The organism is Duganella sp. FT27W (assembly GCF_009295655.1).
Lineage (GTDB): Bacteria > Pseudomonadota > Gammaproteobacteria > Burkholderiales > Burkholderiaceae_D > Rugamonas > Rugamonas zoogloeoides.
Genome location: NZ_WHIV01000005.1, coordinates 1 through 114,468, shown reverse-complemented (window position 1 = coordinate 114,468; position 114,468 = coordinate 1). Strand labels below are relative to the sequence as shown.

Sequence of the window (114,468 nt, the reverse complement as noted above, 5' to 3'; positions counted from 1 at the left end):
GAGGACATGACCATGGCCGCCTTCAAGGTCGGCGCGCTGACCAACGTGGAGCAAGTGGCGGCAATCGCCGAGATCCTGTCCGACTACCCCGATGCGCCGCTGATTCTCGATCCGTTCAGCTCGCGCCTGCCCGACCTGCCCGACGACGAAGCCGAGGAACTGCTCACCGCCGTGCGCCAGTTGCTGGTGCCGCAGGCCACGCTGCTGATGCTGTCGGTGGTGGAACTGGGCCGGCTGGCCGAAACCTGGCGCGACGCCGGCGATGGCCTCGACAACATGCTGCAGTCCGACGTCGAATACCTGATCGCGCTGGGCTGCGAATACGTGCTGGTCACCGGCACACAGGCCGGCGCCATGCAGGCCAAGGTGGGCAGCCGCGCAGTACCGAATACGCTGGCCAACACCCTGTACCACTCCGACGGCATGGTCAGCCACGACGCCTGGCAGCACCTGCCCGGCCCCTTCATCGGCGCCGGCGGCACGCTGTCGGCCGCGATCACCGCCTTCATGGCGCGCGGCGTGGACGCCCCGGAAGCGGTGAAAGCGGCGCAGGAGTACACTGTGGGCGCCCTGGCCCATGCGCAGCGCTATGGCATGGGCAAGTTCGTGCCCAACCGCTTCTTCCACTTGCTGACGACGGCCGCCGACATGCAGTAAGCATGGCCGTTTTATTCACCGGACACCGAGATAACCACATGACCACGATTTCCAACAACGACACGCTGTTCGCCCGCGCCCAGAAAACCACGCCCGGCGGCGTCAACTCGCCGGTACGCGCCTTCCGCTCGGTGGGTGGCACGCCGCGCTTCATCACCCGCGCCGAAGGCCCGTATTTCTGGGACGCCGACGACAAGCGCTATATCGACTACATCGGCTCGTGGGGCCCCGCCATCGTCGGCCACGCCCACCCGCAAGTGGTCAAGGCGGTGCAGGAGGCGGCCACGCGCGGCCTGTCGTTCGGCGCACCGACCCAGGGCGAAGTGGAAATGGCCGAGGAAATCTGCCGCCTGGTGCCGTCGCTGGAACAGGTGCGCCTGGTCTCGTCGGGCACCGAGGCGACCATGAGCGCGCTGCGCCTGGCGCGCGGCGCCACCGGCCGCGACAAGATCGTCAAGTTCGAAGGCTGCTACCACGGCCACGCTGATTCTCTGCTGGTCAAGGCTGGCAGCGGCCTGCTCACCTTCGGCAACCCGACGTCCGCTGGCGTGCCCGAAGACTTCGTCAAGCACACGCTGGTGCTTGACTATAACAACGTGGCGCAGCTCGAAGAAGCCTTCGCCAACTTCGGCGACGAAATCGCCTGCGTGATCATCGAGCCGGTCGCCGGCAATATGAACCTGATCAAGGCCAACGCCGACTTCCTGCAGGCCACGCGCGACCTGTGCACCAGGCACGGTGCACTCCTGATCTTCGACGAAGTGATGTGCGGCTTCCGCGTGGCCCTGGGCGGCGCCCAGGAACTGTACGGCATCAAGCCCGATCTCACCGCGCTGGGCAAGGTGATCGGCGGCGGCCTGCCGGTGGCGGCGTTCGGCGGCAGCGCGCAACTGATGTCCAACATGGCGCCCCTCGGTGCGGTGTACCAGGCCGGCACCCTGTCGGGCAACCCGGTGGCGGTGGCGGCCGGCATGACCACCTTGAAGCTGATCCAGGAACCGGGCTTTTACGAGCGCCTGGGCGCCACGGCCGAGCGCCTGGCTGCCGGCCTGACGGCAGCGGCAAAAGATGCCGGCGTGGTGTTCTGCGCCGATGCGGTCGGTGGCATGTTCGGCCTGTACTTCAGCGCCACGCCGCCGAACAACTACGCCGAGATGATGGCCGGCGACCGCGAACGCTTCAACGTGTTCTTCCACGCGATGCTCGACGAAGGCGTGTACTTCGCGCCGGCGGCGTTCGAGGCGGGGTTCGTGTCGGCGCAGCATAGCGACGCCGTGATCGACGAGACCATTGCGGCGGCTGCGCGCGTGTTCAAGAAGCTCGCCGGGGCATAAAAAGCCGGGGATGGTCACGGCGACTGGATCACCCCCGTATTGAAGTCATACTCGAACAAATCCCCGTACCGTCCCCACTCGATGGCCACGCGCAGCGCGCGTTCAGCTTCCTCTTCGCTGAGCGTGAACCGCAGCAGCTTGAGGAACAGGTCTTCCGGCAAATCCCCCGACCGGTCCTGCGCCAGCCCGTGGCAGATGTACGCGATCAGCGGCACGTGTTCGAGCAACTGCTTGCCGAACACCGCCTGGCGCGCGCCGCTGTCCTCGGTCGCCATGATGGCGGCATAGCGCGCACCGAGCTCCGTCAGCAGGATGTCGCCATCGAGCAGGTGGGCAAAACCCAGCAGCAGCAAGGCATTGGTCACTTCCAGCAGCTCGGCGTCGGTAAGATCGGTTTCCTCGGCCAGTTGCGGCAGGTCGGCGCGGCCAGCAAACGGTTCTTCGGCCAGCAGTTCCAGTATCCCTTCCATGTGGGCGATGTCGGCCTGCGGCAGGCGGTCGCCCAGTTGCAGCTTCACCTCCTTCTCGCTGATCGGGCCACGGCGGCCGGCGCCGGCTGTCATCAGCTCATAGACCTTGTCGATCAGGTGCCGCACTTCGGCCCCTTCCGCCTTGCGCGGCTGCGCCAGCGCAATCGGCAGTTCGGCGCGCACCCGGCCCGGATCGCTGGCGAAAATCAGCACGCGGTCGGCCATCATCACCGCTTCCTCGATATTGTGCGACACCACCAGGATGGCCTTGGTGGGGATGCGGCCCGACTGCCACAGTTCCAGAATTTCCTCGCGCAAGCGTTCGCCGGTGAGAACGTCGAGCGCGGAAAACGCTTCGTCCATCAGCAGCACTTCCGGTTCCATCACCAGCGCCCGGGCGATGCCCACGCGCTGGCGCATGCCGCCCGACAGCTCGCGCGGCAGCGCGCCCTCGAAGCCGGACAGGCCGATCAGGTCGATCACGGCCGACGCCCGCCGCGCTCTTTCCGCCGCCGGCATGCCCTGCGCTTCCAGCCCCAGCTCCACGTTCTTTTGCACGGTCAGCCACGGGAACAGCGCAAACGACTGGAACACCATGCGGATGCCGCGCGCGGTGCCGTACAAGGGCATGCCGCGATACAGTACCTGGCCGGCGTCAGCCTGGATCAGCCCCGCCATCAGGCGCAGCATGGTCGATTTGCCGGAGCCGGACTGGCCCAGCAGCGCGACAATTTCCCCTTCGTGCAGGGTGAAATCGACGCCTTCGAGCACCGCGCGCGCAGCGCCGTCGGCCGCGCGAAAATGCTTGGCGACGCCTTTGAGTTCAACAATCGGTGTGTTCATGGTGCGCTCCTAGAAATGCAGCCGGCTCTCGGCCATGATGTACAGGCGGCGCCAGACGAAGTGGTTAAAGCCCATCACGAAGATGCACATCACCCCGATGCCCAGCGCAATGCGCGGAAAATCACCGGTGGCGGTCATCTCGGCGATGTAGCTGCCCAGGCCATGGGCCTTGACGGTGGTCGAACCCCAGCTCACGTATTCGGCCACGATGCTGGCGTTCCACGAGCCGCCGGACGCCGTGATCGCGCCGGTGACAAAGCTGGGAAAAATCGCCGGCAGCAGGTAGCGCCGCCACTTGAGCCAGCCCGTCAATCCGAAATTCTGCGCCGCGTGGCGCAACTCGGTCGGAATGGTCGATGCACCGGCGATCACGTTGAACAGCAAATACCACTGGGTGCCGAGGATCATCAGTGGCGACAACCAGATATCCGGGTTCAGCTGGTAGCGCATGATCACGATCACTGCCACCGGGAACACCAGGTTGGCGGGGAAGGCGGCCAGGAACTGCGCCACCGCCTGGGTGCGCGACGCCCAGCGCGGGTTCATGCCGATCCACACGCCCACCGGCACCCAGATCAGCGCGGCCAGCGCCAGCAGGCCGATCACGCGCAGCATGGTGTAGCAGCCCAGCAGCAGCACGTGCCCCACTTCGCGCCAGCCTACTTCGGTGCTGATAAAGTGACCGAGTGTCCACAAGGCGTAGAACACCACGGCGACGATCACCGCGTCCCACACGCGCTGCGGCACCAGCGACGGATGGTCGCGGCGGGCGCGGATCGAGGTGCCGTCGTGGCCGAGGCGGAACAGCGCGATGGAGCGCGACAGCAGCCGGCCGCACCACGCCACGAATTCCTGCGTACGGTCGGTGCGGCGCAGCCAGGTGAGCAGCCACGAGTTTTGCGCGGTGTCGCCGCCGGTTTCCTCGAAGCGGAACTTGTCGGCCCATGCCAGCAGGGGCCGGAAGAACAGCTGGTCGTACAGCAGCACGGCGATCAGCATGGCAAAGATGGCCCAGCCGATGGCGCCCAGGTTGCTCTGCTCGATGGCCAGCGCGATGTACGAGCCGATGCCGGGCAGCTTGATGTCCTGGTTCGATACCGAGATCGCCTCCGACGCCACCACGAAAAACCAGCCGCCCGACATCGACATCATCATGTTCCACAGCAGGCCCGGCATGGCGAACGGCAGTTCCAGGCGCCAGAAGCGCTGCCAGCCCGAGAGCTGGAACACCTGCGCCGCCTCCGACAATTCGGCCGGTACGTTGCGGAAGCCCTGGTAGGCCGAGAACGCCATATTCCACGCCTGCGACGTGAAGATGGCAAAAATCGCCGCGCATTCCACGCCCAGCAGGTTGCCGGGAAACAGCGCGATGAAGGCGGTCACCGTGATCGACAAAAAGCCGAGGATCGGGATCGACTGCAGGATGTCGAGCAGCGGCACCAGCACTTTTTCGGCGAGCCGGTACTTGGTGGTGAGCGCGGCAAACACGCAGGCGAACACCACTGACGCACCGAGCGCGATAAACATGCGCAAGGTGGTGCGCAGCAGGTAGTAAGGCAGGTTGGTCGGGTCGAGCGAGAGCGGCAGCGCCTGGCCCAGTTGATAGGGCCGCGCCATCTGCTGGCCGCCATAGGCCAGCAGCACGAACACGGCCAGCACGATGGGCAGCAGCGCCCAGTCCCAGCGGTTGCCGCCGGCTTCCACTACCTGCCGGGGAAAAAATTGCCGTTTCTTGTACATGGTCGTGGCTCGCGGACACTGAGATTGGCCGCCATTCTAAGCGCATCTTGCCCCAGATTTTATTACCGTTATGAAAGTTCTTTCAGTTCCTCTGTGCGCTACATCACATAATTGACGAATATGATGATCCATCTCAAATTCAGCTCATACATAGCCTCATTACCGGACATTTCATTGCTATAGAAAAACAATGGCGTCATTTTCGTCAATTTCGATTGTTTCCAATAGGAAATTGAGGTACACTGGTTTCATTGACTCCACCATTCGAGAGAAGCCTGATGCCCCACAGTAAAGACTCCGTCCTGACCACCCGCGCGACCGCAGAGTTGCTGGGCGTGGCCGTCAGCACGGCGCAACTGTGGATCGAAAATGGCGCAATTCCGTCGTGGAAGACGCCCGGGGGGCACCGCCGCGTGCGCCTTTCCGCCGTCAAGCGCCTGATGCAGGAGCGCGGCCTGGTGGCGCCGGCCGCATCGGCACCAGCGCCGGCGGTGGCCAGCAGCACCGAATTCCTGCCGTCGGCCACGGCCGCCTACCCGGTGCCGCACGACGAGGCGCAGCGACTGCTGGCGCTCGACGCCGCGCGCATCGTCGATACGCCGCCCGAGTCGGTATTCGACCGCCTGACCTGGCTGGCCAGCCAGGCGACCGAGTCGCCGATGGCATTGATCAGCTTGTTGACGGCGGAGCGCCAGTGGTTCAAGTCGCGCCTCGGCGTTGATGCGCCGGAGACGTCACGCGACTGGGCGTTTTGCAGCCACGCGATTTTGCAGGACGGCTTGTTCGTGGTGGAAGACGCGGCGCGCGACCCGCGTTTCCAGGATAGCCCGCTGGTGACCGGCGCACCGCACATCCGTTTTTATGCAGCCTTCCCGCTGCTCGACGCGGACAAGATGCCACTCGGTACTTTATGTGTGCTCGACAGCGAACCGCGCCGCCTGCGTGACCGCGAAGTGCGGTCGCTGCGCGAACTGGCCGCGATCGCCTCGGAAGAAATCCAGCGCCGCGTGCGGCGCTAGCAACACCGTCAGACCGCATTCCACGGCGCACCGCCCCCACCCCACAGCCGGCGCGCCGCAGTATCAGCAGTACCTTGTCGTTCCGTCTGTCCCGGCACCGCCCAATTCTTGCGACTGCCACAAAAAAAACAACACCAGTAACCAGTCGCCGCTTGCGGTGGTCTCCGTTTCCCGTGCCTGTCTGTCGCTGCACTTGTGGAAACGTCCAACGTTTCCAGGAAGATTAATATGAACGCGTTCAAAAAACTCAAAATCGGTACCCAGTTGTCACTGGGCTTTGGCATGGTCACGGCCCTGCTGCTGTTGCTGGCGGCAGTCTCCATATTCGGCGTCGCCGCGATCAACGACGCCTTCAAGCGCCAGGACAAGATCAGCACCGAGCGCCTCGACCCGCTGGTCGACGCGCGCGAAGCACTGGCGCAAACCGGCCTGGCCGCGCGCAATGCCTTCATCTTTACCGACAAGGCGCAGGCAGCCAGGGAGCTGGCCATCCTCGACGAGCAGAAAGCCCTTTACCTCAAGGCCCTCGAAAAGCTGACCCCGGCCTATGCCGGCAACGCCCAGTTCGAAAAAGTACGCACCGGTCTGCTGACCATGGCGCAGGAACTGAACAAGCCGCGCAAGTTCCGCGACGCCGACGAGATGGAGGCCTATGGCCAGTTCCTGGTCAACGAGTGCAGCCCGCTGCGGCGCCAGATCGTGGCCGACATGGCCGTGCTGCTGACGGCCGCCGAGAAGGAGGCGGCAGAAGCGAGCGCCTTGTCGGAACAGCGCGCCGAGAGCGCCCGCTTCTGGACCATCGCGCTGGCCGTGGCCGCCTTTATCCTCAGCATCGTGGTCACCCGCGTGATCAAGCACGTGCTGATCCGCCAGCTCGGCGGCGAGCCGGCCTACGCCACCGAGATCGCCGGCAAGATCGCCCATGGCGACCTGGCAGTGACGGTCAACGTCAGGCCCGGCGACCAGGACAGCCTGCTGTATGAAATCAAGAGCATGCGCGACAGCCTGGCGTCCATCGTCGGCAAGGTGCGCGAAGGCACCCACGCCATCGACGCTGCCTCGAGCGAAATTGCCGCCGGCAACGAAGACATGTCGAACCGTACCGCGCACCAGGCCACGTCGCTGGAAAAAGTGGCCACCGCCATGGAAGAGCTGACCTCGACCGTGCGCCAGAACGCCAGCAATGCCCAGCAAGCCAACACCCTGGCGCAGACTGCTTCATCAGTGTCGGAACAGGGCGGCGTGGTGATGCAGCAGGTGACCGACACGATGGAATCGATCAACGAGTCGTCGAAGAAAATCGTCGACATCATTTCCGTCATCGACGGCATCGCCTTCCAGACCAATATCCTGGCGCTGAACGCGGCGGTGGAAGCGGCCCGGGCCGGCGAGCAGGGGCGCGGCTTTGCCGTCGTGGCAACCGAGGTGCGCAACCTGGCCCAGCGGTCGGCTTCGGCCGCCAAAGAGATCAAGGCCCTGATCGACGATTCCGTCACCAAGGTGGGCAGCGGCACCGAGCTGGTGTCCAAGGCCGGCATCACCATGCAGGAGGTGGTTACCAGCGTCAAGCGCGTGACGGAAATCATGAGCGAGATCAGCGTGGCCAGCGCCGAGCAGAGCATCGGTATCGAGCAGGTGAACGGCGCCATCGGCGAGATGGACGGCATGACCCAGCAAAATTCGGCGCTGGTGGAAGAAGCCTCGGCGGCCGCCCATGCACTCGATCAGCAGGCGTCGGCGTTGACCGAGGTGGTGGGGGTGTTCAAGCTGGACAGCGACACCGCCACGGTGCGCTCTCTAACGCAACGCCCCAGCGCACCGCAGCGCAGCGCCAAGCTGCGCCTGGCGCGCGGCTAGGTTCCGGTTACTTCAGCCAGCCCCGCCGGCGGAAGTACCAGAACGGCGCGATCGCGCTGGTGACCATCAGGGCCAGCGCGAACGGGTAGCCGGCCTGCCATTCCAGTTCCGGCAGCCACTTGAAGTTCATGCCGTAGATCGAGGCGATCAGGGTCGGTGGCAGGAAGGCCACGCTGGCGACCGAGAAGATCTTGATGATCTTGTTCTGGTTGATGTTGATGAAGCCGACCGTGGCGTCCATCAGGAAGTTGATCTTGTCGAACAGGAACGACGTGTGGCCGTCCAGCGATTCGATGTCGCGCAAAATCTGGCGTGCTTCCTCGAACTGGTCGGCGTTGAGCAGGCGTCCGCGCATCAGGAAACTGACTGCGCGACGCGTATCCATCATGTTGCGGCGGATGCGGCCGTTCAAGTCTTCCTCGCGTGCGATCGAGTTCAGCGCGGCAGCCGCGTCATCATCGGTGAAGTGCTTTTGCAGCACGCGGCCGCTCACTTCTTCCAGGCTCAGATAAATGCCTTCGAGCGCATCGGCCGAGTATTCGGCGTCGGTCGCGTACAGGTCCAGCAGCACGTCCATGTAATCGCCGATCGAGCCGGGCCGCGAACGGGCGCGCATGCGCACCAGGCGGAACACCGGCAAATCGTCGGTATGCACCGAGAACAGCATCTTGCGCGCCAGGATGAATGCGACCGTGATCACGCGCGACGGGCCGTCGTCTTCTTCCAGCAGGAAGTCGGTGCGCAGGTGCAGGTCGCCGTTTTCCGCCTCGTAGTAACGGGCCGATGCTTCGATATCCTTGACTTCGTCTTCGCCCGGCAGGGTCACGCCATAAATGGTCTTGACCCACAGCCGCTCGTCATCCGTCGGGTCGGTCAGGTCGACCCACACCGGCTCGGCGTTGACCAGGTCTTCGCGCGTGTCGATCGGTACCTGGTTGAGCCGGCCATTCTGGAGAACGAAAACATTAATCATGGGTGCGGAGCCTTCTGGAAACAGCGCAAGTGTACTCGGAAAGGCAACAGCTAAGCCAGCCTGCCCTGTTGGTTAGGCCGCATTTTATCTCACGGCACGTCCACTGCGTTCATGCGTGCCAGAATGGTGGACGTACGGCGGTTCAGATAGCTGGTATCGCGGTGCTTGTCGTAATAGCGCGGGTTGGGCAGCATCACCGCCAGCCGGGCCGCCTGGCCGGCGCTGAGGTTGGCTGCACTGGTGCGGTAATAGTGGCGCGAGGCCGCTTCCGCGCCAAACGTGCCGGTGCCGAACTCCACCACGTTCAAATAAATTTCAAAGATGCGGCGCTTGTCCATCAGGGTTTCCAGCATATACGTGATCACCAGTTCCTGGCCCTTGCGCACATAGCTGCGCGAGCCGGACAGGAACAAATTCTTGGCCAGCTGCTGGGTGATGGTGGAGCCGCCCGCCACCACCTTGCGTTTCTTGTTGTTTTTCTCGTAGGCTTTTTGCAAGGCCTCCCAATCGACACCCTCGTGCTCGGAAAAATTGGCGTCTTCCGAGGCGATGATGGCGCGCTTGAGGTTGTTCGAGATGCGGTTGTACGGCACCCAGGTCTGGCGGATTTCGGCCTTCGGATTTTTATCCTGCAACGCCGATTCCTGCTCGCGCATGAAGCTGGTCATGCTCGGGTTGTGATCGACCCACCACCAGATTTGCAGGAAGAAATACACCTGCACCACCAGTACCAGCACCACCGGCACGATGAACACCCACTTGACCCAGCCGAACCGGCCGCGTGCCGCAGCAGGCCTGGGCGACTTTTTGGCCGCCTTCATAGCTGCGCACGCAGCGACTGCAACACCGGCGCGGTGTCGGGATGGACGCCGCGCCACACGGCAAACGCCTCGGCCGCCTGCTCCACCAGCATGCCCAGGCCGTCGCGCACGGCCGCGCCATGGCTGGCGGCAAATTGCAGGAACACGGTGGGCTCCTTGCCATACATCATGTCCAGCGCCAGTGCACCCGGGGCAAACACGGTGGCGGGCACCGGTGGCAATTCCGAACTCAGGCTGGCGGCGGTGGCGTTGATCACCAGGTCGAACGCGCCGTCGATCTCCAGATAGCCACAGGCCGATACCACGCCGTCTCCGCCCAGTGCGGCAAACTGGTCGGCCAGCGCCTGGGCCGTGGCCACGGTGCGGTTGGCGATGACCAGTTGCGCGGGACGGTGTTCGAGGATCGGCAACACTACGCCGCGCGCGGCGCCACCGGCGCCCAGCAGCAGCACCCGGCGGCCACCGATCTGCATGCCGGCGTTACCGACGATATCGGCCACCAGGCCGGCGCCGTCGGTGTTGTCGCCGATGATGCCGTCTTCGGTGAAGTGCAGGGTGTTGACGGCGCCGGCAGCCTGGGCGCGGATGGTCAGGGCATTCGCCACTTTGACGGCTTCGAGCTTGAACGGCACGGTAACGTTGGCGCCCTTGCCGCCTTCGGCGATAAAGGCGTGCACGGCGGCGGCAAAGCCGTCCACCGGCGCCAGCCGTTTTTCGTACTGCACGGCGTGGCCGGTCTGGGCCGCGTAGGCGGCGTGGATGTCGGGGGATTTGCTATGGGCAATCGGGTTGCCGAACACGCAGTAGCGGTCCGCTGGTGCCGGGATGGCTGTCATTATTATTTTGCTCCGCCGAGCATGTCGGCTTCCAGTTTATCGTCGCGGGTGAATCTGAAGGTGGTCACGATGACCCACAGGTCGTCGCGGTCGCTCGAGCGCATATTGGCCGGGAACTTGCCGAACGGCGCGGCGCGCCGGACGATATCGATTGCCGCCTGGTCCAGCGCCGGGTTCTTCGAGCTGGTAGTCACTTCAATGCCACCCTCCTTGGTGTAGATGGTGCCATCCTGAAATACCGGGATCGACAGCACCAGCTGGCCGTACAGCTTGCGGCCGTTTTTCTGCGGGAAGTTCAGCGTGCCCACGTCCTCGATGCGCTTTTGCAGGGTCTTGTAATACATGGCGTAGCCCACGCCGCGGGTGCTGGGACTGAGGAAGGTCTTGCGCGGGCGCTTGTTCTGGTCTTCGATGGTTTCGCTGATCTCGGCGGCGCGGCGGGCAATCGCCTTGCTCGATTCGAGCAGGTCGGAGCCGCTGGCCAGCGGATCGGGCTTGGTGTCTTCGGTCACCTTCGGTACCGCGAACGGGTCCTTGCGCCTGACCTGGTTGAGCAGGTTGCGCTGCTGCTCTTCCAGCGCGGCGATGCGGCGCTGGGTGGCGACGATGCTGTCGCCGGTTTCCATCTTGCGCATGTCGGGCAGCGGCGACTTGGAGCGGCCCTTGTCCACCGTGCCGCCGCCGTCGAGGTTGGCCTGCGCCAGCGCCTCGGCCTTGAGCGGAGCGTTCTTGTGCTTGGCGTTGACCAGGATGACTTCCAGGCCCGGATCGGTGGGTTTGACCGGGTTGGGCGGCGGCGCAACAAAGCGCACGGCCAGCAACGCGGCATGCGCCAGCAGCGAGATGCCGATGGCGGTGTAGAGGAAGCGATTTTGTTGGAATGACTTCACGCGATGCCGGGGTGGATTAGTTTGGGCAATTTTACGTTAAACAATCGACGATGAGCTAACCGCAAATCCGTCATTCCGCATCGGCGGACCGCCGCGCAGCGGGGAACCCATGGAACCTGTGGACAGTGACAGCGGTTGCTTATACCGGCGGCCCATGGATCCCCGCGTGCGCGAGGATGACGAAGCAGAAGGCGATGGTGCTTACGGCGTTGCTGGCTGTACGGTGTTGGCATCGGAGCTGTCCGTGGTTTCCGCTTCCGCTTCCGCTTCCGCTTCCACCGCCGCCTCGGGCGCATCGACCGCCTCTTCCGGCACATCGAGCTCCTCGTCGTCGAAGTCTGCTTCGGCGCCGGTCGGTGCGGTCGCGGCCGGCACCTCCAGCAGGCGCGCTTCGATCGTCAGTTCCACCTCGTCCCAGCGCAGGATGTCGAGCTTGACCTCGGCGCCGCGCGCCACCGACGGCATGCCCGGCAGGCGGATGATGAGCGGCAGATCGACAAGGCGCAGCACCTCGTCCTTGAGCACCACGGCCTGCACCTGGCGCGCATTTTCCTGGCCCAGCCAGCGCAGGCACCAGTAGCGTTCCATGTTCGACTGGTGGTCGCCATAGGCGGCGTACGCGGCGTCGAACTGCGAGACGATGGCGAACAGCGCCGAATCCTTGTGCTTGAACTTGGCCACCAGCGGCGCGGTCACGCCCTTTTCGGCGCAGGCCAGGATTTGCCACTGGTTGACCAGGTCGGTATAGCGGCGCAGCGGCGACGTGCTCCATGCGTACTGGTCCACGCCCAGGCCCTGGTGCGGCGCCGCGTGGGTGAGCATGCGTACCTGCATCTTGGCGGCCCAGCCGCCCACGCCCTGTCCCTGGCTGCGGTAGATGCCGGGCACGCCGCAGTCGTGCATCAGCTTGCCCCAGGTGCTGTTGGCAAAAATCATCAGTTCGGCGACGATCTTGTCGAGCGGTGCGCCGCGCTTGCGGCGGCTGACCGTCACCACGTCGTCTTCCACGTAGAAGTTGAAATCCACCCGGTTGTTCTGTTCGGGTTTCAAACCGAAGCCTTCACGCTTGACCATGCGCGCCGCTTCCAGCACTTGCGCCCACTGCCAGATCAGGCCCAGCGCTTCCTTGTGCGGGTAGTCGCCAGCGCCGCTGGCCAGCGTTTCTTCGTTGACCAGGTCGTCGAGGTCGTTGTGGCGCAGGTTGTTGGCGATCGGCACCATCTCGGCGCGGGTATCGGTGGCCAGCACCGACCAGTCGGCCGGATTCAGCGTGGCGTACAGCGACAGTGCCGGGCAGGTTTTACCTTCGGCCAGCGTGAACGCTTCGACCACGCTGTCAGGCAGCATGGTGATCTTGTCGCCCGGCATATACACGGTGGACATGCGCGCACGCGCCATCTTGTCCACGGCGTCGTCCGGCTTGATGGCCAGGCCCGGCGCAGCAATGTGGATACCGATGCGGATAGTGCCATCGTCCAGGCGGGTGACCGAGAACGCATCGTCGATCTCGGTGGTGGTGACGTCATCGATCGAGAACGCCTGCACGTCGGCCACCGGCAAACTGGTCGGCGGCACCGGCACGGCCACGTCCGGGAAACCGGCGCCGCGCGGGAAGTTCTCGAACAGGAACTTGGCCATGTGGAAGTCCTTGGGCGACGCCAGGCCGCCCACGTCCAGCATCAGGCGCTGCGGATTCGTGTGCAGTTCGTTGCAGGCCGCCTCCAGCGCCTTGTATTCGATACCGTTCTTTTCCGGCTTGAACAGCAGTTGCAGCACGATGGGCTGCATCGCTTCGGGCAGCTTGCCGGCTTTCAGCTCTTCCACGTACTGGGCCTGGATGATCGCTTGCTGTTTCTTTTTCTCGATGCCGGCCTGGGCCGCGCGCAGCGACTGTTCCGGCGCTGCCTTGTAGCGGCCACGGCCTTTTTTATAGAAATAGATCGGCGCCGAATGCAGGGAGAGGATCAGGCCGGCCGCTTCGGCCGGCAACGGCGCGTGGCCGAAGTATTCGGCGCCCAGTTCGGCAAAGCCGAATTCTTCTTCACCGGCCACTTCCCACAGGAAGTCGAGGTCGATATCGGCGGACACGGCCTTGGCCTGGTCCATCAACTCGGTGGGCGACGGCTTTTCGTATTGCAGCAGCACGTCCTTGATCTTGACCTTGGTACGCTTGCCGCTGGCCATTTCCACCTGGTAGGCCTCGCCTGCTTGCGACATGATGGCGCCGACCTTGAAATCGCCGGATTCTTCGAAAAATAGATTCATTGCTCTTCTGTTCTTTATATATTGACTTGTTTCAGTTCCATCACAGAAGGCAAAAACACTTCCGTAACCAGCAGGGTACCGCGCCGGCGCCGATATAGACAGCGCCGTGCATATAATATGTTCGGCTGGGCCGACTCTCCTCCAAGCGCCGCCCGGGCGCGCTGCGCCAGGGGATGACCTTCTCGCAATCTTGCAAATTCGAGCACACTGCGCCGCACCAGCGGATCGCCGAACAGCGTGGTGCCCAGCGACCGTTCGCCCAGCGCACCAAACAGCGGCCAGTCGCTGGCGGTCGCCGACAATGGCACCACCGTGTGCGCAAATACTGCCGCCGTATTATCACACCGCAGCAGTACTTCCCTCTCCCATACCTGGCCAGGCCGCTGCAGGCCGATGGCTGCCGCCTCGTCCGCCAGGCAGCGGGCGGTGCGCTGGTGCAGGCACTGCACGCGGAAGGCGTGGCTGTGCGCTTTCAACCTGGCCGTGAGCGAACCGGCGGTGGTGAGCCAGTCGCGCAACACGGGCGGCGCGCTCAACAACAATGCTTGCGGCTGCCATACAGCCTGGCGCAACGACGCGCCACGCCGGCCTTGCGCCACGCTCAAGCTGCCGCCTCGACGCCGCAAAAAGCCAGTACCGCATCGCGATAGGCAGAAAATTCGGAAATGCCGTGGTCGCTGCCAGCGATCACGTGCTGGCGCGCGCCCGCATAATGCTTGACCATATCGCGATAGTCCAGCACTTCGTCGCCGGTGGCGGCGATCAGGAAATAGCGTTCGGGACGCGTGATCGGGTCCACCGCCAGCGCCCGTAATTCGTCGATGTATTCGCGCTTGAATTCAAACGGTTCGTCGGAGTGATACTGCGTGGTCACGCCCACGTGCTTGTCGAGATCCTGCAACGGCACGATGGCCGGATTGAGCAGCACCGCACGGCAGCCAAGGCGCTCGGCCAGCCAGGTGGCGTAGTAGCCGCCCAGCGACGAGCCGATAATGGCCAGCTCGTCAGCCGGCACGCCCTCGACCAGCGACAGCGCCAGTTCCATCGCCAGCCTGGGCGACGCCGGCAGTTGCGGATTCATCAGCTGGTCGGACAAACCAAGTTCGGCCATGCGGCCAGCGATCACCCGTGCTTTCATCGACTGCGGCGAGGACCGGAAACCGTGCAAATACAAAATCATGCGAGCGCTTTCAACAGCTTGGCGTGAACGCCGCCGAAGCCGCCATTGCTCATCACGATGACGTGGTCGCCCGGTTGCGCCGCTTGTGCCACGGCCGCCACCAGGGCATCGAGGTCTTCGAAGGCGCTGGCCTTGTCGCCCAGGGGCGCGAGCGCGTCGCCCAGGCTCCAGCCCAGCGCCTCGTGGCTGCCGAAGCCGAACACCAGGTCGGCATCGACCAGGCTGCCCGGCAGCGCATCTTTCATGGCGCCGAGCTTCATGGTGTTTGAGCGCGGCTCCAGCACGGCCAGGATACGGTTGTCGACGCCCAGCTTCTGGCGCAGGCCGCCCACGGTGGTGGCAATCGCGGTCGGATGATGGGCGAAGTCGTCGTAGACGGTGATGTCGCGCACCACGCCGCGCACTTCCATGCGGCGCTTGACGTTCTCGAACGTGGCCAGCGATTGCGCGGCCTGCGCCACCGGCACGCCGACATGGCGGGCGGCGGCGATCGCGGCCAGCGCGTTGGCGCGGTTGTGCTTGCCGGTCAGTTGCCAGGCCACGTGGCCGGCCGTCTCTCCCTTGAAGACGACGTCGAAGCTGCCGTCGTCGTGTTCGACCAGCGACCAGTCGGCGCCCTCGGTGCGGCCAAAGTTTTCGTGCTCGCTCCAGCAGCCGCGTTTCAGTACGCGCGTGAGCGACGCTTCGTCGGCATTATGGATCACGCGGCCAATGCCGGGCACGGTGCGCACCAGGTGGTGGAACTGGGTTTCGATGGCGCCCAGATCGGGGAAGATGTCGGCGTGATCGTACTCGAGGTTGTTAAGGATGGCGGTCTTGGCGTGGTAATGGACGAACTTGCTGCGCTTGTCGAAGAACGCGGTGTCGTATTCATCCGCTTCGATCACGAAGAAGATCGATTCCTTATCGCCCTGGATGCGGGCCGACACGCCGAAGTTGCGCGGCACGCCGCCGATCAGGAAGCCCGGCGCATAGCCGGCGTCCTCGAGGATCCAGGTCAGCATGGCGCTGGTGGTGGTTTTGCCGTGCGTGCCGGCCACGGCCAGCACCCAGCGGTCTCTTAATATATGTTCGCCCATCCACTGCGGGCCGGAGACATACGGCAGACCGCGATTGAGGATTTCTTCCATCAGTGGATTGCCGCGCGATACCACGTTACCCACCACGTACAGGTCGGGGTTGAGCGCGGTCTGCTCGGGACCGAAGCCCTGTATCAGTTCGATACCCTGGGCTTCCAGCTGCGTGCTCATGGGGGGATAGACATTGGCGTCGCAGCCGGTCACGCGGTGGCCCGCTTCTTTTGCCAGGACCGCCAGGCCGCCCATGAAAGTGCCGCAGATGCCGAGTATATGTATGTGCATAGTAAGTAAGACTGTGGAGACGTACGTAGAGACGCGCGATCGAATACACGATTTTACCTGAGCCGACGCCTATTTCCCGGATCAGGGTATTATCTCGTCCATGACGCCCAACGTGATCGATGAAGTCCAGCTGCTGCGTGCGGAAATTGCCGCTGCTGCCGCGCGCCTGATTGCCGAAGACGGCGCCGACTACGGCACCGCCAAGCGCAAGGCCGCCAGGCAAATCATGGGCGACCAGCCGCCGCCCGCCAATGTCCTGCCCGACAACGCCCAGATCGAAGCCGAGGTGCGCGTATACCAGTCGCTGTTCCACGCGGACACGCAACCGGCACGCTTGTTCCGCCTGCGCACCCTGGCGGTCGACATCATGGACAAGCTGGCGCAGTTCAACCCGTTCCTGACTGGCGCCGTGCTGGGCGGCACCGCCGGCCCGCACGACGACATCCACCTGCAACTATTTGCCGACAGCGCCAAGGAGGTCGAAATCTTCCTGCTCAACCGCAACGTGCAGATCGACATTTCCGAGTCGCCCCACTTCAAGGGTCCGCGCTACGATCCGGTCGAGACCGTGAGCTTCCTGTGGCAGCAGGAAGGCGTGCACGCCGAGCTGTACGAACTCGACGATTTGCGCGGCGCGGTCAAGGCCAGGGGCGACAAGGTGCAGCGGGCCGATATCGCTGCCGTGCGCGCACTACTAGTTAACAGTACAAGCAGTACTCACTCTTCCGAATCGAACCATGAATAAAAAACATCTTGCCGTCTATGCCGGCGTTGCTGTGCTGTTTGCCGCTGCCGGCGCTTACACCGGCATGAAGAAACAGGATGCGGCGCCGATCACGGCCACCGCGCCGGCCGGTGTGACCGGTCCGGTACAAACGCTGCTGGCGCAAACCATGCCCGACGCGGCCGGCAAGGCCACAGCGCTGGCGCAGTTCCAGGGCAAGGCCATGCTGGTCAATTTCTGGGCCACGTGGTGTGCGCCGTGCGTGCAGGAAATGCCGGAGCTGTCCGAACTCTCTTCCGGAGAAGCCGGCAAGAAGCTGCAAGTTCTCGGGATCGGTATCGATTCGCCAACCAACATCGCCGAATTTAGCGCCAAGTATAAAATTACCTACCCGGTGCTGGTGGCCGGCATGAGCGGCACCGACCTGTCGCGCCAGTTCGGCAATGTTAACGGCGGCCTGCCGTTCACGGTGCTGATCGGCGCCGATGGCCAGGTCAAGAAGACTTACCTGGGCAAGCTGAAGTTTGACGAGCTGCACAAGGATTTGGCAACGCTGTAATCTGGCAGACAGTGGCTACACGCATTTTTTTCTCTTGCCAATGCACGCAGTTGGCGGCAAAATGCGAAACTTTCGCGGAAAACAGTCTCGAACATGGCAAAAAACCTCCTCCTCCTGAACGGCCCCAACCTGAATTTATTGGGCACCCGGGAGCCGGAGATTTACGGCGCCGCCACCCTGGCCGATGTGGAACACGCAGCCCAGGCGCAAGCGCAAGCGGCTGGCGCCACCTTGTCTTGTTTTCAGAGCAATCACGAAGGGGCGTTGATCGACCGCATCCATGCTGCCCGCACCGAGGGCGTGGACGCCATCGTCATCAACCCGGGTGGACTCACGCATACCAGCGTGGCCCTGCGCGACGCCCTGGCGGGCGTGGCCATTCCGTTTGTAGAAGTGCATATTTCGAATATTTACCAGCGCGAGTCGTTTCGCCACCATTCATTCCTGAGCGCGATCGCGAGCGGCACGATCTGTGGACTCGGTATCGAAGGATATCGGTTTGCCATCGACTTCGTTCTTAAAAGGCGATAATCTACGCGATCTGCGCGCAATTTAACGCGGCTGCGCCCAAAAGGCGTCGCCGTCATCACTTAAAAACAAGATATTCCTGGGGGTTACATGGATCTACGCAAACTGAAGACCTTGATTGATTTGGTCGCAGAATCCGACATCGCAGAGCTCGAAGTGACCGAAGGCGAGAGCAAAGTCCGCATCGTCAAATCGTCGGCCATGCCGCAAAACCAGATGGTGATGATGCAGCCGCAAGGCATTCCTCAGTACCATGCAGCGCCGGCGCCAGCTGCCGCCCCGGTCGCCGCAGCCGCGCCTGCCGTAGCCGCCGAGCCAACCGGCCACATCGTCAAATCGCCGATGGTCGGCACCTTCTACCGTTCGTCGGCGCCGGGTTCGGCAGCCTTCGTCGAAGTGGGTTCCACCGTCAAGGAAGGCGAAACCCTCTGCATCATCGAAGCGATGAAGCTGCTCAACGAAATCGATGCCGACAAGTCCGGCACGATCACCCAGATCCTGGTCGAGAATGGCCAGCCGGTCGAATTCGGCCAACCGCTGTTTGTGATAGGCTAAGACGAGTTTCAGCGCCCGCCCCGCCGCACAGTCGGTGACGGGCGCGCCGTCTTCCGCATCCCCTCCCTACTTGATGTTACCGGTCTCTGCCGGTGATCACAGAAATACGCGAACCTACCATGTTTGAAAAAATCCTCATTGCCAATCGTGGCGAAATTGCCCTCCGTATCCAGCGCGCTTGCCGCGAACTGGGCATCAAGACGGTCGTGGTCCACTCGGAAGCGGACAAGGACGCCAAGTACGTCAAATTGGCCGACGAGTCGGTATGTATCGGCCCGGCGGCGTCGTCGCTCAGCTACCTGAACATGCCAGCCATCATCAGCGCGGCCGAAGTGACCGACGCCGAAGCGATCCACCCGGGCTACGGCTTCCTGTCGGAAAACGCCGACTTTGCCGAGCGCGTGGAAAAATCGGGCTTCGTGTTCATCGGTCCGCGTTCGGAATCGATCCGCATCATGGGCGACAAGGTGTCGGCCAAGCAAACCATGATCAAGGCGGGCGTGCCTTGCGTGCCCGGCTCGGAAGGCGCGCTGCCCGACGACCCGAAAGCCATCGTGCAGATCGCCCGCAAGGTCGGCTACCCGGTCATCATCAAGGCGGCCGGTGGCGGTGGCGGACGCGGCATGCGCGTGGTGCATACCGAAGCGGCGCTGATCAATGCCGTGGCCATGACCAAGACCGAAGCCGGTACCGCTTTTGGCAATCCGGAAGTGTACATGGAGAAGTACCTGGAAAATCCGCGCCACGTGGAAATCCAGATCCTTGCCGACGAACACAAGAACGCCGTCTGGCTGGGCGAACGCGACTGCTCGATGCAGCGCCGCCACCAGAAGGTGATCGAAGAAGCACCGGCGCCGGGCATCCCGCGCAAGCTGATCGAAAAGATCGGCGACCGCTGCGCCGAAGCCTGCCGCAAGATCGGCTACCGTGGCGCCGGCACCTTCGAGTTCCTGTATGAAAACGGCGAGTTCTACTTCATCGAGATGAACACCCGCGTGCAGGTCGAACACCCGGTCACCGAAATGATCACCGGCATCGACATCGTGCAGGAGCAGATCCGCATCGCCTGCGGCGAGAAGCTGCGCTTCCGCCAGCGCGACGTCATGCTGTCGGGCCACGCCATCGAGTGCCGTATCAATGCAGAAGATGCATTCAAGTTCACGCCGTCGCCGGGCCGCATTACGTCGTGGCACGTGCCGGGTGGTCCTGGCATCCGCGTCGATTCGCACGCTTACGCCGGCTACTACGTGCCGCCGCACTACGATTCGATGATCGGCAAGGTCATTTCGTACGGCGCCACCCGCGAGCAGGCGATCCGCCGCATGCAGATCGCGCTGTCCGAAATGGTCGTCGAAGGTATTTCCACCAACATCCCGCTGCACCGCGAGCTGATGATCGACGCCCGTTTCATCGAAGGCGGCACCAATATTCACTACCTCGAGCACAAGCTGGCCGACATGCCAGAACTCAATAAACTGAGCCTGAACCCGAAAGCACCACAATGAGCTGGACCGAAATCGTCATCGAAATCGCGCGCGAACACGCAGAAGCCCTGTCCGAAGCACTGATGAACGTGGGCGCGCTGTCGGTCTCCGTCGAAGACGCCGATGAAGGCACCGACGCCGAACGTCCGCTGTTCGGCGAGCCGGGCATGGAGCCGACCGAAGCGGCCTGGGACCACAGCCGCGTGGTGGCCCTGACCGACGAAGCCGACGACCAGGCCGTGATCGTGGCCGCTGCCGCCGGCCAGGCCGGCCTGGCCAAGCTGCCCAAGTTCACCACCCGCAAGGTGGAGAACCAGGACTGGGTGCGCCTGACGCAATCGCAGTTCGCACCTATCCACATCGGCAAGAACATCTGGGTCGTGCCGAGCTGGCACGAGGCACCGGATCCTGACGCCCTGATCCTGGAACTCGATCCGGGCCTGGCGTTCGGTACCGGCAGCCATCCGACCACGCGCCTGTGCATGGAATGGCTGGAAGCCCATCCGGCACCCGGCAAGACTGTGCTCGACTACGGCTGCGGTTCCGGCATCCTGGCCATGGTAGCCAAGAAGGTCGGCGCTGGCGAAGTCGTGGGTGTGGACATCGATCCGCAAGCGATCGAATCGGCCGCCGACAATGCCCAGCGCAACCATTGCGAGATCGAATACTTCCTGCCCGACACCTTCGCCCAGTCCGCGCATGCCGAGCAGAAGTTCGACATCGTGGTGGCGAATATCCTGTCGAGCCCATTGAAATTGATGGCGCCGATGTTGTCGGGCCGCGTGGCACCCGGTGGCGCGCTGATCCTGTCGGGCGTGCTGGCGCGCCAGGCCGAAGAAGTGGCTGCCGCTTACGCACCGTTCATCAAGCTCGGCGTATGGGCCGAACAGGATGGCTGGGTCGCCCTGCACGGTCGCCTCGGCAGTGACGTGGTTCCCGCCGCGCGCTAATCACACCCATGGCGCTTGCCACCAAATGCCCCCACTGCAACACGATATTTCGGGTCGCTCATGACCAGCTGAAATTACGTGGGGGCATAGTGCGCTGTGGCTCCTGCAACCAGGTGTTTGACGGTAATGCGGCGTTGCTGGAGCCGCTGGCGCCGCCTTCCGCGCCAGCCATTTCTTCCGCTGCTGTTCCTTCCGCTGCTGTTCCTTCTGCAGCAGCTCCTTCTACCGCTGCTCCTCTTGCCGCGGCTCCTGCCGGCTCTGTGTCTGATGCCGCTGCGCCTCCTGCCGCCATTGCGCCGGCCGCCGAACCGAGCGAGTTCGATCTCGATTTCGACGACGTCGATGACGCTGCCCTGCCCCCGCTGCCTGTGATGGCTGAGGTCAATTTGCCGGACTCGGTGGCGGCATTGAGCCTGGATTTCGATGATGAGGCCGGGACTTCGGCGGCCGAACCTGCACCGCAGCCATTGCCCGCACAGTGGCGTGTTCGGCCGCCGGCGCCGCCAGCGGCGCCGGTATCGCTCACCAAGCCTGAGCCCGAGCCACTGCGTGATCCCGAGCCACTGCCGGAGCTTGCCGTACTGGCTGAACCCGAGCCAGCCCCCCTCCCCGAACCAACCGCGCAAGACCTGATCAGCGGCGACACGCTGTCCGAGGACGAACTGCAAGCGGCAATCGAGGTGGAGCTGGCCGCGCTGGACGCGCGCATGGCGGCCGCGCAACCGGCGCCGGCGGTGCAAGAACCGGCACGCGGCGACGAGCGCCGTGAACCCACGCTCGACTTTTCCCCGCGTCCTGACGAACTCGACGAAGAAGACGAGCAAGCGCTGCTGCAACTGTCCAATGGCGGTCTTGCCGCCCAGGCGCAAGACGATATTCCGCCCAGCCACACGCTGCTGCGCACCGTCTCCGCCCCGCCCGCAGACCGCTATTACGAGCCGGAATTCCACAGCACCGAAACACTGGTGGCCGAGCCCGTGGTGGACCACCACACGCTGGAACCCGAGGCTAAAACCTCGGCAGAGGCAATGGCAGAGCCTGCAGACGACGAGCCCGGCTTCGTCAAGCGCGAACGCCACCGCGAGCGCTATGGCCGCGCCACCACCATCGCCCTGTGCCTGGGCATCGTGCTGATGCTCGGTGCACTGGCGGCGCAAGGACTGACCACCTTCCGCAACCCGCTGGCAGCGGCCATGCCGTCGCTCAAGCCGGCGCTGGTGGCCGCCTGCAAACCGCTCGGCTGCAAGGTCGAACTGCCGTCGCAGATCGACGAGCTGGCCATTGAACAGGGCGAACTGCAAACCCTGAGCGACAACACGTTTTCGTTCTCCACGTCGCTCAAGAACAGCAGCGGCAGCGCCCAGGCCTGGCCGCACATCGAACTGGTGCTGGACGATGCCAACGACAAGACCGTGTTGCGCCGCGTCCTCGCGCCGCGCGATTATCTCGATCCCGAAGTCGAGATCGCCCAAGGGTTTCCCGCACGCAGCGAACAACCTGTCAAACTCTACTTTGAATTGAAACAGCCCAGGGCATCGGGCTATCACATCGCAGTCTTTTATCCATAAAGAACCATCATGACCCAGACCTCCCTGATTTGCGGCTCGCTCGCGATCGACACCATCCTGCAATTCCCGGGCCGCTTCGACAGCATCCTGCTGGCCGACCAGCTCCATAAAGTGAACGTGTCGTTCCTGGCGCCAACCATGCGCACCGAATTCGGCGGCTGCTCCGGCAACATCGCCTACAACCTCAAGATGCTGGGCGGCGATCCGCGCATCGTCGGCGTGATGGGCCAGGACAACGCGGCCTATATCGCCCGCCTGGCCAAGCTCGGCATCCCGTCCGACAACATCCTGATCAAGGAAGACGCCTACAACGCCCAGTGCTTCGTCACGGCCGACCAGGACGGCAACCAGATCAACGCCTTCCACCCGGGCGCCATGTCGTACGCGCACGAGAACGATATCGCCAAGGCCGGCCCTGCCGCGCTGGCCATCATCTCGCCGGACGGCCACCTGGGCATGCAAAAGCACGCGGCCGACCTGGTCAAGCTGGAGATCCCGTTCATCTTCGATCCGGGCCAGCAACTGCCGATGTTCAACGGCGAAGAACTGACCACCTTCATCGACCAGGCCACCTACGTCACCACCAACGATTACGAAATCGAGCTGCTGACGGAGCGCACCGGCTTGAGCGTGGCCGACATCGCCAGCCGCGTGGAGGCGCTGATCATCACCCGTGGCGAGCAGGGTTCGGAAATTTACACCCGTGGCGAGCGTATCGACATCCCGGCCGTGCCTGCCACCGAAGTGCTGGACCCGACCGGCTGCGGCGACGCCTACCGCGCCGGCCTGCTGTTCGGCATCACCAACGGCTGGAAATGGGAAACCACGGGCCGCCTGGCCAGCCTGCTGGGCGCGATCAAGATCGCCAGCAAGGGCGCGCAAAACCACCGCCTGACGGCAGCCGAGATCGCCGACAAGTTCGAAGCCGCGTTCGGTTACCGCTACTAATTCTGCAGCCGTAAAAAAGCCCGCGCCGGTGAACAACCGGCGCGGGCTTTTTTGCGTGCTGTCGGGTCAGCGGCCGTTGAAGGCCAGTCCCAGCAGCAACTGCGCGATCTGGAGCAATATCAGCGCCACCAGCACCGACAAATCGAGATTACCGATCAGCGGCACCACCTTGCGGATCGGACGCAGCAGCGGCTCGTTGAGCGCGCGGATGAACGGCGCCAGCGGCGCATGCGGGTTGATCCAGCTAAAGATGACCTCGATCACCAGCAGCGCCATGAAGCCATACAGTATCCACGACAGGAAGCGTTCGAACGCCACCAGCAACACCAGTTGCACCGACCAGCCCGCAATGAAAAACACACAGGTGGCCAGCAGCACGATCAGGAAGGCGCCGATCAGGCTGGCCCAGTCGTAGCCGCCCATGCCGGGCACCACGCGCCGCAGCGGGCGCACCAGCCAGTCCGACAACTGGAACGTGAATTGCGCCACCTGGGCCGGTGGCCGCACGCGGATCGCCTGCATCCAGAAACGCAGCAGTAATGCCGAACCGAGCAGAACCGCAATGGCATCGACAATCAACTTCAGTATTGTTACAAGCACGGAGTCCCTCCAATAAAAAAGCCGCTGTGTGATTGTCTCACACAGCGGCCCGATTGCCTCAGCAGAAGCCTTCGATTACGAAGGACGGGTGCTGGTTGGGAACGGCCATGCGGCAGCTGGTGCCAGCACGGTTTTGGCGGCAGGTGCAGGCGTAGCGGCCGGAGCGGCAGCTGGCTTGACAGCAGCTTCCTTCGGCGCGGCAGGCTTTTTAGGCGCTGCTGCTTTTTTCACTGCTGGTGCAGCGGCGGCGGCTGGCGCCGCTGGTGCTGCTGCCGGCGCTGCTGCTACCGGTGCGGCTGCTGGCGCTGGAGCAGCTGCAACAGGCGCCGGGGCGGCTGCCGGTTTGGCGGCGGCTTTCTTGGCGACTGGTTTTGCTGCTACAGGTTTTGCGGCTGCTGGTTTGGCAGCAGCAGGTTTCGATGCAGCTTTTGCGGCAGGCTTGGCAGCTGGTTTCGCTGCAGCCTCAACCGGCTTTTTTGCTGCTGGCTTAGCCGCGGCCTTTGCAGCCGGTTTGGCTGCTGCTTTTACTGCTGGTTTGGCGGCGACAGCTTTTTTGGCTGCTGGTTTGGCGGCTGCTGGTTTGGCAGCTGCTTTAGGTGCGGCTTTAGCTGCTGGCTTGGCAGCTGCTTTGGCGGCTGGTTTCGCTGCTGCTTTAGGAGCGGCCTTGGCTGCGGCTTTAGGTGCTGCTTTGGCTGCTGCTTTAGGAGCGGCTTTTGCTGCTGGCTTGGCGGCTGCCTTAGGTGCTGCTTTCGCTGCTGGCTTGGCTGCGGCTTTAGGAGCTGCTTTGGCGGCTGCTTTAGGAGCTGCTTTGGCTGCGGCTTTAGGGGCTGCCTTGGCTGCTGCTTTAGGAGCGGCTTTCGCTGCTGGCTTGGCGGCGGCCTTTTTCGCTACTGGCTTGGCGGCGGCCTTAGTTGCAGCCTTAGGTGCAGTTTTAGGAGCGGCTTTTGCTGCTGGCTTGGCGGCTGCTTTAGGAGCGGCTTTCGCAGCCGGTTTGGCGGCGACAGCTTTTTTCGCTACTGGCTTGGCTGCTGCCTTGGTTGCTGCCTTAGGTGCGGCTTTCGCTGCCGGCTTGGCTGCTGCCTTAGGTGCTGCTTTCGGTGCTGCTTTTGCGGCTGGCTTGGCGGCTGCCTTCGGTGCAGCTTTCACTGCCGGTTTGGCGGCGACAGCTTTTTTCGCTACTGGTTTAGCAGCGGCTTTGGCTGCCGGTTTGGCGGCTGCGGCTTTGGCGGCGACAGGCTTTTTGGCTGCGGTGGTGGTGGTCGCGGCGGCTTTGGTAGCCGGCTTTTTTGCTGCTGGTTTTTTTGCGGCGGTTGCCATAACTAGTTCTCCTTCATCGGGGATGGGAAAATTCACATACAAGATTTAAAACCCGTCCGACCCCGGATTGGGCCAGGCGAATTATTCATCGGCGCAAACGATGTCGGTTGCGCTAATGAATTCGGCACTAGCTGAACTGCTGCATCCCCTCACGAGTGCAGCGCTTCAGCCATCAAGCTGGTCGCCGTCCGTGGCCGGCGCGGCGGACAGCATAAAATCTTGTTGCGACGTGTGCGGTAGGTCGGGCGTATCCTCAGCTCCATGACCTTCGTCGCAGCCACCATCGCTTTCGATTCAAACAAAAAACCGCCCGGCCTGAACCCGGTCAGGCAAGACGGCTGTTCGAAAACGGTGTGGTCTTGTGCATAGGTGTGAATCAATGTCCCGGTATTTCATCTCGCGGTCAGTGTTTACATACACGCTTTTTCATGTTCGTAAAGTACACGAAAACCTTATCGGTGCGCAACCAGCACAGCAGCGAATCGCGGGCTTTTTTACTTCATATGCTCGGCATTTCACATACGCGCCGCACTGCGCTTCCAGCGCGCCGCGCCGTCGCATCGCATCGCGTGCGCTCGACCGGTCCGGGAAGCGCGCCTGCCGCGCCGCGCAAAACTTGATCGCTTCAAAGCGCGCCAGTCTCCGCCTGGGTGTCTGCGATTCCGACTCGCACTGCACGCGCCGCGCGCCACCCGCTTCCTGATCCGGGAGCGCTTGCGCATCGCTTGCGCGCCATCGCCACATACCGTTTTCAAATTCGTCGCGATTATGAGACACAGTCCGGCGAATGGCAAGCACAAAGCAGCGGTGCGCCGCATGGGCACTGCGTTTGGGAGGTACGCGCAGCGCGACCGCAGCGTGTAAATCGGCGTTAAGCACATCGGCGTCCGCGACGAAAACCCTTGCAGGCATTGGCGCGCTTCGATGCGACGCAATCGCCGCATCGATCACCGGGACGACCTGCGCGCCGATGCTATGGATGCTCGGCATATGCACCGGGTACTGCTATCGGACGCGTGAAGTGTCGTCCCGTTTAAGGAGTAGTATCTTATCCATTAGCTGCTCGTCTTCCGCATAGGAGGCAATATGTTTGACTTTACGCTGGCGACCACACCGGAGATTTGCGTCGAGTTGGGACGACGTTTGCGCGCGCGCCGGCTGGTGCAGGGATGGTCGCAAATCGAACTGGCGCAGCGCGCAGGCATCTCGGCCGGCACCATCAAGAACCTCGAGAAGCACGGCAGGGCGACGCTTGAATCCTTCATCCATGTCGTCGCCGCGCTCGGCCTGTCCGACGAGTTGCGTGACATCTTCCTGATCCGGATGGTGTCTATCGCCGCCATGGAAAAGGCCGAACGCGCCAACCGCCAACGCGCACCGCGCAAGGCATCGAGATGAAGCGGCTCGCCGTCATGTACAAGGGATGGGGCGAGGACTGGCACCTCGGTACGCTGGCCGACAACGGCCTGGGTATCCTGTTCGAATACTCGCCGGCCGCACTCCATCGCGGCATCGAACTCTCGCCGCGCCACCTGCCGCTGCGGCCGGGCGCCTTCCACGGTTTCCCGCCACACCAGCATCACTTGCCCGGGCTGATCGCCGACTCGCTGCCCGACGGTTGGGGGATGCTGCTGATGGACCGTCTGTTCCGCAAGCAGGGACGCGCGCCCAATAACATCTCGCCGCTCGACCGCCTGGCCTTTATCGGCGACCGGGGCATGGGCGCGCTCGGTTATGTGCCGCCCGACCCGATGGAACTGTCGCCTGACGATCTCTCGCTACTCGACATGGCGAAAGCAATGCAGACAGTCCTGCAGGGCAGAGATAACGTCCTGCTCAAACAACTGAGCATGCTGGGCGGCTCACCGCATGGATCGCGCCCGAAGGTGCTGCTGCGCCTCGATCCCGCCAGCGGCGCCGCCACCACCCGCGACGATCCGGGTTGGGGACAGCCGTGGATGGTGAAGTTCCCGGCGCAGGGTGAACACAAGGAGGTATGCGCAATCGAGCATGTGTATGCCGAACTGGCGCGGGCCTGTGGCTTGCCGATGCCGGCCACCCGTCACTTCGACCTGGACCGGCGCCTGGCAGCGTTCGGGGTACGGCGCTTCGACCGGGACGCCGGGATGCGGGTGCCGGTGCATACGCTCGCTGGCTTGCTGCACGCCGACTTCCGGCTGCCGTCACTCGACTACAGCACCTTCCTGCGCGCTACCCGGCTCGTCACCCGCGACGAACGCCAGGTCGAGGCGGCGTTCGAACGTTGCGTGTTCAACGTGCTGTTTAATAACCGCGACGATCACGCCAAAAATTTCTCCTATCGAATGGAGCGAGATGGCAGCTTCCAGCTATCGCCATGCTACGACATCGGCTTCCACTCCGGCCCTGGCGGCGGGCACCAGATGGCAGTCATGGGCGAAGGTGCGGCGCCCGCGCTGGGCGACCTGCTGCGCCTGGCCATGGATGCAGCCCTGCCCGAACGACGGGCGCGCGATATCATCGCCGCGATGGTGACGCGCGCTGGCCTGTTCGCACAACTGGCCAGCAATGCGCCCATCCGGGCCGCGACAGTGAAAGCCATCACCCGCGCCATCCTGGCCAACCGCGACCGGCTTCACTAAAAAAAAGGGAGGGCAAATTTCTTTGCCCTCCCTTCAGCCAGCCATCAAATCCGGACTAACCATCAATCCCAGTTCAGCGCGCCGCCGGTCTGGTATTCGATCACGCGGGTCTCGAAGAAGTTGCGCTCTTTTTTCAGGTCGATCATCTCGCTCATCCATGGGAACGGATTTTCTTCCTGGTCGAACAGCGTCTCGAGGCCGATCTGGGTGGCGCGGCGATTGGCGATGAAGCGCAGGTAGCCTTTGAACATGGTCGCGTTCAGACCGAGCACGCCGCGTGGCATGGTGTCTTCAGCGTACGCGTATTCGAGGTCCACGGCCTGCAGGAACAGCTGCTTGATCTCTTCCTTGAAGGCTGGAGTCCACAGCAGCGGATTTTCCATCTTGATGGTGTTGATCAGGTCGATGCCGAAATTGCAGTGCATCGATTCGTCGCGCAGGATGTACTGGTACTGCTCGGCGGCGCCCATCATCTTGTTCTGGCGGCCCAGCGCCAGGATCTGGGTGAAGCCCACGTAGAAGAACAGGCCTTCCATCAGGCACGCGAACACGATCAGGGACTTGAGCAGTTTCTGGTCGTTTTCCACGGTGCCGGTGGTGAAGGCCGGGTCGGTCAGGGTGTCGATGAACGGGATCAGGAATTCATCCTTGTCGCGGATCGATTTGACTTCGTTGTAGGCGTTGAAGATCTCGGCTTCGTCCAGGCCCAGCGACTCCACGATGTACTGGTAGGCGTGGGTGTGGATCGCTTCCTCGAACGCCTGGCGCAGCAGGTACTGGCGGCACTCGGGCGCGGTGATGTGGCGGTAGGTGCCCAGCACGATGTTGTTGGCGGCCAGCGAGTCGGCGGTGACAAAAAAGCCGAGGTTGCGCTTGACCAGGCGACGCTCGTCGTCGGTCAGGCCGTTCGGGTTCTTCCACAGCTCGATATCGCGCTGCATGTTCACTTCCTGCGGCATCCAGTGGTTGGCGCAGCCGGCCAGGTATTTGTCCCACGCCCACTTGTACTTGAACGGTACCAGCTGGTTGACGTCGGTTTTGCCGTTGATGATGCGCTTGTCGTCGGCATTGACGCGGCGCGCCACTTGCTCGGCGGTGGTGCCCTCGCCTTCCAGCGCGGCAGGGTTGATGGCGGCAGGTGCGGCCGGTGCGGTGTCTTCGTCCCAGGAGAGCGACATAATGGATTCCTTCTATATATATGTGGTCCCGGCAGCCCGGGACGGCAAAGCCGTCGTCCCCGCAAGGGAGGACGACGGCGCTCAAGCTAAAGGTGCCGGGCGGTGTTCAAAACGCGCCCACTGCACCGTGGCGGATTATTGGCAGGCTTCGCATTCCTCGAAACCGTCGTCGCCAGGACGCAGGTAGCAGGCTTCGCCGTCTTCCTCGGCGGATGCGGCAACTGCGGCGGCGGCTACCGGGGCAGCAGCAGCTACCGGAGCGACCGGCGCCGCAGCCTTGGCGCTGGCCGACATGCCGCCATCGACTGCCACGGCGTTCAGGGCGCCGGTCTTGGAGGTCGATTTCTCGGTATGGGTGGCCGAGGTGGTGCGCAGGTAGTACGTGGTTTTCAGGCCGCGCAGCCATGCCAGCTTGTAGGTCTCGTCCAGCTTTTTACCCGACGCGCCAGCCATGTAGATGTTCAGCGACTGGGCCTGGTCGATCCATTTCTGGCGACGCGATGCCGCTTCCACCAGCCAGCTCGGCGAGACTTCAAACGCGGTGGCGTAGATGTCGCGCAGGTCGTCCGGGATGCGGTCGATCTTGGTCAGCGAGCCGTCGAAGTATTTCAGGTCGGCGATCATGACTTCGTCCCACAGGTCGCGCGCTTTCAGGTCGCGCACCAGGTAGCCGTTGATCTCGGTGAACTCGCCCGACAGGTTCGATTTCACGTACAGGTTCTGGAACGTCGGCTCGATACAGGCCGACACGCCGATGATGTTCGAGATGGTGGCGGTCGGAGCGATCGCCACGCAGTTCGAGTTGCGCATGCCGAACTTGGCGATGCGTTCGCGCACCGGCGTCCAGTCCATGGCCGACGACAGGTCCTGCTCGAGGTAGCCGCCGCGCTCTTCGGCCAGCAGCTTGATCGAGTCTTGCGGCAGGATGCCACGGTCCCACAGCGAACCTTTGTACGACGCGTAGTGGCCACGCTCTTCGGCCAGTTCGGTCGATGCCAGGTAGGCGTAGTAGCACACCGCTTCCATCGAGGTATCGGCGAAGTTCACGCACTCTTGCGAGGCGAACGGCACGCGCATCATGTGCAGGCAGTCCTGGAAGCCCATCACACCCATGCCCACCGGACGGTGGCGCATATTGGCGTTGCGTGCTTTTTCGACGGCGTAGTAGTTGATATCGATGACGTTGTCGAGCATGCGCATCGCGGTGCGCACGGTTTTCTGCAGCTTGACGTGATCGAGCTTGCCTTCTTTCATGTGCGCCGGCAGGTTGACCGAACCGAGGTTGCAGACGGCGATTTCGTCAGGACCGGTGTTCAGGGTGATCTCGGTGCACAGGTTGGAGCTGTGGACCATGCCCACGTGCGACTGCGGCGAACGGATGTTGCATGGGTCTTTGAACGTGATCCATGGGTGACCGGTTTCGAACAGCATCGACAGCATCTTGCGCCACAGGTCGAGCGCGGCGATTTTCTTGAATACACGGATTTCGCCGGCGGCAGCACGGGCTTCGTACGCGACGTACGCTTTTTCGAAGGCTTTGCCGACCAGGTCGTGCAGGTCCGGGGTGTCCGATGGCGAGAACAGGGTCCAGTCGCCTTTTTCCATCACGCGCTTCATGAACAGGTCGGGAATCCAGTTGGCCGTGTTCATGTCGTGGGTGCGGCGGCGGTCGTCGCCGGTGTTTTTACGCAGGTCCAGGAACTCTTCGATGTCCATGTGCCAGGTTTCCAGGTAGGCGCAGACTGCGCCCTTGCGCTTGCCGCCCTGGTTGACCGCCACGGCGGTGTCGTTGACCACTTTGAGGAACGGTACCACGCCTTGCGACTTGCCGTTGGTGCCCTTGATGTGGGCGCCCAGGGCGCGCACTGGCGTCCAGTCGTTACCGAGGCCGCCGGCGAACTTGGCCAGCAGTGCGTTTTCCTTGATGGCGTCGTAGATGCCTTCCAGGTCGTCCGACACGGTGGTCAGATAGCACGACGACAGCTGCGAGCGCAGCGTGCCCGAGTTGAACAGCGTAGGCGTGGACGACATGAAGTCGAACGACGACAGCAGCTGGTAGAACTCGATGGCGCGCGCTTCGCGGTCTTGTTCGTTGAGCGACAGGCCCATGGCCACGCGCATGTAGAACGCCTGCGGCATTTCGATGCGCACGTCGCGCACATGCAGGAAGTAGCGGTCGTACAGGGTTTGCAGGCCGATGTAGCCGAATTGCAGGTCGCGGTCGGCGACCAGCGCCTTGGCCAGGCGTTCCAGGTCGAACTCGGCCAGCTTGGCGTCGAGCAGTTCGTTCTTGATGCCGTTGGCGATGTATTGCGGGAAGTACGTGATGTACTCGGCAGCGGCCGCGCCTTGCGCGACTTCCTTGCCGAAGACTTCCTTGCGGATGGTGTGCAGCAGGATGCGGGCCGTCACTTGCGAGTAGGCCGGGTCTTTTTCCATCAGCGCGCGCGCCGCCAGGATGGCGGACTTGTGCAGCTCTTCGACCGGCACGCCGTCGTACAGGTTTTTCAGGGTTTCAGCCAGGATGGCATCGGCATCGACGTGCTTTTCCAGGCCGATGCAGGCGGCGTTGATCAGGCTCGTCACGCGGCTCATTTCCAGCGGCTTGCGCTCGCCGTTTTCCACCACGTGGATTTGTGGTGCGGCGATGGCGGCGGCGCCACCTTGGGCTTCCTTGGCCAGGCGGCGCTCTTCCATGTGCTTGGCGCGGTACAGCACGTAGGCGCGGGCCACGTCATGCTCGCCCGAGCGCATCAGTGCCAGTTCCACCTGGTCTTGCACGTCTTCGATGTGGAAAGTGCCGCCCGAAGGCTGGCGGCGCACCAGGGCCGACACGACGCTGGCGGTGAGCTGCTCTACCAATTCGCGAATGCGGGCCGAAGCGGCGCCCTGGCCACCGTTGACGGCCAGGAAGGCCTTGGTCACGGCGATCGCGATTTTCGACGGTTCAAACGCGACGACCGCGCCGTTACGGCGGATGATGCGGTAGTCACCGAGGTCGCTGGCGGCCGTGGACGGGCTGCTGGCGGCGCTCGCAGCGGCTGCTGGGACCAGCGCTGGATTGAAGGTGTTGTCTTGAGTAGATTGCATTGAAGCTCCCCGGTAACAGCGTGCAGCCGTGCTGCGCGATGTATGTTTGTAAATAAAATGGCAAAAATAAAGCCTGCAGCCGGGCGAACCAGGCTGGCTTATTGTTGCGGAATATAGAGCTGAAATGGATGTTGCCCTGGCCCCGTGCCGTACAACAGGTTAAGAACCAGTGCCTTGAGAACTACTACATCTAGTGTTTAAACGAATTCCATGCACTGATTGTAGTAGGCGCAAAGTACCCGTGCAAGGGTATTTTTTAGCGGTAAAGGCAATTTTTCAATTGACTTTACAGGAGGCCTTTCACTACGCGCAGTCCGGGGTTAGCAAGTACTAACGACGGACTGCTCTCGGCATATTTTTTCCAGTCAAAAAACGCGCCGGGGTCGGTTTTGCGGCCCGGCGCGACGTGTTCGTGTCCTTGTATATCGGTGACCGGATACCGCGCCAGCAACGCCCCGGTCAGGTCCGCCAGCGCCGCATATTGCGCTGCCTCGAACGGGGTGTGGTCATTGCCTTCGAGCTCGATACCGATCGAAAAATCATTACATTTTACCCGCCCGCCGAACATCGAGACGCCGGCATGCCAGGCGCGCGCGCCGGCCGGGGCATACTGCACCACGCGGCCGTCGCGCCGGATAAAGAAGTGGCTCGACACGCGCAGATCGCGCAGGTCCGCCAGCGAAGGGTCAACATTATAATCGAGGCGGCCGGTGAACAGGTCCGACACCTGCGGACCGCCACAGCGCCCGCCCGGCAAACCGATGTTGTGGATGACCAGCAGGGTGATGTCTGCGGGGTCGGGCCGCGCGTCGATGAACGGGCTGTCATAGCGCGCCGCCGCCGGCCACCAGCCGTCGACATCGACGGCAACTACAGGTTTCATGCTTCAGGTTCCTGGATATTCAGTTTCTGCATTTGATAGCGCAACTGGCGGAAGCTGATGCCCAGCAGCTGCGCGGCCTGGGTACGGTTGAACTGCGTCTGCGCCAGTGCCCGCAATATGATATCGCGCTCGATGGCGATCAGGTAGTCGGGCAGGCTGGCCGGCAAGTCGGGCGACGATGCTGGCGATGAGGATGCGGGGGACGCGGCCGCAGCCGCCGCCACCCCATCGCCACCCTGACCACCCTGCCCGGCCTTGAGCGCCAGGTCGGCCACCTCGATCACGCCGTCGTTGGCAAACGCCAGCGCGCGCTCGAGGATATTTTCCAGTTCGCGCACATTGCCGGGAAAGCGGTAGCCGGCCAGCGCTTCGAGCACGCCCGGCCCCAGCGCCGCCTTGTGGCCGCCGCCGCCGAGGCGTTCGAGGATGGCGTCGGCCAGTGCCGGCAAATCGCCCTGGCGTTCGCGCAGCGGCGGCACCGCCAGTTCGATCACGTTCAGGCGATAGAACAGGTCCTGGCGGAAGGCGCCCTGCTCCACGCAGCGCGCCAGGTTCTTGTGGGTGGCGCTGATCAGGCGCACATCGACCGGCTCCTCCGACGTAGCGCCGATCTTGCGCACGCGCCGCTCCTGGATCGCGCGCAGCAGCTTGACCTGCATCGCCAGCGGCAGATCGGCCACCTCGTCGAGCAGCAGGGTGCCGCCGTTGGCAGCCTGGAAAAAGCCGTCGCGGTCATCGGCCGCGCCGGTGAAGGCGCCCTTGCGGTAGCCGAAAAACTCGGCTTCCATCAGCGCCTCCGGGATCGCACCGCAGTTGACCGCAATGAAAGGCTGGCCGGCACGCGGGCTGCGGGCGTGGATTTCGCGCGCCGCCAGCTCCTTGCCGCTGCCCGATTCGCCGTGGATGGCGATCGGCGCCATCGACCGCGCCAGCCGGCCGATCTGCGCGCGCAGCGCCGCCATCACGGCCGACCCGCCCTTGAGCCGGCCGTCCACCGCATCAGCATCGGCCGGGCCATTACTATGGACACCGGGCGCGGCCTCGTGCACCCGCAGCGCCGAGCGCACCAGCAGGCGCAGTTGATCGAGGGCGACCGGCTTGGCGATGTAATCGAACGCGCCGGCCTTGAGCGCGACCACCGCGTTGTCGGCACTGCCGAAAGCGGTGACCACCGCGATCGGCGTGTTCTTGTATGTGGTGGCCACGTCGCGCACCAGTTCCAGCCCCAGGCCGTCGGGCAGGCGCATGTCGGTCAGTACCAGTTGATAGGGGTGGCGGGCCAGCAGCGCGCGGGCCTCGGCCACGGTGGCGGCGCTGTCGACATCGAGCCCCATTTTTACCAGGGTCAGCTCCAGCAGTTCGCGCAGGTCGGCTTCATCATCGACGACGAGCACGCGGGGGGACCTCACGCTCATGGACAGCCTTTCGATTACTTTTGCGGTGGTGCGAAAGTGATGACAAAGCGGCCGCCGGACCGGCGATCGACGCGATGACTGTCGTGGCTGTTTTCGATACCCTCGTCGATACCAACACTATCGAAGCGGTATTCATAATCGAGCCGCGCTTCATTATTCAAACACATTTCCCGCGCCAGATACAGCCCCAGCCCGGTTCCTTTGCTCGATGTGGTGTAAAACGGTTCAAACAGATGCGCGCGCACCTCACCGCTGATGCCAGGACCGTCATCCTGCACGTGCAATTCCAGCCAGTTCGGCTGCCGCACCAGGTCCAGCCGCACCGACGCCGGCGCGCCGCTGGCGTAGCGCAGGGCATTGCCAACCAGGTTGGCGATCACCTCGCGCAGGTGCAGCGGATCGAAATGCACGGTGGTCCCGGGGGCAACCGACACGGCAATCTGGTCTTCGGCCAGGCCGTGGGTTTCGATGAATTCGTCGCGCATCTCTTCCAGGAAGCTGCCCAGCGCCAGCGGCTCGTACTGGACGTGGGATTTACGCGACAGTTGCAGGATGTCCTCGACGATGCGGTTGACCCGTTTGACGTTGTCGCCGACGATGCGCAACAGGCGGCGCTGGCCGGGATCGGCGATGTCTTCCTCGAGCAGCGCGGTGGCGTGGCCGATGGCCGACAGCGGATTGCGCACTTCGTGGGCAATGCTGGCGGTGAGCCGGCCCATCGAGGCCAGCTTGAGCTGCTGCGCGCGTTCCTCGATCTCGCTCACCTCCTGCAAAAAAATCACGCTGCGCGCCAGGTTGGGACCACCGGCGATGACGTCGCCGAGATCGACGGCGGCAAACCGCGCCTTGAGGCGAATGCTGAAATACGGCTTCAGGGTGATGAAGGCGGTATCGAGCGCGGGATCCGCGCGCCATTCGGCGTAGGCCAGCGCCAGCGGCGCGTGGTCATCCGATGCCGACAGCTCCTGCCCGGTCAGACCGAGCATCTGCTGCGCGGCCGGATTGCCGGCCCAGATGCGGCCATCGGCATCGACCACCAGCACGCCGTCGGCCACGTTGGCCATCACCAGCCGGTTGACCGCCTGCTGCACGCCGATCTCCACGCCGCGCCGGATCGCCAGCTCTTCCTGGCCGATCAGCCGCGCCGCCATGCGGTTCACCCCCAGCACGGCGGCAAAATACGCGGCGCCGTACAAGCCCGATTGCAGCAGCACATGTTCGCCCTCCATCTCCAGCACCTGGATCACGCCCACGCCCAGCATGAACAGCGCGACCAGCGCGGTGCAGAACAGCGCCAGCACCAGCGGCGCCAGGATGGCCGTACCGGCGAGCGGAAACAGGTACAAGATGGCCAGGCCGCTGCGCAAACCGCCGCCGTCCACATATAACAGAGAGATGATGGCCAGGTCGCAGGCGATTTGCGTGAGCACCTGCGCCAGGAAGCGACGCTGCAAGTACACCGCCGTCAAGGCAAAGCCGATCGCCAGCACCAGATAGGCCAGGCAGATCCACAAATACAGGTAGTGGCCGGAAGACCGCAGGCCGCGACCGTCAAAGCTCAGGTACACCAGCAGCACCACCGCGATGACGATGCGGGTGGCGTTGAGGGTTTGCAGCGAGCGCCAGAACGTCGCGCGCGTGGGATGGGAGTCGCCTGGCAAAGCCGGAGGGGCTTGCAGGCGCTCCATGGCGTCAGTTCGGTGGCAGGGCGGCGTGCGCCTTGCTGCAGTAGATGGCGCCGTCGAAGCGCACCGCCTCGCCGGCCGGGAAGAATACGCCGCAGTGCGCGCATTCGAGCATGGTTTCAGCCTCGATGGCGGGCTTTTGCGCGCCGCGCGGCGCATAGCCGGCCGGACCGCCCGGCGCCTGCTGCCGCTGCTGCGCGTCGCGGAATTGTTGTTCGGCGCGCTTTTGCGCGCTACGAATCTTGCTGCGGATCGCGAAGACGATCAGGCAAATCAAACCCACCCAAAACAAAATGCGGCTCATGCCCATCCTTTATGCAGTACCACTTCAAACACGAAACGGCTGCCGACATACGCCAGCAGCAAGGTGGCGAACCCCGCCAGGGTAAAACTCAGCGCCGTCTTGCCGCGCCAGCCGCGCAGGCGGCGCCCGGCCAGCAGCGCCGCGAACAGCAGCCACGACAACATGGTAAACGCCGATTTATGGTCCCACTTGAGCGCCTGCCCGAACAGTTGTTCGGAAAACACGATGCCGGACAATACCGTCAGCGTGAGCAAGGTAAAGCCGATGCCGATCATGCGGAACAACAGCTTTTCCATGGTGAGCAGCGCCGGAAGCTGGTCGAGCGCGCCCGACAAGAAACTCTTGCGGTCGGTGGCCGCGTGCAGACGCGCTTCCTGCAACGCCATCAGCACGGCGTGGAAAGCAGCAATGGTGAGGGTGCTATAAGCCAGCGTGGCGACCGCGATGTGCCAGCCGAACAGCGGAGTCTTGTCGCCCAGTGCAATCAGGGCGCCGGGATAGATCGCCTGCAGCGCGACGGTGAACGCAGCGGCCGGCATGACCAGGCGGCGCAGGCCGTCGAGGCCGAAGTTGCGGTTCTCAAACCAGTACGCGGCCACCGACACCCACAGCGCCGACGACAGCATGGCCGCAAAACCGAGCCGCAGCGAGCCGTCGGCAGCGACGTCGGTCCACAGCCCGGCGCCATGCACCAGCCAGGCCACGACGGTCACCGCCGACACCAGCGTGCCGCGGCGCGACGGCAAGGCGGCGCAAAGTAGATACAGCACGATGGCTGCGATGAACAAATAGGTCTGCATGCACCCAGTTTACACTATCGCTCAATCGGCGGCAGCCCCTCAATCGACCGCCGCCATGCGCAGTTCGTCGTGGTGGTGGCGTTGTTGCTCTTCCATCACCAGTTGTCCCAGTTCGCGCTTGAGGGCGTTGAACGATGCATCGGCCGGATCGCGCAGGCGCGGCAGGTCCACCAGCAAGTCGCGCTTGATGGTGCCGGGGCGGTAGGTCATCACCACGATGCGGTCGGCCAGGTAGATCGCCTCCTCGATGCTGTGGGTGACAAAGATGATGGTTTTGTTCAGCGCCGCCCACAGCCGCAGCAGCTCGTCCTGCAAATTGCGGCGGGTGAGCGCGTCGAGCGCGCCGAACGGCTCGTCCATCAGCATGATCGGCGAATCGAGCGCCAGCACGCGGGCGATCGCCACGCGCTGGCGCATGCCGCCCGACAGGTCTTTCGGGTAGCGGTGGCGAAAATCGGTCAGCGACAGCATCGCCAGCAGTTGCTCGACCCGGGCGCCGGTCGCCGCTTCGCCTTTGCCCTGGATGCGCAGGCCGAAGCCGATATTGTCGGCCACCGTCATCCACGGGAACAGCGCGTACTCCTGGAATACCATGCCGCGCTCGGGGCCGGGGCCGGTCACCAGCCGGCCGCCGGCGGTAATGGTGCCGGTGGTGGGCGGCGCAAAGCCGGCCACCGCATTGAGCAAGGTCGATTTGCCGCAGCCCGAAGGCCCCAGCAAACAGACGAACTGCCCTTGCGGAATGGCGAGATCGATGCCCTGCAACGCCACCATGTCGCGCCCGGCCGTATGAAATACCTTGCCGACGCCTTCTATCAGAATATGCGGATTCATTGCTGCTCCAGGCCGCGGTGCCAGCGCAGCAGATGGTTGTTCAACCGGTTCATCGCCACATCGATCGCCAGGCCCAGCAGGCCGATGGTGACCATGCCGGCGATGATCTTGTCCGACCAGAAGTACTCGCGCGCCTCGAGGATGCGGAAACCGAGGCCGTTGTTTACGGCGATCATCTCGGAGACGATCACCACGATGAAGGCAGTGCCGATACCGATCCGCACGCCGGACAATATATATGGCACGGCGGCAGGCAGGATCACCCGTACGAACAGGGTGGCGCCGGTGGCGCCGAGGTTGCGCGCGGCGCGCAGGTAGATGCCATCGACCTGGCGCACGCCGGCGATGGTGTTCATCAGCACCGGGAAGAACGCCCCCAGCGCGATCAGGAACACGGCCGGCGGATTACCGAGCCCGAACCACAGGATCGACAGCGGAATGTACGCGATCGGCGGAATCGGCCGCAGCAGCTGCACCATCGGGTTGAACCAGCGGTAGGCGCGGGCATTGGCGCCCATGGCCAGGCCCAGCGGCAGCGCCAGGCCGGCGCCGATGGCAAACCCCACCGCCACGCGGTACAGGCTGCCGAGCGAGTCGACGATCAACTCGCCCGAGACGGCCCAGGCCAGCCAGCTGCCGTCGGCGGCATGGTACGGTTGCAGCGGCAGCAGGTACTCGATCCATTTATTGACCACCGCCAGCGGCGATGGCAGCACCTGCGGATTGACCCAGCCCAGCGAAGTTGCGGCCTGCCACAGCACGATCACCAGCGCCGGCACGATGGCGCCGACCAGGCCGGCGCCCGCGCGCTGCCAGGAGAAGGACGCGGCGGCCATCTATTTCACACCCAGGGTTTTCTTGGCCGCCACCAGCAGGTCGGTGCGCACCCAGTCGTGGGCGGTCGGCACGTTGCGCAGGCGGCCCACGCCGGTCTTGAGCATGGTGTCGGCAGTGACCTGGATGTGCTCGGGCGTGATGTCATAGCTGAACGGCGAATTGCCGATGGCATCGACAAAATCGGCACTGCTCAACTGGCCCTTGAACAGGACTTCGCGCACGTATTTCTCGGCGGTGGCCGGCTGCTCGATGAAGGTCTTGGTGGCCTGCACGAAGCAGCGCATGAATTTTTCAGCGAGCGGACGCTGTTGCGTGTAAAACTTCTCGGTCATCACCATGGTGCGCACCGGTTCGCCGATCGGGGTGTCGTAGGGTTTCAGGATTTCGCTGCCAAAGCCCTGGCTCAGCGCCTGCGACGACTGCGGCTCGGACTGCATCATGGCGTCGATATTGCGGCCCAGCAGTGCATGGTTGAGGTCGGCATAAGCAAGGAACACCAGCCGCACGTCTTTGCCCGGCTGGTCGGACGCGGTCATGCCGTGCTTGTGCAATTCGGCCAGCAGCAGCACGTCCTGGATGGCGCCGCGCGTAACACCCACGCGCTTGCCCTTGAGATCGCGCACGCTCTTGATCTGCAGGTCGCTGCGGCCCACCAGCCGCGCCCCGCCCCGGGCAAAGCCGGCCACGACAAAAATCGGCGCGCCGCCGGCACGGCCGAGAATGGCCGCCTCCGACGCGGTGGTGCCCACGTCGAGTTCGCCGGCGATGATGGCCTGCATCACGTCCAGGCCCTTGGCGAATATGTGTTCTTCGACCTTGAAGCCGCACTGCGGCGCGATTTCCTTGATATACGAGACGGCGCCGAAGTGGGCGAGCTTGAGATTGCCGAGCCGGACCACCTGCTGCGCGCCCGCGCTGTGACAGACGGATACCAGGGCCAGCAGGCAGCCCAGTGCTTTGAGGTTCATCCGATTCTCCTAATAATTGTCCAGCGGTAAGATATACCGTGAGGCAATTATTCAGGCTTTGTGGCGGATCAACGCATGGGACCGTTCAGCGGGCGGCGCGGATGCGCGCGATGCGCTCGCCGGTGGCCGGGTGGCTCGACAGGTAGGTAGACATCCTGTCGCCGCTGGCCTCGCCCAGTTTGACGAACGCCTGTGCCATGTGCTCGGGGTCGATGCCGTTACGGCGCAGCATGGCCACCGCGTAATCGTCGGCCTCGGACTCGGCGTCGCGCGAGTATTTCATGTCCAGCGCCACCGTGGGCAGCGCCGTCAGCATGGCCGAGATGTCGCCGAAAATCACCCAGGTGGCCGCCGCCACGGCCGAACTTTGCACCAGCCGGCGCGTCAGGTGGCGCCGGTGCAGGTGGCCCAGTTCGTGCGCCAGCACGCCCATCACGGCCTGGTCGTCCTTGAGCACGTTCACCAGCTCGTCGGTCATGACGATGTCGCCCGATGGCAGGGCCAGCGCGTTGGGGCCAATGCGGCTGCTGCGAAACACCAGCTTCCAGGTCGGCGCGTCCGGCTCGGGCGCGACCAGCGCTGCAAACTGCCGGCGCAACTGCTCCTGGCGCGCGGCCGGCAGCTTGCTCGGTCCCAGCGCGCGCTTGTCGAGAATCTCCAGCACGCCCTGCCCCATCTGGCGCTCCACCTTGACCGGCAAGGCGTTTGCCACCCAGACCGCGGCAGCGGGCAGCACGTACACATACGACGCCACCACCACACCCACCGTGACGCCCAGCGCCAGCAGCACGCCGCGCCAGCTCTGCTGCGCGCGCACCACGCCGGTGTCGCGGTGGCCGGTGGTGGCCAGCAGCTGCGCAAAAGCGGCGCGGTCGTCCACCTCGAGCCACGCGCCATCGTCGAAACTGACCTTGCGCGCTGCATGGCGCGCCCGTTCGGACACGCGCAGGCTGGCCAGCGGCGCGCTGCGTTCGACGTCGCCGGCCAGGTGTGCCATGCCGTCGGTCACGGTCAGGGTCACGCGGTGCAGGCGCGAGGTCTTGCCGTCGAAATAGCGGCCGGTGACCGCCGGGGTGTCCATGCCGGTCACAGCGAGAAGTCGAAGTCCATGAAGTCGGACACGCCCTCGCCGGCGGCATTGACATCGGCGCTGGCAGTGGCGACGAATTCGTCGAGGCTCCCCTCGGGTATCATCATCAGCGATTCGATCCGGTAGCGCATCATGCGCACCTGGGCGAACGGCAGGAACAGGCCGAGCGTGCAAATCACGCCCAGGATATTGGTGACGATGATGAACAGCATGCGGCCGGTGCGTATCTCGGAGCGGAACTCATGCCGGTCCAGGCTGGCGTTGTTCCACACCAGGTTCTGTACCAGCGCGATCAGCAGCGGCGCCAGCGACAGGATCAGCAGATAGAACGCCGCGAAGGTAATCATGCCACCCAGGTTCAGGTTAAGGTTGAGGGCGTTCGGGTCACGCCCGGCCATGCTGCCGGCAACAATGAAGGCCGACAACACGCCAAAGACGATGCTGCCCACGATACCGAGCAGCAGGAACGCGCCGAACAGCTTGTAAAAACTGCCCACGCTGGCACGCGTGGCAAACCGCGCCTGGCCGAAGCCGCTTTCGTTGAACTGCCAGGCCTTCAGGCGCTGGTAGATATAGGGCGTGGCCAGGCCGAACGTGACGATATTGAGCAAGGGGCGCAGCAGGCAGTTGATGTAGGCGTCGCGCAGTTGGCCGTCGAAGCGGAAACGGATGCCGCGCCAGGCCGAGTTATGCAGTTGGAACTGCAGGCTGCGCCAGATGAACCACGGTATCACGGCGGCCATCACCACGAACATCACGACCGCCAGCAGCGGCGAAACTTTGCCGGCAAAGGCGTAAGCCCCCACCACCACGGCGGCCACGATGCGGCCCTTGAGAATCGCGATCGGATTGCCGTGGTACTCGAAGCTGCTGCCGGCCAGCTCGGTGCTGGAGTAGAAATACTGGTTGCGGCGTACCTTGGCCCAGGCCGAATAGATGCCGAGGGTGACAATGCTGAGCAACAGGTTGACGATCCAGATGCGGAAATATTCGCTGCCGCTGGCGTGGAACTTCAGGTACTGCGGCGGCGTTGCTGCTGCCGGTGCAGGCGCAAACAGATCCGCCGGTTTATTGAAGTCAACCATGTTGTCACTCACCCTATTATCAAAAATAGAACGATGCGCCATTGCCAATATCTTGTCAACAGGAAATTAGAGCTCAGCCTGCCAGCGCCACGACCGGGTCAAGTCCTGACGCCTTGCGGGCCGGCATATAGCCGAACACCAGGCCTGTCACCACGGCGCAGCCGAACGCCCCGCCGATCGCCGACAGCGAAAAAATCACCGGCACCTGCCACACGAGCAGCAGGCCGGCAAACGCCACGCCCACCACGATGCCGGCCACGCCGCCCACCACCGACACCAGCACTGCCTCGGTCAGGAACTGGCGCAGGATGTCGCGCCGGCGCGCGCCGGTGGCCATGCGGATGCCGATTTCGCGAGTGCGCTCGCGCACCGTCATCAGCATCACGTTCATCACGCCGATGCCGCCCACCACCAGAGAGACTGCGGCGATCAGGCTCAGCATCATGGTCATATTGTCCTGCGTGCGCGCCTCCGCCGCGATCGACGCGGCGGCGTTGCTGATCCCATAGTCGCGGATGCGATGGCGCTCGAACAGCACCGCGTCCACCGCTGCCTCCACCTCGGCCACGCGACTGACATCGGCCGCCGCCAGCACCGTGTAGGTGGGCTCGCGCTGGCCGAACACGCGGATGCCGGCCGTGGAAAACGGCAGCAGCAGCACGTCGTCCTCGTCCTTTTCGCCGGTCAGCGCGCCCTTCGCGCTCATCACGCCGATCACCTGGAACGGCACGTTGCCGATCAGGATGGTCTCGCCCACCGGGTTGGCGACGTCGGGCATCAGCTTCTGCGCCAGGCGCGCGCCCAGCACGGCAACCGTCGCCATCTCGCGGTCGTCCTCGTCGGTGAAGAAGCCGCCGCGCGCCACCGGCCACGTCTGGATGCGCGGCAGCGCGGCGCCGGTGCCGCGCACATAGGTTTGCACGTCGAGGTTACCGTGGCGGATCACCTTGTTGCCGGTGACATTGGGCAGCACGTGCGAAATGCCCGGCACGTCGGCCAGCGCTTCGAGGTCGCCCAGGGTAATGCTGCGGCCGGGAATGCGCGAACTCTCGCCACGCGACGCCATATACAAGAGGTTGGAGCCGAAGGCGCCCAGTTGCGCCATCACCTGCTGGCGCGTGCCGAGGCCGATGGCCAGCATCACGATCACCGACGCCACACCGATAACGATGCCGAGCAAGGTCAGCCCGGTGCGGAAGCGATTGATCCACAACACGCGCCAGGCGGCGCGGGCGGCGTCGGCCAGTTCGGCCAACAGCGGCGCGCCGCTGTCGTGGCGGGCGCGGGAGAGGTCGAGCGGCGGTAACGTGACTGGAGATTCAATCTGGGTAGCAGTATCGTCATCAGAAACGATACGCCCATCGCTGATCTCGATCACGCGGCGGGCCTGGGCCGCCACCTTGCGGTCGTGGGTGATCAGGATGATGGTGTGGCCGGCGTTGGCCAGTTCGCCCAGCAGCGCCATCACCTCGGCGCCGCTCTTGCTGTCGAGCGCACCGGTCGGCTCGTCGGCCAGGATGATGCGCCCGCCGTTCATCAGCGCGCGCGCGATCGACACGCGCTGCTGCTGGCCGCCCGATAGCTGGTTCGGACGGTTGTCGAACCGGCCTTGCAGCCCCAGGCGTTCGAGCAGCGCGGTGGCGCGCGCGTGGCGCTGGTCGGCCGGCATGCCTGCGTACAGCGCCGGCACCTCGACGTTCTCGCGCGCCGATTCGGTGGCGATCAGGTGGTAGCCCTGGAACACGAAGCCGAACGCCTCGCGCCGCAGCCACGCCAGTTCGTCGGCGTTCATGCCGGCCACGTCCTGGCCGCCGAATGCGTACGTGCCTGCGGTGGGGCGATCGAGGCAGCCGAGCATGTTCATCAGCGTCGATTTGCCGGAGCCGGATGCACCGACGATGGCGACGAATTCGCCGGCATGGATGTCGAGATCGACGCCGCGCAGCACTTCCACCGGCGGCGGCCCGCCTTGACCGACATCGCCGCCGCCATATCGCTTGCGGATGCCGCGCAGGCGGATCAGCGCCTCGTCCGCCACCGGTGCCAGCACAGCGCTCATAACTGGAACCTGCTGGCGCCCTCGGCCACCTGCTCGCCGGTGACCAGTAATTCGCCTTCACGCAGGCCGTCGAGCACTTCGGCGGCGAGGCGGTTGCGCACGCCCACGCGGACCTCGCGCGTTTGCACGGCGCCGTCCAGGGCCATCACGCGCGCCGTGTACAGACCCGGCTTGGCGCTGTCGCCGGTCACCGGCTTGAGCGCCGGCAGCGGCGCGGCCAGTACATCGTTGGCGGCCGCCGTGACGAATGCCACTTGCGCGGTCATCTGCGGCATCAGTTCGCCGTCGGCGTTATCGACTTCGAACAGCACTGTATACAGGATCACCTTGCTGGTGGACGGCGCCAGCGCGGTGCCGGCAGCCACGCCCCCGGCCACCGCCGGCGCGGGCAGCACCTGCCGCACCTTGCCGCGCCAGCGGCGGGCGTCGCCGCCCAGGGTGGTGAAGTACACCGGCATCTCGGGCCGCACGCGGCGCACATCGGCCTCCGACACCTCGGTCCACACCGTCATTGCCGACAGGTCGGCGATGCGCAGGATGTTCGGCGTCTGGTACGTCGCGTTCAGGGTCTGGCCCTCTTTCGCATCGACGCTGACCACGGTGCCGGCCATCGGCGCGTAGATGCGGGTGTAACCGAGGCGCGCTTCGTCGGCTTTCAGCGTGGCCTGGGTCTGGTCGATCTGCGCCTTCAGGCTGGCGATGCGGGCCACGGCCGACTCCAGCGTGGCCTGCGCCACCTCCTGGTCGTTGACCGACGTCGCCTCATGCACGGCCATCACCTGCTGGCGCGCGTGCTGGCGGCCAGCCAGGCGGTGCTGGGCCTGCTGTTCGGCCAGTTGCGCGCGCAGTCCCGCCAGCGCGGCGCGGCCGGCATCGACGGTGGCCTGCTGCACGCTGGGATCGATTTCGGCCAGCAGCTCGCCATGCTTGACAGTGCTGCCCGGCGCCACGTGCAGGCGCGTGATCTGGCCCGACACCTGGGCTCCCACATCGACATAGCGCTGCGGCTGCAAGGTGCCGATGGCGGTCACGCTGGCTTCGATACTGGCGCGCTTGACGGGCGCGGTTTCATACACGACGGCCGGCTTGCGGGTATGCCACAGCGCGGCGCCGACGGCCACCGCCAGCAAGGTGGCGACGGTGCCGAGACGGGCGCCGGTCGAGCGGGGGAAACGAAAGTGCATCAGGACTCCTCGAGAACGGAACATGATCGGCAGTGCGCGGAACCATGCCTGGCCGGAATCGGTCGCGGAAGCTGGCTGCAGAGGGGCTGGCGGAGGGACGGAAAGGGCAGGCCGGACATCAACGCGGCGGCGCCAACATGTAAATAAGAATTATTCTCATTGTAGCGTTGATGGTGCTTTGATGCAATCCTTGCATGGTTGGCTGACGGTTGTTCGCCGACCATCCTGAGGTAAAATGACGGCCATTGTCCGTCCGGACCCTGCCCTATCACCGCTTCCACAGGTTCATCATGCTAGATAATCTTACCCAACGCCTTGCCAAGGTGGTTAAAACCATGCGCGGCGAGGCGCGTCTGACCGAGGCCAACACCGCCGAGATGCTGCGCGAAGTGCGCATGGCGCTGCTGGAGGCCGACGTTGCGCTGCCAGCGGTGCGCGAGTTCATTGCCCGCGTCAAGGAAAAAGCCATGGGCGAGGAAGTCATTTCCTCGCTGTCGCCAGGCCAGGCGCTGGTCGGCGTGGTGCAGCGCGAGCTGGCCAGCCTGATGGGCGCCGACCTCGGTCCCGAAGCGACCCAGCTGAGCTTTGCCCAGCAGCCGCCCGCCATCATCCTGATGGCCGGTCTGCAAGGTGTGGGTAAGACCACCACCGTCGGCAAACTGGCCAAGTACCTGAAGGAAGAGAAGAAAAAGAAAGTGCTGACCGTGTCGGCCGACGTCTATCGTCCCGCCGCGATCGCCCAGCTGCAATCGGTCACCGCGCAAGTTGGCGCCGACTTCTTCCCGTCCACCGCGCAGGACAAGCCGGTCGATATCGCACTGGCCGCACTGGACTGGGCCAAGAAGCACTACCACGACGTGCTGATCATCGACACCGCCGGCCGTCTCGGTATCGACGAAGAAATGATGAAAGAGATCGCTGCCGTGCACAGCGCGGTCAAGCCGATCGAAACCCTGTTCGTGGTCGATGCCATGCTGGGCCAGGATGCGATCAATACCGCCAAGGCCTTCAACGACGCCCTGCCGCTGACCGGTATCGTGCTGACCAAGCTCGATGGCGATTCGCGCGGCGGTGCGGCGCTGTCGGTGCGCCATATCACCGGCAAGCCGATCAAGTTTGCCGGCGTGTCGGAAAAACTCGACGGCCTCGAAGCGTTCGACCCGGCCCGTATGGCCAGCCGCGTGCTGGGCATGGGCGACATCATGGCGCTGGTGGAAGAGGCGCGCAAAGGCGTGGACAGCAAGGCCGCCGCCGACCTGGCCAACAAGATGAAGAGCGGCGCCAAGTTCGACATGAACGACTTCAAGGCGCAGCTGGGCCAGATGAAAAAAATGGGCGGCATGGCCAGCCTGGTCGATAAACTGCCGGCACAGTTCCAGCAGGCGGCCGGCAACGCCAACATGGGGCAAGCCGACAAGCAGGTGCGGCGCATGGTCGGCATCATCGATTCGATGACGCCGCAGGAACGCGCCAAGCCGGAACTGATCAAGGCCACCCGCAAGCGCCGCATCGCGGCCGGCGCCGGCGTGCAGGTACAGGAAGTCAACCGCATGCTCAACCAGTTCGAGCAGATGCAAACCATGATGAAAAAGCTGTCCGGCGGCGGCATGGCGAAGATGATGCGCTCGATGAAAGGCATGATGCCGGGCATGCGCTAAGCGTGCGGCAAACCCGCTGAAAACCGCGCCAATACAGGGAAAAACCCCAGTACACGCCCCTCCGGGGTGCACTGGCGCGCATAGCCACACAATTACGTGGTGTTTCCAAGCCAAAACGCGAAAAACACTTGCATAAGGCCTAAATCCCCACCAATATTAGCCGGTGCGATCAATTGCGCAATTTTCCATGTGTTCGTTAAGGAGGCTCGAATATGGCAACAGCCAAAAAAACCCCAGCAGCACCCGCTAAGAAGGCCCCGGCCGCAGCCGCAGCCGACAAACCGGCCCCTGCCAAAAAAGCAGCCGCACCAAAAGCAGCCGCCGCAAAAGCAGACAAGCCAGCAGCTAAATCAGCCGACAAGCCAGCAGCGAAAAAAGCCGCCGCCCCTGCCGCACCGCGCAAACCGAACGCCGCCTTCATGAAGGCGCTGACCCCGTCGGCATCGCTGGCAGCCGTGGTAGGCGAAGCACCGCTGCCGCGTACCGAAGTGACCAAAAAAGTCTGGGATTACATCAAAAAGCTGGACCTGCAAGATCCGGCCAACCGCCGCATGATCAATGCCGACGACAAGCTCAAAGCTGTGTTCGGTGGCAAAGCCCAAGTTTCGATGTTTGAAATGACCAAGCTCATTTCCGACCACCTGAAATAATCCTCAGCGCTGCGGCCCCGCAGCCGCGCCGGGATGCCCCCACCGCTCACGCGCTGGGGGCATTTCTTTTTGGAGGTCGCAAACGGGGATAGTTTGCTATTTCCAGTTGTTCCAGGCCTTGAGTACCGCGTTCGGATAGTCGGGCTTGCCCCGGCTGCCGTTGTAGCGGCCCAGCGCCAGGTACAGGTTGCCACCTTCCATGTCGATGTACATGCGCAGGATCGCGCAGCCGTAGCGCAGGTTGGTTTGCATGTGGAACAGGGCGCTGCGGTTGCGGTCGCCGATTACATTGGTCCAGAACGGCATTACCTGCATGTAGCCACGCGCGCCGGCAATCGATACCGCGTACTTGCGGTACGCCGACTCCACCTGGATCAGCCCCAGCACCAGCCCCGGATCGAGCCCGGCGCGGCGCGATTCGTACCAGGCGGTGGCGAGGAATTCGTTGCGGGTCTGGTCGTCGGGCAGCTTGCGCTGCAGGCGCGCCGACATGGTGGCCAGCCACATTTCGTAGCGCTGGCGGTCGGCGTCGTTGCGGAAGGTGGGTCGCGGCGGCGTCGGGTCCTTGATGGCGTTGGCCAGCGCCACGCGGACGGAGTCGGCGAGCGCTTCCTCCTTCTGGTTGCCGGCGGTGGCGGTGTCGGACAATGCCAGCATCGCCGCCAGCACCACCGTGCACCACCAGCCGCTGCGCCGTCGTTCCGGCGCAGGCCGGAACCCAATTTCTGCCTGCACCGACGCAGCAACTGGATTCCCGCCTGCACGGCGGTCCGCCGAAGCGGAACGACGATTCATGCTCACTGGCCGAGTTTGCCTTGAACGAAACTCAGGATGTCTGCTACCGGCACGGCAGTTGCCTCGGCATCGCGACGGCCTTGATACTCGAGGTTGCCCTCCTTCAGGCCACGATCACCGATCACCACGCGGTGCGGCACGCCGATCAGTTCCCAGTCAGCAAACATCTGGCCCGGACGCAGACCACGGTCATCGACAATGACGTCGATGCCGGCGGCCACCGCATCCGCATACAGCTTTTCAGTCGCTTCCTTGACCGCCTCGCTGCGGTCCATGCCCATCGGGCACAGCACCAGTTCGAACGGCGCCAGCGACGTCGGCCAGATGATGCCCTTGTCGTCGAAGTTCTGTTCGATGGCCGCGCCCAGGATCCGGGTGATGCCGATGCCGTAGCAGCCCATCTGCAGCGGCGCCGGCTTGCCGTTTTCGTCGAGGAACGTGGCCTTCATGGCGGCCGAGTACGCGGTGCCCAGCTGGAACACGTGGCCCACTTCGATGCCGCGTTCGATGGTCAGCACGCCCTGGCCGTCCGGCGAGGCATCGCCTTCGACCACGTTGCGCAGGTCGGCCACGATCGCTGGTTCCGCCACATCGCGGCCCCAGTTGGCGCCCGTGTAATGGTAGCCGGCGTCGTTGGCGCCGCAAATAAAATCGGCCATGTTGGCAACCGTGCGGTCGGCCACCACGGTGACTGGCGCCTTGGTGCCGATCGGGCCCAGGTAGCCGGGTACGCAGCCATAGACTTCGGCGATTTCTTCTTCGGTCGAGAAGCGGTGACCGGCCAGGCCGGCCACCTTGGTGACCTTGATCTCGTTGAGTTCATGGTCGCCGCGCAGCAACAACATGAAATACTGTTTAGCTGCTTTGCCGTCTTTTTCCGTTTCCACGGTCAGCGCCAGGGTTTTCACGGTGTGCGACAGCGGCAGACCCAGTTGGGCGGCGACCAGTTCGCACTTGGTGGCGTCTGGCGTGGCGACCTTGGTCAGCGCCTGGGCGGCAGCTGCGCGCTCGGCGGTGGCTGGCAGCGCTTCGGCCGCTTCCATGTTGGCGGCGTAGTCGGAGGTCGGGCAATACACCAGCGCGTCTTCGCCGGTGTGGGCGATCACGTGGAATTCGTGCGAGCCGGTACCGCCGATAGCGCCGTTATCGGCCGCTACCGCACGGAACTTCAAACCGAAACGGTTGAAAATACGCACATAGGCGTCATACATGATCTTGTACGAAGCTTGCATGCCGGCCAGGTCGCGGTCGAACGAGTACGCATCCTTCATGGTGAACTCGCGACCGCGCATCAGGCCGAAGCGTGGGCGGCGTTCGTCGCGGAACTTGGTCTGGATGTGGTAAAAATTCAACGGCAACTGGCGGTAGGACTTGATCTCCGTGCGCACGACGTCGGTAATCACTTCCTCGGCCGTGGGCTGGAACGCGAATTCGCGGCCGTGGCGGTCCTTGACGCGCAGCAGTTCGGCGCCCATCTTGTCCCAGCGGCCCGTCTCCTGCCACAGCTCGGCCGGCTGAATCAGCGGCATCAGCAGTTCGACAGCGGCGGAACGGTTCATCTCTTCGCGCACGATGGCTTCGACCTTGCGGATCACGCGCAGGCCGATCGGCATGTACGTGTAGATGCCCGAACCGAGGCGCTTGATCATGCCTGCACGCATCATTAACTGGTGGGAGACGATCTCTGCATCGGCTGGTGCTTCTTTAAGCGTGGAAATAAAAAAACGTGAGGCGCGCATACGGTGAATTCTTTTTAAAAAGAGAGAGTTATAATCAACCTAATTTTAAAGGATTAGCTGGCTGATGCGTCCATACTTTATACAAATGCGTTCAATACATGGCCCTTCGACCGATTTCGTACCGCGGAATTCCCGCCGAAGCGTCTTTTTGTGGGCAAAAATATAAGCAGGGAGCTCAGTCGCAGAAAGTTTGAGGTGCAATATGCTGGATCGTGAAGGGTTTCGGCCCAACGTCGGCATCATCCTGCTTAACGCCCAGAACGAGGTGTGGTGGGGCAAGCGGGTGCGCGAGCATTCATGGCAATTTCCACAAGGTGGTATCAAGTACGGAGAAACGCCTGAGCAGGCGATGTATCGGGAGCTGGAGGAAGAAATCGGTTTGCGGGCCGAGCACGTCAAGATCGTCGGTCGCACGCGCGACTGGTTGCGTTACGAGGTGCCCGACCATTTTATCAAGCGGGAAATCCGTGGCCATTACCGTGGTCAGAAGCAGATCTGGTTCCTGTTGCGCATGTGTGCGCGCGACAACGACGTCAATCTGCGCCTGACCGACCACCCCGAGTTCGACGCCTGGCGGTGGCACGAGTACTGGGTGCCGCTCGACGTCGTCATCGAGTTCAAGCGCGATGTGTACCAGCGCGCGCTGCAGGAACTGTCACGGTTCCTCACCTGGCCGCCCAACGGTCACGAGCGTCGCCACGGCTCGCGCTACCTGCGTCAGCCCCGCGCGGGTGCAGGTGCCGGCGCCGAAGTGGAGCGCCGCGCCCAGGTGGCCGCGCAGGTTGCCGAACCGTCGGCCATCAGCGCACCGCCTGCGATCATCAAGACCGGCAGCTAAGGTCTGGCAAGGTCCCCTCCCCGGCATGCAGATGCCGGGGAGGGTACAATGTCGCCATCATGTTCAATCCCTCTTCCGACGATGTGCGCCGCTTCTTTTGCGAGGTTTTTCGCAAGCAGCGCGCCAATGAAATCCTGACCCCGCTCGAAGCGATGGCAGCCGACTGGGTGCGCCACCACCCCGAACACCACGACGTGCTGGCCGACGTCGAGTCCGCGCTGGGCCGCAACTATTCGGTCGAAGGCGCGCAGGCCAATCCCTTCCTGCATCTGTCGATGCACCTGTCGATCGACGAGCAGATCTCGATCGACCAGCCGCCCGGCATCCGCGACGCCGCCACCGCCCTCACCCTCAAGCTCGACGACGCCCACGCGGCGCAGCACGAAATCATGGAATGCCTGGGCGAAATGATCTGGACCGCCCAGCGCAACGGCACGCCGCCCGACGGGCTGGCGTACGTCGAGGCGATCCGCCGCCGTATCCGATAAGCATCCGCCAGGCATCCGCTAATCGCATAAATCGTTTCCCCAATGCAAAAGGCCACGCATCGCGTGGCCTTTTTACTGTAGCGCCTGGCTTAGTTGGCGGCTGCCACCGGCACCACGGCCGGACCTGGTTGCGCGTTGCCGGTCTCATCGAGCGTGAACGCTTTCAGGCCCAGCACCGAGCTGCTGTACTGGCGAATCTTGTTAGCCAGGACCGGATCGTTGTTCAGCTTTTGACCATACGATGGCACCATGGCCTTCATCTTGGCATCCCATTCCGGCGTGGCCAGCTTGGCCCTGAACGCGGTTTGCAAGACCTTGATCATGATCGGTGGCGCGGTCGATGCGCCTGGCGAAGCACCGAGCAGGGCCACGATGCTGCCATCGGCCGAACCGACAACTTCGGTACCGAACTGCAGTACGCCGCCTTTTTCTGGCAGATCCTTGACGATCTGCACGCGCTGACCAGCGTTTTGCAGGGTCCAGTCTTCCATTTTCGCTTCCGGCAGGTATTCGCGCAGCGTGGCCAGGCGGTCTTCCGGCGAGTTCAGCACTTGTTGAATCAGGTACTTGGTCAGCGGAATGTTATCCCAGCCGGCTTGCAGCATCGGACGCACGTTGCCGGTGCCGATCGACGCTGGCAGGTCCACCCACGAACCGTTTTTCAGGAACTTGGTCGAGAACGTTGCGAACGGTCCGAACAGCAGTGCTTTCTTGCCGTCGATGATGCGTGTATCCAGGTGAGGTACCGACATCGGTGGCGAACCAACCGACGCCTTGCCGTACACCTTGGCAGCATGCTTTTCCACCAGTTCCGGATTGGTGGTCACCAGCCATTGGCCGCCGACCGGTACGCCGCCGTAGCCCTTGGCTTCCGGGATGCCCGATTTTTCCAGCAGCGGCAGCGAACCGCCGCCGGCGCCCACGAACACGAACTTGGCGCGCACGGTTTTCACGGCGTTGGTATCGAGGTTCTTGACGGTGACGTTCCAGTTGCCGTCGGTGCCGCGCTTGATGTCTTCCACTTGCGTACGCAGGTTGACGGTGGCGCCGTGCGAGTCGGTCAGGTGCTTGACCAGCGCGCGGGTCAGGGTGCCGTAGTTGACGTCGGTACCGATGTCCATGCGGGTGGCGGCAATCTTTTGCGACGGATCACGGCCGGTCATCACCAGCGGCGCCCATTCGGCGATCTTGGCCGGGTCTTCCGAGTACAACATGCCCTTGAACAGGTTTTCCTTTTGCAGTGCAGCATAGCGCTTGCGCAGGAAATTGATGTTGTCATCACCCCAGACAAAGGCCATGTGCGGCACATTGTTGATGAAGGTGGTCGGCGCGCCGAGGTAGCCGTTCTTGACCTGGTAGGCCCAGAACTGCTTCGACACTTCGAACTGTTCGTTGATATCGACTGCTTTCTTGGTCTCGATGTGGCCGTCGGCCGCTTCCGGGGTGTAGTTCAGTTCGGCAAATGCCGAGTGGCCGGTGCCGGCGTTGTTCATCGCGTCCGAGCTTTCGGCAGCCACTTTGTCCATGCGCTCGTAGAAGGCCATGGTCAGGGTGGGGTCGAGTTCCTTGAGCATGGTGCCCAGGGTGGCGCTCATGGTGCCGGCGCCGATCAACAGGACGTCGACCGGTTTGTCGTCGGTCGGTGCCGGCGACTTGCTGCATGCGGCCAGGATCAGGCACGACATCAGGATAAGAATTGACTTACGCATACGTAACTCCGTTGTGGTGATCGTGATGGACAGTGCGGCCGGCCATTGCCAGGGACGATGAAAAGGTATCGTAGGTGGCTGTCTGCCGCTGAGGCGGATGAGGGGGTGACGGCTGCCGGCGCAAGCACGCACAAGAACGCGCGCGTGTCCATAGTTAAAATCAAGGATATCGATTTTAGCAGTGTCCACCCGGGGCGAAAATGGGGATAACACTTACGCAAAAGGTGTGAAACTACGTAGTTACTAACCGCAGCAAGATGCAAAAAAGCCACGACAACCAGTGGCTGGCGTGGCTCTCAGGAGCGTCAATCGGTCAGCGGTGGACGGCCATCGTGCCTGGCAAACTATGCAGGTAAGCAGCCAGATCCTTGATGTCCTTGTTGCTCAGCGGCTTGACCTGGCCCGTCATGATGGCGTTGTTGCGGCCATAGGCGCCATCGCCGCGCTTGTAGGCGACCAGTGCATGTTCGAGGTAGTCGCGGTGCTGGCCGGCCAGTTTCGGGTAGCTGGGATCGAGCGGCGTGTTGTAGTCCTTGCCGTGGCAAGTGAAGCAGTTGTACTTGTCGGCCAGCGCCTTGCCGTTGGCCACGTTACCGGCGGCCTGGGCCGTCATGGAGATGGCGCCGCAAACGAGCGCCACAACTAAAGCTTTGAGATGATTCATTTTGCGCTCCCGGCCCTGGTTTGCTGCGCATAGAATGCGGCGACGTCGGCAATGTCCTGGTCAGACAGGCTGGCGGCAATGCCGCGCATGCTCGGATGCTTGCGGTCACCTTTTTTGTACGCTTGCAACGCCGCCTCGATGTATTTGGCGCCCTGCCCGCCGATCATCGGCACTTGGTAAACTTCCGGGAAGGTGGCCTTGTAGCCAGGAATGCCATGACAACCGATGCACATTTCGATCTTCGCTTTGGCGGCCTGGGCATTGCCCACGATTTCCGCCGCCGTGCCCACTTGGGTGAAGCTGACTAAGACAAGTAGTGCTGTGATTTTTTTCATGGTCTTTGCTAGGTGGGTAATCGACGCAGCTGCTGCGCGTATTCAGAACCTACTGCCGAAAGCGAAACTTGACTTTTGCACTACCAGTGCAGGGATTCTAACCTAACAAATTTGACAAAGCTACACAGTATCGTCGCTGGAAACAACACCGGCGGCGCTGTCTTTTGCAGTGCAGCGTAAAGCGCGCCAGTCCCTTTCTCCACTATACTTGGCCCCATCGTCCACACCCCGAGACCCACGCATGCAAGCCACTCCCCGCTTTGAAGGTTCCGACCAGTACGTCGCCACCGCCGACCTCAAACTGGCGGTCAACGCCGCCCTCACCTTGCAGCGTCCGCTGCTGATCAAAGGTGAGCCCGGCACCGGCAAAACCATGCTGGCCGAAGAAGTGGCCGCCGCGCTCGACATGCCGCTGATGCAGTGGCACATTAAGTCCACCACCAAGGCCCAGCAGGGCCTGTACGAATACGACGCCGTCTCGCGCCTGCGCGACTCGCAACTGGGCGACGAGCGCGTACGCGACATCCAGAACTACATCGTCAAGGGCGTACTGTGGCAGGCCTTCACGGCGCCGGAACCGGTGGTGCTGCTGATCGACGAGATCGACAAGGCCGACATCGAATTCCCCAACGACTTGCTGCGCGAACTCGACCGCATGGAGTTCTACGTGTACGAAACGCGCGAGATGGTGCGCGCCGTGCACCGGCCGCTGGTGATCATCACGTCCAACAACGAAAAGGAATTGCCCGACGCCTTCCTGCGGCGCTGCTTTTTCCACTACATCCAGTTCCCCGACCGCGACACCATGGCGCGCATCGTCGAAGTGCACTACCCGAATTTGAAAAAAGAGCTGCTGGCGCAGGCCCTGCAAACCTTTTACGCGGTGCGCGACGTGCCGGGCCTGAAGAAAAAGCCATCGACGTCCGAATTCCTCGACTGGCTCAAACTCCTGATGGCCGAGGACATCTCCCCCGAAGAACTGCACGGCACCGACCACAAGGCCAGCGTGCCGCCGCTGCATGGCGCCCTGCTGAAAAACGAGCAGGACGTGCACCTGTTCCAGCGCCTGGTGCAAATGGCAAGGACCAACCGCTGATGAAAGAAATCGCTCCCGTCACCCTGGAACTGCACGGCGTGCGCCTCGAACCACTGGCGCCGCACCACGCCGAAGGCCTGCGCGCAGCAGCCACCGACGGCGAACTGTGGACGCTGCGCGTGACCTCCGTACCCGAACCGCACGACGTTGACGGCTATATTTTCAAAGCGTACGAGATGCGCGGCAGCCGGCTGGCGTTTGCCGTGGTCGATGCCGCCACCGGCGCCGTCATCGGCACCACCAGCTACCACGACATCGTGCCCGCCATCGGCCGTCTCGAAATCGGCTACACCTGGTACGCCAAAAGCCGGCAGCGCACGCACGTCAATACCACCTGCAAGCTGCTGCTCCTGACGTACGCGTTCGAAACGCTGGGCGCGGCGCTGGTCGGCCTGCGCACCGATAACTTCAACCACGCATCGCAGGCCGCCATCGAACGCCTGGGCGCCAAGAAGGACGGCGTGCTGCGCCACCACGCCGTGCGCCGCGACGGCACCGTGCGCGACACCGTCATGTACAGCATCGTTGCCGGCGAATGGCCCGAGATCAAGGCCCAGTTGCTGTACCGGCTCGCGCGCCACGGCCGGAGTTAAACATGCTGATCGATTTCTTCTTCACTTTGAAGGACGCCAAAATCCCGGTGTCGATCAAGGAGTTCCTGACGCTGCTCGAGGCGCTGCAAAAGAATGTCATCGACACCTCGCTCGACGATTTTTACTACCTGGCGCGCCTGACGCTGGTGAAGGACGAAGCCCACTACGACAAGTTCGACCGCGCCTTCGGCCTGTACTTCAAGGGCATCGCCGCCAACTTCGACGAGAAAAGCCAGATTCCGCTCGACTGGCTGCTGCAGCGGATGAAGCGCGAGCTGACCGACGAGCAAAGGGCGCAGCTGGAAAAATTCGGCTACGACAAGCTGATGGACCGGCTGGCCGAACTGTTAAAAGAGCAGAAAGAGCGCCATGAAGGCGGCAGCAAATGGATCGGCACCGGCGGCACGTCGCCGTTCGGCCACGGCGGCACCAACCCGGAAGGCATCCGCATCGGCGGCAAGGGCGGCAACCGCACGGCGGTCAAGGTGTGGGAAGAACGCGCGTTCAAGGACTACGACGGCGAGCGCGAAATCGGCACCCGCAACATCAAGGTGGCGCTGCGCCGGCTGCGCAAGTTTGCGCGCGAAGGCGCACACGAGGAACTGGCGCTCGACGCCACCATCCACGCCACGGCCAGCAACGCCGGCTTCCTCGATCTGAAAATGCAGCCGGAGCGCAAGAACAACATCAAGGTGCTGATGCTGTTCGACGTGGGCGGTTCGATGGACGACCATATCGAGCGCACCGAGGAACTGTTTGCAGCGTCGCGCACCGAATTCAAGAACATGGAGTTCTATTACTTCCACAACTGCGTGTACGACTTCGTGTGGAAGAACAACCGCCGCCGCCAGTCCGAGCGCTTTGATACCTGGGACATCCTGCGCAAGTACCCGCCCGACACCAAGCTGATTTTCGTTGGTGACGCCACCATGAGTCCTTACGAGGTGCTGCACCCGGGCGGTTCGGTCGAGTACAACAACAAGGAAGCCGGCAGCGAGTGGCTCACGCGCTTTACCAACGCGTTTCCGAAGTTCGCGTGGTTGAATCCCGAGCCGGAAGGGTTGTGGCAGTACCGGCAATCGATCGCCATCATCCGCCAGTTGATGAACAACCGCATGTATCCGATTACCATCGATGGACTGGAGCGGGCGATGCGGGCGTTGAGCAAGTAGCGGGGCAATTAACTAAGCCGGCAGCTGCAAGCGGTAGCCGACCGCCGTCTCGGTCAGCAAGAACTTCGGCTGCGTCGGATCTGCTTCGAGCTTGTGCCGCAGGTGGCCCATGTAGATGCGCAGGTAGTGGCCGTTCTCCGACTGCGACGGCCCCCACACGGCGCGCAACAGCTGCGGGTTGGTCATCACCCGGCCCGCGTTGGCCACCAGCACCGCCAGCAAACGGTACTCGGTGGGCGTCAGGTGCACGTTTTCTCCGCCGCGAGTCACGCGGCGGTTTTGCAAATCCACGGCCACGTCGCCGAACGCGATCAGGCCGTCCTGGCTGGCCGCCGGCTGGCGCTGGCGGCGCAGGGTCGCGCGCACCCGGGCCAGCAGTTCCCCCACGCCGAACGGCTTGGTTAAATAATCGTCGGCGCCGGCATCGAGCGCGCGGATCTTGTCCGCTTCGTTGACCCGGGCGGAGAGCACGATCACCGGCACCGTGGACCATTTGCGCAAGTCCAGCACGAAGTCGATGCCGTCGCCGTCGGGCAGACCCAGGTCGAGCACGATCAGGTCCGGCTTGCGGGTGCCGGCGTCGATCAGGCCCCGTTGCAGCGTGGCCGATTCGAACACCTGCCAGCCCTCCTCTTCCAGCGCGGCGCGCACGAAGCGGCGGATTTGCGGTTCGTCTTCCACCAGTAAGGCGGTGGGTGTGGTGATATGGTCCGTCATGCGCGCTCCGGCTTGTGTTTCTGCTCCGGTTCCGGGGCTGGTTTTGGCTCCGATTCCGGCTCTGGTTCAGGCTCCAGCTCCGGCATGGCCGGCGGTGTGCCCAATGGCAGGGTAAAGGTGAAGGCGGCGCCGCCCAATGGTGACGCGTGCGCGGCGGCGCTGATGCGGCCGCCGTGCGCCTCCACGATGGCGCGACAGATCGCCAGCCCCAGGCCCACGCCCGGCTTGGCCGATTCGCGCTCGCCCCGCGTAAATTTTTCAAAGATCGCTTCCTCGCGGCCCGGCGGCAAGCCGGGGCCGTCGTCGGCGACGGTGATATTGATCCACTGGCCATGCAGCGCAGCGCCAATTTCAATGGTCGATCCGGGCGGCGTATACTTGGCGGCGTTTTCCACCAGGTTGGCCAGCACCCGCTCGATCAGCACGGCGTCGTAGCGCAGCAGCGGCAAGTCCTTGGGCAACTCGGTGCGCACGTGGTGGCCGGTCAATTGCGAACCGCTGGCGCGCAAGGCGCTGCCCACCACTTCTTCGAGCGGCTGCCATTGCAGGTTGAATTTCACTTCGCCGCTCTGAATGCGCGCCATGTCGAGCAGATTGGCCACCATGGCGCTCATGCGCAGCGCCTCGTCGTGCAGCGCCTCGGCCACCTCGCGCTGGGGGTCGGGCAGCGGCGGTTTGGCGCCGGCCAGCGATTCGGACAGGCCCACCAGCGACGTCAGCGGCGTGCGCACATCGTGCGACAGCGCCGCCAGCAGTGAATTACGCAGCCGCTCGGACTCCATGTTGACCAGCGCATTCTGCGCCACCTCGATGTAGTGCACGCGCTCGAGTGCAATCGCGGCCAGCGCAGCAAAGGTGTCGAGCTGCTGGCGTTGTTCGGGGATCAGGAGCCAGCGCTGGCGCAGCGGCGCAATCGCCAGCACGCCCCGGGTGCGCATCGGTGCCACCAACGGTAAATAGAACAGGGCGCTGGCCGGCAGGGTATCGGTGCCCAGGCCCGCGCTTTCGGCGTTGTCGAAGGCCCACTGGGCGATGCCGATATCGAGCACCATGCCGGCCGGCGGGGGCAGCAGGCGGCCGTCGGCGTCGGGCAGCAGCAAGATGGCGCGGGCACGGAAGGCGTTTTCGATGAAGCGGCGCGTGGTGTCGAAGATCTGTTCCGTTTGCAGGGCGCCCGACAGTTCGCGGGCAAACTCGTACAGCGCGCGTGAACGCTTCTCGCGCTGCGCCGCCACTCGCGCCTGGAAGCGCAGACCTGACGTCAAATGGCCGGTGATCAGGCCCACGGCCAGCATCACCACGAAGGTGATCACATACTGGAAGTCCGACACGGCAAAGTCGAAGCGCGGAGAAACAAAGAAAAAGTCGAAACAAGCCACGCTTACGCAAGTAGCCACCACCGACGGCCCACGTCCGAACCGCACGGCCGTGAGCAGCACGCCGAGCAGGAACAGCATGGCGATATTGGCCAGGTCCAGCCAGGCCAGCAGCGGCATGGCGGCCAGTGCGATGGCGAAGCTGGCTGCGACAGCGACGGCATAGCCGGTGGCGCGCTGCTGGTGCCACGGCAGGCGCGCTGCACCGGGCACGCGTAGGTCGCCGCGCTCGCCGTAGCCGTCCTCGCGGCCACCGGGGTCGAGGTCGGCGTCGGCCGTGGCATCGGCGCCCCACGCGCTGCCGGTGCTGGCGGCACGTGCACCCGCCGGTGTGTCGATGCTGGCAGCGCCGATTTCGACCAGGTCGAGGTCCGGCGCATAGCGGGCCAGCCGCTTGATGTGCGGGGTTTGCCACGGCAGCGACGACCGCGAACGGCCCAGTACGAACTTGGACAGGTTGTGGCTACGTGCATATTCCACCGCCGCCAGCGCCACGTCGCGGCCCGGCACCACGGCAGTGGTGGCGCCCAGGTCCTCAGCCAGCTTCAGTGTGCGCAGGATCTGCTCGCGTCGTGCGGCCGGCAGCTTTTGCAGCGCCGGCGTCTCCACGTAGATCGCGTGCCAGTCGGTACCGAGCTGGCCGGCCAGGCGCGCCGTGCTGCGCACCGTGTGTTCGGCGCCCGGATTTGGTCCCACGCACGCCAGCAGCGCGGCGCCGGTTTTCCAGATGTCGGCAATCGACTGCTCCACGCGGTAGGCGCGGACGTCGTCCTCGATGCGGTCGGCGGTGCGGCGCAGCGCCAGCTCGCGCAGCGCGATCAGGTTCCCCTTGCGGAAGAAGTTTTTCGACGCCCGCTCGGCCTGCGGCGCCTGGTACACCTTGCCGGCCTTCAGGCGCGCCAGCAGTTCGTCGGCCGGCAGATCGACCAGCACCACCTCGTCGGCCTGGTCGAACACGGTGTCGGGCACGGTCTCGCCCACGCGGATGCCGGTGATGCCGCCCACCACGTCGTTGAGGCTTTCCAGGTGCTGGACGTTGACGGTGGTCAGCACGTCAATACCGGCGTCGCGCAGCTCTTCCACGTCCTGCCAGCGCTTGGGATGGCGCGAACCGGGCGCGTTGGAATGTGCCAGTTCGTCCACCAGGATCAGCGGCGGATGGCGCGCCAGCGCGGCGTCGAGATCGAATTCGGCGAGCGTGCGGCCACGATGTTCGACCGCGCGCGGCGGCAGCACGTCGAGGCCGGCCAGCATGGCGGCGGTCTCGCTGCGGCCATGGGTTTCCACCACGCCGACCAGCACCGCATGTCCGTCGGCTTGCAGCTTGCGGGCGGCAGCCAGCATGGCGTAAGTCTTGCCCACACCGGCCGACGCGCCGAAATAAATGCGCAGCTTACCGCGCGCGGCGCGCCGCTCCCCCGCCTGGACTTGCGCCAGCAAGGCGTCGGGATCGGGGCGCGAACTATCGTGGGGGATGGACATGCGGCGATTCTACCTTGGATTGATCAACGGCCGGTCTGGTCGAGCGCCAGGTTCAGCGCCAGTACATTCACGCGCGGCTCGCCGAAAAAGCCGAAGTATTGCGGCCGCGTGTGCTGCTCGATCAGCGCCAGCACCTGGTTGGTGTTGAACTGGCGGGCGGCGGCCACGCGCGCAGCCTGGTAGCGGGCGGCAGCCGGGCTGATCTCGGGATCGAGGCCGCTGGCCGACGCGGTGACCAGGTCCACGGGAATCGTCTGGGTGTTGCCGGGATCGGCCGCCTTGAGGGCCTCGATACGGCCTTTGACGGCATCGATCAGCGCCGCGTTGGTGGGACCAAGGTTGGTGCCGGACGAACCGGCGCCGTTGTTGGGCATCGGACCGGTACCCGACGGACGGCCCCAGAAGTACTTCGGTGAGCTGAAGGACTGGCCGATCAGCGACGAGCCGACGGTTTTGCCGTCAACCTCGACCAGGCTGCCCGCAGCCTGGGACGGAAACACGGTGGCGGCGACGCCGGAGACGGCGAGCGGGTACAGCACGCCGCAAAGAATGGTGAGGGCGCCGAAGATGACGACGGCGGGACGGAAGTGGGAGGTCATAGGTATTCCAGTTAGTTTAGTTACCGTTAGCCCCGTCATCCTCGCGAACGCGGGGATGACAAGTCAGCGGGCAGTGATCATGGTTATACGAGGTGCAGCATCGCCAGCACCATATCAATCAATTTGATACCCACGAACGGCAAAACGATCCCGCCCAGCCCATACAGCAGCAGGTTGCGGCGCAGCAGCGCCACCGCGCCGATGGCCCGGTACTTGACGCCCTTGAGCGCCAGCGGGATCAGCACCACGATAATCAGCGCATTGAAAATCACCGCCGACATGATCGCCGACGACGGGCTGGCCAGCTGCATCACATCGAGCGCCTTCAGTTGCGGATACGTGCCCACGAACGCCGCCGGGATGATGGCGAAGTACTTGGCGATGTCGTTCGAGATCGAGAACGTGGTCAGCGCGCCGCGCGTCATCAGCATCTGCTTGCCGATTTCGACGATTTCGAGCAGCTTGGTCGGATTCGAATCGAGATCGACCATGTTGCCAGCCTCCTTGGCAGCCTGCGTGCCCGAGTTCATCGCCACCGCCACGTCGGCCTGCGCCAGCGCCGGGGCGTCGTTGGTGCCGTCGCCGGTCATCGCCACCAGGCGGCCTTCGGCCTGGTATTTGCGGATCAGCTTTAATTTGTCTTCCGGCGTGGCTTCGGCCAGGAAGTCGTCCACGCCCGCTTCGGCGGCAATCGCGGCGGCGGTCAGCTGGTTGTCGCCGGTGATCATCACGGTCTTGATGCCCATGCGGCGCAGTTCACCGAATCGCTCCTTGATGCCGCCCTTGACGATGTCCTTCAATTCCACCACACCCATCACGCGGCCACCGTCGGTGACCACCAGCGGCGTGCTGCCCCGGCGCGAGATATCGTCCACGGCGCGGCCCACTTCGGCCGGGTAGGCATTGGGCTGGCCGAGCGACTCGACGTAGCGGCGCACGCTGTCGGCCGCGCCTTTGCGCACGGCCCTCGCATCAGGGCCGATCCCGATATCGACACCGCTCATGCGGGTTTGCGCGGTGAACGGCACGAACACGGCATTCAACGACGCCATCTCGCGTTCGCGGATGTTGAACTTCTGCTTGGCCAGCACCACGATGCTGCGCCCTTCCGGGGTTTCGTCGGCCAGCGACGCCAGTTGCGCCACATCGGCCAGCTGCTGCTCGGTCACGCCGGGCGCCGGCACGAAGCTCGATGCCTGGCGGTTGCCGAGCGTGATGGTGCCGGTTTTATCGAGCATCAGCACATCGACGTCGCCCGCCGCTTCCACCGCGCGGCCCGACGTGGCGATCACGTTGGCCTGCATCATGCGGCTCATGCCGGCCACGCCGATGGCCGACAGCAGGCCGCCGATCGTGGTCGGAATCAGGCACACCAGCAGCGCGATCAGCACCGTGATGGAGACCGGCGTGCCCGATTGTGCCGCCTGCACCGAGAACAGCGAGAACGGCAGCAGGGTAATCGTCACGATCAGGAACACGATGGTCAGCGCCACCAGCAGGATCGTCAGCGCGATCTCGTTCGGGGTTTTCTGGCGCTTGGCGCCTTCCACCATCGAGATCATGCGGTCGAGGAACGTCTCGCCCGGATTGACGGTAACCTTGACCACCAGCCAGTCCGACAGCACGCGGGTGCCGCCGGTGACCGACGAAAAGTCGCCGCCCGACTCGCGGATCACGGGCGCCGATTCGCCGGTGATCGCGCTTTCGTCGACCGAGGCCACGCCTTCGATCACTTCGCCGTCGATCGGAATCACGTCACCGGCTTCCACCAGGATGTAATTGCCCTTGCGCAGGTCGGTGGCCGGCTGCGGCAGCCAGGTGGTGCCGTACTTGGGCGAGGCCAGCTTCTTGGCGCTCACGGTTTGCTTGAGGTTGCGCAGCGACGCGGCTTGCGCCTTGCTGCGGCCTTCGGCCAGCGCCTCGGCAAAGTTCGCAAACAGCACCGTGAACCACAGCCAGACCGAGATCGCCAGGATGAAACCGGCCGGCGCCTCGCCCTGGCCGAACAGCGCCTGCAGGTACAACAAGGTGGTGATGATGCTGCCGACATACACCACGAACATCACCGGGCTGCGCACCTGGGTGGCAGGGCTGAGTTTTTTGAACGAGTCGGCAATCGCCGGCAGCAGCAGTTCGCTGTCGAACAGGCGCAGTTTTTTAGGCGCTGGATTGGCGGGGTTCGTAAATAGCGTCATTTCTTTTGGAGTCGTTGACATGATGAGATCCTGCGAATTAATGAGCAAACATCTGCAAGTGTTCAACCACGGGACCGAGCGCCAGCGCCGGCACGTAATTGAGCACGCCGACCAGCACCACCACGCCGATCAACAGGCCGATGAACATCGGGCCGTGGGTGGGCATGGTGCCGGCGTTGGCGCCAAGGCGCTGCTTGCCGGCCAGCGAACCGGCCACCGCCAGGATCGGCACGATCACGGCAAAGCGGCCAAACCACATGGCCACCGCCAGCAAGGTGTTATAGAACGGCGTGTTGGCGGACAGGCCGGCAAAGGCGCTGCCGTTGTTGTTGGCGGCGGAGCTCAGGGCATACAGCACCTCCGAGAAACCGTGGGCGCCGGGGTTGAGGATGCCGGCGCGGCCCGCGTCGGTCATCACTGCCAGCGCGGTACCGGCCAGCACCAGCGTCGGCGTGACCAGGATGGCGATCGACGTCATCTTCATTTCGTAGGCCTGGATTTTCTTGCCCAGGTATTCCGGCGTGCGGCCGATCATCAGGCCGGCAATGAACACGGCCAGGATGGCGAAGATCAGCATGCCGTACAGGCCAGAACCGACGCCGCCGAAAATCACTTCGCCGAACTGCATCAGCACCATCGGGATCATGCCACCGAGCGGCGTGAACGAATCGTGCATGGCATTGACGGCGCCGCACGAGGCAGCAGTGGTCACTGCCGCAAACAGGGTGGAGGCGCTGATGCCGAAGCGCGTCTCCTTGCCTTCCATATTGCCGCCCGATTGCAGGGTGCTGGCTACCTGGTCGATATTGAGCGCCTGCAGCGCGGGGTGGACCTGCTGTTCGGCGCCCATCACCACCAGCGTGGCGGCGACGAACAGCACCGTCATCGCGCCGAGCACCGCCCAGCCCTGGCGGCGGTCGCCGACCATGCGGCCGAACGCGAAGCACAGGCCGGCCGGAATCAGGAAGATCGCCAGCATCTGCACGAAGTTGGTCAGTGCGGTCGGGTTTTCATACGGATGGGCCGAATTGGCGTTGAAGAAGCCGCCGCCGTTGGTACCCAGCATCTTGATCGCTTCCTGTGACGCCACCGGGCCCATGGCCAGGGTTTGCGTGCTGGTGGTCAGGGTTTCGGTGACCGGTTCGCCCTTGGCATCCTTGAGCGGCTGGTTGTCGGCGTCCACTTTTGGCTGGGTGTACGTGACCGGTTCGATCAACTGCACTTGTTTATATGCCGAAAAGTTCTGGATTACGCCCTGTCCGGCCAGGAAGACCGCCAGGATCACGGACAACGGCAGCAGCACGTACAGGGTCGAACGGGTGACGTCGGCCCAGAAGTTACCGATCGATTTGGTCGAGCGCGACGAGAAGCCGCGTATCAGCGCATAGCACACGGCGATGCCGGTGGCGGCCGAGAAGAAGTTCTGGCCGGTGAGCACCAGCATCTGGGTCAGGTAGCTCATGGTCTGCTCGCCACTGTATCCCTGCCAGTTGGTATTGGCGACGAAGCTGACTGCGGTATTGAAGGCCGAATCCGGGCTGACATTGGCCAGGCCCTGGGGATTGAGCGGCAGGAAGGCTTGCAGGCGTTGCAGACCATAGACTGCGACGGCGCCGAGGGCATTGAATGTCAACAGCGCGACGGCATAGGCTTTCCAGCCCTGGCCCTGCGGCTGGCCTTCTTTATCGGCGATGCCGGCGGCGCGGTACAGCAGGCGCTCCGCGCCACCGAGCCAGCCCATGCCGGGCACACGTGAGCCATCGCCTACGCGCGCCAGCAGCACGCCCAGCGGCCAGGCCAGCGCCAGCAGCACGGCCAGGAAGGCGACCAGCAGCAGTATCGATTGGGTGGTCATCACAGTTCCTCCGCTTTGAGCAGCGCCAGCACCAGGTACACCAGCAGCCCGGCGGACGCGATGCCGCCAATCAGATAAAAGATGCTCATGGCTGGCCTCCCAGCTTGTCGCAGCCGGCGGCCATCGCCCAGATCGCGGCGGTAAAGGCCACGATCACACCCATAAATATAAAATCCATCACACCCTCGAAGGTCTTGTTTTGATGGATGAAAGGTTAGCGGCAGGGGTCTAAAGATTTTGTAAAGACTTCGGTGGCCGGTGTAAACAAACCGTAAAAATCGCCGTCTTTTACGGTTTGTTTACGAGTGCGTGGCGACTCTTTAGACCATTTTTACGGGCGCCGGCATAGGCTGGACCTGTCTTCCACCACCTGTAAAGATCATGAATACTTCGTTTCGCGGCATCTGGGTGCCGCTGGCCACGCCCATGGACCACGGCGAGATCGACTTGCACCGCCTGCAGACGCTGGCCGACCGCCTGATCGCCGGCGGCGCCCACGGCCTGGTCGTCTGCGGCACCACCGGCGAGGCGCCGCAGCTGGACCTGGCCGAGCAATCGGCCGTGCTGTCGGCAGTGCTGGAAACGGCGCACCGTCGCTGTCCGGTCCTGATGGGCGTGGGTGGCAGCGACACCCATGCCGCCGCCGCCAAGGTCCGCGAGTTCGACGACACTGAGCTGGCCGGCTACCTGGTCGCCACGCCCGCCTACGTGCGGCCATCGCAGGAAGGCCTGCTGCGCCATTTCGAGACGATCGCCGACGCCACCGATCGCCCCATCGTGCTGTACAACGTGCCGGCGCGCACGGGCGTGAACCTGGAACTGACCACCGCGCGCACGCTGGCGCAACGCCCGCAATTTGCCGCCATCAAGGAAGCCGGCGGCAGCCTGCAACGGATGGAAGAACTGGTACGCCACACGCCGCTGGTCATGCTGTGCGGCGACGATGCGCTACTGTTCGCGGCCCTGTGCGCCGGCGGTCAGGGCGCCATTTCCGCCTCGGCCCACATCCGCGTCGACCTGTTCGTGCAAATCTACGACCTGGTCCACGCCGGCCACCTGGCCGAGGCCATGACCGTGTTCGACCACCTGCTGCCGGTGATCCGCCTGCTGTTCTCGGAACCCAATCCCGCGCCCCTGAAAGCAGCGCTGGCGATGCAGGGATTGCTGCGCGACGAGCTGCGCCTGCCCATGACGCCAGCCAGCGATAGCTGCCGCACCCAATTGGCCGCCGCGCTGGCGGCGCTGGACGCCATACCGGCGTATCATCGCCACGAGGAGGTAACCGCATGATCGTCGCACTCACCGGTAACACCGAACACGATGGCAACCACGCCGTCTCCGACCTGGCCGAGGAACTGGCGCTGCTGCGGGTAGCCGCCGGCAACCGCGTGCTGCTGGTCTGCCCCGAACCCTGCGCCTACGATCCCCAGCTCTACGACGACCTGGTGATCGATGCCTCGCGTGATGGGACGTCGCTAGCCGGCGCCGCTGTCATCGTCGCGCTGCTGCGCCGCGCCGACCTCGAACACCAGAACCACGCACCGCTGCTGGCCCGCCTGCGCGCCGCCAGCGCGGCCAACCCCGGCGCGCGGATGCTGGTCACCGTGGCCCACGGCAGCGAACCGCTCACGCCGCACCAGACCGGGTGCCTGCTGGTGTTCGTGGCGCAACTGCCCGGCGCGCGCCTGGCCGACACTTTAGTACTCGACCACGACACCTATCATTCACACCACAGCGCCTTCGAGGCGGATGCCTACAAGACCGCCAACGTGCTGTGCGCGCCCGAGGTGCGCCATTTGTATCGCCAGGTATTCAGCAACAGATAAGCAATAGATAAAAAAGCGGGCCGGGCGGGTATTACCCGACCGGCCCGAGGAAGGAAAGTACGCTGATCAGAAGGTCTTGCTGATCGTGAGTACCAGCGCGGTCTTGCCGGTGAACTTGCCGTTGGCCGGCGACGCATACGCCGTCTTGCTGGCGTTCGTCCCCACCACGGCCAGCGCACCGGTGACGATGCCGAATTCTTTGGTCGCGCCCACTTTCCAGTCGGTGTAGTCGGCCGCTTCGTTGTTCTTCACCTTCTGGTGGCCGGCGTGCAGGTTGATGATAAAACCTTCGCCTGCCTCGATATTGGCGCCCACGTCGAGATAGCCGCTGTTCTTGCTGTCCACGAAGCCGAACAGGTTGGTTACCGCGTGCGAGTATTTGACGTACGCGGGGCCGACGCCCAACTGGCCATACACCTCGGTGGTGTCGGCGTTGACAAAGCCGGCCACATTTTTCAGGCCGTTCGACGGGTACACATAGGTGAGCACACCGACGTCGTAGGAAACGGCATCGCTCACCTGCCCGCGCTTGCCCGCGTAGATGTCGAGTTCCACGTCGCCGTCACCGCCGGCATCCTTGGTCCACTTGATCGACGACGCCCAGGCGCCGATATACAAGCCGGTGGGATTGTTGACGTAATCGGCGCCGCCCTGCACCGCCGGCTGCAGACGCGTTTGCGAGATGCCGCGATAGCGGTAGTCGGACACCACGGCGGCGTTGAAGCTTACCTCGTTATCGGGCTTGGCGGCTTCCTGGGCCTGCACCGTACCGGCGGCAAGGGCAGCGCTCAATGCGGCGGCCAGTATCAATTTGTTCATGTTGCGCTTTCTATTAGTAGTGGGATGTCTGAGTGAATCGCCCGAACTCCGCGCCGGGCAGCGACTGCATCACCGCGTCCATCACCGGCGCGACCATGGCCGCACCCACGCACAGCCACACCTTCATGCGGGTGCCGTGTTCGCAGATTTCGATGCGGATGAATTCGAGCGAATCGCCGCAGATGCGCGTGACCATGCGGCGCAATTGGGTGACCGATGCTGCATCGACCTTGAGCGTCATCACGCAAGGGAAGTGATTCATGGCGGCTCCGATGAGGGTTAAGCGATGGAGCCAGCTTATCGGGCAGCCCGTAAAAACGGTCTAAAAAGACGGGGGCCTCTTGTAAACATCGTGTATAAATTGCCGCTGTTTGCCCCGGTTGAGGATAGAATACGCAAACACGCGCAATTAGCTGTACATATACCCAGTACATGAGCCCAGTAAATAAGCCCAGCACATAAACCCAGTATCGACATTATCAGCTTGATCACGTATGGCCACTAAAAAACCAGTTTCCGACTATAGCGAATCATCCATCCGGGTCCTCAAGGGCCTGGAACCAGTCAAGCAGCGCCCGGGCATGTACACCCGCACCGAGAACCCGCTGCACATCATCCAGGAAGTCATCGACAACGCCTCGGACGAAGCACTGGGCGGCCACTGCAAGAACATCATCGTCACCCAGAACGCCGATGGCAGCATCACGGTGGAGGACGACGGCCGCGGTATTCCGGTCGGATTGCACCCCGAAGAAGGCGTGCCGACGGTGGAAATCGTGTTTACGCGACTGCACGCGGGCGGCAAGTTCGACAAGGGTTCGGGCGGCGCGTACGCGTTCTCGGGCGGTTTGCACGGCGTGGGCGTCTCCGTCACCAACGCGCTGTCCAAGCGCCTGGAGATCACCGTCTGGCGCAAGGAACCCAATGGCACCGGCCTGCACCACCTGGTGTTCGAACATGGCGACGTGGTCGAGCCGCTGACGTCCGTGGTCGCGCCGCGCGATGGTAAAAAGTCCGGCACCCGCGTCACCGCCTGGCCCGATGCCAAGTACTTCGACTCGCCGGCCATCTCGCAAACCGAGTTGCAGCGCCTGCTGCGCTCCAAGGCCGTGCTGCTGCCCGGTGTGACCGTCACGCTCACCAATGCCAAGACCGGCGAATCGCAGACCTGGCAGTACAACGACGGCCTGCGCGGCTATCTGACCGAAGCGCTGGCGCAAGCCACCGATGGCGAAACCCTGATTCCGCTGTTCGAAGGCGCGCAGTTCGCCGGCCCCGACGCCGAAGGCTTTGCCGAAGGCGAAGGCGCGGCATGGGTGGTGGCGTGGACCGAACAAGGCGCGGTAGTGCGTGAATCGTACGTGAACCTGATCCCCACCCCCAACGGCGGCACCCACGAATCGGGCTTGCGCGACGGCCTGTATGGCGCCGTCAAGAACTTCGTCGAGATGCACTCGCTGCTGCCGAAAGGCGTCAAATTGCTGCCCGAAGACGTGTTTGCGCGCGTGTCGTTCGTGTTGTCGGCCAAGGTGCTGGACCCGCAATTCCAGGGCCAGATCAAGGAGCGCCTGAATTCGCGCGATGCGGTGCGGCTGGTTTCGACCTACTCCAAGCCGGCGCTTGAACTGTGGCTCAATCACCACGTCGATTACGGCAAAAAGCTGGCCGAGCTGGTGATCAAGCAGGCGCAGTCACGTCTGCGCTCGCTGCAGAAAGTGGAAAAGAAAAAGTCGTCGGGCGTGGCGGTTTTGCCGGGCAAGCTGACCGACTGCGAATCGACCGATGTCACCCGCACCGAATTGTTCCTGGTCGAGGGTGACTCGGCAGGCGGTTCGGCCAAGATGGGCCGCGACAAGGAATTCCAGGCCATCCTGCCGCTGCGCGGCAAGGTACTGAATTCTTGGGAAACCGACCGTGACCGCCTGTTCGCCAACAACGAGATCCACGATATCTCGGTGGCGATCGGCGTCGATCCGCACAACGCCACCGATACCCCGGACCTGTCCGGTCTGCGCTACGGCAAAATCTGCATCCTGTCCGATGCGGACGTCGACGGCTCGCATATCCAGGTCCTGCTGCTCACGCTGTTCTTCAAGCACTTCCCGGGCCTGATCGCCAACGGCAATATCTGCATCGCCCGCCCGCCTTTGTACCGCGTCGATGCGCCGGCGCGCGGCAAGAAGCCGATCCAGAAGCTGTATGCGCTCGACGCCGGCGAACTGGTGGCGATCGAGGACAAGCTGCGCAAGGACGGCTTGAAAGAAGGCGCCTGGTCGATCTCGCGCTTCAAGGGCCTGGGCGAGATGAACGCCGAGCAGTTGTGGGAAACCACGATGAACCCGGACACGCGCCGCCTGTTGCCAGTCGCCCTGGGCGAGTACGAGCACGGCGCCTCGGCCGCACGTTTCAATATGCTGATGGGTAAAGGCGAAGCCGCCGCCCGCCGCGCCTGGATCGAAGAACACGGCAACGAAGCCGAAGCAGACATCTAATACGAACCACTATGACTCAAGCAAATCTCTTTGACGAATCGCTGCCGGACCCGGACGGCGCCCTGCCGCCCGGCGGCCCCACCGACGGCGGCGAAACCCTGACCCTGTCCACGTTTGCCGAACGCGCCTATCTCGATTACGCCATCTCGGTGGTCAAGGGCCGCGCCCTGCCCGACGTGTGCGACGGCCAGAAGCCGGTACAGCGCCGCATCCTGTACGCGATGAACGAAATGGGCCTGAACTCCACCGCCAAGCCGCGCAAATCGGCCACCGTGGTCGGCGACGTGCTCGGTAAATTGCACCCGCACGGCGACCAGTCGGTGTACGACGCCATGGTGCGCATGGCACAGGATTTTTCGCTGCGCTATCCGCTGGTCGATGGCCAGGGTAACTTCGGCTCGCGCGACGGCGACGGCGCGGCAGCAATGCGCTATACCGAAGCGCGATTGACGCCGATCGCCAAGGTGCTGATGGACGAGATCAATCTCGGCACCGTGGACTTCCAGGCCAACTACGACGGCTCCACCGAAGAACCGAGCCTGCTGCCGGCACGCCTGCCGATGGTGCTGCTCAACGGCGCCTCCGGTATCGCGGTCGGCCTGGCCACCGAAATCCCGTCGCACAACCTGACCGAAGTGGCACAGGCGGCGGTGGCGATGATCCGCAATCCGAAAATTTCGCACGCCGAGTTGATGGCGCTGATTCCGGGGCCCGACTTCCCCGGCGGCGGCCAGATCATCACGACGGCCACGCAGATCAGCGATATGTATTCCACCGGTCGCGGCAGCATGAAGGTGCGCGCGCGCTGGAAGATCGAAGAACTGGCGCGCGGCCAGTGGCAGGCGGTCGTCAACGAACTGCCGCCCGGTACCTCGTCGCAAAAGGTGCTCGAGGAAATCGAGGAGCTGACCAATCCCAAGGTCAAGATGGGCAAGAAGGCGCTGTCGCCGGAACAGCTGGCGCTCAAATCGTTGATCCTCAATTCGCTCGACACCATCCGCGACGAATCGGGCCGCGCCGCGCCGGTGCGCCTGGTGTTCGAGCCGAAATCGAAGAACCAGGATCAGACCGAATTCATGCTGATGCTGCTGGCGCACACGTCGCTCGAGTCGTCGGCGTCGATCAACCTGGTGATGATCGGCGGCGATGGCCGGCCGCGCCAGAAAGGGTTGACCGAAATCCTGCAGGAGTGGATCGAGTTCCGCTTCGTCACCGTCACCCGCAGAACGCAATTCAAGCTGGGCAAGGTCGATGCGCGCATCCATATCCTGGAAGGGCGCGAGACGATTCTGCTCAATATCGATGAGGTGATCCACATCATCCGCAACTCGGACGAGCCGAAGTCCGCGTTGATGGAGCGCTTCCGCCTGTCGGAAATCCAGGCCGAAGACATCCTGGAAATCCGCCTGCGCCAGCTGGCGCGCCTGGAAGCGATCAAGATCCAGCAAGAGCTGGCCGAACTGCGCAAGGAAAAAGGCACGCTGCAAGACCTGCTCGACAACCCATCGTCGATGAAGCGCCTGATCATCAAGGAAATCGAAACCGATTCCAAGACCTATGGCGATGCCCGCCGTACCGTGATCGAAGAAGCACAAAAAGCGGTCGTGGAACAGAAAGTGGTGGACGAACCGGTCACCGTCATCATCTCGGAAAAAGGCTGGATCCGCGCCCGCACCGGCGTGGGCCACGACGCCGGTCAATTCACCTTCAAGGCCGGCGATGCGCTGTATGGCGCTTTCGAATGCCGCACGGTGGACAACCTGCTCGCCTTCGGCAGCAACGGCAAGGTGTATTCGGTGCCGGTGGCGGCCTTGCCGAACGCGCGTGGCGACGGCGTGCCGGTCACCACCTTGATCGACCTGGCCACCGGCGCGCGCATCCTGCACTATTTCGCAGGCAGCGGCGCCACGCAACTGATGCTGACCACCAGCGCCGGTTTCGGCTTCATCGCCAAGGCGGCCGACATGGTCAGCCGCATCCGTGGCGGCAAATCGTTTATCACCTTGGACGAAGGCGACGTGCCGCTGCCGCCATCGGTGGTGGGGCCGGAAGCGAGCGCCGTGGCAGCGCTGTCGGCCAATGCCCGCGTGCTGGTGTTTGGTCTCGATGAGATGAAGGTGCTGACCAATGGCGGTCGCGGCGTGATCGTGATGGAGCTCGAGGACAAGGAAACGCTGGTCTCGGCCAAGCCGATCAGCCAGAAAGGCGTGATCGTCAGCGGCATCGGCCGTGGCGCCAAGCCGCAAGATGTGCGGCTGTCGGCGTCCGGGCTGGCAGAGCACATCGGCAAGCGCGCCCGCAAGGGCAAGGCGCTGGCCACCCGCATCAAGCCGAGCGGACTGACGCCGATCGTGTAACAACAACGCGCAGCAACAAGCCGTCATCCCGCACCAGCGGCATGACGGCTTTTTTTATATCAGCGAATCAAGTAGATGCTGCCAGCAGCCAGTCGCGGCCCCGGCCGTCGAGCGCGGCTGCGATCACGTCTTCGGGCAGGGTGTACACGGTCGCCCAGGTCGCCCGGCCATCGGCGCTATTGGACGGAAAGCTGGCCGTTTCGATCGGCCAGTGATACTTGCGCTTCAAGGTCCGCACGATGGCAGCCAGGGTCACCCGGCCGCGCAGCGGTTCGGCGCCGGTCTGGTCGGCGTTGGATAGCAGGACAGCCAGCACCGCACCGCGCGCGGTGCGGGGGCCGGGAAATACGGGATTTTTACGTGTCATCCCGCATTCTAGACGCGATCCGGCTTAAAAATCCACGTTCGCGGACAACCAGAGTCGGCGCCCTTCCTGGCTGTTCACATACGTGTTGCTGTAGGTGGGGTTGGCGGTTGGCGTGGCGCGGTACGCACGGTAGTCGAGGAAGTCCTTGTTGAGCAGGTTGTAAATCGCCGCGTTCAGGGTGACCGCCTTGGTCAGCTGGTAGCTGCCGCCCAGGTGCAACATGGTGTAGCCCTGGTAATCGCCCAGCACTTCCTTGGCCACGCGGGTGGCCGCCGACGTGCCCGGATCGCGGAAGCGGTCGCTGCGGTACTCGGCGCGCAGCCAGCTCTTGACGTCGGGTGTGATGTCCCACGTTACGCGCGCGTTGACCGCATGCTCGGGCGTATCGCTGAGCGGCTTGCCGGCGTTTGCGCCGCTTTTCTGCTCGCTGTCGGTGTACGTGTAGTTGGCGCTGGCAGCGACGGTCTTGCTCAGTGCCACGCGGGTGTTGAATTCCGCGCCGCGCGTGACGGCCTCATCGACGTTGATCGACTGGCCGAACGCATCGACATTGGGCCAGTTGCCGAAGCTGACGCAACCGGGGCGATTCGGCGCCTGGCGATAGTCGCAGTTGATCAGGCCGGTGCCAGTGGTGATCTTGTCCTTGAACTTGTTGTTGAACAGGGTACCGCTGGCGGTCCAGCCGGCCAGGTTGTCGAAGTGCACGCTCAGCTCGGTGGCGGTGCTGGTCTCCGGCTTCAGGCCCGGGCTGCCCACCAGCGGTATCGTGCCCTGGCCGCCGAAGCCGTTGATGCCCGGCGACAGTTGCTCGACGCGCGGCGTCTTGTAGCCACGGCTCACGCCGCCCTTGACGGTCCAGTTGGGCGTGGCGCTCCAGACCGCGTAAGCACGCGGACTCATCTGCCCACCGAAGATGCTGTGGTCGTCATAGCGCGCGCCGAGCGTCAGTGCCACGGTCTCGGCCAGGCGCCATTCGTCTTCCAGGAACAGCGCTTTTTGCGTGAACTCGAACTTGGCGGGCGCCACGCCGTCGGTCATCTCGGCCTGCCACCACTGGGCGCCGATGGTGGACATGTGGTTGCCCCACGGCAGTACCAGCTTGGTGTCGAACACGCGGCTCTCCACTTCCAGCGTGCGCGCGCTGCCCGCCACCGCACCGGGCGTACCCGGCGGAATGGTGCGGCCGATGGTCTCGGTCTGGTTGACCATGTAGCTGCTGTCGATCGTGCCCCAGCCCAGGCGGCCCGTGTGCGACAGCGTGTACTGGTCGCGGTTGTACTTCTGTTTGGGGCCGTAACCGCCCTGCACGCCCAGAGTGCCGAGCTGGCCGGCGGCGTTGTCATAGGTCTGGCGCCCCGCCTCCACGTCGAGCATGATGGTGTGCGCGCGGTTGGGCGTAAACGCCAGGCGGCCGCCGTAGTTGTTCACTTCCGAGCGCACCGGGTTGGCGCCCATATTGGTCGGCGTTTCCACGCCGTTGATGTTCAAGTACGTGACGTTGGCCGCGTCGCGGCGCTGGGTGCTGCCGCGCAAGGACAGGCCCAGCAAGTCGGTGCTGAGCGGACCGCTCAGGTAGAAGCGGCCGGCCTTGACGTCGCCGAAGGCGGACTCCTGCTGCGCCGTGTAGTCGGCGCCCACCGAACCGATCCATTTTTTGCCAACCTTGCGGGTGATGATGTTGACCACGCCGCCCATGGCGTCGGAGCCGTACAGGGTGGACATTGGGCCACGGATCACCTCGATGCGTTCGATCGCTGCCAGCGGCGGCATGAAGCTGGTCTGGGTGCCGCCAAAGTTGTTCGGCGTGACATTGCCGGCCGCGTTCTGGCGGCGGCCGTCGATCAATACCAGGGTGTAGTCGCTTGGCATGCCACGGATGCTGATATTCATGCCGCCGGTCTTGTCGCTGGCCGCCCCCACGTCGATCCCCTCCACGCTCTCGAGCGCCTGGGTCAGGTTGCCGAAACGCTCGCGCTCGAGTTCCGCGCGCGTGATCACGGTAATCGATGCGGGCGCATCCTTGATGTTCTGCTCGAAACCGGCGGCAGATACCACTACTTCGGCCATGGTGCCGGTGGTGGCAATCTGCGCCAGGGCGCTACCAGCACTAACGGAACCACCAGCCATGACCACGGCAATGGCGAGCGCCAGCGCGGTCTTGCGGGCAGGGTGCGGGTTGGGGTTTGTAGCGGAATGGAACGGACGTGCGGTGTGACGGGTGCTGCTGGACATACATTCTCCTAAAGTGCCCTGATGGCGTTAAATATTTTTTATGCGCATTTTTTAATGCGAATCATTATTATTAATATTTAATTAGGAGAAACTTAAGACACATGAAAAAACGGGCACACCTTCACAGGTGCGCCCGTTCTTCTAACCGCGCAGCAGATTAGTGCTTGGCAGCGGCTTCTTTGACGTCGGCAGCGGCTTTGGCGCGCACTGCGTCGGTTTTGTTGGCGGCCAGCGCTTTGTCTTCGGTGGCGTCAACGGTTTTCTTGATGGCTTTGGCGTCCGCTTTCACGGTTTTCTTTTCCGCCTTCTCGACTGCCTTGGCAACGTCTTTCTGGCCTTCGGCAGCAACTTTGGCTTTGTCTTCAGGATCGGCTTTGGCCACTTTTTCGTTGGCTTTGGCAGCTTCGGTGTTTACCTTGGCTTGCTGTTCAGCGTGGACCTGGTCGGCCTTGTTGACAGCCTTGTTGGCTTTTTTGTCGGCTTTGGCTTCAACCTTGGCTTCTTTTTGCTGGGCCTTGGCGATGTCTTTATTGGCTTCGGTCTGGGCGCGGGTTACTTCCGGCGTTTGGGCGAAGGCAGCGGTAGCGAACAGGCCGGCGATCAGGGTAGCGACGATTTTGCTCATGATAGTTCCTCTCAATTATGTTTGGATACGTTCTTATTTAGGTGGGCAAGACCATCAAAGGCCCCGCCTGCTAAACGCTTTCCGCTTTTTGGTAGAAGCGCTAGGTCACGTAATCAGAATATCCAAAACCCCGAAAGTTGACTGTTCGGTACCGTACCAAACCCTTTATTTGATTGCAGGACGGGAATAAAGGTCGATGATGGTGGTCACCGCATCGGCGCACACCGAACAGAACTTGTCGCTGCGATCGAACATCAGGCATTGCATCTCGGGCCGGTAGTAACCGGTGGCTTCGTAGTTGGCGCCTTCGAATGCACCCACCGCGTGGCGGTGCGGATCGCGCGAGAACAGCGCGTTGCTCTGCTCCAGGTCGCGATGAAACAGTGCGCTCATTTCCGACTCGGGACGGTTGGCCGCCCGCAGCGCGGCGCGCTCCTTTTGATATGCGCGCGACGCGGTTTCGTACGCTTCCTTCGGCCATGACGTGGGCAGCGGCGTGCTGTCCTTGACGAATTTTTTCCATTTCAGTTTGGCCGGGTCGCGCAGCGCGGTGGCGTTGGGTTCCCACGGTTCGCGGCGGGCGCCACCGGTGGCGTAGGCCACGGGCGACGTGTAGTACTCGTCGGCCAGGCCGGCAAAGTGGTGACCGAATTCGTGCACGAACAAATAATTGGCCCAGTCGTTGTTGGCCGCCGCCGTGCTGAACTGGCCGAAGATGCCGCCGCCGCCATAGGTGTCGTTGTTGACCAGAATTTCGATGAACTCGTACGACGCGTTCTGCGCCAGTTCGCGCAGCGCGCGGTTATCCAGCGTGAGCACATAGCGTTCGCTGCCGAAGATGTCGTAGCGCGTGCCCAGTGGCGACGCATGGTGCACGCCGGTCGATGGCCGCGACACGCCCGATTCGGCCGTGGGCAGCGCCAGCGCCCACACGTTGAAGTCATTGGCGCGCTCCTTGAACGGCGAGACACTGAACAAGTGGTCGGCCAGCTTGCGCGCGGTCGCTTCGAATTTTTTCATCTCGCCGGCGGTGTAGCCGTCGCCGAGGATCAACAGGTCCACCTTGTCCTTCGGCGCGCCGTTGACGCGGATGCCGATCGGCTTCACCGAGGCGGCGGCCTGCTTGCGCACCACGTCCATGGCGTCGGTATCGACGCGCGTGGTCCACACCACCGAGAAGGCGCCGCGCTCGTCGCGCTTGAGGATGCGCACACGCACCGGCTTGTCGGGCTTGGGGAAGCGTACCGATTCCTGGAAGCCGCGATTGGTGTGGGCAGCTTCTTCGGTGCTGGCCCATTCGGCAAACACGGTGGAAAAGCCGCGCGAATACAGCAGCTCACCTGATTCGGCATCGACCACTTCCACCAGGTTGTTGCCGCGATTGGTGTCGTCGATGGTGCTGCGCATGTCGCCTGGCCACGGCAGCGGCTCGATCACCACGCGATCGACCGCGTATTGTTCGTTGAGGGCGTTGCCGCTGTGGATATAGTCGAGGCGGACGGTGGCTGGCTGTGCCGCCGGTGCTGACTGTGGGGCCGATGCAGCAGGCGCGGTGGCGGTGGCGGCGGTGGTGGTGGTGGCGGTAGCAGCGGTAGCAGCGGTAGCAATGGTGAAACCGGCAGCGGCAATGCAGGCCGCAGCAAGCGCGCCGATCAGGTTTGTACGGGACATGCGGGCCTCGCGAAGGTCGAAACGGCCATTCTAGTGCCTGCATCCCACGCGGCCAATACCTGAATCAGTTGCGCTGCGCCGGCACGGCTCCGGGATCGAGCTGGCGGATATCGAGCCGCATATTCAGGATCGAATAGCTGTGCGTCTCAGGTTTTACATAGCCCACGCTATCGGGCGTCTTGCGGAAGGTGAACTGGAATCCGGTCGCCGGTGCGCCCTCGCCGCCCATCTCGCGCCCGCTGGTGGCGATCCCGATGGCCTCGTTCTCGTGGTTGTTGATCAGGTTTTCCATCAGCTCCACTACCGCGTTGCGGCCGAGAATGTCGCTTGAATACACGGGCTGGCGCAGCAGCTCGCGGCCATCGGCCAGGCGGCCGCCGGCCTTGTCGGGCGCCGGCGTGAAGGTGTGGCTGGCCAGGTCGTAGCGGTCGCCCCGGTCCAAGTAGCTGAGCACCGCGTTGGAGACGTTGAAGCCGGCGCGGGCGCTGTCGGTAGTGGCGCGCGTGAGGTCGATCAGCAGCGCACCCTTGACGCCGATGATTTCCACCTGCCGCCGCCGGTCCACCACCATCGCCGTGTTCTCGTCGATGCCGAGGCCGAACTTGTAGCCCTTCTTGAGCATGGCCGGTATCATCCGGGCGAACCGGCCGCGCACCAGCAGGTGCTGGTCAACGAAGACGTCGTCGCCGATGAAACCCAGGCCGGGAGCGATGTCGCGACCATCGGCCACGCCCTGGTGCAAGGTGGCCAGCACCGAGTTGGGCGCGTAAAACATGGTGCTGCTCATGATGGCGGCGCCGGCGCTGTCGCCGGCCACCACGCCGCCGCGCCGGTACACGTCCCATACGGCGTCGAGCACGGCGGTGCGGCTGCCGTCGGCGCGCACCAGCGCCTCGGTGATGCGCGACTGGTCGCCGCCGACGAAGAACACGCCGCCGGCGCCGCGCACCGCGCCGGCCAGTTCCGCATCCTCGGCCACCTTGCGAAAATCGGTATCGGCCAGGCGCACCGACAGCGGCACCACGAAGGCAGCCGCGCCATAGCTGTTGAGGCGTTCGGAGATCCACTGGCCGGCGCGTTCGGGATTGGCGCTGGCCGACGGCAGCACGGCGATGCGCGCGCCCGGCCCGCCGGCAAGGCTGACGATGCGTTGCCAGATCTCGGCATTGTCGGCTTTCAGGCCGCCGCCGACGATCACCAGCGATCCTTGCGGCGCGGCCGGGGTGGCAACTGAGGGCGCAGCGGCGGCAGCGTGCGCCAGCGGCATGGCCGCCAGCAGCGCGGCCTGGAACAGGGATCGCAATCGCAAGGAGAAGATGCGCATGTGGGCTCCAAAAAAAAATGGGATGGCCGAGTGCCATCCCATTCAAGTGTAGCTCAACTGTGATTTACCTGTAGCGGTAGAGCGGCTGCTGCAGCTGGATCGGCCGGATATCCATGCGCAGTTTCAGTACCGAATACGCTTCCACCTCGGTCGAGCTGTACCCGACGCTGTTGATGGTTTTGCTGAAGCGGAATTCAAAGCCCATGTCCGGATACGAATCGCGCGGATTGCCGAAGGCGATGCCGATGGCGTCCTGCTGGGCGTTGTCGATCAGGTTGACCATCAGGTCCAGCACCGCATTATTGCCGAGAATATCGTTGGTATAGACCACGCCCCGGGTATCGGGCTGGTTGGGGTCAAGCTTGTTGTCGGCCTTGTCGGGCGACGGCGTGAAATCGCGCGTGACCAGGTTGAACTTGTCGCCCCGGTCGAGGTAGCTGATGGTGGCGTTGCTGATATTAAAACCCTTGATGGCGCGGTCGGTGATCGCCGCCGACAGGTCGAGCAGCAGCGCACCGCTGTAGCCGATGATTTCCACGTCGCGCCTGGCGTTGACCACCATCGCCGTGTTTTCGTCGATGCCAAGGCCGATCTGGTACCCTTTTTTCAGCATCACCGGGATCATGCGGGCAAAGCGCCCGCGCACCAGCAAGTGCTGGTCGATGAAGACGTCATCGCCAACAAAGCCGAGGCCGGGGGCGATTTCGTTGCCGTCGGTTACGCCCTGCTTGAGCATGTCGAGCGTGGACTTGGCGTCATAAAACATGGTGGTGCTCATGATGGCCGCGCCGGCCGACGAACCGGCCACCACGCCACCGTCGCGGTAGACGTCCCACACGGCTTCGAGCGCAGCGGTACGGGTGCCGTCCTGGCGCACCAGCGCCTTGGTGATGCGGGCCTGGTCGCCGCCGGTAAAATAAATGCCGGTGGCCGAATGGATCAGGGCAACGACCTCGGGGTCTTCGGCCGCCTTGCGGTAGTCGCTATTGGGCAGCGTGACGCCGAGCGGAATGAAAAATGCCTGGGCGCCGTATTGATTGAGCTTGTTGACCGTGTTCTGGGCGGCGTTTTCAGGATTGATCGAGGCCGAGCCGAACACGCCGATGCGCGCGCCCTTGCCGCCAGCCAGGAGCACGATCCGTTGCCAGACTTCCGCATTATCGGCACGCAAGCCGCCACCGATAATCACCAGGTTGCCCGCCGGCGGTGCCAGGACCGGCTTGGGCGGGGGTACCGCCTTGGCCGGTTTGACCGCCTTGCCGGTGGGTTGGGCCTTGGCTGCGGCGCCTTGCGCCGCGTGTACGCCGAAGCTGGCAAACACCAGCAGCCAGAGCACGAACAGGCGCTGGCACGTAAAACCTGAAAAATTCATGTTGCCCTTCCAAAGTGAAACCGGCGCCGGGGCTTGCGCGCGGCGCCGTTGCATTGCAGATGATACCAATCAATTACTTAAGGCTATATTACATTGTTGAGGGGCAGTAGAAACCATGAATTTAATCGTGCTCACTTGAAAGCGTAGTTAGCGGAGGCAAAGAAGCGGCGGCCACGCGGGTCGGTGTAGGTCGGATCGTAGCCCGACAGGAAGTAATACGCCTGGTTGGAGAACGGTGGCGAGCGGTCGAACATGTTTTGTATGCCGGCGCGCAACTTGAAGTTCTTGTTGATCTGCCAGGCGCTGGTCAGGTCCCACAGCGAGTACGAGGTGACCTTGTTGGGCGCCACCACCGAGCCGTCATCGGTATTGATGGCCGAGTTCTGGTCGTGGTAGCCGCTCGAGAACGTGTTCGACAGCGTGGCCGACAGCGGGCCATTGTCCCAGTCCACCGAAATGGTATGGCGCCAGCGCTGCACCACGCCGTCGGTGACGAAGCGGCCGAGGTTGCTCACGAACGGGTCGCCCTTGGCGTTCTGGATCTTGGAATCGAGCACGTAGGTGCCGGACAGGCGACCACCGAAACGACCGGCAAAGGTCTTGACGCCACTGTAGTCGAGTACCAGGTCCAGGCCCGAGGCGATCTGGGCGCCACGGTTTTCCTTGCGCAGTTCGATGTAATCGATCTCGTTGTCCTCGTCGCGGATCACCAGGTTGCCGTACTTGGCCGGGTTGTTGAGGATGATGTCGTCGCCGATTTCGCTGATCAGGTCGGTACGCTTGATGCGCCAGTAGTCAAGCGTCATCGATGCGTTGCGCGACGGCTGGATCACCATGCCGATCGAGGCCTGCTTGCTCTTTTCAGGTTTCAGGTTGGCGTTGGAGTAGCGGCGCGTATCCCAGTTGAACGCGCATTCGGCGTAGTCGTTGTTGACGGTGGCGCAATAGACCGGATCAGGCAGGGTGGCGGTGGCGCTGTACACGGTTGGACGATACAGTTCGTTCATCGACGGCGCGCGGAAGCCACGACCGGCCGAAGCACGGAACAACATGGTCTTGGTCGGCGTATAGGTCAGGCCCACCTTGGGGCTGGCTGCGCCGCCCACTACCTGGTAGTGGTCGTAACGGGCGGACACTTGCGCTTCCCACTGCTTGCTAAATGGCAGCAACAGCTCGCCGAAGATGGCCTTGACCTTGCGGCTGTTGGCCGTTGCCCCGCCGCCTTCCGGCGCGAAGTCGTCATTGATGTTGTCGCTCATCAAGAGCTCGGACGGCGTAAACGTGTTGCGTTCGCGGCGCCATTCGCCGCCGATGGCCAGGCCGGCGTCGCCGCCGGCCAGCGTGCCCACCGAGCGCGAAACCTTGAAGTCGATCGAATCCATGGTGCCCTTGGCGCGGCGCACTTCGTCGTTGACCTGGATGCTGTCGAGCAGGGCCACGCCGGCCGCGCTGGACGGGCCGAACGGGTTGATCAGGCCGTCGATAATGCCCTGGCGCACTTCGTTGTACAGCACGTAACCGTGGGTATCGCGGTCCTTGATGGTGTTGACGCTGTGGTTGAGACCCACGTCGTAGTCCCAGCCGTTGGCGCTGCCGGTCAGGCCCACCACGTAGCGCTGGCTTTCGCTGGTCAGTTCGCTGGTACGGCGGCCGGCCTCGTTCAGGCGCACGCGCAGTTCCACTTCGCCGGGCACGTCGTCGTCGGCGCTGGCTTCGGGCGAGAGCATGTTGTAGCCGGCCAGCGCCGGGATCACGCTGTAGTCCACGTAAGCACGCACGCGTGCCGACGACCCCACGTACGAGGTGCGCGAGCGGCTCAGCGCCACCTCGGCGTACAGCTGGGTGCTCGGGGTGATCTGGAACACGCCGCGCGTGAGCGAGTTGAGCTTGTTCGATTTCGGGAACAGCTCGGTGTCGCCCATGTAATCATAGGTGCACGCCTCTGAGCCGCCGGTACCGTTGGGAAGGTACAGATTGGCCGGTGGCGAGCAGTTGGGCACCGACGGGTTGATGGTGGTCTTGGTGATGGGCTTGCCATTGATGGTGAAGCCCTGCTCGTTCAGATAATCACGCTGGGCCCCGGTCAGGCGAATATTGGCCGGCGACGTAAAGCCCGACAGCAAGTGCGGCAGGCGCTCGGGCACGCGCAGGTCGCCGATGAACTTGCGCTGCGACGTCGATAGCGCGCTGGTGGCCTGGATGTCGGCCACGGTAAAGATATTGAAACCGTTTTTATCGAGGTCGCCAAAGCCGGCCGTGATGGTGGCGGTGCGCTTGCCGGCGCCGCCTTCCTGGGTCTTGTTGCCGTAGGTGCTCAGCTCGATGCCCTTGAAGTCCTTGCGGGTGATGAAGTTGATCACGCCGCCGATGGCGTCGGTGCCGTACAGGGCCGAGGCGCCGTCGAGCAGCACTTCCACGCGCTGAATTGCCGACGCCGGAATATTGTTGAGATCGACGCCGGTGTCGTCACCAGGCGAGGCGAAATTGGCCATGCGGCGGCCGTTGAGCAGCACCAGCGTGGACGAGGTGCCGATGCCGCGCAGGTTGGCGCTGTTGAAGCCGCGCTGGTCGCCGCCGACGTTGATGCTGGCGCCGTCGGTGAGGCCGCCCACGTTGGACGACAGCCGGGCCAGGATTTCGGACGCGGTGGTGACGCCCACTTTTTCGATGTCGGCGCGGCTGATCACCTGCACCGGCAGCGCGGTTTCCGATTCGATGCGGCGGATGGCAGAGCCCGTGATTTCCACGCGCGGCACCGGCTTGACGACCGCTGCGTCAGCCTCGGCAGCGGTGACCGGGGTGGCTGGTACTTCCTGCGCCAGCGCGTGCTGACCTGCCAGTCCCATCAAGCCGACCATTCCCAATCCCAGGGTGCGGCGCACCGCGTGAGCCATCGTCGAAATTCGCATGCCGTGCAGGTCAGCCATAATTTTCTCTTCTTAGGTGGTAATGTGATAAACAAATACATCTGTTAAAACTGACTGTACGCACAAGTAGCCAAAAACTCAAGAATGTGCCGCCCGATACACGCACTATGATTTACTTTGTGAAAATAGTGCTACATACTCAAGCGATTTCAGGCGCTTCGCGCCGTTTTTGCCTTTCTTCAGCCCACTTTTATCACCTGCCGCCCGCCACCATGCAAGCACAAAAACACCCTCTTTCCGGCCTGCACAGCGCCAACACCTTCGAACTGACCAGTTTTCATTTCGGTACGCCCGGCGCCGGCAAAAAAGTCTATATCCAGGCCTCGCTGCACGCGGACGAAGTACCCGGCATGCTGGTGGCGCAATTTTTGCGCAAGCAGCTGACGGCGCTGGAACAGGCGGGCCGCATCACCGGCGAGATCATCCTGGTGCCGGCCGCCAACCCGATCGGCCTGGCGCAGGCGATCCAGGGCGCCGCCTTCGGCCGCTTCGATTTGACCACCGGGATCAACTTCAACCGCAATTACAAGCACGTGTTCGACGATGTGAAGGTCTCGCTCGATGGTCAGCTGGGCCAGGATGCGCAAGCCAATGTGCGCCTGATCCGCGAGCACGCGCGCGCCTCGATCGCCACCTGGCAACCGAAGACCGACGCCGAAACCCTGAAAAAAGTGCTGATGACGCTAGCGGTGGACGCCGACATCGTGCTCGACCTGCACTGCGATAACGAAGCCGTGATGCACCTGTACGCCGGCACGCCGCTGGCCGACGCGGTGGCGCCACTGTCCGCCCTGCTGGGTGCGCACGCGCTGCTGCTGGCACTGGAAGCGGGCGGCGAACCGTTCGACGAAGCGTGCAGCCGCCTGTGGTGGGACCTCGACAATCACTTCAAGGGCAGCGTGCCGATCCCGCCCGCCTGCGTGGCGGTGACGGTGGAACTGCGCGGCGAGGCCGAGGTGAGCTACGACCTCGCCGAACGCGACGCCAACGCCCTGCTGCGCTACCTGGCCATCAATGGCGTGCTGACCGATGACGATGCGGCGGCTGATCTGCCGGCCCCGCTGTGCGCGGCCACGCCGCTGGAAGGCGTGGAACCGCTGTACGCGCCGCACCACGGCGTGCTGGTCTACACGCGCGATTTGGGCGCCCAGCTGCAGCCGGGCGACGCCATTGCCGACCTGATCGACCCGGTCAGCGGCATCACCACCGTGCTGCGCGCCAGCGTGGCCGGCGTGTTCTTCGCCCGCAGCGCCCACCGCCACGTGCTGCGCGGCATGAACGTGGGCAAGGTGGCCGGCGCCACCGCCTTCCGCGCCGGCGACCTGCTGAGCCAATAAGCCCACCTCTACCGACAATAAAAAATGGCCATCAAAAAATTCAAGCTGCCGCACACGTTTGTCCTGCTGTTCATCATCCTGGCGCTGATCGCCGCCGCCACCTGGCTGGTCCCGGGCGGCAAGTACGACACCCACCTGGTCAACGGCAAGCAATTGATCGTGCCCGACAGCTTCCACTACGTGCCGAGCGCGCCGCAAGGCGTGGTCGCCCTGCTCAAGGCCCCGATCAAGGGTTTTGTGGAGGCTGCGCAGATCATCGCTTTTGTCCTGATCGTCGGCGGCGCTTTCGCGGTACTGCATAAGACCGAGGCGGTCGATTCGATGATCAAGGCGCTGGCTGCCGCCCACAAGAATTCGCGCTTCATCCAGAAAGCGCTGATCCCCGTGTTTGTCACGCTGTTCTCGATCGGGGGCGCCACCTTCGGCATGAACGAGGAGGCGATACCGTTTATCCTGATTTTCGTGCCGCTCGCTTTAGCCCTGGGGTATGACACCATTACCGGCGTGTCGATCCCGTTCCTCGGTTCGCAGGTCGGCTTTTCGGCGGCATTTTTGAATCCGTTCAACGTCGGTATCGCCCAGGGCATTGCCGGCGTGCCGGTGTTTTCGGGCTGGGGCTACCGACTGATCGCCTGGACGATTGCCACCGCCATTACCGTGGCGTTCCTGATGTGGTACGCGGCACGTGTGAAAAAGAATCCGCAACTGAGCCCCACCTACGCGCTGGACCTGGAAAAGCGCAAGGAACAGCCCGAGGGCCTGGGCGAATTTACCGGCATGACCGCGCGCCATAAACTGGTGCTGTGGATGTTTGCCGGTTCGCTGGCGATCATGGTGGTGGGCGTGGTGCACTACGGCTGGTACATCGACGAAATCGCCGCCCTGTTCCTGACCATGGGCGTGGTGATCGGCCTGGTGGGCCGGCTCGATTCGGGCCAGATCGTCGATGGCTTCATCCAGGGCGCGCGCGACCTGGTGGGCACAGCGCTGGTGATCGCGCTGGCGCGCGGCACCATGATCCTGGCGCGCGACGCCCAGATCATCGACACCATGCTGCACGCATTGACGCCGCTGGTGCAGTCGTCGTCGCCGATCTTCACCGCCTGGAAAATGTTCGGCATCCAGACCGTGATCAATTTCTTCATCCACTCCGGCACCGGCCAGGCCGCGCTGACCATGCCGATCATGGCGCCGCTGGCCGACCTGGTGGGCGTCACCCGCCAGACCGCCATCCTGGCCTTCCAGTTCGGCGAACTGACCACGCCGATGATCCCGACCTCGGGCATCACCGTGGGCGTGCTGGCGCTGGCGCGGGTGCCATGGATCACCTGGGCCAAGTGGATGATCCCGCTGCAACTGATCTACGCGGTGATGGCGTTGGCGCTCCTGGTGCCGCCGGTGTTGATGCATTGGCAGTGACGTAAGGTGGAACTTATGCGGGGATGTGCTACTCTAAAATTGCATGTCCCCGAAAGCAATCCCTGATAATCCCGGCTCGATACCGCTCTACACATTTCTTGGAATGACCAAGGACGAGTATTCAACGTGGGTGAAAGATGCGACAAGCCTGTTGAAGATTCTGAAAACGCGCGACCAAAAATCAAGCCTCACCGGACAACTTCGGTAAGTTAGAAGCGTTGACCTGGTCAGTATAGATGTTCGGAAAATATCGCTCCATCAACGACGCCGGCCGCAATGGCGCAGTAAAGCCGAACTGCGCATATAAGCCATGGGCATCGCCGGTAGCCAGCGTGAAGCGGCGCAAGTCCCGCAGGTCCGGGTGCGCCATCACGGCTTCCATCAGGCGCTTGCTGTATCCGTGGCCGCGAAACTCCGGCAGCACGAATACATCGACCAGATTGGCAAAGGTGGCGCAATCGGTCACCACGCGTGCAAAGCCGATCTGGCGGTCATCGAGGTACGCCCCAAAGCACAGCGAATTGGCGATGGCGCGGTCGAACGCCGGACGCGGCAAGCCCTTCGCCCAGCTGGATTGTTCGCTCAAAAAACGATATACCAGATCGGCGTCTAGCTCGGTCTGATCGGTACTGGTGTGCAAAGTAGGCATGAATAGCGTATCAAAAGAGACAATGTTGACATATTTTTGTGCAGCTTGGGGTTTATAATCATCGCTGACTTTTTGCAGCCCCCTATTTCAGCTTTCACATCGCGCCTCTTAGAAAACCATCATGACTGATCAATTCTCCAAAAAAAGCGAAGCCTGGTCGGCCCGCTTTAACGAACCTGTTTCCGACCTGGTCAAGCGCTACACCGCTTCGGTCTTCTTCGACAACCGCCTGGCCAAGGCCGATATCCAGGGCTCGCTGGCCCATGCCGAGATGCTCGCCACCCAGGGCATCATCAGCGCCGCAGACCGCGCCGAGATCGAGCGCGGCATGGCGCAGATCCTGTCCGAGATCGAAGCGGGCAAGTTCGAATGGCTGCTGGACCTCGAAGACGTGCACCTGAATATTGAAAAACGCCTGACCGAACTGGTGGGCGACGCCGGCAAGCGCCTGCACACGGGCCGTTCGCGTAACGACCAGGTCGCCACCGACATCCGCCTGTACGTGCGCTCGGCCATCGACGACGTGGTCGGTCTGCTGAACGCCCTGCGCGGCGCGCTGACCGACCTGGCCGAGAAAAACGCCGACACCATCATGCCCGGCTTTACCCACATGCAGGTGGCGCAGCCGATCACGTTTGGCCACCACATGCTGGCGTACGTGGAGATGTTCGGCCGCGATGTCGAGCGCATGCAGGATTGCCGCAAGCGCGTCAATCGCCTGCCGCTGGGCGCCGCCGCGCTGGCCGGCACCACGTTCCCGATCGATCGCCTGCGCGTGGCTGCCACGCTGGGCTTCGACGATGTGTGCCACAACTCGCTCGACGCCGTGTCCGACCGCGATTTCGCGATCGAGTTCACCGCTGCCGCGGCGCTGGTCATGATGCACGTGTCGCGCATGTCGGAAGAGCTGATTATCTGGATGAGCCCGCGCGTCGGCTTCATCGACATTGCCGACCGCTTCTGCACCGGCTCGTCGATCATGCCGCAAAAGAAAAACCCCGACGTTCCGGAACTGGCGCGTGGCAAAACCGGCCGCGTCTATGGTCACCTGACCGGCCTGCTCACCCTGATGAAAGGCCAGCCACTGGCCTACAACAAGGACAACCAGGAAGACAAGGAACCGCTGTTCGACACCGTCGATACGCTGGTCGATACGCTGCGCATCTTTGCCGACATGGCTGGCGGTATCACCGTCAAACCGGACAATATGCGCGCCGCCGCGCTGCAAGGCTATGCCACCGCCACCGACCTGGCCGACTACCTGGTCAAAAAGGGCCTGCCGTTCCGCGATGCCCACGAAGCCGTGGCCCACGCCGTGCGCGCCTGCGACGATTTAAAAATCGACCTGTCGGAAATGTCGCTCGAGCAGTTGCGCGCCTACTCGCCGCTGATCGGCGACGACGTGTTTGCCGTGCTCACGCTCGAAGGTTCGGTGGCCGCGCGCGACCACGTGGGCGGCACCGCGCCGAACCAGGTACGCAAGGCGATCGCCCGCGTGCGTTCGCAATTGTCGTAATCTCTTAGTGCATCTTGAACCGGGCCAGCGTGGAAAACGCCGGCCCGGTCTGGTCTTGTTCTAGCAGCACCGTCAACTCGGTATTGGTGCAGATCATGTTCACCAGGTTGATGCGGTCCCAGGCCAGCTGCTTGAGGATGGCCTGGTAAGTGCCCGGTTCGCGCCCTGCGCCGGGAGCCAGGTGCAGCGTCAACGCGTTCAGGTCGTCGAGCCGCGCCAATAATTGCTCGCCGTCGAACGCCTGTTCCACCAGCGGCGCCAGCGTGCGGCTGCAAATCACCATCACTTCGTTGACCCCGCGCGTGACCGTCACGAACGCGCCCGGCAGCGGCTCGGTCGCAGCCAGCAGCTTGCGATGGCATTCGTGGATGCGGTCGCTGTGGCGAAACGTGTACTCGGTCAGCTCGGTGCGCGTGGTGAGCTCGCCGGTCTTTTGCACCAGCACGATGTTGCCGCCCGGCGGCTCGGGCAGGCGCTCGGCCAGGCGCCGCAAGGCCGTCACCACGGCGGCTTGACCCACCGGTTTCCATAAATCGTTTTCGAGCTGCGGCTGCAACTGCCGCGCCAGCTCCGACAGGTTGATCAGCCCCCGCTTCAGCCCTTCCGTCAGAAAGGCCGATTCCCGCACGATACGTTCAACTTTAGTGGCAATCGACAACATGAACTATCTCCACACTGTGTAGATGGCCGACGGACCACTATCGTCTCGTTCGGCTTCTGGCAGTGTAATTCGGACGAGTAACAATCTAAACGATTTTCACTGATTAATTGTGCAGAGTGTTGCATCGCGGCCCACTCAAAATTGCAGAGTTCGCCTTTAGGTACAGGCGCTACGCCATGGCTCATTTGAGCCATTTTTTCTTTGACGACCCATTTTCGATGTTTTTTGACTTGCCGATGGCAAGCGGAATAGTGTCGCCGTTCCGGTCGGCATCACGTCGCCGTGCAACCATTGGGAGAAGAGATGAACCTACGTAAGACCCTGCTAGCCGCCTCCATCGCCGCCATGCCGCTGATGGTCACGACGCCTGTTTCAGCTGCAGAGCCAGCTGTCGCCGTCACGCCACAGGACAAAACGTTGCTGGCCAAACTGGCCGAACGCGACGCCCGGCTCGGCCTCGGCGCCGACAGCAATTTCCGCATCGCCAACCAGCACCCGGGCGCCGATGGCCAGAAAATCACCCGCGTGCAACACACCTACAAGGGCTTGCGCGTGTTCGGCTCCGAGGAAGTCGTGGTGACCGATGGCGGCGGCAACATCGTCAGCCTGTCTGTGGCCGACAAGCGTGCCGGCCTCGACGCCAGCGTGGCCCAGGCCAGCAGCCCCGACCATACGGTCGCCCTGGCCGGCCCGCAAGCCACGCCGGTCGACAACATCAAGCCTGCCTTCAATGCCGACGCCGCGATTGCCCGCGTGGCCAAAAAAGTCGCACCCACCGGCGAACACCGCTGGCCACCGACGGCCGAGCTGCTGATCTACCCGGTGATGGCCACTGTGCGCACGGCCGAGGCCGCCGACAAGGCCGAAGACGAACTCAACGCGCTCGACCTGCAAGACATGGTGCAACGCTACGCGCTGGCCTATTACGTGCAAACACGCATGATCGTCGATCGCAAGCCGGTGTACCACGACACCATTATCGACGCCAAAACCGGCGAAGTGATCGCCCAGTGGCAGGCGCTGCAAACCGTGGTAGGCACCGGCAACAGCCAGTACAACGGCGCCGTACCGATCAGCACCAGCCAGAACGGCAGCGGTTTCCAGATGCTCGACGCCACGCGCGGCACCGGCGGCAAGTTCGGCGGCATGGCAATCACCAACGCCAACCACAGCTCGCAGCAAAACCCCAGCCCCGGCAACGTCTATACCAACAGCACCAACACCTGGGGCGACGGCAAGCAGTACATTCCCGGCGGCAGCACCACCAACGCCAACGGCCAGACCGCCGCCGTCAACGCGCTGTGGGGCCTGATGAACACCTATGACACCAACAAGAATGTGCTCGGCTGGAAGTCGCTCGACGGCAACAACACCGCGACCTATATCGCGGTCCACGTCGATAATGCCTACGACAATGCCTTTTACGATTCCGGCTGCAAATGCATGTTCATCGGCGACGGCGGCCAGTATTTTTATAACCTCGGTTCGATCGACGTGATCGGCCATGAAATGTCGCACGGCATTACCGATGCCACGTCCAACCTGGTGTATGCGGGCGAATCTGGCGGCCTCAACGAATCGCACTCGGACATCGGCGGCGACATGGTGGAAGCGTATGCGCGCAACGGCGGCACCGGCACCGCGATTCCCGCCAGCGGCAACGACTGGATGACCGGCAAGGAAATCGCCCGCGACGGCCAGCCGCTGCGCTGGCTGTACAAGCCCAGCAAGGACGGCCGCAGCCCGGATGCCTGGAGCAGCAACCTGAAAAACATCGACGTCCATTACTCCAGCGGACCCAACAACCGCATGTTCTACTTCCTGTCGCAAGGCTCCAAGGCCGATTCCGGCAGCGACTACTACAGCCAGTACCTGAACAAAAGCCCGGCCGCGATGACCGGCATCGGCAACGACAAGGCATACCGGATCTGGTTCAAGGCGCTGACCACAAAATTTACCTCCGGCACCAACTACGCCGACGCCCGCGCCAAGGTGTTGCTGGCAGCGCAGGAACTGTACGGCGCCACGTCCAAGGAAGCGATTGCCGTGCAGCGCGCCTACGCGGCCATCAACGTCGGTGCTGACGTGGACGAGGCCGGCAACAGCGGTGGTGTCAGCATCACGACCCAACCGGCCAGCGTGGCGGTGACGGTGGGCGCCACTGCGTCGTTCAGCGTGGCCGCAAGCGGGGGCACGCCGCCATACACCTATATTTGGTACCGCAATGGTGCGCTGATCGCGGGCGCCACCAGCGCCACCTACTCGCTCACGGCCACCCAGGCCGACAACGGCGCCGTGTTCAAGGCGCAGATCCGCGATGCGTCGTCGCCGGCCAAGACCGCCACCTCGGGCGAAGCCACGCTGACGGTGGTGACGGCAGGCAGCGGCGGCGAGCGGATCACCAATGGCGGCTTCGAATCGGGCACCACCGGCTGGACCGGCAACACCGGCGCCATCGGCAGCTTCGGCGGCCAGAAGCCGTATGAGGGCCAGCGCTACGCCTGGATGGGCGGCAACGGCAAACGCAACACAGAGACATTGACCCAGACCGTGACGATCCCGTCGTCGGCCGCCAGTGCCAAACTGAGCTTCGCCCTGCACATCGACACCGATGAAATCGGCCGGGCCAGGTACGACCGGCTGGTGGTGGCGGTCAAGAGCAGCTCGGGCGCGGTGCTCGGTACGCTGGCCACGTACTCGAATGCCGACGCTGCCGACGGCTACCAGGTGCGCACCTTCGACCTGTCTGCGTACAAGGGGCAGACGGTGACCCTGTCGTTCGTCTCGACCGAAGATTCGTGGAAGCAGACGTCGTTCGTGATCGATAAGGTCAGTTTGATTGCCCAGTGACCAGGTACCGGCGGGATGGTGGTTGCGCCCTCCCGCCTTTGATCTGCCACAGTACCGCCTCCCCTCCTCCGTTCTAGCGTGGACTGTCCGCTCAGGCGGCCTCAGCGCCATCGTCCGATGCGCGCTGGAATCGGAATCAGGATTCAGGAGGACAAGATGAATCTGCACATTTCCCTGCTATCGGTCTCCACCCTGGCAGCCGCCGTCATGGCTGCCACCGCCGCGATGGCCCAGCCGTTGTCGCCACCCATGATGGGCGGACCGGTGGCGCCGCCCTCGTCGCAGGAGAGCACCAGCCTGCTGGCGCGCCTGGCCGCGTTCGACCAGGCCCGTGAAACGACGCGCACGCTGACCGCGCCCCGGTACAGCTTCCGCCTGGCCGCCCACCACCCCGGCGCCGAGGGCCAGAAAATCTCGCGCGTGCAGCACACCTACGAGGGCCTGCGCGTGTTCGGCTCCGAAGCAGTGGTGGTGACCGATTCCACCGGCGCCATCGTCAGCGCCTCGGTCACCGACCGCCGGCCCGGGGCGCAAAGCCTGGCCGCCGGCGATGCTGCGGCAGCGCCGGCACCGGCCGACCTGAAACCGAAACTCTCGCCCCAGCAGGCGATCACCGTAGCGATCCGCTCGGTGCGCGACGGCATGCCAAAGATCGAGCATCGCTGGCAACCGGTCGCCGAACTGCTGCTCTACCCCGTGGTGACCAGCACGCGCACGGCGGCCGCCGCCAACAAGCCCGAAGCCCAGCTCAACGCGCTCGATGTGCAGGAAGTGGTACAGCGCTACGCGCTGGCCTATTACGTCAAAACGCGCATGGTCAGGGACAGGCAGCCGGTCTATCACGACACCATCGTCGATGCCAGGACGGGCGCGATCATCGCCCAGTGGCAGGCGCTGCAAACGGCCGGTGACGGTGGTGGCGGTACCGGGGCTGGCACCGGAACCGGGACCGGCAACAGCCAGTACAACGGCGTGGTGGCGCTGTCCACGTCGCCCAACGGCAGCCAGTTCCGCATGCTCGACGCCACGCGCGGCAAGGGCGGGCGCTTCGGCGGCATGGCGATTACCAACGCCGACCACAGCTCGATGTACAACCCCGATCCCGGCGACGTCTATGTCAACGCCACCAACACCTGGGGCGACGGCAAGCAATACAACGGCGGCAGCACCACCGACGCCAACGGCCAGACCGCCGCCGTCAACGCCTTCTGGGGCCTGATGAACACTTACGACACCAACCGCAACGTCCTTGGCTGGCAGTCCCTCGATGGCAACAACACCGCCACCCACATCGCCGTCCACGTCGATCGCGACTACGACAACGCCTTCTACGACGACCGCTGCAAGTGCATGTTCATCGGCGACGGCGGCTCGTATTTTTATAACCTGGGATCGATCGACGTGATCGGCCACGAGATGTCGCACGGCGTCACCGCCGCTACAGCGGACCTGGTGTACTCGGGCGAATCGGGCGGGCTCAATGAATCTCACTCGGACATCGGCGGCGAGATGGTGGAAGCGTACGCGCGCGCCGGCGGCACCGGCGCCGTGATACCGGCCAAGGGCAATGACTGGATGGTGGGCCAGGAGATCAGCCGCGACAAGAAGCCGCTGCGCTACATGGTCAAGCCCAGCCTGGACGGGCGCAGCGCGGATGCCTGGAGCACGTCGCTCAAGCAGCTCGACGTCCACTATTCGAGCGGACCGAATAACCGCATGTTCTACTTCCTGGCGCAGGGCTCGAACGCCGATCCGGCCAGCGATGCTCACAGCAAGTACCTGGTGAAGTCGCCGCAGGCGATGACCGGCATCGGCAACGACAAGGCGTACCGGATCTGGTTCCGGGCCCTGAGCACCAAGTTCACCTCGAGCACCAACTACGCGGTCGCGCGCGCCAAGGTGCTCGAGGCGGCGCAGGAGCTGTACGGCGCCGACTCGAAGGAAGCCGTGGCCGTGCAGCGCGCCTACGCCGCCATCAACGTCGGCGAGGACATCGACGAGGCCAAGTGACGCCGGACGATCAACGCACCGTGACAAACACCGGGTTCGAATAGAACCACAGGCTGCGGTAGTTGCGGTCGTTGATGTCGTTGAAGCGCTGGGTGGCGTCGGCGGTGCTGGTGCGCTGGTCGGCCAGCGGTTCGCCGCTCTGCGTGAGGCCCGCCACATCGGTGCCCAGGTTGGTGCCGCGCAGGCGGAAGTACTGGCTCTTCGTGGCGGTGGTTTCGTAGGTGATGGTGTTGTAGCCATCGGCGTCCGTCTTCCAGTCGGCGCTGGTAAAGCGCTTGACCACGCGCGTGCTGGCGTTGGTGGCCACCGCGTAGGCGGCGGTGCCTTGCGCAGCCTTGCCGCCCACGTCGCCGACGATCAGGTCCACGTGGTCGACTACCGGTTTCACGCTGGCTGAAGCACCGCTGTCCACCGGCTTTTCATAGTTGTTCTTCGTCGGGCTCTTGAAGCGGATGGTGACCACCACCTTTTCGCCATTGGCCACTTTCAGTTCGCCGCCCATTTCCTTGCGGTCGCTGGTACTGGCCAGGTTGAAGTCGAGCGCGTTCACCAGGTCGCCGTACACCGAGAACATTTTCCCCGAGCGCAGGCCTTGCAGCAGGTCTTTTGCGGTCGGCGCGCCGGTGGCGCTGTTGAACACGTAGTTCTTGGCATACTCGCCCGGGAAGTAGCCGCTGCTGTTGTTGCCGACGATTTTGAAGTGGGTGTCGGAATCGGTCAGGTTCCAGACGCGGCGGCCCTCGCCCAGCAGCGCATCCCACACGCCACCGAGTTTGGCCACCACGTAGTCGGCGCCGCCATAGGCGCGCAGCGGCGCATTCTCTGCCGTGTAGGCGGCGGTGTAGCCGCCACGGTCCGGCTCCATCTGGTTACCGACCATGCCTTCGATGGCAAACATGATGTCGGGCGCGGTGTCGTTGAAACGGCGGAAGTCTTCCACCGTGTAGCTGCCCTTGTTGCGCGATGGGTGGTTGATCACCGCGTAGCTGGTGTTGGGGTAATTGTCCTTGAGCCAGGAGATCGCCTTCAAGGCATCGTCGGCGGTCTTGTTGTAGCGGGTGTCGCCGTATTTGGCCTTCCACGCCGTGACGTCGGCCGCGTCGAACATGGCGGGGTCGCGGGTGGTAAACAGGTATTCGAATTCGCGCACGCCTTTGGTGCTCACGGCCAGCGGAGCGCCGGCCGACTTGTCGGCGCCCTCGAAAATGCCGATGCCGATGTGGTCGTGGGTAGGCATGTCCCACTCGAAGCCCGAGAAAATCAGCTTGTCGGCATAGGTGCCGGCCGATTGCAGTGCGGCCAGGCGCGGCTGCTCGTAGCGCTCCACGCCGGTGGCCATCGGGATCGGCGCGGCCAGCAGCGCGCCCTTGTCGTCGCGGGTGGAGACGCGCAGGTGGTTGGTCACTGCCATCCAGTCCAGGCCATAGCTGGTGAAGGCCTTGCCGAGGATTTTGTCGAGGGTCTGGCTCACGTCGGCGTCGGCCGACTGCGTGGTGTGGGTGTGCAGGTCGCCGGCGATCCAGCGGCCCTGGGCGATCGGCGGCACGTTGTTCTGGATGGTGTCATCGTCGCCGCCGCCGCACGCAGCAAAGGTGATGGCAATGGCGATCGCGGTCGGGATGAGCATATAACGGGGAGACAAGCGGGGGCGGTGCAACATAATATCATCCTGAAAGTAGGTTCATGGTGCCGGCACGATAACAGCGCCCTGTTACGGCCTGATGACAGCTGCTATCATCGCGGACCATTATCCAATTTGTGCAGGGACAGCTATGACCATAGGCGGCAAGACCATCGACGAGGCGCTGGCCTCTTTATCGGACATGACGGCGGGCGCAGTCCCGATCGCCAAAGACGAGCACCTGGAACGCGTGGCGCGCGCCCAGGCCTTCATGCGCGCACAGGGCGTGGCGGCGATCTACATCAACGCCGGCGCCAATCTCACCTACTTCACCGGCACCAAGTGGCACGCCAGCGAACGCATGGTGGGCGCCATCCTGCCCGCCAGCGGCGCCATCGAATACATCGCTCCAGCCTTCGAGGAAAGCACGCTGAAGGACTTCATGCTGGTGGACGGCCCGGTCAACTGCTGGGAAGAGCACGAAAGCCCGTACCAGCTGTTCATCGACACGCTAGCGCGCATGGGGATTGCGCCCGATACTGTCGCCTCGCCGCGCATCGGCATCTGCGAGAGCGCCGCCTTCTTCATCTACGACGGCATCCGTCCGCTGGCTGCGGGCTATGCACTGGAAAACGCCAGCCTGGTAACGGCCCACTGCCGCACCCGCAAGTCCGCCAACGAGATCGCGCTGATGCAGCGCGCCAAGGACATGACGATGGCCGTGCACGTGGCGGCCGCCTCGATCCTGCACGAGGGGATCACCACCACCGAGGTGGAACAGTTCATCGACCGCGCGCACCGCAAGGTGGGCGCTTCCGGCTCATACTTCGTGATCGTGCTGTTCGGCGAGGCCACCGCGTACCCGCACGGCGTGAGCTATGTGCAGACCTTGAAGCCCGGCGACACGGTGCTGATCGACACCGGCTGCAAACTGCACAACTACATCTCCGACATCACCCGCACTTATGTGTACGGCGAGATCAGCGAACGTCAGCGGTCGGTGTGGAACAGCGAGAAGAAGGCGCAACTGGCGGCGTTTGCGGCCGCGCAGCTGGGCGTGCCGTGCGAAGCGGTGGACCAGGCGGCCCGCCGTGCGCTGGAAGAAGATGGTTTCGGTCCCGGCTACAAGCTGCCAGGCCTGCCGCACCGCACCGGCCACGGCATCGGCCTCGATATCCACGAGTGGCCGTACCTGGTCGGCGGCAACAAGACGCTGCTGGACGTGGGCATGTGTTTTTCGAACGAACCGATGATCTGCATCCCCGGCGAATTCGGCGTGCGCCACGAGGACCATTTCTACATGACGGAACATGGCCCGAAATGGTTTACCGAACCGGCGTACAGCATCGACGATCCGTTCGGCCTGAAGGTTTAAGCCTTTAAGTCTTTTACTGCGCGGTAGAAGCGCAGCGGCACGGTGGCGGTAAAGGTGCTGCCCACCGTACGGCCCACCACGATCGGGCTATAGATATGGCGCATCGGCGACGCGCTGCGGTGGGTGAACACCTGGCCCTGCGCCGACTCGCCGGTAGGCACATAGCCGAACATGGCGATTCGCGCCAAAAAGGCCGTGCTGTCGGCTACCAGCACGGTACCGCGCACGGGCAGGTGTTCGATGGCGGCCGCGCCGATATAGCCGGCCACGCCCAGCATGGCAATGCGCAGTATCCCCACGAAATCGAACCCGCGCGGCAGCAGCCCCACCGCCAGCAGGCAAGCGATGGCTACGCCAAAAGTCACCCAGGTACGCGGGTTCTCCATCGGATTGAGGACGAATTGAGTCTTGGTAAAAAGTGCCATGGCGCCGCCTGCTGAGGGAAAGCGCTATTGTGCAGGGTGGGCGGGGAATTGGAAAGCACTAACCTGTCACGGCGGCGGTGGCTTGATATTCACAGCTACACCGTTGATAATTTCATAGGGAACCCTGACCATCGGCCCCTCCCCGCCAAAATCGGCGGGATTGCGTGTAATGACCAGTCGGCCATAAGCTTCGGCAGTAGCCCGAATGATGCAGTCCAGAAGGGGGAGCTTAGGTGGTGCCCTCAGGCTATGGCCTCGGATGACTGCGGCACGTTCCATGATGTCGTCGTCGGGATGCACTACGCCAATACCAGTGTCGGCCAAAAATTTCTTGAAATGCTGCCGCGCCGTGTGATCCATTTTGCACGCAATTTCCACCCAACTTATCGAACTGATCACAGCATCCCGATAGTTCATGAGCTCGATAACCGCCGCGCCATGGCCTTCGAGATTATCTATCAGGATATTGGAGTCGAAAAGAACTAAGGGCATTCGGCGCGTATTTCTTGTTGATACTCGACGGCATCACGTGGTTTGTCGGGATCGCCTTTCCAGATACCGTGGACACTCATGATGGCAGCTAGTCGTCGAAAGCGCCCTGCATTGGCTGGCGCGCCAGGCTCGCTGGTAATCGCTTCGAGTAGTTGTAGGCGTGTCATGCCGGCGGGTGCGATGCCGCGCGCAGTTGCGAACGATTGCAACATTTCCAGTTCGCGGTCGGCCAACTCAATGTCTGATTCAGCCATCACACACCTCCTGCCAGTTATCAGGTCCAGCCAGTGTATAACATTCTTCACTACCCGGCATATGATGTGCGCGCGGCAAAGTCAACACCGCTTCATCACCAGGGTCAGGATGTCATAACTGGCCACCAGCTCGTCATGCTGGTTGGTGACCTGCACGTCCCAGGCCACCACGCCCTGCCCCACGCCCTTGTCGTCGGTGCGGTTGCGGTCAACCTTGCGTTTGCAGGTGAGGCGGGCGCGGATGGTGTCGCCGATGGCGACCGGCGCCACGAAGCGAAGGTTGTCCAGGCCGTAGTTGGCCAGCACGGGGCCGGGCGCCGGTGAGACGAACAGGCCGGCGGCGGCCGACAGCACGAAGTAGCCGTGGGCGATGCGCTTGCCGAACTGGGTGTCCCTGGCGGCGATGTCGTCGAAGTGCATGTAAAAATAGTCGCCCGAGACGCCGCCGAAGTTGACGATGTCCGCTTCGCTGACGGTGCGCCGGTGCGTGAGCAGCGAGTCGCCGATGTGCAGTTCCTCGAAGTGCTTGCGGAACGGGTGTACTTCGCTCTCCTGCACCCGCGCCCCGCGCACATATTCTCCGGTGACCGCCGCCAGCATGGTGGGCGAACCCTGCACCGCCGCCCGTTGCAGGAAATGGCGCACCGCGCGGATGCCGCCCAGTTCTTCGCCGCCGCCCGCGCGACCAGGCCCGCCGTGCTTCAACTGCGGCAGCGGCGAGCCGTGGCCGGTGGAGTCCACCGCCGCTTCACGCTCGAGGATCAGCACGCGGCCATGCGAGGCGGCGGCCATTGGCACCGCGTAGGCGGCGATCGCCGGCTCCTTCGTCACCAGCGTCGATACCAGCGAACCCTTGCCGCGCGCGGCCAGCGCCAGCGCCTGGTCGATGCCGTGGTAGCTGATGATGGTGCTCACGGGACCGAATGCCTCCACGTCGTGCACGGCGTCGTTGGTCATGCCGTCGCGGCACAGCAACAAGGTGGGCGCGAAGAACGCGCCATCGGCCACGCCGTCGCCGACCGGTGTAAAGCCGTCGCGCGCGCCGAACAGCACCTCGTTGCCGTGCGCGAGCAGCGCCAGGCGCTCGCCGACGTCGCGCTGCTGTTCTTTTGATGCCAGCGCGCCCATGCGCACGCCTTCCACGGCAGGATCTCCCACACTGACCTTGGCCAGGCGGTCGCGCAGGCGCGTGCCCACCGCATCGACCATCGCTTCCGGCACGATGATGCGACGGATGGCCGTGCACTTCTGCCCCGCCTTGCCGGTCATCTCACGCGCCACTTCCTTGACGAACAGGTCGAACTCGGGGTCGTCAGGCGTGATGTCGGGCGCCAGGATGGCGCAGTTGAGCGAGTCCGCTTCGGCGGTGAACGGCACCGAGTGTGCAACCAGGTTGCGGTTCACGCGCAGCCTGGCGGCAGTGTCGGCCGAGCCGGTGAAGGTGACGGCGTCGAATCCTTCCAGGCGGTCGAGCAGGTCGCCGGTGCTGCCGATTACCAGTTGCAGTGCCCCCTCAGGCAGCAGGCCCGATTCGTGCATCATGCGCACCACGGCTTCGGTCAGATAGCTCGTCGCCGTGGCCGGCTTGCCGATGCATGGCATGGCGGCCAGGAAGCTCGGTGCGAATTTTTCCAGCAAACCCCAGATCGGGAAATTGAAGGCATTGATATGCACCGCCACGCCGCCGCGCGGCACCAGGATGTGGGTGCCGGCAAAGCCGCCGTTTTTACCGAGCGCCATGGCCGGCCCCTCGTGCAGCACATTCGACGATGGCAGCTCGCGCCCGCCCATGCTGGCGTAGGCAAACAGGGTGCCGGTGCCGCCTTCGATATCGACCCAGCTGTCGGCGCGGGTGGCGCCGGTGAGGTGCGAGATCGCGTACAGCTCCTCCTTGCGCTCCAGCAGGTACAGCGCCAGGGCTTTGAGGATGGCGGCACGCTGCTGGAAGTCCAGTTTCATCAGGCTTGGGACGCCAGTCTTGCGCGCGTAATGGACCGCTTCGCCGAAGTCGATGGCGTCGGCATGGGTGTGGTAAATCAGGCCGCCGGTCAGGGCGTTGTGCAGCGGCGTGGCCGCCTCGCGGCCGATCCAGCGGCCGCCGATCAGGCTTTGCAGGGTTGGAATCATGGTTAGTTCTCCTTGTTTGTTGGACCTCGAAAAACCGTAGCGAGCGGCTCGATATCGTCTTGAGTAGCGCAAGCGTACGGAGGTACGCTGAGCAACGGAGAGGCGATAGCGGGTCGCGCAGTAGGTTTTTCGAGGTCCCCTTATGCCGAGGCGTTCTTGTGCAGGTGGAGCGGCAAGGCGCTGTCCCACTGGACGCGCGGGCGGTCAGGCTCGATGTCGGTGAGTGCGTCCACCTCGCGCATGGTGTTCATCGAGCGCACTGCCAGCTCGTGGTACTGGCCAGTGCCGCTGGTTTTCCAGGCGATTTCGTCGTCGCGCAGCGGCCGCACCACCTTGGCCGGCGTGCCGACCACCATGCTGCGCTCCGGTACTTCCATGCCGGCGCGGACAAAGCTCATGGCCGCGACGATGGACTCGGCACCGATCACCGCGTTATCCATCACCACGCTGTTCATGCCGACCAGCGCATTGCGGCCGATGCGGCAGCCGTGCAGCACGGCGCCGTGGCCGATGTGGCCATCGACGCCCACCACCGTGTCGGCGCCGGGAAAACCGTGCATCACGCAGGTGTCCTGCAAGTTGGCGCCTTCCTCTAAAATCAGGCGGCCGAAGTCGCCGCGCAGCGCGGCCAGCGGCCCGATGTAGCAGCGCGGTCCGACAATCACGTCGCCGATCAGCACTGCGCTGGGATGGACGTACGCAGTGGGGTGCACCACCGGGGTGACGCCGTTGATTTCATAGACCTTGACCATGACTATGCCACCCGCTCGATGACGACCGCGATACCCTGCCCCACGCCGATGCACATGGTGCACAGCGCGTAACGGCCACCGGTACGTTCCAGTTGCGTGAGGGCGGCCAGCACCAGCCGCGCGCCCGAGGCGCCCAGAGGATGGCCGATGGCGATCGCGCCGCCGTTGGGATTGACGTGGGGCGCATCGTCGGCCAGGCCCAGGTCGCGCGTGACGGCCAGGCCCTGGGCGGCAAACGCCTCGTTCAATTCGATCACGTCCATCTGGTCGATGGTCAGGCCCACCAGCGCCAGCACCTTGCGCGACGCCGGTGACGGGCCGAAGCCCATGATGCGCGGCGCCAGGCCGGCGGTAGCCATGCCCAATACGCGGGCGCGCTTGCGCAAGCCGTATTGCTCGGCAGCGCTGTGCGAGGCGAGCAGGATGGCGCAGGCGCCGTCGTTGACGCCCGAGGCATTTCCGGCGGTAACGGTACCGTCCGCGCGCACCACGCCTTTGAGTTTTGCCAGTGTCTCGATGGTGGTGTCCGGGCGCGGGTGCTCGTCTGTCTCGAAGATTTTGGGGTCGCCCTTCTTTTGCGGCAGCGCGACCGGCACGATCTCGTCGCGGAACACGCCAGCCGCATGGGCGGCGGCCCAGCGCTGCTGGCTGCGCAGCGCGAACGCATCCTGGTCCGCGCGGCTGATGTGGAACTGCGCGGCCACGTTTTCCGCCGTCTCGGGCATGCTGTCGATGCCGTACTGCTCCTTCATGCGCGGATTGACGAAGCGCCAGCCCAGCGTGGTGTCCTCGATCTTGGCGCTGCGCGAAAACGCGCTGTCGGCCTTGCCCATCACGAACGGCGCGCGCGTCATGCTCTCCACGCCGCCGGCGATGACCAGGTGTGCCTCACCCGTGCGAATGGCGCGCGCTGCGCTGCCCACGGCGTCCAGGCTGGAGCCGCACAGGCGGTTGATGGTGCTGGCCGGGACCTCGACCGGCAGGCCGGCCAGCAGCGCGGCCATGCGGCCAACGTTGCGATTGTCCTCGCCGGCCTGGTTGGCGCAGCCGTAATACACGTCATCGACCCTGGCCCAGTCCACCGTGGGATTGCGGGCGATGAGGGCGGCAATCGGCAGCGCGGCCAGGTCGTCGGTGCGCACATTGGCCAGGGCGCCGCCGTAACGGCCGAACGGGGTGCGGATGGCGTCGCAGATGTATGCGGAATTCTCGGTCATTGCATGTCCTTTATGACTTGGGGCGCTGGTCGATCACGCGGCGGGCCTTGCCAGTCAGCGTGCGTTCGATGCCGTTGGGGGCCACCAGCCGCACCCGGGTGGAGACGCCCACGTTGGTCTTGATGCGAATTTCCAGCTCATTTGCCAACTGCTGGGCCAGTGCTTCGTTGTCGCCGGTGAGCATGTTGCCCGCCTCCGGACGCAGCTCGGCCAGCACCTCCAGTTGGTCGAGGTGGCCGTCGCGCTTGATGATCAGCTGGTACTGGGGCGCGAGCAGCGGCATCTTGAGGATCAGTTCCTCGATCTGCGACGGGAACACGTTTACGCCCCGGATAATCAGCATGTCGTCCGAGCGGCCGGTGATCTTGCCGATGCGGCGCATCGCGCGTGAAGTAGGTGGCAGCAGCCGCGTGAGGTCGCGCGTGCGGTAGCGGATGATCGGCAGCGCCTCCTTGGTCAGCGAGGTGAATACCAGTTCGCCCTCCTCGCCGTCGGGCAGTACTTCACCGGTGTCGGGGTCGATGATCTCCGGGTAAAAATGGTCTTCCCAGATCACCGGGCCGTCCTTGCTCTCGATGCATTCGCTGGCCACGCCGGGGCCCATCACTTCGGACAAGCCGTAGATGTCCGCCGCGTCGATGCCGGCGCGCTGCTCGATTTCGCGGCGCATGGCGTCGGTCCACGGCTCGGCGCCGAAGATGCCGACTTTGAGCGAACTGGCGGCGGGGTCGAGCCCTTGCCGCTGGTATTCCTCGATGATGTTGAGCATGTACGACGGCGTGACCATGATGATGGACGGCTTGAAATCCTCGATCAGCTGCACCTGGCGCTCGGTCTGGCCGCCGGACATCGGCACCACCGTGCAGCCAAGCCGCTCGGCGCCGTAGTGCGCACCGAGGCCGCCGGTGAACAGCCCGTAGCCATACGAGATATGCACCATGTCGCCGCGCCGCCCGCCCGCCGCGCGGATCGAGCGCGCCACCACGTTGGCCCAGGTGTCGATGTCATTCTGGGTGTAGCCCACCACGGTGGGCTTGCCGGTGGTGCCGCTCGACGCATGTACACGCACCACCTGCTCGCGCGGCACGGCGAACATGCCGAACGGGTAGTTTTCGCGCAGTTCCTTCTTGCCGGTGAACGGAAATTTTGCAAGGTCTGCCAGCGATTTCAAATCGGCGGGATGGACGCCGGCCGCGTCGAACGCCTTGCGGTAGTGCGGCACGTAGTCGTACGCGTGCTGCAGCGTCCACTGCATGCGTTGCAGTTGCAGCGCTTGCAGTTCGTCGCGGCTGGCGCGTTCGATCGGCTCCAGGTCCGACGGTTCGGGTGTGCGTTGTACCATGTCTCCTCCTGTCTTTTATTCGGTTGCCAGGACGTGGCCGCCCACGCGCAGCGATTTGCCGCGAAACAGGGCAATCGTGCGCCCCTCCTGGTTGACCACGGTGACGTCATAGACGCCGCTTTTGCCGGCCAGCGCCTGTTCGCGCGCGCTGGCGGTGAGCACGTCGCCCTGCCGCCCCGGCGCCAGGTAATCGATGGTGCACGCCGCGCCCACGGTATTGAGGTTGTAGCTGTTGCAGGCAAAAGCGAACGCGCTGTCGGCCAAGGTAAAGATAAAACCGCCGTGGCAGCTGCCGTGGCCATTGAGCATGTCGGCGCGTATGGCCATCGACATGGTGGCGCAGCCGGCGCCAACACCATCGAGCGTGATGCCCAGCCCTTGCGAGGCGGGATCGCGCGCATACATGGCGGCAGCGACTTTTTCGGCCAGGGCCTGCGGAGTGAGGTCGGTCAGTGTCTCATGCATGGATGCTTGCTCCTGCCGCGTGTTTGCGCCGCAGCAGTGGCGACACGCGATATCGGTCTTCGCCATAGCTGGCGGCCAGGTTGTTCAATACGGCGACCACGTGGCCCACGCCGATGGCATCGGCCCAGGCCAGCGGCCCGCGTGGATAATTGACGCCCTTCTGCATGGCGACATCGGCGCCATCGGCACTGCACACGCCCTGGTTGACGGCATCGGCCGCCTCGTTGGCCAGCATGACGACGGTGCGCATGACGGCCATGCCGGGTACGTCGTCGAGCCGGGTAACAGTGAAGCCGGCCGCTTGCAGCAGGCCCACCACCGCCTGGTACGCCTCCGGTGCGCACTGGTCGGCGCAGGCGATGGCGATGCGGTTGGCGCTGGCGTAGTCGAACGCCAGGTCCACGAGAACCGTGTCCGGATGCTGGTTGTCGGCGGCGCGCTGCGTGGCGCTGCGGCCATCGGTCAGATACACGGCGGCGCCGTTGCAGTGGAACGCAGGGGCATCGTCCACGCTCTTTTCCACCTTGCGGTGGGCCACCTCGATGCCGGCGGTGCGCAGGCGCTGCGCCAGCGCGTCGGTCACGGCGCCGCCGTGCGGATGCGTGGCGGCGGCCAGGGCACCGGCATCCCGGGTGTAGCTCACAAAAGCGGGCACCGGTTGCGGCGCTTCCTGCTGTGCCGGCTCGTTGACGGCGCCATCGCCGTAGCGGTAACAGCCACGCCCCGCCTTGCGGCCCAGGAAGCCGGCGTTGACCAGTTCCTGCTGCAAGACCGACGGCGTGAAGCGCGGATCGTTGAAGTACGCTTCGAACACCGACTGCGTGACAGCGAAATTGACGTCGTGACCGATCAGGTCCATCAGCTCGAAGGGCCCCATGCGGAAGCCGCCGGCCTCGCGCAGCACGGCGTCGATGGTGGCCGCGTCGGCGGCGCCTTCGGCCAGCAGGCGCCAGCCTTCGGCATAGTACGGGCGCGCCACCCGGTTGACGATGAAGCCGGGCGTGGAGCGCGCAAGCACCGGGTGCTTGCCCCAGGCGGCAGCGGTATCGTGCACGGTCTGCGCCACCGAGCTGTCGGTCGCCAGGCCACTGATCACTTCCACCAGCGCCATCAGCGGCACCGGGTTGAAGAAGTGCATGCCCACCAGCCGGCCAGGTGCGCGCAATTTGGCGCCGATGGCCGTGACCGAGATCGACGAGGTATTGGTGGCCAGGATGCAGCCGTCGTCCACCAGGCTTTCCAGCTGCGCAAACAGGGCGCGCTTGGCGTCGAGGTTTTCAACGATGGCTTCCACCACGAGGCCCGGTTTGGCGGTTGCGATGTCTTCCAGGGTGAGCGCCGGTTGCAGCCGGGCCAGCGAAGCGGCAGCGTCCACGGAGCTCATGCGCTGCCTGGCCACCAGTTTATTCAGGGCCAGCGCGATATCGGACATGGCCTTGGCCACCGGTTCGGGGCGGCTGTCGTACAGCTTGACGGTGTAGCCGGCAACGGCCGCCACTTGGGCGATGCCGGCGCCCATGGCGCCGCTGCCGATGACGGCCACCACCCGGTCTTGAGACAGTGCGGTCATGTCATTTCCCCGTAAATTGCGGTGCGCGCTTTTCCATGAAGGCCGCCACGCCCTCGCGGTAATCGCTGGTGCGTCCCAATTCGCTCATCATGGCGCATTCGAGCGTAAGCTGCTGTTGCAAGGTGTTGTGCGCACTGGCGTGGATGGCCTGCTTGGTGAATGCCAGTCCCTGGGTGGGCGCGCTGGCAAAATGGCGCGCCAGCTTGTCGGTCTCGGCGGCCAGGTCGGCATCGGGCACGGCTTTCCAGATCAGGCCCCACTGCTCGGCCTTGTCGGCGGTGAGCTTTTCGCCCAGCATGGCCAGGCCCATGGCGCGCGCGGTGCCGACCAGGCGCGGCAAAAAGTACGTGCCGCCGGTGTCGGGAATCAGGCCCAGTTTGCAGAATACCTCCACGAACGACGCGGAACTGGCAGCGAGCACGATGTCGCAGGCCAGCGCCAGGTTGGCGCCGGCGCCGGCAGCCACGCCGTTGACGGCGCAGATCACGGGCATGGGCAAGGCGCGCAGCGCCAGCACCAGCGGCGCATAGTTCTTCTCGACCGAGTCGCCCAGGTCCACCGGCCGCGTGCCCGGCGCATTCGATACGGCGCGGTCGGACAGGTCCTGGCCGGCACAGAAGCCGCGCCCGGCGCCGGTGAGCACCAGCACCCGCACGCTCTTGTCGGCGCCGACCTTGCGCAGGGCGTCGCGCACTTCCTCGTGCATGGCCTGGGTGAAGCTGTTGAGCTTATCGGGACGGTTCAGGGTGAGCGTGGCAACGCCGGCGTCGATCCCGAACAGGATGTTTTGATAATTCTTGGCGTTCATGGTGTCTCCTGGTTATTCGGCCTGGTCGAAGTCGATCACCACCTTGCTGGTGATGGGGAAGCTCTGGCAGCTGAGCACAAAGCCGCGCGCCACCTCGTAGTCTTCCAGCGCGTAGTTGATGTCCATATCGACCTGCCCTTCGACCAGTTTGCAGCGGCACGTGGAACAGACGCCGCCCTTGCACGAGTAGCGCATGTCGATGCCGGCGCGCAGGCCGGCGTCAAGCAAGGACTCCTGGTCCTGCGCCATGGTGAAGCTGGTCGCGCTGCCGTCCATGATCACCGTCACTTCCGTGTTCTGGTGTGCGCTGTCTGGTGCGGCGGCGTGGGTCCGTGCTTTTCTCGCGCCGTTGGCGCCGGTGGCGGCAAATAGTTCGACCTTGATCGCGTCCTTGGGCATGCCCGCTGCCTGCAATGCGGCGGACACGCCCAGCATCATGTCTTCCGGCCCGCAGATAAAGGCGACATCGACGTCATCGACGCGGGCCCAATAGCGCAGAAACTCGGCGCACTTGTCCTGCGTGATGCGGCCGTTGAACAGGTCGATGTCCTGCTGCTCGCGGCTCATCACGTAGGCGATGCGCAGGCGATCCAGGTAAATATCCTTGAGGTCGGCCAGTTCCTCGCGGAAGATCACCGACGAACTGGCGCGGTTGCCATAGAAAAGCGTGAAGCGGCTGTGCGGCTCGAATGCCAGGGTGGTCTTGATGATCGACAGGATCGGCGTGATGCCGCTGCCGGCGGCAAAGGCCAGGTAGTGCTTGCGGTTGGCGGCGTCGAGCGGCACGTTGAAGTGACCGGACGGCGGCATCACGTCGAGCACGGCGCCCGGTTGCAAATGGTCCACGGCCCAGGCGGAGAATACGCCGCCGGGCGTGCGCTTGATGGCCACGCGCAGCGCATCGTCCTGCACGGCCGAGCAGATCGAGTACGACCGGCGCACGTCTTCACCGTCGATCTGCGCGCGCAGGGTCAGGTGCTGGCCCTGCTGGTAGGCGTAGCTGGCGCGCAGCGCGGGCGGCACGGCAAAGGTGACGGCAATGGTGTCGCGCGTTTCGTGGCGCACCTGGGACACGGTCAGTGGATGGAATTGGCTCATGGTGGTTAACCTAGTGACACTTGAAGTAATCGAACGGTTCGCGGCAGTCCAGGCATTTATAGAGCGCCTTGCAGGGCGTGGAGCCGAACTGGCTGGTGACTTCCGTGTGGGTGGAGCCACAGTGGGGACAGGCTATCGCCGGTTTGGGGACGGCGTGCATCCCCCGGCGCGAGACTGCTGAGGCGGCAGTTACTGCCGTAACAACGGTGGCGGCGCCCGCGCGCAGGCGGCTGATGTCGATCACCTGCGCCTGTTCGGCCGGGGGCGCGATGCCGTAAGCGCGCAGCTTTTGCTTGCCGCTGTCCGTCATCCAGTCGGTGGTCCAGGCAGGCGTGAGCTGGGTGTGCAGCACCACTTGCTGCACACCTTTTACACGCAGCGCCTCGGTGATGGCGTCGGCGATTACTTGCATGGCGGGGCAGCCGCTGTAGGTGGGCGTGATGGTGATGTGACAGACTTTGCCGTCAACCCGAACGCCGCGCACGATACCGAGGTCAGTGATGCTGATGGCGGGGATTTCAGGATCGGGGATTTCTGAAAGCCATCGAGTTACAAGTTCTTCATCGAAGCCGCCACCCGCCGCTCCGTCATCGCCGCGCATGCGGCGGTCCGCCGACGCGGGATCCATAGACCGCTTGATGGGACGCTCAGTAAGGATCCCCGCGTTCGCGGGGATGATGGCTTTAGGGCTGGCGAGGGAAGGAGCTTCTTTTGGTACGCTCATTTAGCGCTCCCTCACCACTGCGCGTTCGGATACGCGCGCTGCAGGAACTGCATCTCGGCCAGGATGAACCCGAGATGCTCGGTGTGGCGCCCCTGCTTGCCGCCGCTCTGCATCCAGGCGTCCTTGGGTGGCATCGCCAGCGTGGCTTCGGCAAAAATCTCCGCCACGTGCGCCAGCCATTGCGTGCGCAACGCGTCCGCCCGTGGTGCGATGCCCGCATCGACCATGGCGTGGTCCACTGCGTCATACTTGAATACTTCGCCGCTGTACATCCACAGCGCGTCGGCGGCGGCCTGGGTTTTGGCGTGGCTGATATCGGTGCCGTCGCCCATGCGCACCACCAGGTCGCCGCTGCGGCGCAGGTGGTATGTGACTTCCTTCAGCGATTTTTCGGCGATGGCGGCAATGCGTGGGTCGCTGCTGTGCGTGAGGCCCGCGATCAGGAAGTAGTGCCAAGTGTCGAAATAAAACTGCCGCATCATGGTGTCGGCGTAGTTGCCGTTCGGTTGTTCGAGCAGCAGGCAGTTTTTAAAGTCGTGGGCATCGCGGTGATAGGCCAGGCGGTCTTCGTCGCGGCCCGCGTTTTCCAATTCGGCCGCGTACTCGTACCACAGGCGGGTTTGCCCCAGCAGGTCGAGCGCCACGTTGGACAGCGCCATGTCTTCTTCCAGCGCCGGGCCCTTGCCGCACAGGCGGCACAGTTGCTGGCTCAGGATCAGGGCGTTATCGCCCAGGCGCAGCAGGTAATTTACTTTCGGGTCCATGGCCGCTCCTTACAAATTCTTCACTTCTTCCGGCATCGGGAAGAAGGTGGGATGGCGATAGACCTTGCTGTTGGCCGGCTCGAACAGCGCGCCCTTGTCGGACGGGCTGCTGGCGACGATGTCGGCCGCGCGCACCACCCAGATGCTCACGCCTTCGTTGCGGCGGGTGTACACGTCGCGCGCATTGTTGACCGCCATTTCGGCGTCGGGCGCATGCAGGCTGCCCACGTGCTTGTGCGCCAGGCCGTGCTGGCTGCGGATGAACACTTCCCACAGCGGCCATTCCTTGCTCGGTTGCGGGTTCGTTTGCGTTGTCATGCGACCTCCTTCACTGCTGCGTGCTTGTCGGCGTGCGCCACCAGCGCCTCGCGGAACCAGGCGCCCTCCTCCCAGGCATCGACGCGCGTGCGCAGGCGCTCACGGTTGCACGGGCCATTACCTTTCAAGACATTCTGGAATTCGGTCCAGTCGATGGCGCCGAATTCGTAGTGGCCCGTCTCAGCGTTGAAGCGCAGGTCGGGGTCGGGCACGGTCAGGCCCAGGAACTCGGCCTGCGGCACGGTCTGATCGACCATGCGCTGGCGCAGTTCGTCGTTGGAAAACAGCTTGATGCGCCACTGCGCCGACTGCGCGCTGTTGACCGATTCGGCATCGGACGGGCCGAACATCATCAGCGACGGCCACCACCAGCGATTGAGCGCATCCTGCGCCATGGCCTTTTGCTCGGGCGTGCCGCGCGCCAGCGACAGCATGATGTCGTAGCCCTGGCGCGCATGGAACGACTCTTCCTTGCACACGCGGACCATGGCGCGCGCATACGGTCCGTACGAGCAGCGGCACAGCGGGATCTGGTTGATGATGGCCGAGCCATCGACCAGCCAGCCGATGGCGCCCATGTCGGCCCATGACAAGGTGGGGTAATTGAAGATGCTCGAATACTTGGCCTTGCCGCTGTGCAAGGCAGCCAGCAGTTCGTCGCGGGTAACGCCCAGGGTCTCGGCGGCGCTGTACAAATACAGGCCGTGGCCGGCTTCGTCCTGGATCTTGGCCAGCAGTATCGATTTGCGCTTGAGCGTGGGGGCGCGCGTGACCCAGTTGCCTTCCGGTAACTGACCGACGATTTCCGAATGGGCGTGCTGGGAGATCTGGCGGATCAGGGTTTTGCGGTAGGCGTCGGGCATCCAGTCCTTGGCCTCGATGCGGACGCCGGCGTCGATGCGGGCCTGGAAGGCGCGTTCGTCGTCGGCCATGTCGGCGGTGGTGCGGACCGTGCTCAGGCCGGTCTCTACTTGCTGGGCGTACATATCGTCTCCTCCTCTGTACTGGCTTGAAATCATAATACGATACACAAATCGTTTTCGCTACCGTTTTTTTGAGTCATATCAAAATTCCGCATTTAATACCCTTAAAATGCGTTTCACCCGGTAAACTGCTGTTTTCAGACATTGTTGGCCGATATGCACTGCTCCGACTGGATCACCGACTTCCTTGCCCACGACCCGCCGCGCTCGAAATCGCTGGTGGTGACCATCTTCGGCGACGCCATCGTGCCGCACGGCGGCATGGTGTGGCTGGGCAGCCTGATCGAGTTGCTGGCGCCGTTCGGCGTCAATGACAGGCTGCTGCGCACGGCCGTGTTTCGGCTGGCGCAGGAGGGCTGGCTTGGCGCCCGGCGCGACGGCCGCCGCAGCGCCTATGCGATCACGCCCGACGCCATGGCGCGTTTTTCCCACGCTTACCGCCGCATCTACGCCGAGCCGCACGCGCACTGGGACGGCAGCTGGACCCTGGTCATCAGCGGCGAAGGCGCGCTGACGCCGGCCGAACGCACGGCCGTGCGCAAGGAACTGTTGTGGGAGGGCTACAGCGTGGTCGCGCCCGGCATCCTCGGCCATCCAGCCGCCGAACCGGCCGCGCTGGCGGAGGTGCTGGCGCGCCTGGGCGTGGCCGGCAAGCTGTTCGTGGTGCGCGCGGCCACCGTGCCCGGTGTGGGCGCGCGGTCGCTGGGCGACCTGGTGGCAACCGGCTGGGACGTGCGCGAAGTGGCGGCCGGCTACGAACAATTCCTGGCGCGCTTTGCACCGCTCGCAGAAGGGCTCGACGGCGGCGTGGCCGACCAGCTGACGCCGGAGCAGGCCTTCGTGATCCGCACCCTGCTGATCCACGCCTATCGCCGCGTGCAACTGCACGACCCGCAACTGCCGGCCGAACTGCTGCCCGCGCCCTGGCCCGGCACCCAGGCCTATGCCCTGGCGCGCCAGCTGTACCTGGCCGTGCACACGGCCGCCGAACAGCACATCGACAGCGTGCTGCGCCGCGAAGACCCGGAGGCGCCAGCGGCGGAGACGGCGTTTTATGCGCGGTTCGGGGGCTTGCGTCAGGGGTGAGCGGCTATCAGCGGAAACGCGGAAGGATCACGAATCGAGGCAAGCGACAGGTCGATGTCGAGTGCGGGCCAATACAGATGCTCAGGCGCAGACCGCTCCACCGCGCGCACCAATTCGGCGGGCTGGCCGGCGAACCATGGGAAATCCGCGTAACTGAGCCAAAGTGACTCCGTGCCGAGGTCGAGCCGCAATCCCGACTCGTCAATTTCAACTACCTCAACGCCCAGGCTGGGTGGAAAACCATTTTTGCCAGACATTGCGCATCTCCCCTTGGTGAAGTTCAACAAACTGTTGCGCCGCTCGTAACTGTCGCGCTGACAGGCCTTTGTTTGAGGCTAACTCGACTACAGGCTCCAACCAAAACTTGGCCTCGCCGTCAGGGTGAGACACATGAACATGCATTCTGGTTTCCTCCCGCGAAAAGAAAAAATAGCGAAAGCTACCGTCCCGAAATAATGTAGGCGTCATGGCAATCATACTCCCGTGATCCAACGCGGTGGCGCCGATCATGATGTCCTGAGCGGCGGCAATCAACCACCTTAGCGAGCTTCATCTCGACAGAGCTTGCGCCAGCGCAAACGTACTTGTCGGCATAGTTGAGATACGCCAAAACGCCACCACCCTGTATGATGTCGCCACTGCGCCACAAGCGCTCGACACTGAATTCAACGGGACTATCCACCATGCCTATCAAAATCAGCCAGCAGTTCGACGCCGGCGCCATTGACGTCATTTCCGCCGACAACCCGGCCGCGATCGACCTGAACATCCGCAAGGACTCGCACGCCGACATTACCCAGTGGTTCTACTTCCGCGTGCAAGGCGGTGCATCGACCCCGCTGGCGCTGCGTTTCCTCAACGCCGGCAAGACCGCCTACCCCGATGGCTGGAAAGACTACCAGGCCGTGGCCAGCTACGACCGCGACAACTGGTTCCGCGTGCCGACCTCGTTCGATGGCGAAGTGATGACGATTAACCACACGCCCGAATACGACAGCGTCTATTACGCCTATTTCGAGCCGTACTCGTGGGAACGTCACCTGGCGCTGCTGGACAACGCGCAACTGTCGCCGCTGGTCAAACAGATCGACCTGGGCAGCACCATCGACGGCCGCGACCTGAACATGCTGGTGATCGGCGATCCGGAAGCCGAACAAAAAGTGTGGGTGATCGCACGCCAGCACCCGGGCGAGACGATGGCTGAATGGTTCGTGGAAGGCATGATCGAAGCGCTGCTCGATCCGGCCAACCCGTTCGGCCGCAATTGCCTGAAGGAAGCCGTGTTCTACGTGGTGCCGAACATGAATCCGGACGGCTCGGTACGCGGCAACCTGCGCACCAACGCCGCTGGCGCCAACCTCAACCGCGAGTGGCTGAACCCGACCATGGAACGCAGCCCGGAAGTGTACCTGGTGAAAAACAAGATGCTGGAAATTGGTTGCGACCTGTTCCTCGACATCCACGGCGACGAAGGCTTGCCGTACGTGTTCGTGGCGGGCAGCGAGTCGCTGCCGACCTGGACCCCGGACCAGGCCGAGGGCCAGCAATACTTCATCGACAACTTCCTGATCGCCAGCCCGGACTTCCAGGACGAGTATGGCTACGGCGAAACCCCGTACACCGACGAAACGCTGACCATGGGTTCGCCCCACATCACGCACCAGTTCGGTTGCCTGTCGCTGACGGTGGAACTGCCATTCAAGGACAACGCCAACGATCCGGACGCCGACACCGGCTGGAACGGCGCCCGCAGCGCCGAGCTGGGCAAAGCTGTGTTGCAACCGGTACTGCAAACGCTGGTCGCGCAGCAGTAACGCTTTGCTTGTCCTGGCGCTGCGCCAGGACAAGGCGGACGACGTCCGCAAAAATACACTGGCCTCCAGCAGGCGCCACCCGGCGCCTTTCCTGGAGGTTCAGCATGAACATTCTGTTATCTGCGCGCCGCACGGCTGCCGCCTTGTTCCGCCTCACCGGCTTTACACACTTCCACCACGTCTGCCGCATCAATCACACCAACCGCTGCCATCCTGTCGGCCGCCTCATGTCTGCTGCGGCGCCGGGCTGCCTGGTGTTGTTGGCCGCCTGTAGCACGCCGTACAGTCCGCCACAGATCCTCGACGCCGATACCCGCTTCCCCGGCCTGGTGGATCTGCCTGCGCAGGCCGAGGTTCGCGCTGCCGCTGATGCGGGGCGCCCCTCCAGCGCCGACGCGGACTTCTTCGCCACCACTGCATCGGAGCCCCGCGCCGGCGCGCAAGCACAGACCCGTGCTCTCGCCGAAGCGGGCTCCCGCACCACCGATGTCCTGCTGGTCCACGGCATTTGCACCCACGACGCCCGCTGGGCGCAGCAGGTGGTGGCGCAGCTAGCGCAGGCGATCGACAGCGCCACCATGTCCACGGCACGCGCCGTCGCCCCTGATGCCGGCGGCATCGAGATCGTGCCCACCACGGTCGAAACGCCTGCCGGCCGCCTGCGCTTCAATGCCCTGATCTGGTCGCCGCTGACCACGCCGCTCAAGCGCCAGCTGTGCTACGACCAGACCGGCAAGTCGGCCATCTGCACCGGCGCGCCACCGTATCCGCATCAACGCGCGCTCCTGAACGCCCGCCTGAAAGACACCCTGATCGACGATTGCCTGCCAGACGCGCTGATCTACCAGGGCGTGGCGCGCGATGCGATCCAGCTGCGCATGCGCGACGCCATCCTGCACGTGCTGGCCGGCGTTGACACAGCCGACAATGTGCCGCTGGTGGTGATCGCACACAGCATGGGCAGCAAGATCATGTTCGACACGCTGCTGCGCATGACGCTGGAAGCACCCGCCTCGCGCGCCGCCACCACGGCCCGACGCACCATGGAGCGGATGCGGATACTGGTGATGGCGGCGAACCAGATCCCGCTGCTGTCGCTGGCCGATCAGCCGCTGGACGGGGTTGCCAGTGCTGGCGGAGTTGACTCTGGCGCAGGTGTCGCTGCCGATGCTGCTGGTGCTGGTGCTGGTGCTGGTCCTGGTGCTGGTGCTGGTGCTGGTGCTGGTGCTGGTGCTGGTGCTGGTGCTGGTGCTGGTGCTGGTGCTGGTGCTGGTGTCGCTGCCAGTACTGGCGCAGATACTGCTCT

At 63.8% G+C, this 114,468-nt stretch carries 102 protein-coding genes (1 of these 102 only partly in view); 35 read left to right on the top strand and 67 right to left on the bottom strand.

The genetic code is table 11. From position 1 onward, the window contains the following. Together F8197_RS22505 and hemL are read left to right on the top strand one after the other, a co-directional pair. Positions 1-657: the 3' portion of a bifunctional hydroxymethylpyrimidine kinase/phosphomethylpyrimidine kinase gene (locus F8197_RS22505; RefSeq protein ID WP_056137728.1), read on the top strand. The gene continues 213 nt to the left of window position 1, outside the view; only the last 657 of its 870 coding nucleotides appear in the window; its start codon lies beyond the left edge, outside the window; its stop codon occupies positions 655-657. A gap of 38 nt (positions 658-695) precedes the next feature. Continuing rightward, positions 696-1,991 (top strand): glutamate-1-semialdehyde 2,1-aminomutase, encoded by a 1,296-nt coding sequence (gene hemL / locus F8197_RS22500; RefSeq protein WP_056138396.1) that lies wholly within the window; start codon positions 696-698, stop codon positions 1,989-1,991. Between the two features lie 14 nt (positions 1,992-2,005). Here hemL and F8197_RS22495 read toward each other — a convergent pair whose 3' ends face one another. Together F8197_RS22495 and F8197_RS22490 are read right to left on the bottom strand one after the other, a co-directional pair. Further along, positions 2,006-3,304 (bottom strand): nitrate/sulfonate/bicarbonate ABC transporter ATP-binding protein, encoded by a 1,299-nt coding sequence (locus tag F8197_RS22495; protein WP_152883764.1) that lies wholly within the window; start codon positions 3,302-3,304, stop codon positions 2,006-2,008. A 9-nt stretch (positions 3,305-3,313) separates the two neighbouring features. Further along, positions 3,314-5,044, bottom strand: coding sequence for an ABC transporter permease subunit (locus F8197_RS22490; RefSeq protein WP_056137732.1), 1,731 nt, complete (start codon positions 5,042-5,044; stop codon positions 3,314-3,316). Positions 5,045-5,322: 278 nt separating this feature from the next. On the opposite strand from F8197_RS22490, the gene F8197_RS22485 reads away from it, so the two are divergent. Together F8197_RS22485 and F8197_RS22480 are read left to right on the top strand one after the other, a co-directional pair. Beyond that, a complete protein-coding gene (locus F8197_RS22485; RefSeq protein WP_152883762.1) occupies positions 5,323-6,063 on the top strand; it encodes a GAF domain-containing protein in 741 nt (246 codons plus the stop codon). 228 nt (positions 6,064-6,291) lie between these two features. Continuing rightward, positions 6,292-7,920 (top strand): methyl-accepting chemotaxis protein, encoded by a 1,629-nt coding sequence (locus F8197_RS22480; protein WP_152883760.1) that lies wholly within the window; start codon positions 6,292-6,294, stop codon positions 7,918-7,920. A gap of 7 nt (positions 7,921-7,927) precedes the next feature. On the opposite strand, the gene corA is transcribed toward F8197_RS22480, so the two are convergent. From corA to mpl, 8 genes are all read right to left on the bottom strand, one after another. Continuing rightward, positions 7,928-8,893, bottom strand: coding sequence for a magnesium/cobalt transporter CorA (corA, locus tag F8197_RS22475; protein WP_019921324.1), 966 nt, complete (start codon positions 8,891-8,893; stop codon positions 7,928-7,930). A gap of 89 nt (positions 8,894-8,982) precedes the next feature. Beyond that, positions 8,983-9,714, bottom strand: a complete 732-nt coding sequence (gene mtgA / locus F8197_RS22470; RefSeq protein WP_152883759.1) for a monofunctional biosynthetic peptidoglycan transglycosylase — start codon at positions 9,712-9,714, stop codon at positions 8,983-8,985. Beyond that, positions 9,711-10,550, bottom strand: coding sequence for a shikimate dehydrogenase (aroE, locus tag F8197_RS22465; protein ID WP_152883757.1), 840 nt, complete (start codon positions 10,548-10,550; stop codon positions 9,711-9,713). Before aroE ends, mtgA begins: the two co-directional genes overlap by 4 nt. Before the next feature lie 2 nt (positions 10,551-10,552). After that, positions 10,553-11,440, bottom strand: coding sequence for an energy transducer TonB (locus tag F8197_RS22460; RefSeq protein ID WP_056137740.1), 888 nt, complete (start codon positions 11,438-11,440; stop codon positions 10,553-10,555). Between the two features lie 201 nt (positions 11,441-11,641). After that, on the bottom strand, positions 11,642-13,705 hold the full coding sequence (locus tag F8197_RS22455) for a ribonuclease catalytic domain-containing protein (RefSeq protein WP_152883755.1): 2,064 nt from the start codon (positions 13,703-13,705) through the stop codon (positions 11,642-11,644). Positions 13,706-13,719: 14 nt separating this feature from the next. Then, positions 13,720-14,310: a chorismate lyase gene (locus F8197_RS22450; RefSeq protein WP_373996945.1), complete on the bottom strand. Its 591-nt coding sequence runs from the start codon at positions 14,308-14,310 to the stop codon at positions 13,720-13,722. After that, positions 14,307-14,885: a YqiA/YcfP family alpha/beta fold hydrolase gene (locus tag F8197_RS22445; protein ID WP_152883754.1), complete on the bottom strand. Its 579-nt coding sequence runs from the start codon at positions 14,883-14,885 to the stop codon at positions 14,307-14,309. Before F8197_RS22445 ends, F8197_RS22450 begins: the two co-directional genes overlap by 4 nt. Continuing rightward, the gene (mpl, locus tag F8197_RS22440; protein WP_152883752.1) at positions 14,882-16,246 is read right to left on the bottom strand and encodes a UDP-N-acetylmuramate:L-alanyl-gamma-D-glutamyl-meso-diaminopimelate ligase; all 1,365 of its coding nucleotides are present in this window, start codon (positions 16,244-16,246) and stop codon (positions 14,882-14,884) included. The genes F8197_RS22445 and mpl overlap by 4 nt, the downstream gene beginning before the upstream one ends. A 100-nt stretch (positions 16,247-16,346) precedes the next feature. Between mpl and F8197_RS22435 the strand changes: the two genes are divergently transcribed. The 8 genes from F8197_RS22435 to F8197_RS22400 all read left to right on the top strand — a co-directional run bounded on the left by F8197_RS22435 (position 16,347) and on the right by F8197_RS22400 (position 23,562). Next, positions 16,347-16,991, top strand: coding sequence for a hypothetical protein (locus F8197_RS22435; RefSeq protein WP_152883750.1), 645 nt, complete (start codon positions 16,347-16,349; stop codon positions 16,989-16,991). Continuing rightward, a complete protein-coding gene (locus tag F8197_RS22430; protein WP_056137750.1) occupies positions 16,984-17,529 on the top strand; it encodes a TlpA disulfide reductase family protein in 546 nt (181 codons plus the stop codon). The genes F8197_RS22435 and F8197_RS22430 overlap by 8 nt, the downstream gene beginning before the upstream one ends. A gap of 93 nt (positions 17,530-17,622) precedes the next feature. Beyond that, positions 17,623-18,060: a type II 3-dehydroquinate dehydratase gene (gene aroQ / locus F8197_RS22425; RefSeq protein ID WP_019923126.1), complete on the top strand. Its 438-nt coding sequence runs from the start codon at positions 17,623-17,625 to the stop codon at positions 18,058-18,060. Between the two features lie 87 nt (positions 18,061-18,147). Next, positions 18,148-18,612, top strand: coding sequence for an acetyl-CoA carboxylase biotin carboxyl carrier protein (gene accB / locus F8197_RS22420; protein WP_152883748.1), 465 nt, complete (start codon positions 18,148-18,150; stop codon positions 18,610-18,612). A 119-nt stretch (positions 18,613-18,731) separates the two neighbouring features. Continuing rightward, positions 18,732-20,117 carry an acetyl-CoA carboxylase biotin carboxylase subunit gene (gene accC, locus F8197_RS22415; RefSeq protein ID WP_152883746.1) on the top strand — a complete coding sequence of 462 codons (1,386 nt, stop codon included), beginning with the start codon at positions 18,732-18,734 and terminating at the stop codon, positions 20,115-20,117. After that, complete coding sequence (prmA, locus tag F8197_RS22410; RefSeq protein ID WP_152883745.1) at positions 20,114-21,046, top strand: 50S ribosomal protein L11 methyltransferase; 933 nt, start codon at positions 20,114-20,116, stop codon at positions 21,044-21,046. Before accC ends, prmA begins: the two co-directional genes overlap by 4 nt. A gap of 8 nt (positions 21,047-21,054) precedes the next feature. After that, positions 21,055-22,614 carry a DUF3426 domain-containing protein gene (locus tag F8197_RS22405; protein ID WP_152883743.1) on the top strand — a complete coding sequence of 520 codons (1,560 nt, stop codon included), beginning with the start codon at positions 21,055-21,057 and terminating at the stop codon, positions 22,612-22,614. A gap of 9 nt (positions 22,615-22,623) precedes the next feature. Further along, a complete protein-coding gene (locus F8197_RS22400) occupies positions 22,624-23,562 on the top strand; it encodes a carbohydrate kinase family protein (protein WP_152883741.1) in 939 nt (312 codons plus the stop codon). A 66-nt stretch (positions 23,563-23,628) separates the two neighbouring features. Here the strand turns inward: F8197_RS22400 and F8197_RS22395 are convergent, their stop codons facing one another. Further along, the gene (locus F8197_RS22395; protein WP_373996944.1) at positions 23,629-24,162 is read right to left on the bottom strand and encodes a YggT family protein; all 534 of its coding nucleotides are present in this window, start codon (positions 24,160-24,162) and stop codon (positions 23,629-23,631) included. A 75-nt stretch (positions 24,163-24,237) separates the two neighbouring features. Next, positions 24,238-24,393 (bottom strand): hypothetical protein, encoded by a 156-nt coding sequence (locus F8197_RS28665; RefSeq protein WP_193333536.1) that lies wholly within the window; start codon positions 24,391-24,393, stop codon positions 24,238-24,240. 127 nt (positions 24,394-24,520) lie between these two features. Here F8197_RS28665 and F8197_RS28660 point away from each other — a divergent pair, with 127 nt between their 5' ends. Beyond that, complete coding sequence (locus tag F8197_RS28660) at positions 24,521-25,528, top strand: hypothetical protein (RefSeq protein ID WP_193333535.1); 1,008 nt, start codon at positions 24,521-24,523, stop codon at positions 25,526-25,528. A 377-nt stretch (positions 25,529-25,905) separates the two neighbouring features. On the opposite strand, the gene F8197_RS22385 is transcribed toward F8197_RS28660, so the two are convergent. Then, entirely contained in the window at positions 25,906-26,469 is a 564-nt protein-coding gene (locus tag F8197_RS22385) for a hypothetical protein (RefSeq protein ID WP_152883737.1), read from the bottom strand. Between the two features lie 96 nt (positions 26,470-26,565). Between F8197_RS22385 and F8197_RS22380 the strand changes: the two genes are divergently transcribed. Both F8197_RS22380 and F8197_RS22375 read left to right on the top strand, forming a co-directional pair. Next, on the top strand, positions 26,566-26,877 hold the full coding sequence (locus F8197_RS22380; protein ID WP_056137765.1) for a helix-turn-helix domain-containing protein: 312 nt from the start codon (positions 26,566-26,568) through the stop codon (positions 26,875-26,877). Then, positions 26,874-28,100 (top strand): type II toxin-antitoxin system HipA family toxin, encoded by a 1,227-nt coding sequence (locus F8197_RS22375; RefSeq protein ID WP_152883736.1) that lies wholly within the window; start codon positions 26,874-26,876, stop codon positions 28,098-28,100. The genes F8197_RS22380 and F8197_RS22375 overlap by 4 nt, the downstream gene beginning before the upstream one ends. Positions 28,101-28,162: 62 nt before the next feature. Here the strand turns inward: F8197_RS22375 and F8197_RS22370 are convergent, their stop codons facing one another. The 14 genes from F8197_RS22370 to F8197_RS22305 all read right to left on the bottom strand — a co-directional run bounded on the left by F8197_RS22370 (position 28,163) and on the right by F8197_RS22305 (position 45,512). Then, a complete protein-coding gene (locus F8197_RS22370; protein WP_056137768.1) occupies positions 28,163-29,278 on the bottom strand; it encodes a ribonucleotide-diphosphate reductase subunit beta in 1,116 nt (371 codons plus the stop codon). Positions 29,279-29,413: 135 nt separating this feature from the next. After that, complete coding sequence (locus tag F8197_RS22365) at positions 29,414-32,368, bottom strand: ribonucleoside-diphosphate reductase subunit alpha (RefSeq protein ID WP_152883734.1); 2,955 nt, start codon at positions 32,366-32,368, stop codon at positions 29,414-29,416. Positions 32,369-32,654: 286 nt separating this feature from the next. After that, the gene (gene ampD / locus F8197_RS22360; protein ID WP_152883732.1) at positions 32,655-33,251 is read right to left on the bottom strand and encodes a 1,6-anhydro-N-acetylmuramyl-L-alanine amidase AmpD; all 597 of its coding nucleotides are present in this window, start codon (positions 33,249-33,251) and stop codon (positions 32,655-32,657) included. Beyond that, the gene (locus tag F8197_RS22355) at positions 33,248-34,666 is read right to left on the bottom strand and encodes a sigma-54 dependent transcriptional regulator (RefSeq protein ID WP_152883731.1); all 1,419 of its coding nucleotides are present in this window, start codon (positions 34,664-34,666) and stop codon (positions 33,248-33,250) included. Before F8197_RS22355 ends, ampD begins: the two co-directional genes overlap by 4 nt. 14 nt (positions 34,667-34,680) lie before the next feature. After that, entirely contained in the window at positions 34,681-36,354 is a 1,674-nt protein-coding gene (locus F8197_RS22350; protein ID WP_152883729.1) for a PAS domain-containing sensor histidine kinase, read from the bottom strand. Between the two features lie 4 nt (positions 36,355-36,358). Beyond that, on the bottom strand, positions 36,359-36,655 hold the full coding sequence (locus F8197_RS22345) for a PP0621 family protein (RefSeq protein ID WP_152883727.1): 297 nt from the start codon (positions 36,653-36,655) through the stop codon (positions 36,359-36,361). Continuing rightward, the gene (locus tag F8197_RS22340) at positions 36,652-37,455 is read right to left on the bottom strand and encodes an inner membrane protein YpjD (RefSeq protein ID WP_056137772.1); all 804 of its coding nucleotides are present in this window, start codon (positions 37,453-37,455) and stop codon (positions 36,652-36,654) included. Before F8197_RS22340 ends, F8197_RS22345 begins: the two co-directional genes overlap by 4 nt. A 39-nt stretch (positions 37,456-37,494) precedes the next feature. Continuing rightward, a complete protein-coding gene (locus tag F8197_RS22335) occupies positions 37,495-38,289 on the bottom strand; it encodes an ABC transporter ATP-binding protein (protein WP_152883725.1) in 795 nt (264 codons plus the stop codon). Then, entirely contained in the window at positions 38,286-39,125 is an 840-nt protein-coding gene (locus tag F8197_RS22330) for an ABC transporter permease (protein ID WP_152883723.1), read from the bottom strand. Before F8197_RS22330 ends, F8197_RS22335 begins: the two co-directional genes overlap by 4 nt. After that, complete coding sequence (locus F8197_RS22325) at positions 39,126-40,094, bottom strand: ABC transporter substrate-binding protein (RefSeq protein ID WP_152883722.1); 969 nt, start codon at positions 40,092-40,094, stop codon at positions 39,126-39,128. Between the two features lie 85 nt (positions 40,095-40,179). Continuing rightward, complete coding sequence (locus F8197_RS22320; RefSeq protein WP_152883720.1) at positions 40,180-41,175, bottom strand: M48 family metallopeptidase; 996 nt, start codon at positions 41,173-41,175, stop codon at positions 40,180-40,182. 5 nt (positions 41,176-41,180) lie between these two features. After that, positions 41,181-42,269, bottom strand: a complete 1,089-nt coding sequence (locus tag F8197_RS22315; RefSeq protein WP_152883718.1) for a YjgN family protein — start codon at positions 42,267-42,269, stop codon at positions 41,181-41,183. A 73-nt stretch (positions 42,270-42,342) separates the two neighbouring features. Beyond that, positions 42,343-44,328 carry a MacB family efflux pump subunit gene (locus F8197_RS22310; protein ID WP_152883717.1) on the bottom strand — a complete coding sequence of 662 codons (1,986 nt, stop codon included), beginning with the start codon at positions 44,326-44,328 and terminating at the stop codon, positions 42,343-42,345. Next, the gene (locus tag F8197_RS22305; protein ID WP_152883715.1) at positions 44,325-45,512 is read right to left on the bottom strand and encodes an efflux RND transporter periplasmic adaptor subunit; all 1,188 of its coding nucleotides are present in this window, start codon (positions 45,510-45,512) and stop codon (positions 44,325-44,327) included. Before F8197_RS22305 ends, F8197_RS22310 begins: the two co-directional genes overlap by 4 nt. Before the next feature lie 290 nt (positions 45,513-45,802). Here F8197_RS22305 and ffh point away from each other — a divergent pair, with 290 nt between their 5' ends. Both ffh and F8197_RS22295 read left to right on the top strand, forming a co-directional pair. Then, entirely contained in the window at positions 45,803-47,170 is a 1,368-nt protein-coding gene (ffh, locus tag F8197_RS22300) for a signal recognition particle protein (protein ID WP_026637523.1), read from the top strand. A 212-nt stretch (positions 47,171-47,382) separates the two neighbouring features. After that, positions 47,383-47,820 (top strand): SWIB/MDM2 domain-containing protein, encoded by a 438-nt coding sequence (locus F8197_RS22295; RefSeq protein WP_019923150.1) that lies wholly within the window; start codon positions 47,383-47,385, stop codon positions 47,818-47,820. 96 nt (positions 47,821-47,916) lie between these two features. Here F8197_RS22295 and F8197_RS22290 read toward each other — a convergent pair whose 3' ends face one another. Both F8197_RS22290 and F8197_RS22285 read right to left on the bottom strand, forming a co-directional pair. Then, positions 47,917-48,477: a lytic transglycosylase domain-containing protein gene (locus F8197_RS22290; RefSeq protein WP_152884561.1), complete on the bottom strand. Its 561-nt coding sequence runs from the start codon at positions 48,475-48,477 to the stop codon at positions 47,917-47,919. A gap of 140 nt (positions 48,478-48,617) precedes the next feature. After that, positions 48,618-50,354 (bottom strand): proline--tRNA ligase, encoded by a 1,737-nt coding sequence (locus F8197_RS22285; RefSeq protein ID WP_152883714.1) that lies wholly within the window; start codon positions 50,352-50,354, stop codon positions 48,618-48,620. Between the two features lie 202 nt (positions 50,355-50,556). Here F8197_RS22285 and F8197_RS22280 point away from each other — a divergent pair, with 202 nt between their 5' ends. After that, positions 50,557-51,192, top strand: coding sequence for an RNA pyrophosphohydrolase (locus tag F8197_RS22280; RefSeq protein ID WP_056137792.1), 636 nt, complete (start codon positions 50,557-50,559; stop codon positions 51,190-51,192). 59 nt (positions 51,193-51,251) lie between these two features. Beyond that, on the top strand, positions 51,252-51,680 hold the full coding sequence (locus F8197_RS22275) for a DUF1841 family protein (RefSeq protein ID WP_152883712.1): 429 nt from the start codon (positions 51,252-51,254) through the stop codon (positions 51,678-51,680). Between the two features lie 89 nt (positions 51,681-51,769). On the opposite strand, the gene mqo is transcribed toward F8197_RS22275, so the two are convergent. The 3 genes from mqo to F8197_RS22260 form a co-directional block, all read right to left on the bottom strand. Next, on the bottom strand, positions 51,770-53,389 hold the full coding sequence (gene mqo / locus F8197_RS22270; protein ID WP_152883710.1) for a malate dehydrogenase (quinone): 1,620 nt from the start codon (positions 53,387-53,389) through the stop codon (positions 51,770-51,772). 313 nt (positions 53,390-53,702) lie between these two features. After that, positions 53,703-54,053, bottom strand: coding sequence for a cytochrome c (locus F8197_RS22265; RefSeq protein WP_152883708.1), 351 nt, complete (start codon positions 54,051-54,053; stop codon positions 53,703-53,705). Further along, positions 54,050-54,388: a cytochrome c gene (locus tag F8197_RS22260; RefSeq protein ID WP_056137799.1), complete on the bottom strand. Its 339-nt coding sequence runs from the start codon at positions 54,386-54,388 to the stop codon at positions 54,050-54,052. The genes F8197_RS22265 and F8197_RS22260 overlap by 4 nt, the downstream gene beginning before the upstream one ends. 241 nt (positions 54,389-54,629) lie before the next feature. Between F8197_RS22260 and F8197_RS22255 the strand changes: the two genes are divergently transcribed. Genes F8197_RS22255 through F8197_RS22245 form a run of 3 tightly spaced genes read left to right on the top strand, consistent with a single transcriptional unit; the run spans position 54,630 to position 57,249 of the window. Continuing rightward, positions 54,630-55,484, top strand: a complete 855-nt coding sequence (locus F8197_RS22255; RefSeq protein WP_152883706.1) for a MoxR family ATPase — start codon at positions 54,630-54,632, stop codon at positions 55,482-55,484. Beyond that, positions 55,484-56,077, top strand: coding sequence for a GNAT family N-acetyltransferase (locus F8197_RS22250; RefSeq protein ID WP_152883704.1), 594 nt, complete (start codon positions 55,484-55,486; stop codon positions 56,075-56,077). Before F8197_RS22255 ends, F8197_RS22250 begins: the two co-directional genes overlap by 1 nt. A gap of 2 nt (positions 56,078-56,079) precedes the next feature. After that, the gene (locus F8197_RS22245) at positions 56,080-57,249 is read left to right on the top strand and encodes a VWA domain-containing protein (RefSeq protein WP_152883702.1); all 1,170 of its coding nucleotides are present in this window, start codon (positions 56,080-56,082) and stop codon (positions 57,247-57,249) included. A 12-nt stretch (positions 57,250-57,261) separates the two neighbouring features. Here the strand turns inward: F8197_RS22245 and kdpE are convergent, their stop codons facing one another. From kdpE to F8197_RS22215, 6 genes are all read right to left on the bottom strand, one after another. Further along, entirely contained in the window at positions 57,262-57,966 is a 705-nt protein-coding gene (kdpE, locus tag F8197_RS22240; protein WP_152883701.1) for a two-component system response regulator KdpE, read from the bottom strand. Then, positions 57,963-60,824: a DUF4118 domain-containing protein gene (locus F8197_RS22235; protein ID WP_152883699.1), complete on the bottom strand. Its 2,862-nt coding sequence runs from the start codon at positions 60,822-60,824 to the stop codon at positions 57,963-57,965. The genes kdpE and F8197_RS22235 overlap by 4 nt, the downstream gene beginning before the upstream one ends. 23 nt (positions 60,825-60,847) lie before the next feature. Further along, positions 60,848-61,423 carry a potassium-transporting ATPase subunit KdpC gene (kdpC, locus tag F8197_RS22230; RefSeq protein WP_152883697.1) on the bottom strand — a complete coding sequence of 192 codons (576 nt, stop codon included), beginning with the start codon at positions 61,421-61,423 and terminating at the stop codon, positions 60,848-60,850. A gap of 83 nt (positions 61,424-61,506) precedes the next feature. Further along, complete coding sequence (gene kdpB / locus F8197_RS22225) at positions 61,507-63,618, bottom strand: potassium-transporting ATPase subunit KdpB (protein WP_152884559.1); 2,112 nt, start codon at positions 63,616-63,618, stop codon at positions 61,507-61,509. 37 nt (positions 63,619-63,655) lie between these two features. Next, complete coding sequence (kdpA, locus tag F8197_RS22220; protein ID WP_152883696.1) at positions 63,656-65,473, bottom strand: potassium-transporting ATPase subunit KdpA; 1,818 nt, start codon at positions 65,471-65,473, stop codon at positions 63,656-63,658. Beyond that, positions 65,473-65,562, bottom strand: coding sequence for a potassium-transporting ATPase subunit F (locus F8197_RS22215; protein WP_019923168.1), 90 nt, complete (start codon positions 65,560-65,562; stop codon positions 65,473-65,475). Before F8197_RS22215 ends, kdpA begins: the two co-directional genes overlap by 1 nt. A 292-nt stretch (positions 65,563-65,854) precedes the next feature. Here F8197_RS22215 and dapA point away from each other — a divergent pair, with 292 nt between their 5' ends. Together dapA and F8197_RS22205 are read left to right on the top strand one after the other, a co-directional pair. Next, the gene (dapA, locus tag F8197_RS22210; RefSeq protein WP_152883694.1) at positions 65,855-66,763 is read left to right on the top strand and encodes a 4-hydroxy-tetrahydrodipicolinate synthase; all 909 of its coding nucleotides are present in this window, start codon (positions 65,855-65,857) and stop codon (positions 66,761-66,763) included. Further along, positions 66,760-67,299: a hypothetical protein gene (locus F8197_RS22205; RefSeq protein ID WP_152883693.1), complete on the top strand. Its 540-nt coding sequence runs from the start codon at positions 66,760-66,762 to the stop codon at positions 67,297-67,299. The genes dapA and F8197_RS22205 overlap by 4 nt, the downstream gene beginning before the upstream one ends. Positions 67,300-67,365: 66 nt before the next feature. On the opposite strand, the gene F8197_RS22200 is transcribed toward F8197_RS22205, so the two are convergent. Continuing rightward, positions 67,366-68,118: a TorF family putative porin gene (locus F8197_RS22200; RefSeq protein WP_152883692.1), complete on the bottom strand. Its 753-nt coding sequence runs from the start codon at positions 68,116-68,118 to the stop codon at positions 67,366-67,368. Positions 68,119-68,131: 13 nt separating this feature from the next. After that, a complete protein-coding gene (locus F8197_RS22195) occupies positions 68,132-68,380 on the bottom strand; it encodes a hypothetical protein (RefSeq protein WP_227012372.1) in 249 nt (82 codons plus the stop codon). Positions 68,381-68,612: 232 nt separating this feature from the next. On the opposite strand from F8197_RS22195, the gene F8197_RS22190 reads away from it, so the two are divergent. Continuing rightward, positions 68,613-70,610: a DNA topoisomerase IV subunit B gene (locus F8197_RS22190; protein ID WP_019923174.1), complete on the top strand. Its 1,998-nt coding sequence runs from the start codon at positions 68,613-68,615 to the stop codon at positions 70,608-70,610. 11 nt (positions 70,611-70,621) lie between these two features. Beyond that, a complete protein-coding gene (parC, locus tag F8197_RS22185; protein ID WP_152883691.1) occupies positions 70,622-72,967 on the top strand; it encodes a DNA topoisomerase IV subunit A in 2,346 nt (781 codons plus the stop codon). Between the two features lie 67 nt (positions 72,968-73,034). Here the strand turns inward: parC and F8197_RS22180 are convergent, their stop codons facing one another. The 7 genes from F8197_RS22180 to F8197_RS22150 form a co-directional block, all read right to left on the bottom strand. Further along, a complete protein-coding gene (locus F8197_RS22180) occupies positions 73,035-73,334 on the bottom strand; it encodes a hypothetical protein (RefSeq protein WP_019923176.1) in 300 nt (99 codons plus the stop codon). A 24-nt stretch (positions 73,335-73,358) separates the two neighbouring features. Continuing rightward, the gene (locus F8197_RS22175) at positions 73,359-75,566 is read right to left on the bottom strand and encodes a TonB-dependent receptor domain-containing protein (RefSeq protein ID WP_227012371.1); all 2,208 of its coding nucleotides are present in this window, start codon (positions 75,564-75,566) and stop codon (positions 73,359-73,361) included. Between the two features lie 157 nt (positions 75,567-75,723). After that, positions 75,724-76,191, bottom strand: coding sequence for a hypothetical protein (locus tag F8197_RS22170; protein ID WP_056137824.1), 468 nt, complete (start codon positions 76,189-76,191; stop codon positions 75,724-75,726). A gap of 165 nt (positions 76,192-76,356) precedes the next feature. Beyond that, positions 76,357-77,862 carry an IgA Peptidase M64 gene (locus F8197_RS22165; RefSeq protein WP_152883690.1) on the bottom strand — a complete coding sequence of 502 codons (1,506 nt, stop codon included), beginning with the start codon at positions 77,860-77,862 and terminating at the stop codon, positions 76,357-76,359. A 64-nt stretch (positions 77,863-77,926) separates the two neighbouring features. Then, positions 77,927-79,186 carry a cyanophycinase gene (locus F8197_RS22160; protein ID WP_152883689.1) on the bottom strand — a complete coding sequence of 420 codons (1,260 nt, stop codon included), beginning with the start codon at positions 79,184-79,186 and terminating at the stop codon, positions 77,927-77,929. Between the two features lie 64 nt (positions 79,187-79,250). Then, a complete protein-coding gene (locus F8197_RS22155) occupies positions 79,251-80,558 on the bottom strand; it encodes a cyanophycinase (protein ID WP_152883688.1) in 1,308 nt (435 codons plus the stop codon). 131 nt (positions 80,559-80,689) lie between these two features. Beyond that, a complete protein-coding gene (locus tag F8197_RS22150; RefSeq protein WP_227012370.1) occupies positions 80,690-83,485 on the bottom strand; it encodes a TonB-dependent receptor in 2,796 nt (931 codons plus the stop codon). A gap of 212 nt (positions 83,486-83,697) precedes the next feature. On the opposite strand from F8197_RS22150, the gene F8197_RS22145 reads away from it, so the two are divergent. Together F8197_RS22145 and F8197_RS22140 are read left to right on the top strand one after the other, a co-directional pair. Beyond that, positions 83,698-84,822, top strand: coding sequence for a succinylglutamate desuccinylase/aspartoacylase family protein (locus F8197_RS22145; RefSeq protein ID WP_152883687.1), 1,125 nt, complete (start codon positions 83,698-83,700; stop codon positions 84,820-84,822). Between the two features lie 24 nt (positions 84,823-84,846). Beyond that, positions 84,847-86,241 (top strand): YfcC family protein, encoded by a 1,395-nt coding sequence (locus F8197_RS22140; RefSeq protein ID WP_056137832.1) that lies wholly within the window; start codon positions 84,847-84,849, stop codon positions 86,239-86,241. Between the two features lie 181 nt (positions 86,242-86,422). Here the strand turns inward: F8197_RS22140 and F8197_RS22135 are convergent, their stop codons facing one another. Beyond that, complete coding sequence (locus F8197_RS22135) at positions 86,423-86,827, bottom strand: GNAT family N-acetyltransferase (RefSeq protein ID WP_308937350.1); 405 nt, start codon at positions 86,825-86,827, stop codon at positions 86,423-86,425. A gap of 184 nt (positions 86,828-87,011) precedes the next feature. Here F8197_RS22135 and argH point away from each other — a divergent pair, with 184 nt between their 5' ends. Then, complete coding sequence (gene argH / locus F8197_RS22130) at positions 87,012-88,406, top strand: argininosuccinate lyase (protein ID WP_152883685.1); 1,395 nt, start codon at positions 87,012-87,014, stop codon at positions 88,404-88,406. A 4-nt stretch (positions 88,407-88,410) separates the two neighbouring features. Here argH and F8197_RS22125 read toward each other — a convergent pair whose 3' ends face one another. Then, positions 88,411-89,067, bottom strand: a complete 657-nt coding sequence (locus F8197_RS22125; RefSeq protein WP_152883684.1) for a hypothetical protein — start codon at positions 89,065-89,067, stop codon at positions 88,411-88,413. Positions 89,068-89,370: 303 nt separating this feature from the next. On the opposite strand from F8197_RS22125, the gene F8197_RS22120 reads away from it, so the two are divergent. Beyond that, positions 89,371-91,917 (top strand): M4 family metallopeptidase, encoded by a 2,547-nt coding sequence (locus F8197_RS22120; RefSeq protein ID WP_152883683.1) that lies wholly within the window; start codon positions 89,371-89,373, stop codon positions 91,915-91,917. Positions 91,918-92,073: 156 nt separating this feature from the next. Then, positions 92,074-93,927, top strand: coding sequence for a M4 family metallopeptidase (locus tag F8197_RS22115; RefSeq protein ID WP_152883682.1), 1,854 nt, complete (start codon positions 92,074-92,076; stop codon positions 93,925-93,927). Between the two features lie 10 nt (positions 93,928-93,937). Here F8197_RS22115 and F8197_RS22110 read toward each other — a convergent pair whose 3' ends face one another. Then, on the bottom strand, positions 93,938-95,587 hold the full coding sequence (locus tag F8197_RS22110; protein ID WP_227012369.1) for an S-layer protein: 1,650 nt from the start codon (positions 95,585-95,587) through the stop codon (positions 93,938-93,940). 112 nt (positions 95,588-95,699) lie between these two features. Between F8197_RS22110 and F8197_RS22105 the strand changes: the two genes are divergently transcribed. Continuing rightward, positions 95,700-96,923 carry a Xaa-Pro peptidase family protein gene (locus F8197_RS22105; protein ID WP_056137845.1) on the top strand — a complete coding sequence of 408 codons (1,224 nt, stop codon included), beginning with the start codon at positions 95,700-95,702 and terminating at the stop codon, positions 96,921-96,923. Here F8197_RS22105 and F8197_RS22100 read toward each other — a convergent pair. The 15 genes from F8197_RS22100 to paaA form a co-directional block, all read right to left on the bottom strand. Further along, entirely contained in the window at positions 96,920-97,348 is a 429-nt protein-coding gene (locus tag F8197_RS22100) for a hypothetical protein (RefSeq protein WP_056137846.1), read from the bottom strand. The two genes, F8197_RS22105 and F8197_RS22100, sit on opposite strands and share 4 nt — an antisense overlap. Positions 97,349-97,414: 66 nt before the next feature. After that, a complete protein-coding gene (locus F8197_RS22095) occupies positions 97,415-97,840 on the bottom strand; it encodes a PIN domain-containing protein (RefSeq protein WP_152883681.1) in 426 nt (141 codons plus the stop codon). Next, a complete protein-coding gene (locus F8197_RS22090) occupies positions 97,831-98,094 on the bottom strand; it encodes a hypothetical protein (RefSeq protein WP_152883680.1) in 264 nt (87 codons plus the stop codon). The genes F8197_RS22095 and F8197_RS22090 overlap by 10 nt, the downstream gene beginning before the upstream one ends. A gap of 81 nt (positions 98,095-98,175) precedes the next feature. Further along, the gene (gene paaZ / locus F8197_RS22085; protein ID WP_152883679.1) at positions 98,176-100,221 is read right to left on the bottom strand and encodes a phenylacetic acid degradation bifunctional protein PaaZ; all 2,046 of its coding nucleotides are present in this window, start codon (positions 100,219-100,221) and stop codon (positions 98,176-98,178) included. Between the two features lie 140 nt (positions 100,222-100,361). Further along, positions 100,362-100,973 (bottom strand): phenylacetic acid degradation protein PaaY, encoded by a 612-nt coding sequence (gene paaY, locus F8197_RS22080; RefSeq protein WP_152883678.1) that lies wholly within the window; start codon positions 100,971-100,973, stop codon positions 100,362-100,364. A gap of 2 nt (positions 100,974-100,975) precedes the next feature. Next, on the bottom strand, positions 100,976-102,190 hold the full coding sequence (pcaF, locus tag F8197_RS22075; RefSeq protein ID WP_152883677.1) for a 3-oxoadipyl-CoA thiolase: 1,215 nt from the start codon (positions 102,188-102,190) through the stop codon (positions 100,976-100,978). A gap of 10 nt (positions 102,191-102,200) precedes the next feature. Further along, positions 102,201-103,532 (bottom strand): phenylacetate--CoA ligase PaaK, encoded by a 1,332-nt coding sequence (paaK, locus tag F8197_RS22070; protein WP_152883676.1) that lies wholly within the window; start codon positions 103,530-103,532, stop codon positions 102,201-102,203. Between the two features lie 15 nt (positions 103,533-103,547). Beyond that, entirely contained in the window at positions 103,548-103,997 is a 450-nt protein-coding gene (gene paaI, locus F8197_RS22065) for a hydroxyphenylacetyl-CoA thioesterase PaaI (RefSeq protein WP_152883675.1), read from the bottom strand. Further along, positions 103,990-105,567 carry a 3-hydroxyacyl-CoA dehydrogenase PaaH gene (gene paaH, locus F8197_RS22060; protein WP_152883674.1) on the bottom strand — a complete coding sequence of 526 codons (1,578 nt, stop codon included), beginning with the start codon at positions 105,565-105,567 and terminating at the stop codon, positions 103,990-103,992. Before paaH ends, paaI begins: the two co-directional genes overlap by 8 nt. A gap of 1 nt (position 105,568) precedes the next feature. Further along, positions 105,569-106,375, bottom strand: coding sequence for a 2-(1,2-epoxy-1,2-dihydrophenyl)acetyl-CoA isomerase PaaG (paaG, locus tag F8197_RS22055; RefSeq protein ID WP_152883673.1), 807 nt, complete (start codon positions 106,373-106,375; stop codon positions 105,569-105,571). A gap of 12 nt (positions 106,376-106,387) precedes the next feature. Continuing rightward, entirely contained in the window at positions 106,388-107,473 is a 1,086-nt protein-coding gene (gene paaE, locus F8197_RS22050; protein ID WP_152883672.1) for a 1,2-phenylacetyl-CoA epoxidase subunit PaaE, read from the bottom strand. A gap of 10 nt (positions 107,474-107,483) precedes the next feature. Then, positions 107,484-108,074 (bottom strand): 1,2-phenylacetyl-CoA epoxidase subunit PaaD, encoded by a 591-nt coding sequence (paaD, locus tag F8197_RS22045; RefSeq protein ID WP_152884550.1) that lies wholly within the window; start codon positions 108,072-108,074, stop codon positions 107,484-107,486. A gap of 134 nt (positions 108,075-108,208) precedes the next feature. After that, positions 108,209-108,961, bottom strand: coding sequence for a 1,2-phenylacetyl-CoA epoxidase subunit PaaC (paaC, locus tag F8197_RS22040; RefSeq protein ID WP_152883671.1), 753 nt, complete (start codon positions 108,959-108,961; stop codon positions 108,209-108,211). A gap of 9 nt (positions 108,962-108,970) precedes the next feature. Further along, the gene (gene paaB / locus F8197_RS22035) at positions 108,971-109,279 is read right to left on the bottom strand and encodes a 1,2-phenylacetyl-CoA epoxidase subunit PaaB (protein ID WP_152883670.1); all 309 of its coding nucleotides are present in this window, start codon (positions 109,277-109,279) and stop codon (positions 108,971-108,973) included. Continuing rightward, on the bottom strand, positions 109,276-110,265 hold the full coding sequence (gene paaA / locus F8197_RS22030) for a 1,2-phenylacetyl-CoA epoxidase subunit PaaA (RefSeq protein WP_152883669.1): 990 nt from the start codon (positions 110,263-110,265) through the stop codon (positions 109,276-109,278). Before paaA ends, paaB begins: the two co-directional genes overlap by 4 nt. A gap of 153 nt (positions 110,266-110,418) precedes the next feature. Here paaA and paaX point away from each other — a divergent pair, with 153 nt between their 5' ends. After that, on the top strand, positions 110,419-111,348 hold the full coding sequence (gene paaX, locus F8197_RS22025) for a phenylacetic acid degradation operon negative regulatory protein PaaX (protein WP_373996943.1): 930 nt from the start codon (positions 110,419-110,421) through the stop codon (positions 111,346-111,348). Here paaX and F8197_RS22020 read toward each other — a convergent pair. After that, complete coding sequence (locus F8197_RS22020) at positions 111,339-111,605, bottom strand: DUF2442 domain-containing protein (RefSeq protein WP_152883667.1); 267 nt, start codon at positions 111,603-111,605, stop codon at positions 111,339-111,341. The two genes, paaX and F8197_RS22020, sit on opposite strands and share 10 nt — an antisense overlap. Continuing rightward, a complete protein-coding gene (locus F8197_RS29485; RefSeq protein ID WP_373996977.1) occupies positions 111,565-111,750 on the bottom strand; it encodes a DUF4160 domain-containing protein in 186 nt (61 codons plus the stop codon). The genes F8197_RS22020 and F8197_RS29485 overlap by 41 nt, the downstream gene beginning before the upstream one ends. A gap of 281 nt (positions 111,751-112,031) precedes the next feature. Here F8197_RS29485 and F8197_RS22010 point away from each other — a divergent pair, with 281 nt between their 5' ends. Together F8197_RS22010 and F8197_RS28655 are read left to right on the top strand one after the other, a co-directional pair. Beyond that, a complete protein-coding gene (locus F8197_RS22010) occupies positions 112,032-113,162 on the top strand; it encodes a M14-type cytosolic carboxypeptidase (RefSeq protein ID WP_152883666.1) in 1,131 nt (376 codons plus the stop codon). A gap of 104 nt (positions 113,163-113,266) precedes the next feature. Beyond that, a partial coding sequence (locus tag F8197_RS28655; RefSeq protein WP_193333534.1) for a hypothetical protein occupies positions 113,267-114,468 on the top strand: 1,202 nt, incomplete at its 3' end.

Excerpts from the sequence above, each read along its gene's own strand:
- hemL (WP_056138396.1), top strand. The coding sequence starts at position 696 with ATGACCACGATTTCCAACAACGACACGCTGTTCGCCCGCGCCCAGAAA.
- F8197_RS22495 (WP_152883764.1), bottom strand. The coding sequence starts at position 3,304 with ATGAACACACCGATTGTTGAACTCAAAGGCGTCGCCAAGCATTTTCGC.
- F8197_RS22490 (WP_056137732.1), bottom strand. The coding sequence starts at position 5,044 with ATGTACAAGAAACGGCAATTTTTTCCCCGGCAGGTAGTGGAAGCCGGC.
- F8197_RS22485 (WP_152883762.1), top strand. The coding sequence starts at position 5,323 with ATGCCCCACAGTAAAGACTCCGTCCTGACCACCCGCGCGACCGCAGAG.
- F8197_RS22480 (WP_152883760.1), top strand. The coding sequence starts at position 6,292 with ATGAACGCGTTCAAAAAACTCAAAATCGGTACCCAGTTGTCACTGGGC.
- corA (WP_019921324.1), bottom strand. The coding sequence starts at position 8,893 with ATGATTAATGTTTTCGTTCTCCAGAATGGCCGGCTCAACCAGGTACCG.
- mtgA (WP_152883759.1), bottom strand. The coding sequence starts at position 9,714 with ATGAAGGCGGCCAAAAAGTCGCCCAGGCCTGCTGCGGCACGCGGCCGG.
- aroE (WP_152883757.1), bottom strand. The coding sequence starts at position 10,550 with ATGACAGCCATCCCGGCACCAGCGGACCGCTACTGCGTGTTCGGCAAC.
- F8197_RS22455 (WP_152883755.1), bottom strand. The coding sequence starts at position 13,705 with ATGAATCTATTTTTCGAAGAATCCGGCGATTTCAAGGTCGGCGCCATC.
- F8197_RS22445 (WP_152883754.1), bottom strand. The coding sequence starts at position 14,885 with ATGATTTTGTATTTGCACGGTTTCCGGTCCTCGCCGCAGTCGATGAAA.
- mpl (WP_152883752.1), bottom strand. The coding sequence starts at position 16,246 with ATGCACATACATATACTCGGCATCTGCGGCACTTTCATGGGCGGCCTG.
- F8197_RS22435 (WP_152883750.1), top strand. The coding sequence starts at position 16,347 with ATGACGCCCAACGTGATCGATGAAGTCCAGCTGCTGCGTGCGGAAATT.
- F8197_RS22430 (WP_056137750.1), top strand. The coding sequence starts at position 16,984 with ATGAATAAAAAACATCTTGCCGTCTATGCCGGCGTTGCTGTGCTGTTT.
- aroQ (WP_019923126.1), top strand. The coding sequence starts at position 17,623 with ATGGCAAAAAACCTCCTCCTCCTGAACGGCCCCAACCTGAATTTATTG.
- accB (WP_152883748.1), top strand. The coding sequence starts at position 18,148 with ATGGATCTACGCAAACTGAAGACCTTGATTGATTTGGTCGCAGAATCC.
- accC (WP_152883746.1), top strand. The coding sequence starts at position 18,732 with ATGTTTGAAAAAATCCTCATTGCCAATCGTGGCGAAATTGCCCTCCGT.
- prmA (WP_152883745.1), top strand. The coding sequence starts at position 20,114 with ATGAGCTGGACCGAAATCGTCATCGAAATCGCGCGCGAACACGCAGAA.
- F8197_RS22405 (WP_152883743.1), top strand. The coding sequence starts at position 21,055 with ATGGCGCTTGCCACCAAATGCCCCCACTGCAACACGATATTTCGGGTC.
- F8197_RS22400 (WP_152883741.1), top strand. The coding sequence starts at position 22,624 with ATGACCCAGACCTCCCTGATTTGCGGCTCGCTCGCGATCGACACCATC.
- F8197_RS22385 (WP_152883737.1), bottom strand. The coding sequence starts at position 26,469 with ATGCCGAGCATCCATAGCATCGGCGCGCAGGTCGTCCCGGTGATCGAT.
- F8197_RS22380 (WP_056137765.1), top strand. The coding sequence starts at position 26,566 with ATGTTTGACTTTACGCTGGCGACCACACCGGAGATTTGCGTCGAGTTG.
- F8197_RS22375 (WP_152883736.1), top strand. The coding sequence starts at position 26,874 with ATGAAGCGGCTCGCCGTCATGTACAAGGGATGGGGCGAGGACTGGCAC.
- F8197_RS22370 (WP_056137768.1), bottom strand. The coding sequence starts at position 29,278 with ATGTCGCTCTCCTGGGACGAAGACACCGCACCGGCCGCACCTGCCGCC.
- F8197_RS22365 (WP_152883734.1), bottom strand. The coding sequence starts at position 32,368 with ATGCAATCTACTCAAGACAACACCTTCAATCCAGCGCTGGTCCCAGCA.
- ampD (WP_152883732.1), bottom strand. The coding sequence starts at position 33,251 with ATGAAACCTGTAGTTGCCGTCGATGTCGACGGCTGGTGGCCGGCGGCG.
- F8197_RS22355 (WP_152883731.1), bottom strand. The coding sequence starts at position 34,666 with ATGAGCGTGAGGTCCCCCCGCGTGCTCGTCGTCGATGATGAAGCCGAC.
- F8197_RS22350 (WP_152883729.1), bottom strand. The coding sequence starts at position 36,354 with ATGGAGCGCCTGCAAGCCCCTCCGGCTTTGCCAGGCGACTCCCATCCC.
- F8197_RS22345 (WP_152883727.1), bottom strand. The coding sequence starts at position 36,655 with ATGAGCCGCATTTTGTTTTGGGTGGGTTTGATTTGCCTGATCGTCTTC.
- F8197_RS22340 (WP_056137772.1), bottom strand. The coding sequence starts at position 37,455 with ATGCAGACCTATTTGTTCATCGCAGCCATCGTGCTGTATCTACTTTGC.
- F8197_RS22335 (WP_152883725.1), bottom strand. The coding sequence starts at position 38,289 with ATGAATCCGCATATTCTGATAGAAGGCGTCGGCAAGGTATTTCATACG.
- F8197_RS22330 (WP_152883723.1), bottom strand. The coding sequence starts at position 39,125 with ATGGCCGCCGCGTCCTTCTCCTGGCAGCGCGCGGGCGCCGGCCTGGTC.
- F8197_RS22325 (WP_152883722.1), bottom strand. The coding sequence starts at position 40,094 with ATGAACCTCAAAGCACTGGGCTGCCTGCTGGCCCTGGTATCCGTCTGT.
- F8197_RS22320 (WP_152883720.1), bottom strand. The coding sequence starts at position 41,175 with ATGGACACCCCGGCGGTCACCGGCCGCTATTTCGACGGCAAGACCTCG.
- F8197_RS22315 (WP_152883718.1), bottom strand. The coding sequence starts at position 42,269 with ATGGTTGACTTCAATAAACCGGCGGATCTGTTTGCGCCTGCACCGGCA.
- F8197_RS22310 (WP_152883717.1), bottom strand. The coding sequence starts at position 44,328 with ATGAGCGCTGTGCTGGCACCGGTGGCGGACGAGGCGCTGATCCGCCTG.
- F8197_RS22305 (WP_152883715.1), bottom strand. The coding sequence starts at position 45,512 with ATGCACTTTCGTTTCCCCCGCTCGACCGGCGCCCGTCTCGGCACCGTC.
- ffh (WP_026637523.1), top strand. The coding sequence starts at position 45,803 with ATGCTAGATAATCTTACCCAACGCCTTGCCAAGGTGGTTAAAACCATG.
- F8197_RS22295 (WP_019923150.1), top strand. The coding sequence starts at position 47,383 with ATGGCAACAGCCAAAAAAACCCCAGCAGCACCCGCTAAGAAGGCCCCG.
- F8197_RS22290 (WP_152884561.1), bottom strand. The coding sequence starts at position 48,477 with ATGCTGGCATTGTCCGACACCGCCACCGCCGGCAACCAGAAGGAGGAA.
- F8197_RS22285 (WP_152883714.1), bottom strand. The coding sequence starts at position 50,354 with ATGCGCGCCTCACGTTTTTTTATTTCCACGCTTAAAGAAGCACCAGCC.
- F8197_RS22280 (WP_056137792.1), top strand. The coding sequence starts at position 50,557 with ATGCTGGATCGTGAAGGGTTTCGGCCCAACGTCGGCATCATCCTGCTT.
- F8197_RS22275 (WP_152883712.1), top strand. The coding sequence starts at position 51,252 with ATGTTCAATCCCTCTTCCGACGATGTGCGCCGCTTCTTTTGCGAGGTT.
- mqo (WP_152883710.1), bottom strand. The coding sequence starts at position 53,389 with ATGCGTAAGTCAATTCTTATCCTGATGTCGTGCCTGATCCTGGCCGCA.
- F8197_RS22265 (WP_152883708.1), bottom strand. The coding sequence starts at position 54,053 with ATGAATCATCTCAAAGCTTTAGTTGTGGCGCTCGTTTGCGGCGCCATC.
- F8197_RS22260 (WP_056137799.1), bottom strand. The coding sequence starts at position 54,388 with ATGAAAAAAATCACAGCACTACTTGTCTTAGTCAGCTTCACCCAAGTG.
- F8197_RS22255 (WP_152883706.1), top strand. The coding sequence starts at position 54,630 with ATGCAAGCCACTCCCCGCTTTGAAGGTTCCGACCAGTACGTCGCCACC.
- F8197_RS22250 (WP_152883704.1), top strand. The coding sequence starts at position 55,484 with ATGAAAGAAATCGCTCCCGTCACCCTGGAACTGCACGGCGTGCGCCTC.
- F8197_RS22245 (WP_152883702.1), top strand. The coding sequence starts at position 56,080 with ATGCTGATCGATTTCTTCTTCACTTTGAAGGACGCCAAAATCCCGGTG.
- kdpE (WP_152883701.1), bottom strand. The coding sequence starts at position 57,966 with ATGACGGACCATATCACCACACCCACCGCCTTACTGGTGGAAGACGAA.
- F8197_RS22235 (WP_152883699.1), bottom strand. The coding sequence starts at position 60,824 with ATGTCCATCCCCCACGATAGTTCGCGCCCCGATCCCGACGCCTTGCTG.
- kdpC (WP_152883697.1), bottom strand. The coding sequence starts at position 61,423 with ATGACCTCCCACTTCCGTCCCGCCGTCGTCATCTTCGGCGCCCTCACC.
- kdpB (WP_152884559.1), bottom strand. The coding sequence starts at position 63,618 with ATGACGCTATTTACGAACCCCGCCAATCCAGCGCCTAAAAAACTGCGC.
- kdpA (WP_152883696.1), bottom strand. The coding sequence starts at position 65,473 with ATGACCACCCAATCGATACTGCTGCTGGTCGCCTTCCTGGCCGTGCTG.
- F8197_RS22215 (WP_019923168.1), bottom strand. The coding sequence starts at position 65,562 with ATGAGCATCTTTTATCTGATTGGCGGCATCGCGTCCGCCGGGCTGCTG.
- dapA (WP_152883694.1), top strand. The coding sequence starts at position 65,855 with ATGAATACTTCGTTTCGCGGCATCTGGGTGCCGCTGGCCACGCCCATG.
- F8197_RS22205 (WP_152883693.1), top strand. The coding sequence starts at position 66,760 with ATGATCGTCGCACTCACCGGTAACACCGAACACGATGGCAACCACGCC.
- F8197_RS22200 (WP_152883692.1), bottom strand. The coding sequence starts at position 68,118 with ATGAACAAATTGATACTGGCCGCCGCATTGAGCGCTGCCCTTGCCGCC.
- F8197_RS22195 (WP_227012372.1), bottom strand. The coding sequence starts at position 68,380 with ATGAATCACTTCCCTTGCGTGATGACGCTCAAGGTCGATGCAGCATCG.
- F8197_RS22190 (WP_019923174.1), top strand. The coding sequence starts at position 68,613 with ATGGCCACTAAAAAACCAGTTTCCGACTATAGCGAATCATCCATCCGG.
- parC (WP_152883691.1), top strand. The coding sequence starts at position 70,622 with ATGACTCAAGCAAATCTCTTTGACGAATCGCTGCCGGACCCGGACGGC.
- F8197_RS22180 (WP_019923176.1), bottom strand. The coding sequence starts at position 73,334 with ATGACACGTAAAAATCCCGTATTTCCCGGCCCCCGCACCGCGCGCGGT.
- F8197_RS22175 (WP_227012371.1), bottom strand. The coding sequence starts at position 75,566 with ATGTCCAGCAGCACCCGTCACACCGCACGTCCGTTCCATTCCGCTACA.
- F8197_RS22170 (WP_056137824.1), bottom strand. The coding sequence starts at position 76,191 with ATGAGCAAAATCGTCGCTACCCTGATCGCCGGCCTGTTCGCTACCGCT.
- F8197_RS22165 (WP_152883690.1), bottom strand. The coding sequence starts at position 77,862 with ATGTCCCGTACAAACCTGATCGGCGCGCTTGCTGCGGCCTGCATTGCC.
- F8197_RS22160 (WP_152883689.1), bottom strand. The coding sequence starts at position 79,186 with ATGCGCATCTTCTCCTTGCGATTGCGATCCCTGTTCCAGGCCGCGCTG.
- F8197_RS22155 (WP_152883688.1), bottom strand. The coding sequence starts at position 80,558 with ATGAATTTTTCAGGTTTTACGTGCCAGCGCCTGTTCGTGCTCTGGCTG.
- F8197_RS22150 (WP_227012370.1), bottom strand. The coding sequence starts at position 83,485 with ATGGCTGACCTGCACGGCATGCGAATTTCGACGATGGCTCACGCGGTG.
- F8197_RS22145 (WP_152883687.1), top strand. The coding sequence starts at position 83,698 with ATGCAAGCACAAAAACACCCTCTTTCCGGCCTGCACAGCGCCAACACC.
- F8197_RS22140 (WP_056137832.1), top strand. The coding sequence starts at position 84,847 with ATGGCCATCAAAAAATTCAAGCTGCCGCACACGTTTGTCCTGCTGTTC.
- argH (WP_152883685.1), top strand. The coding sequence starts at position 87,012 with ATGACTGATCAATTCTCCAAAAAAAGCGAAGCCTGGTCGGCCCGCTTT.
- F8197_RS22125 (WP_152883684.1), bottom strand. The coding sequence starts at position 89,067 with ATGTTGTCGATTGCCACTAAAGTTGAACGTATCGTGCGGGAATCGGCC.
- F8197_RS22120 (WP_152883683.1), top strand. The coding sequence starts at position 89,371 with ATGAACCTACGTAAGACCCTGCTAGCCGCCTCCATCGCCGCCATGCCG.
- F8197_RS22115 (WP_152883682.1), top strand. The coding sequence starts at position 92,074 with ATGAATCTGCACATTTCCCTGCTATCGGTCTCCACCCTGGCAGCCGCC.
- F8197_RS22110 (WP_227012369.1), bottom strand. The coding sequence starts at position 95,587 with ATGTTGCACCGCCCCCGCTTGTCTCCCCGTTATATGCTCATCCCGACC.
- F8197_RS22105 (WP_056137845.1), top strand. The coding sequence starts at position 95,700 with ATGACCATAGGCGGCAAGACCATCGACGAGGCGCTGGCCTCTTTATCG.
- F8197_RS22100 (WP_056137846.1), bottom strand. The coding sequence starts at position 97,348 with ATGGCACTTTTTACCAAGACTCAATTCGTCCTCAATCCGATGGAGAAC.
- F8197_RS22095 (WP_152883681.1), bottom strand. The coding sequence starts at position 97,840 with ATGCCCTTAGTTCTTTTCGACTCCAATATCCTGATAGATAATCTCGAA.
- F8197_RS22090 (WP_152883680.1), bottom strand. The coding sequence starts at position 98,094 with ATGGCTGAATCAGACATTGAGTTGGCCGACCGCGAACTGGAAATGTTG.
- paaZ (WP_152883679.1), bottom strand. The coding sequence starts at position 100,221 with ATGATTCCAACCCTGCAAAGCCTGATCGGCGGCCGCTGGATCGGCCGC.
- paaY (WP_152883678.1), bottom strand. The coding sequence starts at position 100,973 with ATGGTCAAGGTCTATGAAATCAACGGCGTCACCCCGGTGGTGCACCCC.
- pcaF (WP_152883677.1), bottom strand. The coding sequence starts at position 102,190 with ATGACCGAGAATTCCGCATACATCTGCGACGCCATCCGCACCCCGTTC.
- paaK (WP_152883676.1), bottom strand. The coding sequence starts at position 103,532 with ATGGTACAACGCACACCCGAACCGTCGGACCTGGAGCCGATCGAACGC.
- paaI (WP_152883675.1), bottom strand. The coding sequence starts at position 103,997 with ATGCATGAGACACTGACCGACCTCACTCCGCAGGCCCTGGCCGAAAAA.
- paaH (WP_152883674.1), bottom strand. The coding sequence starts at position 105,567 with ATGACCGCACTGTCTCAAGACCGGGTGGTGGCCGTCATCGGCAGCGGC.
- paaG (WP_152883673.1), bottom strand. The coding sequence starts at position 106,375 with ATGAACGCCAAGAATTATCAAAACATCCTGTTCGGGATCGACGCCGGC.
- paaE (WP_152883672.1), bottom strand. The coding sequence starts at position 107,473 with ATGAGCCAATTCCATCCACTGACCGTGTCCCAGGTGCGCCACGAAACG.
- paaD (WP_152884550.1), bottom strand. The coding sequence starts at position 108,074 with ATGCGCGGCGATGACGGAGCGGCGGGTGGCGGCTTCGATGAAGAACTT.
- paaC (WP_152883671.1), bottom strand. The coding sequence starts at position 108,961 with ATGGACCCGAAAGTAAATTACCTGCTGCGCCTGGGCGATAACGCCCTG.
- paaB (WP_152883670.1), bottom strand. The coding sequence starts at position 109,279 with ATGACAACGCAAACGAACCCGCAACCGAGCAAGGAATGGCCGCTGTGG.
- paaA (WP_152883669.1), bottom strand. The coding sequence starts at position 110,265 with ATGTACGCCCAGCAAGTAGAGACCGGCCTGAGCACGGTCCGCACCACC.
- paaX (WP_373996943.1), top strand. The coding sequence starts at position 110,419 with ATGCACTGCTCCGACTGGATCACCGACTTCCTTGCCCACGACCCGCCG.
- F8197_RS22020 (WP_152883667.1), bottom strand. The coding sequence starts at position 111,605 with ATGTCTGGCAAAAATGGTTTTCCACCCAGCCTGGGCGTTGAGGTAGTT.
- F8197_RS29485 (WP_373996977.1), bottom strand. The coding sequence starts at position 111,750 with ATGCATGTTCATGTGTCTCACCCTGACGGCGAGGCCAAGTTTTGGTTG.
- F8197_RS22010 (WP_152883666.1), top strand. The coding sequence starts at position 112,032 with ATGCCTATCAAAATCAGCCAGCAGTTCGACGCCGGCGCCATTGACGTC.